Consider the following 114,348-nt stretch of genomic DNA (forward strand, 5'->3'; position numbering starts at 1 on the left):
CGCCGACGGATGCCGTGCGCGGCGTCACGCGCGACCTGTTCGACGTGCCGCCGATCGAGACGGCGGCTGCCTACGTCGCGCCCGCGCATGTCGCGCGGCTGCGCAGCCGGCCCGCGGCCGAACATCCGCGCGAGCCCACCGGCGATCTGTTCGATCTGTCGCCCGGCGAAGCGGCCGCATTCGCCGGTCTCGCGCATCCGCGCATCGGGCGCGCATGACGTTCGCGCCGCCGATGCGCGGCGCGTGACGAGCGGCAGGGCAGCTGAATGCGCGTGCAACGACACGCATGAGTGTGGCCGCCGTCGCGGCGCGCGGAAGAATTTGTTGCAATCTCGCCGTAGCGGATCGGCGAGCGCGGAGCGACAATCGCCACGAAGCGTGCCGCGCGGTGGCCGTGCGTCGACAGGCGGCTTGCCGTCGTTCACGCCGCCGACATGCACACCACGCACACTGGGCGTCGGCCTGCTTCACACAGCAACCCTGAGGGAGAAGTGTCGATGTCGACCCACATCTGTTCGCGGGAAGCCCGGGCCGCGCAACGCTTCGTCGAAGCGACGCGCAACGTCGATCAGGCGTTTCGCGCCGTGCGCGGCGAGAGCGACGACGACATCTCGTCGGCCGAATATGCACTTGCGATGTCGCGCCTCGATCGCGCGCTCGACGAACTGGCGCGTGCGCAGGAGTTTTTCGATCGCGTGGTGAGTGCCGACGCGGCGCACGGCAACTGAATTCGCGGCTTCTGCGTTCGCTTCCGCCGCTGTCGTCCTCTGTTTTTCGTTATTGTTTTTCGCCGTGTCACCGTGCCGACGACATACCCGCTTGTCGGACGATAGCGTCCGGCATGCCAGTCGTTCATCCTCCGCCAACCCGCCATCGCACGCGTCGCATCGTGCCGGCAGGCAGCGTGTATCCCGCTTCAGCCGACGAACATCACACCTTCCGCCCTTCGACCGGATAGCCGGGATCCGTATAACCGTGCGTCGACGCATGCCCCGGCGGCACCAGCGAATCGACGAAGCGTTCGTCGTCGGGGCCGAGTTCGAGCGTCAGCGCGTCGATGTAGCTGTCCCAGTGCGCCTCGGTGCGCGGGCCGGCGATCGTCGAGCTGACGATCCGGTTCTTCATCACCCACGCGAGCGCGAACGCGACCGAAGTCGTGCCGCGCGCGGCCGCGTGCTCGGCCACCTGCCGCGCGATGTGCAGCGACTCGGGCCGCCATTCCGTCTGCTGGATACGCCGGTCGCCGCGGCCCGCGCGCGAATCGGCGGGCGGCTGCGCGCCCGGCGCGTACTTGCCGGTCAGCACGCCGCGCGCGAGCGGGCTGTACGGGACGACGCCGATGCCGTAATGCGCGGCCGCCGGCAGTTGTTCGACTTCGGCCGTGCGATCGACGAGGTTGTACAGCGGTTCGCTCGCCACCGGACGATCGATGCCGAGCTGGTCGGCGAGGCGCACGATTTCGGCGATGCGCCAGCCCTTGAAGTTCGACAGCCCGACGTAGCGCACCTTGCCTTGCCGGATCAGGTCGGCCACCGCGCGCATCCCTTCGTCGAGCGGCGCATCGGTCAGCGTGCGATGGAAATACAGGATGTCGAGGTAATCGGTGCCGAGCCGTTTCAGGCTCGCGTCGACCGATGCGTAGATCCATTTGCGCGACTGGCCCTGACAGTTCGGCCCCGCGTCCGGTCCGGCCGGAAAGCCGAACTTCGTCGCGACGACCCAGCTGTCGCGATGCCGCGCGATCGCACGGCCGACGATTTCTTCCGAGCGTCCGGCGTGATACACGTCGGCCGTGTCGATGAAGTTGATGCCCTGGTCGAATGCCTTGTCGATGATGCGTGTCGACGTCGCTTCGTCGGTTTCGCCGCCGAACATCATCGCGCCGAGACACAGCGGCGACACTTTCAGCGCACTGCGCCCGAGATAGCGGTAATCCATGGTGAGGCTCCATGCGGGCGAGCGCCCGCGTCGGTTGAAGTCGGTCGAGTGAACGTGCCGGTCGGATGCGGCGTTCACACGCCCGCTTCGTCGAACACGCGCTTCGCGATCGGCAGCGCCGAGCTGGCGGTCGGCCAGCCCGAATAGAACGCGAGATGCGTGATCGCTTCGATCAGCTCGTCGCGCGTGATGCCGTTGTCGAGCGCCTTCTTCAGATGGAACGGCAGTTCGTTCACGCGATACAGCGCGACGAGGCTCGCGACCGTGATCAGGCTGCGATCGCGCGGCGACAGGCCGGGGCGCTGCCACACGTCGCCGAACAGCACGTTGTCGGTGTAGTCGGCGAGGGCTGGCGCGATCGCGCCGAAGGCCTGGCGCGCGGCGGAAGTCGGTTCGGACATCGAGGGCTCCGGAGGACGTGGAAGACATCGACGATGGTAGCCACCGACGCGCTTATCGATAATCCCCAGGAATGCGCATGCACTTATCGATCCGGTTCATGAATGGCCGGGATGGCGCAGCGCGTCGACGATCAGCGCGAAGGCGCGCGACGATTGCCGCCGGCTCGCGTAGTACAGGTGGTGGCCGGGAAACGTCGGACACCAGTCGTCGAGCACGCTGACGAGCCTGCCGGCGGCGACGTGCGGCGCCGCGAGTTCGGCCGGCACGTAGGCCAGGCCGTAGCCGGCGAGCGCCGCGTCGAGCATTTCGTAGGTGCCGTTGAACGTGACCTGGCCGTCGACACGCACCTGCAGCGTGTCGTCGCCGCGCGCGAGTTCCCACGCGTACAGCGCGCCGTGCGTCGGCAGGCGCAGGTTGATGCAGTCGTGCGCGACGAGATCCTGCGGCGTCGCGGGCCGCTCGCGTTCCGCGAAATACGCGGGCGCGCCGACGATCGCCATTTTCAGGTCGGGCGAGATGCGGACCGCGATCATGTCCTTCGCGACCTGGTCGCCGAGCCGCACGCCGATGTCGAAGCGTTCCGCGACGATGTCGGACAGCCCGTAGTCGGTGACGAACTCGACCTTCAGGTCGCGGTAGTCGCGCAGGATCGGCGCGAGTTTCGGCCACAGCAGCGTGCGGATCACGAAGTCGGTCGCGTTGATGCGCACGGTGCCGGCCGGCTTGTCGCGCAGCTCGGCGAGCGCGGACAGCTCGGCCTCGATTTCGTCGAAGCGCGGCGCGAGGTTGAGCAACAGGCGCTCGCCGGCTTCGGTCGGCGCCACGCTGCGCGTCGTGCGGGTGAGCAGCCGCACGCCGAGACGTGTCTCGAGCGAGCGGATCGTATGGCTGAGGGCGGATTGCGACACGCCGAGCCGGGCGGCCGCGCGTGTGAAGCTGCGCTCGCGCGCGACGGCGATGAAGGCGAGCAGGTCCGCAAAGTTGTCGCGCGGCATGGTGGAAGTCGGATGGTCGATGCCTGCGCATCCTACCATCGGGCCCGCCGTACGATGCGGCGGCGCACGGGCGCGGCGGTGCAGCGTGCGTCAGGTTGCCCGCGTCACGCCGGCCGGATGACGTGCGATGCGAGTGTGCGGATCCTACGCGTAGCCGCCGTGCTGGAACGACGTCGCGAAGAACTGCATCTGGTAGCGGATCGCATGCGCCCAGTAGTCCCACGTGTGACCGCCCGGACGCTCCGCATAGTCGTGCGGCACGCCGAGTGCGACGAGTCGTTGATGCAGCGTGCGGTTCGAGCTGACGAACGAGTCGTCGCGGCCGCAGTCGATCGTCAGGTCGAGATGCGCACGGACGAACGCGCGCGCGCTTTCGACGATGGCGTTGCGGTTCCAGAACGACGGATGGCGGCCGGGATCGCCGAACACGTGGTCGATGCCGGGCTCGTCCTCGCAGCAGCGCGGATCGACCGCGCCGCTGATGCTGCCGACCGCGCCGAACGTGTCGGGCCGGTCGAGCGCGATGCGCAGCGCGCCGAAGCCGCCCATGCTGAGCCCGGTGATCGCGCGCGCGCCTTTCGCCGCGATCGTTCTGAAATGACCGTCGACATAGGACACGACTTCGTCGCCGACGAAAGTTTCGTAGCGGCTGCCCGAGTCGAACGGGCTGTCGATGTACCAGCTTTCGTGTCCGCCGTCGGGCATCACCAGGATCACGTGATAGCGATCGGCCAGCGCGGCGATGCGCGTGTTCGCGGTCCAGTCGGTGTGGTCGCCGCCGGAGCCGTGCAGCAGGTAGACGACCGGAAAGCGTTCGACGGCGCGTTCAGGCCCGTGGTGCAGGCGCGCGTAGTCGTCCGGCAGCACGACGGTCGCCTTCAGCGTCTCGTTCATCGCCATGCTCGGGATCGCGACGACCCGCGCCTGATAGGCGAGGGCCGGGCCCGCGACGGCGAGCAGCAGCAGTAGCCAGAACGTGCGTACCAGGTTCATGGAGCCTCGCATGTGTCGTTTCCGTTCGGCAGTCGGGCATCGGGAAAACCCTGTATGGCGACTCTAGCAACCGCGCCTTTCAGCCAAATTTCGACGAATCCTACGAGTTGTCAGGTGGCCGGCGCGCCGCCGGGCAGCCGCTCGCGTCACCCGAGACAGCGCGCGAGCGTCTCCCGGAACGCGGCGGGCTGCTCGGCCGGTATCAGGTGTCCGCAGCCGCCGATCGTCTCGAAGCCGGCCGCGCGCGCGAGCGCCCAGTCCGGCACATGCCAGCCCGCGCGCGAGCGTTCGCCCGCGACGAGCCACACCGGATGGCGCTCGAAAACGTCGGAGAGCGCCTGCAGATAACCGGGTTCGCCCGTGGTCGCGACGACCGAGCGTCCCATCGCGCGCAGCGTCGATGCCGGCTGATGCGCGAGCCAGCGGTGCGCGTCGCCGAGCTGGCGCGGCGACGGATCGTCGATCGCGCCGCGCAGCCAGCCGGCCGGATCCCCGCGCAGGCCGTCGAGCATCGCGTCGGCCTGCGCGGGCGACAGGCGGCCGACCGACGCCGACCAGAACGCGTCGTCGAGCGTGAAGTTGCCTTCGAGGTTGACGATCCGGCGCACGCGCGCCGGATGGGCATGGGCGAACAGCATCGCGATCGCGCCGCCGACCGAGTGACCGACGAGATCGACCGGCTGCGTGCCGTAGTGCGTGGCGACGGCCTGCCGCACATGCTCGACCTGCGCGGCAAGCGTGATCGCGTCGACCGGCGCGCCGCGATGGATGCCGTAGCCGAGCAGGTCGGGTGCGAGATGCGGGCCGGGCCATTCGGGCACGTCGAACGTGCCGATGAAACCGTGGATGAAGACGACGGGCGGGGTGGGCTGGCTCATTGGGCGGTCGACGAGGAAAGGGGCGGCAATTCGAGTTCGGCGAGCAGTTCGTCGAGTTCGAGCACGTGCGTGCGATCGTGGTCGAGCAGTTCGCGCACGAGTTCGTCGAGCGACATCCGGCGGATGCCGTCGCGCAATCCGCAACGCGTGAGTTCCGACGGTTGCAGCGCGGCGGCGGTCGCGCACAGCGCGGCGCGCCCGATGCGGAATGCGCCAAGCGCGCGGTCGAGCGGCTGTGCCAGGTAATCGCGCTGCGCGGCCAGCGCCGTGCCGTCGACGGACGCGATCACCGGGTGTTCGTGCGTGCGCACGACCGCGATGCGTTCGGCGAACACCGCGTCGAGGTCGCGCAGGTGGCACGCATGTTCGACGAGCGAGAAGCCCGTGCCGGCGGGGCGGCGCGTGACGAGCGCGGCGGGAATGTGCGCGGCATACGCGGCGATCCGCACCGGCAGTGCGGCCAGTGCCGCGACGACGTCCGGGAACGGCAGCACCTGCGGATACGCGCTGAATACGGCGCCATAGCTGAACAGCGCGCCGGCGATCCGGCCGCGCGCCTGCACGACGTCGTGCCCGTGGCGGCGCATCACGTCGGCGACCATCGCGCCGCAGAACTGCCGGGCGGTCGTATCGGCTTCGATTTCGGGGAATTTGCGCGCGATCTCGTGCTGGATCGCGCCGATCGCGGCGACGCCGACCCGCGACAGCGCCGCGAATTCGACATAGCGCTCGGGCTGCGCGATCAGCGCTTCGAGCTGCGCGCCGAGCGGCGTCGCGCGAAAACGGTCGAAACGGGAATGCATGACGACAAGGCCTCGCCGAGTAACGTGACAAAACGATACGTTACTCGGCGACGCGGCGTCAAACCATTTGTTCGGAGGATTCGGCCGGGGCGCGCGCGTCGATCCCGCGGCGGCACCCGGCCGGGCCGGCTCATGCGTCGTGCTTGCCGTCCATCTCCGCGCGCAGCCGCGCTTCCTGTTCCTGCAGCTCCGGCGTGAATGCCTCGCCGAAGTCCTCGGGCGAGAAGACCTGGCGGATCTCGATGTCCGATTCGGTCGGCATCGGGTTCGGGCAGCGCTTGACCCATTCGACGGCTTCTTCCATCGAATTCACCTGCCACAGCCAGTAGCCGGCGATCAGTTCCTTGGTCTCGGCGAACGGACCGTCGATGACGGTCCGGTCCTTGCCGGAGAAATGCACGCGCTTGCCGCGCGAACTCGGGTGCAGCCCTTCGCCGGCGAGCATCACGCCGGCCTTCACGAGTGCCTCGTTGTACTGACCCATCGCGGTCAGCAGTTCGGTATCGGGCATCGTGCCCGATTCGGAAAAGGCCGTGGCCTTGACGATCACCATGACGCGCATTGTTGCGACTCCTTGAACGGGACAGGGGAAATCCGCGATCGGCCGGCCGTGCGGACGGCAAATCGATCGGTTACGACACTACGACGCGTGACGATTGCGCGAATCGACATCGCGCGCAAAGAATTTCGATGACCGATTCCAGTGCAGGCCGATCGTGCGGCGGCGCGCCGGAGCCGCCGGTCAAAACTGGTATGCTGATCAGCATTACGTTCATGTGGAGGGCGCCATGGCAACGAAGGAAATCTCGAAGAAAAAGTACCTGAAGATTCTGAACAAGCGCCTGCGAGCCGAGCCGGATGCGCCGGCCGGCGCGTCGTTCGTGTTCTTTCCGCTCGGCGCGAAGGCCAAGCATGCGACGGGCGTCGTGTCCGGCGAGCCGCGCAGCAAGCGCGAACTCGCGGTGATGGCGGCGATCCAGAGCAAGGCGTCCGCCGAATTCGTCGTGACCGGCGCCTGACCGGCGACGGGCAGCCGGCGGCGCGCACGCGGTAGCGCGTGCGCTACGCCGCGGCCGCTTCGCAATGAGCGATCACACCGGCGATCACACGCGGAATGTCGTGCGTGATCGCCGGGCCGTGCATCGGCAGGATGATGTCGAGATCGAGCGCCTGGATGCGGCGCAGCGCGCTCGCGAAGTGCGCGAGCGACGGCAGGTAGTCCGAGCGCGTGATCGCGTCGAGGATCGCCGGCAGCGGGTCGTCGGTCTCCTCCCTGCCGAAGCGCATCAGGATGTCCGACGACAGCAGTGCCTTGTACGCCGGCAGATACACGACGAGCGCATCCCACTGATGCACGTGCTTCGTGAAGACCGGCACGACGTCAATGCCCGACAGCGTCGCCGGCTCGCCGTCCTTCAGTGGAACCGCGCGCACGCCGAACAGGTCGGCAAGCCCCCATGTACACATCGGATGTCCGTACGCGACGAGCGCCGGGTTGGCCGCGAGGAAATCGGGCAGCGCGCCCATTTCGTCGGCCTCGAAGTGCGGGACGATCACGCTGCCGACCATCGACGGCGCGATGCCGACGGTGTCGAGCGCCGCGCTCAGTTGCGTGAAATTGGAACGGGTGCCCGTTTCGACGCACAGCACGCTGCCGTGCGGCGATCGTACGAAGAACTGGCTGAAGCTCAGGTTCAGCGTGTCGACGTAGGACGTGGCGCGAAACAGGCCGTCGCGGACGACGTCGATTCGGGAGGCGCTCATCGGGGATCCTCGCGCAGGGAAGGGAGCGGGCGCCGCGCCGCCCGCGCACCGCGCGTTGCAGTGCGGCAGACGGCGGCAGTCGATCTTCCGGTTCAGTCTAGCAGCGCTGCCCCGGATCCGCGAACCGGGGCGCCCCCGCGGCGCGCGGCGCGTCAGTTCTTCAGCTTGTAGCCGGTGCGGAACATCCACGCGACGATCGCGAGCAGGATCGCGAGAAACAGCGAGGTCGCCGCGAGGCTGATCCCCACGTGCACGTCGGCCAGCCCGTAGAACGACCAGCGGAAGCCGCTGATCAGGTAGACGATCGGGTTGAACAGCGTGACGATGCGCCACGCGGGCGGCAGCATGTCGACCGAATAGAAGCTGCCGCCGAGGAACGTGAGCGGCGTGATGATCAGCAGCGGCACGAGCTGCAGCTTCTCGAAGCTGTCGGCCCAGATGCCGATCACGAAGCCGAACAGGCTGAAGGTGATCGACGTCAGCACGAGGAACAGCACCATCCAGAACGGATGCAGGATGTGCAGCGGCACGAACAGGCCGGCCGTCGCGAGGATGATCAGCCCGAGCAGCAATGACTTCGACGCGGCCGCGCCCACATACGCGATCACGATCTCCCAGTACGACACGGGCGCGGACAGGATCTCGTAGATCGTGCCCGTGAAGCGCGGGAAATAGATGCCGAACGACGCGTTCGAGATGCTCTGCGACAGCAGCGACAGCATCACGAGGCCCGGCACGATGAATGACCCGTAGCCGATCCCGTTGACGTCGCTGATGCGCGAGCCGATCGCCGAACCGAACACGACGAAGTACAGCGACGTCGAGATCACCGGCGCGATGATGCTCTGCATCAGCGTGCGGCGCGTGCGGGCCATTTCGGCGCGGTAGATCGCGCGGATGCCGTGGAAATTCCAGTTCGCCATGTGCGTTACGCCCCTTGTACGCCGTTGCGGCGGTTGTCGATCAGGCTGACGAAAATGTCCTCGAGCGAGCTCTGCGTCGTATGCAGGTCGCGAAAGCCGATGCCGGCCGAGCCGAGCGCGTTGATCAGCTTCGCGATGCTCGCGTCGTCGCGCTGCGAGTCGTAGGTGTAGACGAGCGCGGCGCCGTCGTCCGCGCGTTCGAGCCCGAACGCGGCGAGATCGGACGGCACGGTCGCGAGCGGATGGTCGAGCTGCACGGTCAGCTGCTTCTTGCCGAGCTTGCGCATCAGTTCGCGCTTCTCTTCGACGAGCACGAGCTCGCCGCCGAGGATGATGCCGATCCGGTCGGCCATTTCCTCGGCTTCCTCGATGTAGTGCGTGGTCAGCAGGATCGTCACGCCGCTTTCGCGCAGCGAGTCGACCAGCTTCCACATGTCGCGGCGCAGTTCGACGTCGACGCCGGCCGTCGGCTCGTCGAGGAACAGGATGCGCGGCTCGTGCGACAGCGCCTTCGCGATCATCACGCGGCGCTTCATGCCGCCCGACAGCGTCATCAGCTTGTTGTCGCGCTTGTCCCACAGCGACAGTGCCTTCAGCGTCTTCTCGATGTGCGCGGGATCGGGCGCCTTGCCGAACAGGCCGCGGCTGAACGACACGGTCGCCCAGACGGTTTCGAACGCATCGGTCGTCAGTTCCTGCGGCACGAGGCCGATCATTTCGCGGGCCGCGCGGTATTGATCGCGGATATCGTGGCCGCCGACCGTCACGCGGCCTTCGGTTGGCGTGACGATGCCGCAGATCGAGCCGATCAGCGTGGTCTTGCCCGCGCCGTTCGGCCCGAGCAGCGCGAAGATCTCGCCGGGGCGGATGTCGAGGGTCACGTGCTTCAGCGCCTGGAAGCCGGACGCGTAAGTCTTGGAGAGGTCGGAGACGGAAAGGATCGGTTGCATGCTCACGGATGGCACGGCCGGTCGGTCCGACGCCGCGCGCCGCGCGTGCCCGGTGCCGCCGCGGCGAAGCGGCCGGTGTCGGGTGCGGCATGGCGAACGGGCGTCATGTCGAACGGCGTTGTGGTGCGGGATCGCAGGACCGCCATATTAGCAATCGGAAGATGGAAATGCATTTCGAAGGAAAGGAGATGTGATGCCGGCGCCGGATTTGCATGAAATGCGTGCGATCGATTCAATAAAGTGGTGCTTTATTGGAATCGGTTGAACAATGCGCGCGGTTTTCGGGCGATCGGACGGCGATCGCGCTTGCGCGTCACGGCGGGGCGGGCGGCCGGCGACTGTGCTGCCCGATCGGCGCCGCGCCGCGCCGTACCGGGACGGCGTGCGCCGCGCTCGCGATAATGCGTTCCTCTCACGTTCCCGGAGCGGTGCGCATGTCTTTGATCGATTTCAAGTCCGTCGCGGCCGCGCAGGCCGTTGCATGGCAATCCACGATCGTCGGCGAAGTCGGGCCGGCCCGCATCAAGGTGCTGCGCATGGACGCGCAGCCGTACGAAGCGGAAGTGCACGACTACAACGAAGGGCTGCTGGTGCTCGACGGCAGGCTGATGCTCGAAGTCGACGCGCGGACGGTGGTGGTGGAGGCCGGGCAGATGTATCTCGCGGCCGCCGGCACGCGCCACGCGGTGCTGCCGGGCAGCCACGGCACGCTCGCGATCATCGACGTGTAAGGTTGCGCCGCGGCATGCGTGTGGCCGCCGGCGGCCTGTCCGCCGGGCCGCGCGCGGGTTGACCGCCGTCATTCAAACGCGCGTCATACAGCTCGGGTATTTGTCTGAGCAAATAAATTGAAGGCTGTTTGAAAAACTGTCAAACATCATGCACGCACTAGGATCGCGCGGTTCGGCGCGTTTGGAACTCTGCATCCATTTACTTGTGCGTATCGTCCGATCATAGTCTCGACAAACGACGCATCACGATAACGAATCAAGCGTACGTATGGAGACCACACCATGAGACGCCCATCCGAGGGGCCAGCCGGACTGCCGTTTCCCTGCTTTTCGCCGGACGCGGGCGCGACGCGAGTCGCGTGCCTGCGTCATCGCATCGCGTTGCCGCTGTAGCGACGCTCCCCATTCCGTTTCGATTGCTCCGATGGCGCCGTGCCGCATGACGGCGCTGCCGGATGGCGCTTGCCTGCCGCGGCGGTCCTGATCGCATTTGCCTGACCGGCAACGCGGCGCGCATTGCGCGCATCGTCATGCGCCGCGCGTCGTCGCGACGGCGCGATACCAACCGGCGGGCCACGCAGCCCGTCCGGGCGAGACTTGTCGTACCTCAAAAGGAGGGGTTGATGTTTTGCATTCCTGAATGGCGGAAGGCGATCCTGTCGTGCGCCGTGCTGGCGCTGCCGTTCGTCGCCGGTTGCGGCGGCGGCGACGATCCGGGCCCGATCAACGTGCCGCAGTGCTCGGGCAGCGCATGCGGGCCGAGCGGCGCCGAAACGACGCCGCCCGTCGTGACGAAGCTGTGTCCGGATTCGCTCGACTACACGACGACCTACACGGGCGGTTCCGGCAGCGGCGAATACGTGAAGGTGAAGTTCGATACGACGAAGCTCACCTACCAGATGCAGTTCATCGAGTCGTCGGTGCCGACGTCGGCGGGGCAGGTCAACAACACGCGTGCGGGCCTGACGATCAGCGGCGCGTTCCACCATCCGGCCAATCTGCCGACCGCCGAGCAGAACCGCTGCGCGTTCGTGCTCGACAGCGGCGCGACGAGCGACGGCGCGTATGCGGTGACGATCAATCGCGCGGACCCGCCGATGCTGTTCGTCGGCAATGGAGTGGTCGGCGGCGGGATTCCGGGCGCGACGATCGCGTTCGCCGGTCTCGAGCCGTTCCCGGGTCTCGTGCTCGGCACCGTACCGTCGCGTACCTTCGATTTCTATCCGTTCATCGGCTTCACCGACACCGAAACCGACTTCACGAAAGTCGCGGGCAACTACACCGAACTCGGCATCCACCTGTCGCCGGTCGGCGGCAGCGCACAGAGCAGCACGGGGGCCGTCGGCTGGCAACCCGATGTCGTCAACTGGAACCAGACGTTCAATGCCGATGGCTCGTGCACCATCACGGCAGGCAGCGACTACTCGTGTCAGACGACCGGGACGCCGTGGGCGTTGCGCAAGAACACGGACGGTTCGTCCGACAACGTGTTCGTGAGCAACGCGGTGGCGAACGCGGGCGGCACCGTCGTGTATCCGTTCGCGGGGCAGGGCTCGGCGATCGTGATTGCGGCGCCGAGCCAGGCGAAGGGCATCATGATCGTCGGCAAGCTGAACGGCGTGCTGGTGCCGATCGTGATCCGCGTGGGCTACACGCATATCGACGCGAGCAACCTGCTGGCGTCGGTCGCCGATGCCGAAGTGGGGATCTCGATGCTGTCTCGGACCACGGCCGTCGGGGCCAATTCGCTGAAAGGCGGCTTCATCGGTGCAACGAGCGCGTCGGCGTGCGGTGTCGTGGCACCCAGCACCGCGACGTTCGCGATCGCGACGTCGGGGCCGAGCTTCAACAACAACATCCCGCATCCGGATCTGCCCGGCACCTTCGACGGCACCTTCTTCCTGGCACAGGCCGGCAGTTGCAACGACGGCACCGCCGTGTCGACGATGGCCGCGAACTACACGTCGACGCTGTTCCAGGGCGCCACCGCGGCGTTCATCGACCCGCAGACGTCGTCCGTCACGTCGCAGTTCGCGCTCGACTACACGCAGGCCACGCCCGGCAAGATCAAGGTCACGGCCTCGCAGGATTTCAACGCGAAGGGGGCGAACGGCAACGTGGCGATCTTCGGCAAGGGCGACACGGGCTGGCTCGTGACGGCCGGGAACGTCTACGCGATGGTCGTCAACAACAACAAGGTCAACCCGTTCTTCACGGTCGGCGCGTTCGTCCAGTAACGGCGGACTGAACCCGGAACACCGGCGGCGCACGCGTCGCCGCCGGCGAAGCGAAATTCAAGAGGATTCCTATGAATGTGAAGCATTGGATGGCCGCGGCGTCGCTCGCGCCCGTGCTGGTTGCCTGCGGCGGCGACGGCGACCCGCCGCCCGCGCCGGTGGTCCGGCTGTGCCCGCAAGCCATCGACTACAACACGGTGTTCATCGGCGGGTCCGGTTCGGGCGAGCTCGTGAAGGTGCAGCTCGACACGACGAAGATGACGTACCGGATGACCTACCTCGCGTCGCCGGTGCCGACCACCGCCGGCACCGTGCAGCCGACGCGCGACACGGCGCCGGCCAACGTCGTCGACGGCACGCTGACCGACGAGACGGGCCTGCCGACCGTGAAGCTGAACCAGTGCACGTTCCGGATGCAGAACGCGAGCCTCGACCCGAGCCGGCCGGCTCGCCTGTTCCTCGGCGAAGGCGTGCTGGGCGGCGCGATTCCCGGCGCGACGATCCAGTTCGACGGCGTGATCGGCGTCGGCAGGATTCCGAAGACGACGTTCCCGTACTACCCGTTCATCAGCTTCTCGTCGCTCGAAACCGATCTGTCGAAGATCGCCGGCACGTACAACCAGCTCGGCTACCACCAGGTGCCGTCGCAGAACTTCCAGCCGGTGGCGCTCGACCAGCAGGTGACGATCCACGCGGACGGCAGCTACGTCGAGACCGACAACTTCGGCAAGAAGAACGGCGGGCAGCCGCTCGCGTCGAGCGCGACCGTGAACCAGCCGTTCACGCTGCGCCCGGATGCGCCGGCGTTCCAGTCGCTGAACTACCAGCCGCAGATTCCGCCGACGCTTGCCGCGCTCGATCCGGCGAAAGCCGGCAAGGGAATCATGATCGTCGGCAAGCTGCGCAACCAGCTCGTGCCGGTCTTCATCCGCACCGGTGCCGCGAACGCGGACCTCACGCAGGGCCCGCCGAGCGCCGACGACGAGTCCGGCATCTCGTTCCTGGGCCCGCAGGCGGCGATCGCGCCGGGCTCGCAGAACGGCGAGTACACGGGCGTCGACAGCGCATTCAACTACCGCGCGACCGCACTGGTCGGCGCGCAGGCGACGCTGCTCGATCCGTTCAACGCGTCGCAGGCCGCGCTCACGCGTGCGCTGAACCTCGATTACACGCAGAAGGTGCCGGGTGTCGTGACGACCGTGCATGCCGATGCGGCGTCGGGGCCGGCGACCGGCAAGTTCGTGTTCACCGGCGGCGTGTTCGGGTTCCTCGACATGGCCGATACGAGCAATCCGTACTTCACGGTCGGCGCGTACGTGCAGTGACCGCGCGTGGATGGAGACACGGCGGCGCCGCGTGCAGGTGCGCGGCGCCCGGACAGAATGAGGGGGAGACTCGATGAAGAAGCTGATTGTCGCGGGAGTCGTCGCAGGCGTGTCGACGCTCGCATCGGCCCAGCAGGCGGGCGACAACGTCGCGACGCTGGGCTGGCTGCACATCATGCCGCAGGATTCGACCAACGGGCTGACGACGAATCTCGCCAGCATGCCGATCAACGGGCCGCTGCGGCTGCCCGGATCGTTCACGTCGCCGGGCACGAGCCTGACGGTCAACAACGCCGATACGGTCGGCCTCACGCTCACGCACTTCTTCACCGACCATATCGCGGTGACGTCGGTGCTCGGCGTGCCGCCCGAGTTCACGCTGACCGGGCACGGCGTGATCCGGCCGCCGGGCCCGGCCGGCTCGCTCGGCAGCGTCAACATGGACAACCCGTCGAACCAGCCGGCCGTGAAGAACGCACGGCAATGGAGTCCGACGATCATTCTGCAGTACTACTTCAATGCCCCGACCGCGAAGTTCCGGCCGTTCGTCGGGATCGGCGTGGCCTACAGCTGGTTCAGCAACATCGAACTGAACGGCAACTTCGCGAAGGACATCAACGAGAACCTCGGCAGCGTGCTCGCGGCCGGCGCCGGCAAGCCGGGGCCGACGTCGGTGGAGGGCAAGGCATCGTCGTCGTTCACGCCGGTCTACAACGTCGGCGCGAGCTATGCGATCGACAAGCACTGGGGGCTCACGGCGACGCTGACCTACATGCCGCTGAAGACCTACTCGTCGCTCGTGATCAAGGCCGCCGACGGTTCGACGCTCGCGACCACGCGCACGCGGCTGAAGGCGGATCCGCTGATCACGTTCGTCGGGATTTCCTACAAGTTCTGAGCCGTCCGGCGCGCAGCACGCGCGCCGGCGGCTTCCTGCGACCGAGCGGCCGGGCCAAGCCGGCCGGGGCGTCGCGTTCCTGGCGGGGTACCGCCATTTGTGAAGAGAGAGGGGGCAGTTCAAATGAGCATTCGCAAAATCGTATCGCTTGTTGCTGCAGTGGCATTCACCGCGGTGTCGGCCGCGCCTGCTTTCGCCGTGACCGTTTCGCGTGCCGACGGGCACGCCATGAACCCGAATGGGGAGCCGTTCTCCGCGACGGGCCTCACGGTCCTGGCCAAGGGGACGATCAACGCGACGTGCAACGCGACGTTCAACGGCACGATCTCCTCGACGGGTATCGTCAACATCACGTCGACGACGTTCACGGGCGGCGCGACGTGCGGCCTGATCAGCGGCAGCGCGACCAGCGCGGCGCCGTGGACGGGGCAGGCCGACAGCATGACGCAGTTGTCGATCAACAACGTGAAGGTGAACGTCACGCTGCTCGGCACCTGCGGCCCGAGCAAGGTCGTGACGACGTGGAGCGATCCGAACTCGTCGCTGACGTTCAACAACTCGGTGCTGACGCCGGACTGTACGGTCAGCGGCACGGTCGCCACGTCGCCGAAGTTCCACGTGCAGTAAGCGTCGTGTGATCGAGGCCGGGCGCCCGCCATGGACGAGGGCCGTGCAAGGATGCGCGGCGGGCGTTCCGGTTTCGCGATGCATTCGCGTCGTCGCGCGTATCGGCGTGACGACCGGCTGGCCGCCTGCTTCGCGATCCGGGGCGGGCGGCCATGCAGGGGGCCGGTGCGACGCACCGTGCCGCCTGATCAGGACGACACAAGACAATCATTACGGACCACCCATGCTCACCGACCCAGCGAAGTATGGCGATGCCCGCGGTGCGACGCCTGACCGGCTGCGCACGGCCGCGTGGCTGCAGTACCTGATCGAACATCTGAACGAAGCGTCTTGCGTGGCGACCGACGACGCCGGTGCAACGGTGGTCCTGCCGTCGCGCGCGGCACGCGTGCGAGCCGGCGTGAACCTGTCGCACGAAGCGATCGCCGTGCTGCACGAACTCGCGCCGTGGCTTGCTACGGACGGCGGCGGTTGCGCGTGCGATGCGACGGATCCGCTCGGCGCCTGCACGCACGTTCCCGACACCCGGCAGCTCGCGCACGCCGAGTGGCGCTGCCCGGGGTCACGCGCGGTATTCGACGCGGCGCACGGCTTCATCGATGCGTGGGCCTTCGACGATCCGAACGACGGCTGGACCGCGCTCGAGCGGATTGCCGGCGGCGTCGCACCCGGCGGCGAAGAGGCCGACGCGCCCGAAGGGCGAGAACCGCCCGAGAACGACGAAGCGCCGCTTGCGAAGAACCTGAGAGAACGACACGCGGCCGTCGTGGCGGCCTGCGTGGCGCCGTCGGCCCGCCCCGGGGCGATCATCGACGCGATCGTGCTGCGCGTCTGCGGGCCGCGCGACGATGCCGCGCGCCTCGACGAGATGGCCGCGCTCGCGATGTTCTGCGCGGAGCTGGCCGCCGGGAAGGGGATTTCCTTCGCCGCGTACGGCGGCCGGCACAATCTCGTTGCGCGCGCGATTCGCGAACGACGCACCGATCTCGCGTCGGTGGACGGCCTGCTGGCGGCGGTGTCCGTGTGCCGGCTCGACCGGCTCGTCGGCGCGGGCAGCTTCTGGGCGTATTACCTGCTGGCGGGCATCGTGATCGCGGCGCCGGACAGGGTGCGCGAATTCGCACGCTGCTTTCACGGCGACGCGTGGCAGGCGTGGCTCGATGAAGCGCTCGCGTGGCCGGCGGTCGGCCGCTTCGGGATGAAGGAGGACAGCGCGTTCGAGCGTCTGCGCGGTGCGATGAGCCTGACGTCGCGATCGAATCCGATCGTGCGCGCAAAGCGCGTGCGGCCGAGCGTGGCGGCGATCACGCGCTTCAGTACGGGCGGCGAAAGCGTCCGCTGAAATGAAAGACGGCTCGCGGCGAAACCGCCGCGAGCCGTGCAGGGTGCTGCTGCCGCGCCCGGGGAAGGGCGCTGGCGCGGTTACGCCGTTTCCGGCTGCCGCACCGCCTTCGCGATATTCCGCGCCATCGCGCCGTTCGCGACGAAGTAAGGCACGTCCACGCGCGCAAGCGGCTTGCGGCCGCGGATCTTGTCGGCGATCTTCTCCGCGATCATGATCGTCGGCGCGTTCAGGTTGCCGGTCGTGATGATCGGCATGATCGACGCATCGACGACACGCAGCCCTTCCAGCCCGTGCACGCGGCCTTCCTCGTCGACCACGGCCATATCGTCATAGCCCATCTTGCACGAGCACGACGGATGGAACGCGGTTTCCGCGCGGGCCCGCACGAACGCGTCGAGTTCCTTGTCGCTCTTGCAGTCGGCGCCCGGGTTCAGCTCGCGGCCACGATAGCGGTCGAGCGCGGGCTGCCGCATGATCTCGCGCGTCGCGCGGATCGCATCGCGGAACTCGCGCCAGTCGAGCGCTTCGGCCATGTAGTTGAACAGGATGCTCGGATGATCGTTCGGATCGCGCGAGCGCAGTTTCACGCGGCCGCGGCTCGGCGATCGCATCGACCCGACGTGCGCCTGGAAGCCGTGCATCTCGATCGCGTTCGAGCCGTTGTAGTTGATCGCCACCGGCAGGAAGTGATACTGGATGTTCGGCCAGGGATCGTCGTCGCGCGTGCGGATGAAGCCGCCCGCCTCGAAGTGGTTGCTCGCGCCGAGGCCGGTGCCGTTCAGCATCCATTCGAGACCGATCTTCGGCTGGTTCCACCACTTGAGCGCCGGATACAGCGACACCGGCTCCTTGCACTCGTACTGGATGTACATCTCCAGGTGATCCTGCAGGTTCTGGCCGACGCCGGGCAGGTCGAGCACGATCGGGATGTCGAGTGCCTTCAGCCATGCGCCGGGGCCGACGCCCGAGCGCTGCAGCAGTTGCGGCGATGCGATCGCGCCGCTGCACACGAGCACTTCGCGGCGCGCATGCGCGGTCGCGCGCTCGCTGCCGCGCAGGTACGTGACGCCCGACGCGCGCTTGCCGTCGAACAGGATGCGGTCGGCGAGCGCGTGCGTGACGATCTCGAGGTTCGGCCGCACCTTCGCCTGATCGAGGTAGCCGCGCGCGGTGCTCGCGCGGCGGCCCTTCGGCGTGACGGTGCGATCCATCGGGCCGAAGCCTTCCTGCTGATAGCCGTTCAGGTCGTCGGTGCGCGGATAGCCGGCCTCCACACCTGCATCGACCATCGCCTCGAACAGCGGATTCACGCCCGGCTTGCTGGTCGTGACCGACACGGGGCCGTCGCCGCCGTGATAGTCGTTCGGGCCGACGTCGCGCGTCTCGGCCTTCTTGAAGTACGGCAGGCAGTCGAGATACGTCCAGTTCTCGAGCCCCTTGTGCGTCGACCAGTTGTCGTAGTCGAGCGCGTTGCCGCGGATGTAGCACATCCCGTTGATCAGCGACGAGCCGCCGAGCCCCTTGCCGCGGCCGCATTCCATCCGGCGGTTGTCCATGTGCGGCTCGGGGTCGGTCTCGTAGGCCCAGTTGTAGCGACGGCCCTGCAGCGGATAGGCGAGTGCCGCCGGCATCTGCGTACGGAAGTCGAAGCGGTAGTCGGGGCCGCCCGCTTCGAGCAGCAGCACCGTGACATTCGGATCTTCCGTCAGGCGCGTCGCGAGCACGTTGCCCGCGGAACCGGCGCCGCAGATGATGTAGTCGTATTCGCGTGTCGTCATGACGGGGTATCTCCTATCGTTCTCAAAACACCGGGTTGTAGCGGCCGAGCTCGACCTGTACCGACTTGATTCGAGTGTAGTGTTCGAGCGTCGTGATGCCGTTCTCGCGTCCGACACCGGATTGCTTGTATCCGCCAACCGGCATCTCGGCCGGCGATTCGCCCCACGTGTTGATCCAGCAGATGCCGGCTTCGAGGCGGTGGATCGTGCGGTGCGCGCGCGACAGGTTCTCGGTGACGACCCCGGCCGCGAGGCCGTAGTGCGTGTCGTTCGCGCGGGCGATCACTTCGTCCTCCGATTCGAAATCGAGGATGCTCATCACCGGTCCGAAAATCTCCTCGCGAACGATCTTCATGTCGTCGCGGCAGTCGCCGAACACGGTCGGCGCGACGTACTGGCCGTTGCCGAAGTGGCCGTCGGTCAGGCGCGTGCCGCCCGCGAGCAGCTTCGCGCCTTCGGCCTTGCCGCTGTCGATGAAGCCGAGCACCTTGTCGAGCTGCGCGGCCGACACGAGCGGGCCGAAGTTGGTGTCGGCATCGGTCGGCTTGCCGACGCGAATCCGCTTCACGCGTTCGAGCACGCGCTGCGTGAACGCGTCCTTGACCGAGCGGTGCACGAACACGCGCGTGCCGTTGGTGCAGACCTGGCCCGAGCTGAAGAAGTTGGCGGTGACCGCGATGTCGGCGGCGCGGTCGAGGTCGGCATCCTCGAACACGATCAGCGGCGACTTGCCGCCGAGCTCCATCGTCACTTCCTTCAGCGACGATGCGCCGGCCAGCGACATCACCTTCTTGCCGGTTTCGACGCCGCCCGTGAACGATACCTTCGCGATGTCCGGATGGCCCGTCAGCAGCGCCCCGACCGAGCCGTCGCCCTGCACGACGTTGAACACGCCGGCCGGCACGCCGGCTTCCGTATAGATTTCCGCGAGCTTCAGCGCGGTGAGCGGCGTGACTTCGCTCGGCTTGAACACCATCGCGTTGCCGGCCGCGAGTGCGGGTGCCGTCTTCCAGCAGGCGATCTGGATCGGGTAGTTCCATGCGCCGATGCCCGCGCACACGCCGAGCGGCTCGCGGCGCGTATAGACGAACGACTCGGCGCGCAGCGGCACCTGCAGCCCTTCGATCGCGGTCGCGAGGCCCGCGTAGTACTCGATCACGTCCGCGCCGGTGACGATGTCGACCGCGAGCGTCTCGCCGATCGGCTTGCCGGTGTCGCGCGTCTCGATCGCCGCGAGCTCGTCGTTGCGTTCGCGCAGCAGGTCGACCGCGCGCCGGAGGATGCGCGAGCGCTGCATCGCGGTCATCGCGGCCCATTCGCGCTGGCCTTCCCGCGCCGATGCGACCGCGCGGTCGACGTCGGCCGCGCTCGCCTGCTGCACCTGCGCGAGCAGTTCGCCGGTGGCGGGATCGAAGGTGTCGAAAGTCTTGCCGCTGGTGGCGTCGACGTAACCGCCGCCGATGTAGAGGCGCTGCAAACCGTATACGGACATGAGGATCTCCTTGAGGGCGACTGCGTGACGCGTCAATCGGACGCGAGCAGCAGGTCGATGTAATCGTGGGCGAGCTTCGTTGCAGCCCGGGTGTCGATCGGGCCGCCGGCGAGTGCGCCGCGCAGCCACAGGCCGTCGATCAGCGCGGCCAGGCCGCTGGCGGCTTCCCGTGCTTTCGCGCGCGGCAGCGCCTTGGCGAATTCCGCGCACAGGTTCGAATGGAGGCGCCGCGTGTTGACGTGCTGCAGGCGCTTGAGCATCGCGTCGTGCATGCTCTGCGACCAGAACGCGAGCCAGGTCTTCATCACCGGCGCGCTGACCTGCGTGTCGTCGAAGTTCGCGGCGACGATCGCGCGCAGCCGGGAACGCGGGTCCTTGCGTGCCGCGACGCGGCGGCGCGTGGTGGCCGTCCACAGATCGCGCAGCACGTGCCGCATCGTGGCTTCGAGCAGGCCGTCCTTGTCGCCGAAGTAGTGGCTGACGATGCCCGTCGAGATCTTCGCGCGCTGCGCGACCGATGCGAGCGTCGTGCCGGGCAGGCCGGCTTCGTCGATCGAGCGCAGCGTCGCGTCGATCAACTGTGCGCGACGAATCTCCCGCATTCCGACTTTCGGCATCGCGACTCCTTCGCCCGGACGGGCCGTTCCTGGAAGTCGAGAGCTTAGCGGTTTTTTATTGATCGTTCAATCAACAAAAAACAGGGGTCCGACGGTAAATGGAGATGCCGTGGACCGCAACCGATGTTGCGGCTGAGATTGTGCAGGTGCGGAAAATGGAATTGAAAGGAGGTTAAATAATTTTAAGTTTGTTTAAAACGATTTCGATAAAGGCGACGCAATGGTCGCGAAAGTTTCCCGATTCGATTTATTACACGACGAAAGAATGTCGAGCTATGTGACATTCTTGAAAATCCGGGAATTCGAATGTCGGGCGCCGGCCTCGGTAATTTCCGGAAATACGTTTAAATCGGTCGACTGAATCTTTTTATCATATTGAATTTAAAGGAAAATATTGTATTTCTTCGCTGATCCGAGACTCGCGCGCAAACGATTGCGGTCGCCTTTCATTCGATTCCGCTTACCATAAAAAATGCCAAAAAAATTTGAATCGGGCGTATTTCCAGATGGAGTAGAGGGGATCGTTGGAATGACTTGAGCAAGTAATACCTACCGTATTAGTATGGCGCCGCACCACAAGGAATGAATCGGCGCCGCGGGTATTTCCCGCGGTGCGTCGGCAATGGGCGCGGCCAACGGCCGCGACACGTCCGGCGCCCGCCATTGCGCACCTGCAGCATGCCGCGACGCCGAGACGCCGCATCCACCGGAGAACGACGATGCCGACCGAAAAACACGTGGTCCCGCTACCGAATGGTCTGAAGGTCTACGTCGAACGGAACGTGTTCGATCCGTCGTTCGACACGGCGATGCTCGTCAACGGCGCGCTCGCGACGACCGCCTCGTTCGGACAGACCGTCCAGTATCTCGGCGAGCGGATGAACACGATCTGCTTCGACTTGCCGTATGCGGGGCAGTCGCGCCAGCACAACCCCGGCTGCTTCATCCTGACCAAGGACGACGAGGCCGCGATCCTCCAGCATCTGGTCGAGCGCTTCGCGCCCGCGTTTCTCGTGTCGGTGTCGTGGGGCGGCGTGGCGTCGCTGTTCGCGCTCGCGCGCGGCTGCCCGAGCGTGCGGCGCGCGGCGATCTGCTCGTTTTCGCCGTTCCTGAACGACGCGATGGTCGACTACGTGACGCGCGCCCGCGACCACATCGCGGCCGGCGAGAACCTGAAAGCCGCGCAACTGCTGAACGATACGGTCGGCCGCTACCTGCCGCGCATCATGAAGCTGTACAACTACCGGTATCTGACGCGCCTGCCGCGCGACGAGCAGGACCAGGTCGCGTTCCACGTCGACCAGATCCTGTCGCTGCAGCCGGAGCGCTACCTGAGCGAGTTCTCGAACATCGGCTGCGAACTGCTGTTCCTGAACGGCGAGCGCGACGAGTACACGACGCCGGCCGATGTCCGCCAGCTGGCCGCGCACGTGCCGCGCGCGCGCTTCGCGACGATTCCCGACGCCGGCCATTTCCTCGACATCGAAGGCCGTGCGCAGCGCGAGACCACGCGGGCGGCGCTGCTCGACTTCTTCTGCGACGCGCCGTCCGTTGCCGCGGGCATCGCGCGCGGCGCCGCGCACGCGTGCGTGTCCGCGCCGATGCCGGCCCTGTCGTCGTGACGCGGCACGCCGCGCACCGGGCACACCGGGCACACCGGGCACATCCGAATTCTCATCCACACGAGGCAGGCCAGCCGTGAATATCGTTCAGACCATCGCCATCGTCGTTCCGTGGGCCGTATGGCTCGCCTACTGGATCGCGACGTCGCAGGCCGTGAAGACGACCGTGCGCAAGGAGGCGTCGCGCTCGCGCACGCTGCAGTCGATTCCGTTGATCGTCGGCGGCGCGCTGATCATCCTGCCCGATCCGTCGTGGCAGGCGCTCGTGCCCGACTGGCAGCGCTTCGGCCTGCCGGCCCAATGCGGGCTCGCGGTGCTCGTCGCGGGGCTGCTGTTTTCCGTATGGGCGCGGCTGCATCTCGGCACGAACTGGAGCGTGTCCGTCACGCTGAAGGAAAACCACGAACTCGTTCGCACCGGCCCGTACGGCCTCGTGCGTCATCCGATCTACACCGGCTGCCTGATCGCGCTGGTCGGCGCCGCGCTGATCGGCGGCGAATGGCGCGGCGCGCTCGGCGTCGCGCTCGTGTTCGCGTCGCTCGCGTACAAGGTGCGCGTCGAGGAGAGCTGGCTGACCGGCCATTTCGGCCCGGCGTATGCGCAGTACCGCCGCGAGGTCGCGGCGCTGATCCCCGGCTTCTACTGATCCCCGCGAGGCGCGCGATGGCGAAGGTGATCGTGACCGCGATCGGCTCGGCCGGCGATGTGCATCCGCTGCTCGGCGTCGCGCGTGCGCTCGCGATGCGCGGCCACGACGTCGTGTTCTGCACGCATCCGCCGTTCGAGGCGGCCGCGCGCCGCTGCGGCTTCGGGTTCGTGCCGGTCGGCACCGCGGCCGAGTACGAGGCCGCGATGGCGAACCCGGCGCTGTGGGATCCGCGCACGTCGTTTCGCACGCTGTGGCAGGTGATCGCACCCGTGCTGCGTCCGCACTACGACGCGCTGCGCGCGCTGACCGATCGCGACACGGTGCTGGTGGGTACGCTGTGGGCGTTTTCCGCGCGCTTCATGCAGGAGCTGCACGGCACGCCATACGTGTCGGTGCAGGTGTCGCCGTCGACGCTGTTGTCCGCGCACGTGCCGCCGACGCATCCGCGCCTGACGATTCCCGCGCGCTGGCCGCTGCCGGTGAAGGCGGCGCTGATGACGCTGATCGAGCGGCAGGTGCTCGACCGCGTGTGCGGGCCGGCGCTCAATGCGGTGCGCCGCGATCTCGGGCTCGCGCCCGCGCGGCGCGTGCTCGGCCGCTGGCTGCATTCGACCGACGGCGTGCTGTGCCTGTTTCCCGACTGGTTCGCACCCGCGCAGCGCGACTGGCCGACGCATTTTCTGCAAAGCGGCTTTCCGCTCTTCAACGACATCGCGGCACCTGACGACGATCCCGCGCTCGACGCGTTTCTCGCGGCCGGCGAGCCGCCCGTGGTCTTCACCGCCGGGTCGACGCGGGTCGATCACGCCGCGTATGCGCGCGCGGTCGCGGATGCGCTGCGCGCGACCGGCGCACGCGGGATCCTGCTGGGCCCGCACGATGCGGCAACGGACGGCGACCGGCTGCGGGTGCGCCGCTTCGTGCCGATGCGCACGCTGCTGCCGCGTTGCCGCGCGCTCGTGCATCACGGCGGGATCGGCACCGCGGCGCTCGCGTTCGAAGCCGGAATTCCGCAGGTCGTGACGCCGTTCGCGCACGACCAGTTCGACAATGCGCAGCGCGTCGCGACGAGCGGCTGCGGCGTGCGGGTCGACGGCCCCGTCGACGGCGCGCGTCTCGGTGCGGCCCTCGCGCGCGTGCTCGGCGAACCCGATTTCGCGGTGCGTGCGGCACGCACCCGTGCGCGGGTACAGGCGGCGCCGGACGGTTGCGAGACGGCCGCCGATTTCATCGAGCGCTTCGCGCCGAACCACGGCCGGGACGTCATGCCGGCCGACGCCGCGACGGTGGGCACATGAGCACGGCGTCGCCGCTTCAGGACACGCCGGCCGCCCTCGATGCGCGCGAGCCCGCCCCCGCCGCGCCGCCGGTGCGCGGCGCGCGGCTCGCGCTGCTGACGTTCGCGCTGTCGCTCGCGACCTTCATCGAAGTGCTCGACTCGACCGTGACCAACGTCGCGGTGCCGGCGATCTCCGGCAGTCTCGGCGTCTCGAACAGCCAAGGCACGTGGGTGATCAGCTCGTATTCGGTCGCGGCCGCGATCGCGGTGCCGCTGACCGGCTGGCTCGCGCGGCGCGTCGGCGAACTGCGGCTGTTCGTCGGCGCGGTGCTGCTGTTCACGCTGACGTCGCTGCTGTGCGGGCTCGCGCGCGACCTGCACGTGCTGGTGGTCTGCCGCGCGCTGCAGGGGCTGTGCTCGGGGCCGATGGTGCCGCTGTCGCAGACGATCCTGCTGCGCACGTTCCCGCCGGACAAGCGCACGGTCGCGCTTGCGCTGTGGGCGATGACGGTGCTGCTCGCGCCGATCTTCGGGCCGGTGGTCGGCGGCTGGATCGTCGACAGCTTCTCGTGGCCGTGGATCTTCCTGATCAACTTGCCGATCGGGCTGTTCTCGTTCGCGGTCTGCACCGCGATGCTGCGCCCCGATGCGCAGCGCGGCGCGGCCGGCCCGATCGACGTGCCGGGCATCGTGCTGCTCGTGATCGGCGTCGGCTCGCTGCAGGCGATGCTCGATCTCGGCCACGACAAGGGCTGGTTCGATTCGCCGCTGATCGTCACGCTGGCGGTGGTCGCGGGGCTCGCGATCGTGTCGCTGCTGATCTGGGAGGCGGGCGAGGCGCATCCGGTCGTCGACCTGAGCCTGTTTCGCGATCGCACATTCTCGTTCTGCGTGCTGATCATCTCGCTCGGGATGATGAGCTTCTCGGTGGTGGGCGTCGTGTTCCCGTTGTGGATGCAGGCGGTGATGGGCTACAACGCGTTCCACGCGGGGCTCGCCACCGCGTCGCTCGGGGTGCTCGCGCTGGTGTTCTCGATCCTCGTCGGCCTGCACGCGCATCGCTTCGATGCACGCGTGCTCGCGACGTTCGGCTTCCTCGTGTTCGCGGCCGTGCTCGCCTGGGACGCGCATTTCACGCTGAAGATGACGTTCGCGCAGATCGCCGCGCCCGGGCTGATCCAGGGAATCGGGCTGCCGTGCTTCTTCATTCCGCTGACGGCCGCGACGCTGTCGCGCATTCCGGACGACCGGCTCGCGGCCGCGTCGAGCCTGTCGAACTTCCTGCGCACGCTGTCCGCCGCATTCGGCACCGCGATGAGCGTGACGCTGTGGGACAACCGCGCGACCTATCACTACGACGTCGTGTCGCAATCGGTCACGCATGCGTCGGCCAACACGCAGCGCTTCGTGCACACGCTGAACGCGATGGGCGTGGACGGCGTGCGCGAGCTGTCCACGCTGCACCAGGTCGTGATGCAGCAGGCATACATGATGGCGACGGGCGACATGTTCTGGATGGCGAGCATGACCTGCCTCGGGCTCGCCGCGATGATGTGGCTGACGCGGCCGAAGCGCGGCGCGGCGGCTTCGTTCGGACATTGAGGAGAGCGGCATGACGACACTCGGCGCACTCGTGATCCTGTATCACCCGACCGACGCGCAGCTCGCGGCGCTCGGCGCGTGGCGGCACGCGTGCGATGCGCTGCTCGTCGTCGACAACACGCCGCAGCCCGATGCGCGGGCAAGCGACATGTGCGCGCGCGACGGCATCGCGCTGCTGCATCACGGCAATCGCGGCGGAATCGCGGGCGCATACAACGCGGGGCTCGCGGCGCTGTTTCGCGACAACGTCGATGCGGTCGCGCTGTTCGATCAGGATTCGTCGGTGCCGGCCGGCTATTTCGCGACGATGCGCGATGCGTGTGCAGGGCTCGCCGGGCGCGCGTTTCTCGCCGGCCCGCGCATCTTCGACGAGAATGCGCGCAGCTTCCTGCCCGAGCTCGCGACCAACGGGATCGCGTTGCGCCGGCTGCGTCTCGTGCCCGACGCGCCGCCGCAGCGCTGCGCGTTCCTGATCTCGTCGGGCTGCGTCGTGTCGCGCGCCGCGTTCGACGTGCTCGGCCGCTTCGACGAGACGCTGTTCATCGATCACGTCGACACCGAGTACAGCTTCCGCGCGCTCGCGCGCAACGTGCCGCTCTACGTCGTGCCGTCGCTGGTGCTGCCGCACCGGATCGGCGCGAAGCAGCGTCACGCGTTCGGTCCATTCGAAATGACGTCGATGAATCACTCGTGGCAACGGCGCTACTACAGCGCACGCAATGCGGTGCAGCTCGGGATGCAGTACGGGTTGCGCTTTCCGGTGGCGATCGTGCCGAACCTGCTGACCGTGTGGCAGGTCGTGCAGATCGCGCTCGTCGAGCGTGACAAGCGCGACAAGCTCGCCGGCATCCTGTTCGGCATCGCGGACGGCCTGTTCGGCCGGCTCGGTCCGCTCGAGCGCACGCGGCCGCGTCTGGCTGCCCGCGCGCAGCGCGTGCAGCAGGGATGAGGGCGGCGATGGAACGCATCACGAAAGCGGCGCGACCGGCGAGCGGCGGGCGACGCGGCTGGACGATCCTCGCGGCGGCCGCGCTGCTGGCGCTGGGCGGCTGCGTGCCGTCGGGGTTCCTGCCGTCGCTGTCGCTGCGCGCGCCGGCGGGCGACGCGCTCGCGCATACCGCGGGGCCCGGTGCGGACGGCGCGTGGCCCGCGCCCGACTGGGTGAAGCAACTGCAGGATCCGCAGCTCGACGATCTGGTCGCGGAGGCGTCGCGCAACAATCCGGATCTGCAGGTCGCGCAGGCGCGGCTGCGGATCGCGCAGGCACAGCTGCGCCAATTCGATTCGCTGACCGGCTTGACCGGCACGGCCGGCGCGACGGTCAGCCGCGCGCGGATGCCGAAGCCGGGCGACATCGCCGACGTGACGGCCGGTGGTTATCGCGTGCCGGTCGAGATTTTCGGCGATCCGGTCGTGTCGCCGTCGTCGGTGTTCGTCGGGCTGAACTATCAGCTCGACCTGTGGGGCAAGAACCGCGCGGCGACGAAGAGCCTGATGTCGCTGCGCGACGCGGCGGGTGTCGAGGCCGAGCAGGTGCGGCTCACGCTCGCGGTCGCGATCGTCACCGTGTATTGCCAGCTCGACCAGGCGTACGCGGCGCGCGACCTGCTGCAGCAGAAGCTGAAGATCAGCCAGCGCGTGACGGCCGTGCTGCGCGAGCGCACCGCGCGCGGCCTCGACAACGCATACGACGCGAGCGACGCGTCGATCAAGCGCAGCCGGCTGCTCGAACAGATCGCACTGAACGACGAGCAGATCAAGCTCGCACAATTGCAGCTCGGCGTGCTGTCCGGACGGGGCCCCGAGCGCGGGCTCGCGCTGCAGCGGCCGCGCGTCGGCGCGTTCCCCGGCGGCGCGTTGCCCGCCCGGCTGCCGGCCGATCTGCTCGGCCGCCGGCCCGACATCGTCGCCGCGCGATTGCGCGTCGAAGCCGCGTTCGCGAATGCCGATTCGACGCGCGCGCAGTTCTATCCGGACGTGAACCTCGTCGCGCTCGGCGGCGTGTTCGCGCTGACGCCCGCGTCGCTGTTCTCGCGCGACGCGCTCGCCGGCTCCGTCGGCCCGGCGATCTCGCTGCCGGTGTTCGACCGCGGCCGGTTGAAGGCGAAGCTCGGCGCGGACGTCGCGCAGGCCGACGTCGCGATCGGGCTGTACAACAAGACCGTCGACGACGCGCTCGGTCAGGTCGCGCAGCTCGTCACGTCGTTGCAGACCGCGCAGACGCTCGTCATGCAGCAGCAGGACGCCGTCGCCGCCGCGCAGAAGATCGTGCAGATCGCGGCCGACCGCCATCGGCGCGGCGTGCTGATGCAGAAGGACGTCGATGTCGCGGACTTGACGCTGATCGACGAGCGCGCGCAGCTGATCGCGTTGCTCGGGCGGCAGCGGACGCTGCGCGTCGGGCTGGTCGGCGCGCTCGGCGGCGGGTTCGATGCGAGCGCAACGATGGCATCCGCTTCGTCATCGGCGCCTGCCGCGCGCGCCGCGCAAGGCACGCGGACGAAGCGTGGCGCGACGGCGAACGCCGCGGCCCGCGGCAACGCGCCGGACACCGGTACGGAAGCGCATCGCGCGGCCGCGTCAGGTAACGGTAACGCGCCGCGTGCCGCGCGGATCGACCCGCCTGCACCGATCGTGACGCCGCGCGGTGCGTCTGCCGGCACCACAGGCGTGAACGTCGGTGCGCGCAGCGCGGTACCGACGATCGCCACCGATGCGCGCGCGACCGCGATCCCCCTGTTCCAGCATGACCGCCTGATCGTTACGCAAAGCGACTGATGCACCACGACAACCTTCATACCGCCGCGCAGCCGGCCGCCCTGAACGACCCCGCACTCGACGCGCGCCGGGCGACGCGCCGCAAGCGCTTCACGCTGTTCTTCGCGGTCGTGCTGCTGGCCGCGCTCGTCTGGATCGCGTTCTGGCTGTTGCGCGACCGCTATTACGAGGACACCGACGACGCGTACGTCGCGGGCAGCATCGTGCAGGTCGCCGCGCAGATCCCGGGCGCCGTGACCGACGTGCTGGTCGCCGATACGCAGGCCGTGCGCGCCGGACAGACGCTCGTGCGGCTCGACGACACGGAAGCGTCCGTCGCGTTCGCGCAGGCGAAGGCGCAGCTCGTGCAGGCCGTGCGGCAGGTCGCGAACGCGAAGATCTCGAACACGATGTACGTGGCAGCCGTGAACGCACGCCAGGCCGACCTGTCGCTCGCGCAGCGCGCGCTCGTCGCGCGTTCGGGTGCCTCGGTCGAGATCGTCGCGCCGGAGGAGCTGGCACGCGCCCGCGCGGCGGTCGCCGGCGCGCAGGCGAACCTCGCGGCCGCGCAGGCGCAGCTCGACGCGGCGCGGGCGCTCGGCAGCAAGCTGCCGGTCGACGAGAGTCCGGCCGTCGTGCAGGCCGCCGCGCAGTTCAAGCTCGCTTACCGGAACCTGAAGCGCACGATGATCGTCGCGCCGGTCGACGGCACGATCGGCCAGCGGTCGGTGCAGGCCGGCCAGCAGGTCGGGCCCGGCGTGCCGCTGATGTCGATCGTGCAGCTCAACCGGCTGTGGATCGAGGCGAATTTCAAGGAAGGGCAGATCCGTCACATGCGCGTGGGCCAGCCGGTCGACGTGGTGTCGGACCTGTACGGGTCGCGTGTCGTCTATCGCGGCCGCGTGCAGGGCTTCTCGGCCGGCACCGGCAGCGCGTTCTCGATGCTGCCGTCGCAGAATGCGGCCGGCAACTGGATCAAGGTCGTGCAGCGCGTGCCGGTCGTGATCGCGATCGATCCCCGCGACCTGGCCGCGCATCCGCTGCGGGTCGGGCTGTCGATGCGCGCGACGGTCGATACGCGCAACCGCGACGGCCATGCGCTCGACAGCGAGCCGCCGACGCCCGCCGTCAGCACGCGCATGCACGACGGGGTGGCGAGCGACGCGGAAGCGGCCGCCGCGGCGATCGTTCGCGAGAATCAGGGCGGGTAACGCGCGCCCGACCGGCGGGGCGGGCCGATCGCGACGCTCGGCCGGGCCCCGCGCCCGCGCGTTCGGCGGTGCCACTTTCCCGCCTTCCGACCGCATTCCCGCCGCCTTCCCGGCCCGACTTTCGTGTTTCCGCCATCGATGTCGGCACCGATCAAACGCATGTCGCGTTTGAGACATCGGTGCCCCCGCCTCCGGGACTACTCTCGAACAGCACGTTGCGAGTGCGCCGCATCCGCCCGGCGCGCCGCAGCGCCATCCAACGAGACATGGAGACAATACGATGAGCAGCAATCGAGGTGTCGTCTATCTTGGGCCGGGCCAGGTCGAAGTTCAGAAGATCGATTATCCGAAGATGGTCGATCCGACCGGCCGCGCGATCGGCCACGGCGTGATCCTGAAAGTGGTGAGCACGAACATCTGCGGCTCCGACCAGCACATGGTGCGCGGCCGCACGACCGCCCCGGTGGGCCTCGTGCTCGGTCACGAGATCACGGGCGAAGTGGTCGAGGTGGGCCGCGACGTCGAGACGCTGAAGCTCGGCGATCTCGTGTCGGTGCCGTTCAACGTCGCGTGCGGCCGCTGCGCGATGTGCAAGGACACGCATACGGGCGTGTGCCTGAACGTGAACCCGTCGCGTGCCGGCGGCGCGTACGGCTACGTCGACATGGGCGGCTGGATCGGCGGCCAGGCCGAGTACGTGCTCGTGCCGTACGCGGACTTCAACCTGCTGAAATTCCCGGATCGCGACCAGGCAATGGCGAAGATCCGCGACCTGACCTGCCTGTCCGACATTCTGCCGACCGGTTATCACGGCGCGGTGAGCGCGGGCGTGAAGCCGGGCTCGACGGTCTACATCGCGGGCGCGGGCCCGGTCGGGATGGCGGCGGCCGCATCGGCGCGCCTGCTCGGCGCGGCGGTGACGATCGTCGGCGACATGAACGCGGAACGCCTCGCGCACGCGCGGGCGATGGGCTTCGAGACGGTCGACCTGTCGAAGGACGCGTCGCTCGGCGAGCAGATCGAGCAGATCCTCGGCGTGCCGGAGATCGACTGCGCGGTCGACTGCGTCGGCTTCGAGGCGCACGGCCACGGTTCGTCGGGCCATTCCGAGGAAGCGCCCGCGACGGTGCTGAACTCGCTGATGGAAATCACGCGACCGGCCGGCGCGATCGGCATTCCGGGCCTGTACGTGACGGACGATCCGGGCGCGAAGGACAAGGCCGCGCAGCACGGCAGCCTGAGCATCCGCTTCGGTCTCGGCTGGGCGAAGTCGCATTCGTTCTTCACGGGCCAGACGCCGGTGCTCAAGTACAACCGCAACCTGATGCAGGCCATCCTGTTCGACCGTCTGCCGATCGCGAAGATCGTCAACGTCGAGGTGATCTCGCTCGACCAGGCGCCGGAAGGCTACAAGAAGTTCGACGGCGGCGCGCCGCGCAAATTCGTGATCGACCCGCACGGTTTGCTGGCGGCCTGACGCACGAACGGGCGGAAAATGAAACGGGCGGCGCCGGAGACGGTGCCGCCCGTTTTTGCTGTGGCCGTGCGCGGCGGGCGCTGGCGAACCCCGATCGCTGCGGCCCGTGATTGCTGCGATAATCATCGCCCGTTCCCGACCCTTTACCGCCGTCCGGCGGCGACCCACGGATGGCCAAAGCACTCCCTCTCGCCGCGCTGCACACGTTCGTCGAAGTGGCGCGATGCGGCAGCATGAAGCAGGCGGCCGACCTGCTCTGCATCTCTCCCGGCGCGGTGAGCCAGCATGTCCGCAATCTCGAGGATCGCCTCGCCGTGCGCCTGTTCGAGCGTACCGGCCGCGAACTCGAGCTGACCGGCACGGGCCGCGCGCTGTTCGACCAGCTCGCCGGCGGGTTCAACGAGATCGAGGCAGCGTGGGAGAACGTGCACGGCGCGAACCGGCGCATCGTGCGCCTCGCGGTGACGACCACCGCGTCCTTCGCGAACACGTGGCTCGTGCAGCGCCTCGGCTCGTTCAACGCCGCATACCCTGAAATCGAGATCACCGTCGAGACCCGTGCGCAACTGGTCGACCTGCGGCGCGACTACGTCGACGTCGCGATCCGGCACGGGTTGGGCCGTTATCCGGGGCACGCATCGTTCCGTATCTGGACACCCGAGCTGTGGCCGGTCTGCAGCCCGCACCTGCTCGATCCGGCCCGCCCGATCGACGCGCCGGCCGACTGCCTGTCGTATCCGCTGCTGCAGGACGCGGACCGCGCCGACTGGGTGCTGTGGCTGCGCGCGCAGGGCATCGAGGATGCGCGTGCGCCGCGCGGCGCGAGCTTCAGCGAGGATGCGCTGCTGATCAAGGCGGCGGTGGCCGGGCAGGGCATCGCGCTCGTGCGCGACATCTACGCGCGCGACGAAGTCGCGGCCGGGCGGCTGGTGCGTGTGCTCGCGCGGCCCTGGCCGACCGAGCTGTCCTATTACGTCGTCTGCAGCGACGCGCGTCGTGACGAATGGAAGATCGCGGCGTTCCGCGACTGGCTCGCGCGCGAGATCGGCGGCGACGACTGCCCGCGCGACCTACTGGCGTGATCCGCGCACCGCGCCGGTCGCGAACCCCTTGAGCTTGCCGGTCGCGAGCGCGGTGCCGAACAGGATGATCGCGCACCCGGCGATCGTTTGTGCGGTGATCGTCTCGTGCAGGAAGATCGCGCCCCACACCACGCCGAAGATCGGGATCAGGAACGTGACCGACGCCGCGTATTGCGCGCCGGCGTTGCGGATCAGCCCGAAATACAGCAGGTACGCGACGGCCGTGCAGATCGCGCCGAGCAGGATCACGGCGATCCAGGCGGACCCGTGAACCGGGCTTGGCGGCCACATCGGCACGGCAAGCGGCACGAGCACGATCGCCGCGAACAACTGGCTGCCGAACGCCGACACGAACGGCCGGACGCTCGCCAGCTTGCGCTTCGAGTAATGCGCGGCAAACCCGTACGACAGTGTCGCGAGCATCGCGGCCGCGATTGCGCGCGGCGCGCCGGGCGTGCCGGCGCCGATCGCCGACCCGGCGAGCACGACGACGCCGGCGAACCCCACGGCGAGGCCGAGCGTCTGCGGCTTCGTCAGCGGCGTGCGCAGCCACAGGTATGCGACGAGCGCGGTCCATAGCGGGGTCGTCGCGTTCAGGATCGAATCGGTGCCGGCCGACACGTACAAGGCCGCATAGGTCAGCAGGCAAAACGGCAGCGCCGAGTTGAAGACGCCGACGACGAACAGCGGCACCGCGTGCGTGCGGAATTCGCGTCGTGCGTCCGCGCCGCGAAGCACCGGCAACAGCAGCACGGCCGCGATCGCGACGCGCAGCGCGATCAGCGGGATCGCGCCGAATTCCGGCGCGCCCATGCGCATGAACAGAAAGGACGCACCCCAGATTGCAGCGAGGGTGACGAGTTGCAGTGCATTCATCGACGGGCTCCGTTCCGTGGGTGGGTCAGGCCACCCATTGAACGTCACGCGTCCGTCGCGATGCAAACCCGATTTCGTGAGGGCCGGTTTAGAAAACTGAAGCGGTGCGCCTGGCGCTCAGTGTCCGCGATAGACCATCGCCAGTTGGGTCTCGCTCGCCAACGCGCGTCGACCGTGGCGCGTATGCAGGCTCACGCGGCGGATCGCGTGCCCGCGTCGCGGCGCGGCGGCACCGCCTTTCCAGTCGGCGACGCGCATGCCGCCGCGTGCGCGTACCGGCTCGCGCACCGCCGGTGCATGCCGTGCGAGCGTCGTTGCCATGCGTCCGGTCGCGTGTCGGCTCGTGCCGGCAAGGTCCGGTTGATCGGCTTCGCTCGGCTGGCCGGCGTCGGCGAGCCGAGCGGTGTCGACCGCCGCGCGGTCGGCCGGATGAAACGCATAGGCGGGGGCGGGCGCGACCGGCAACGTCGGCGCGTCGGCTGCATGCAGACCGGCATCGGCCGCCGCCGGGCCCGGCGCACCCTGGCCGTGACAGACGGGGTCGGCCCTGCAGGTCCGGTCGAACGTCACATAGCCGCCGACCAGCAGCACGAGGGTCAGGATGCTCAGCAGCGGCGCGCTCGACGCGCGCGGCTGCCGGACCGCCGCGCTGCGCACCGCGGCGGCGACGCGCGACGACCACGTCGGGACGGGTGGCGCGTCGTGCCGGGGCGCCGCCTGCGCGGGATGCACATCGTCGTCTTGCTCGCTTCGGTCGCGCGGTTCGCGCAGCGGCGCGAACGGCCGGTCCCCCAATCCGCAGACGGGGCACTGCTCGGCGGCGCGCAATGCCATGAAGCCGCAGTGCCGGCAACGCTGGCGGACGGCATCGCGCGGCTCGGCGCGCAGGTTCAGTGCGCCGCGCAGCGTGTCGCGCGTGCGGACTGTCCGGTTGGGCAGGACTTGCATGATCGTTGCTACCTCGTCTGTCGCTGCCGCCCCGCGAGCGTCCCGATGGTCTGCATCGCGTCCTCGACGGCAGGGGTCCACGGCCGGCCGTAGTTCAGCCGGACGTAGCGGTGAAAGGCGCCCGTCATGGAAAAGATCGGCCCGGGCGCGAGGCTGACGCCGTTCTCCATCGCGTCGCCGAACAACTGCATCGCATCCACGTGCGGCGGCAATTCGATCCACAGGAAATACCCGCCGCGTGGTGCATACACCTCCGTGTCGGGCGGGAAGTACGCGCGGACGGCCGCCAGCATCTGCGCCTGGTGCGCGGCCAGGTTGCGGCGGAGCCTGCGCAGGAAGCGGTCGTACGCGCCGTTGCGCAAGTAGCTGGATACGGCCATCTGCGCGGGCACGTCGGCCGCCGGCGCGCTCGCGTTCTTCACCTGGCTGATCTGCTTCACGTAGCGTCCTGCCGCGACCCAGCCGACCCGGAAACCGGGGGCGAGGCACTTCGAGAACGAACCGCAATGCAGTACCAGCCCGCTTTCGTCGTACAGCTTCGCGGGCCGCGTGGGCGTCGGGCCGAAGTGCAGTTCGCCGAACACGTCGTCCTCGATCAGCGGCACGCGGTGCGACGCGAGCAGGTCGATCAGCGCGCGCTTGCGCTCGTCGGGCAGCGTCGCGCCGGTCGGGTTGTGGAACGAGGTCATGAACCAGCAGGCGCGCACCGGATGCGTGTCGAGCGCGTCGGCGAGCGCATCGAGATCGAGGCCGGTGCGCGGATCCACCGGAATTTCGATGGCCTTCAGATGCAGCCGCCGCACGGCCTGCAGTACCGCGTGGTAGGCCGGGCGTTCGATCGCGACGAGGTCGCCGGGGCGCGTGAGCGCCTGCAGGCTCAGCGTCAGCGCTTCGGCCGCGCCGGTCGTGATGACGATCTCTTCCAGCGGCAATGACGCGCCCGCGTTCAGGTAGCGCAGCGCGATCTGGCGGCGCAGCGCTTCGTGGCCGGGCGGCAGTCCGGCCAGCAGTTTCGCGCGGTCCATGTTGCGGGCCGCCGTCGCCGCAGACCGCCACAGGCTGCTCATCGGAAACAGCGAATAGCTGGCGAACGCGGAACCCAGCGGCACGATGTCGTCGCACTTGAGCGAGTCGAGCAAGCGGAGCAGCGCATCGTCGCCGCCGGTCTGTGTCGCGGCCGGTTTGCGCGGCGTGTCGTGACTCGCGCGCACACGTTTGTCATCGAGGTTCGCAACGAAATATCCGGAGCGCGCACGCGCGGTGATCAGGCCCTCGCTTTCGAGCGTGTAGTACGCACGAAACACGGTGGAAGGACTTACACGGTAAGCGCGGCACGCCGCGCGCACGGTCGGGATGCGCGCGCCGGCTCCGAGGTCGCCACGCCGGATCGCGTCGGCAATCGTCTGTGCAAGCGCCGCATATCGCTTCATGCCTGCCCTCCGGCCGATCGCGGCCGTCGTGAAAAAAAGAGTAGCACGGCATCCGCCGCGTTCAATCCCGCCCTCAAACGCTGATTCGCCTGTCGCTGATCCGGTTGTTTTCGAATCGCTCTGATCCTTTTCATCAGACGAGCGAACAGGCATGCTGCGCAATCCTCATTCCCGATGCGTGATCGCTATGGCGTTCACGCTGCCCGATGGCCGACCGTGACCCCCGCGCACCGTGCGCGGGACCTTGTCCGCAGCCTCCTTACCTTACCCGGAAGCAACCAGCGTGAAATCGAAGTTCCTCGTCGCCGGCCTCGTGGCCGGCATCGCCCTCGACCTGTTCAGCGGCACCGCCGCAGCGGCCTGCATCAACAATCCCCCGGCGCAGTCCAACGCGTCGTTTCCTGCCGCACTGACCGGCAAGCTGGTCTATCACAGCTACGTCAAATACGGCGACGGCACGAGCCAGCTGTTCCTGTACGACTTTTCCGCCCATACGCTCACGCAACTGAGCAAGAGCAGCTGGGGCATCACCGATCCGATGAACGGCGTGTTCAGCCCCGACGGCAAGTGGCTCGCGTTCATGGGCATCAGCAACGGCGCATGGAACGTGTTCATGCTGCAGCTCGGCGCCGGCACGCCGCCCGTCAACCTGACGAACAGCACGGGTGCGACGCGCAACGAGGATCCGAAGTTCAGCGCGGACGGCAAGACGCTCGTGTTCAAGCAGAACGGCGACGTGAAGCAGGGCACGCTGTCGTACACCAGCGCGGGCCCGGTGTTCACGTCGGTCGTGAGCCTCACCAACGCACCGGCCGGCGCCGAATATTCGATGCCGTTCCTCGCGCCGGACGCGAGCGCCGTCTACTACGCGACGGGCACCGGCTCGAACATGGGGCTGATGAAGCGCACGATCGCGACCGGTACGACCGCCACGTTCGATCATCCGGCCGGTCTGCAGACCTACTATCCGGTCGTGCGCGGCGACGGCACGGTGTTCTACGCGCGCTGGAAGGACACGGGCGGCGCCGACCAGATCTATACGAAGACCGCGGATCCGGCATCGACGCCGAACGCGCTGTCGATCAACGATTGCATGAGCAACAACTCGGACCCGGCGCCGGTGAGCGGCACGAACTACGTGTTCTTTTCGTCGACGACGGCGGGCGGCTACCAGCTCTACGTCGGCGATGTGACGACCGGTCAGCGCTGGAGCCTGTCGCAGTTCGGCGTGAACGCGGATTCGACCCGCGCGAAGCTCGGCGCGAGCTACTACGGCGGCCCGGCCGCCGCGCAGCCGACGCTATTGTCGCAAGGACGTCCGGCCGCGGCCTCGGCGAGCTACAACGCGTCGCTGACGCCGGACAAGGCGTTCGACGGCAACACGACCAGCACGCGCTGGGATTCGCCGGAAGGCGCGGGCGTCGATCCGCAATGGCTCTCCGTCGATCTCGGCGCGGTGAAGAAGATCAGCAGCGTCGATCTCTACTGGGACGCGGGCGCGCTCGTGTACCAGATCCAGACGTCGACCGACAACGCGAACTGGACGACGGTCTACTCGACGAACAACGGCGTGTCGTACGGTCACGTCACGCTGCCGAACCTGAACGCGCAGGGGCGCTACGTGCGGATGCTCGGCACGAAGCGGGCGACGCAGTGGGGGTACTCGCTCGACGAAATGCAGGTGTGGGGATCGTAAGCACCAATAAAAAAGCGGCCGCGACGGCCGCTTTTTTACTGCGCCACGCGCGCATCACGCATGAATCACGTGCGCCGGAAACGCCGGCGCGGCAGCCGTCGCGCCCTGCGCGAGCGGTGCGACCTGCTTGCGGCGCTCGCGCGTCGGCGCGACGCCGAACGCGTCGCGATAGCTCTTGCTGAAGTGGCATGCCGACTGGAAGCCGCACGCCATCGTGATGTGCATGATCGACATGTCGGTCTGCAGCAGCAGCTCGCGCGCGCGGCGCAGCCGCAGCGTCAGGTAATAGTGCGTGGGCGTCATCCCGAGATGCTCGCGGAACAGGCGCTGCAGCTGACGCTGCGACATGTTCGCGAGTCGCGCGAGTTCCTCGCGCGACAGCGGCTCCTCGATGTTGTTCTCCATCAGCGAGATCACTTCGAACAGCGACTTGTTCGCCGAGCCGAGCCGCGCGACGAGCGGCATCCGCTGTTGCGCGCTCGTGTCGCGCACGTGTTCGACGATGAACTGCTCGGCGATCTGCGTGACGCGCGCGGTGCCCACGCGCGCGGCGATCAGGTTCAGCATCATGTCGAGCGGCGCGACGCCGCCCGTGCACGTGATGCGGTCGCGGTCGACCACGAACAGTTCCTTCAGGAAGCGCGTGTCCGGAAACTCTTCCTTCAGCGCCGACATGTTTTCCCAGTGAATCGCGCACGCGTAGCCCGCGAGCAGCCCCGACTTCGCCAGGGCATAGGTGCCCGTGCACAGGCTGCCGAGCGGTAGCCCCAAGCGCGCGAAGCGGCGCAGTGTCGACAGATGAGCGGGCGTGGTCGCGCGCTGCACGTCGACGCCGCCGCACACGAACACGATATCCGGTTGCCCCACGCACTCGGCCGGCCCCGTGTCGACCGTGAGTCCGTTGCTCGCCGTGACCGGGCCGCCTTCCGAGCTGATCACCGACCAGCGGTAGAGTGGCTGGCCGCTCAGGTAGTTCGCCATCCGAAGCACCTCGATCGCATTCGTGAACGCGATCATCGTGAAATTCGGCAAGGGCATGAACGCGAAGTGGGAAAGCGACGCTGTGCGGTCGGGCGACATGGGGAGCGTTCCTTGAATCTCTAATAGCTTTTCGCCCGAGGGGCACGGGTCGGGCTGCCGTATTGTGTGAGCGAGCGCAACAAGCGTGCCATACGGCTAAACCCTAGCTCCATACGTTGTATGGGCGTCAGGCGGATGCTGCACTGCACCGTAAACGGGCTGCGCTGCACCCCGGATGCGCAGCACAGGCACCGGCGAAGTGCCTGTGCATAGGTGAACCGCACACGCCGGTTTGCTTGGTCATCCGAAAAAGCACGACCGGTCACTTGTACAAAACGGACGTGCATGGCGGAAAAGGCAAAGAACGCGTCTAAATTCATCAATCCGCCGAAAATCCGAACGACAAGAATAGAGCCGTCGGCAGCCTTGCACTGGATGCGCTGGAAACCCAGGTAGGGCGGGCCTCGAGCTTCGGTTTCACGCCCTTTATTCTTCGTCACGGACGCACTATGTCGAACACCCAGCCTTTCTTCTCGCAGCCCCTTGCCGAGCGCGACGCGCCGGTGCGCAGCGCCATCCTGAAGGAACTCGAGCGCCAGCAGTCGCAGGTCGAGCTGATCGCGTCGGAAAACATCGTGTCGCGCGCGGTGCTGGAGGCCCAGGGTTCGGTGCTGACCAACAAGTATGCGGAAGGCTATCCGGGCAAGCGTTACTACGGCGGCTGCGAATTCGCGGACGAGGTGGAGGCGCTGGCGATCGAGCGCGTGAAGCAGATCTTCAACGCCGGCTACGCGAACGTGCAGCCGCACTCGGGCGCGCAGGCGAACGGTTCGGTGATGCTCGCGCTCGCGAAGCCGGGCGACACGGTGCTCGGCATGTCGCTGGACGCCGGCGGCCACCTGACGCACGGCGCGAAGCCGGCACTGTCGGGCAAGTGGTTCAACGCGGTGCAGTACGGCGTGAACCGCGACACGATGCGGATCGACTACGACCAGGTCGAGGAACTCGCGCAGCAGCACAAGCCGAGCCTGATCATCGCCGGCTTCTCGGCCTACCCGCGCGCGCTGGACTTCGCACGTTTCCGCGCGATCGCCGACAGCGTCGGCGCGAAGCTGATGGTCGACATGGCGCACATCGCGGGCGTGATCGCCGCCGGCCGCCATGCGAACCCGGTCGAGCATGCGCACGTCGTCACGTCGACCACCCACAAGACGCTGCGCGGCCCGCGCGGCGGCTTCGTGCTGACCAACGACGAAGAGATCGCGAAGAAGATCAACTCGGCCGTGTTCCCCGGCCTGCAGGGCGGCCCGCTGATGCACGTGATCGCGGGCAAGGCCGTCGCGTTCGGCGAAGTGCTGCACGCGGACTTCAAGACCTACATCGACAACGTGCTCGCGAACGCGCAGGCGCTCGGCGAAGTGCTGAAGGCGGGCGGCGTGGACCTCGTCACCGGCGGCACCGACAACCACCTGCTGCTGGTCGACCTGCGCCCGAAGGGCCTGAAGGGCGCACCGGTCGAACAGGCGCTGGAACGCGCGGGCATCACCTGCAACAAGAACGGCATTCCGTTCGACACCGAGAAGCCGACCGTCACGTCGGGCATCCGCCTCGGCACGCCGGCCGGCACGACGCGCGGCTTCGGCGTCGCGGAGTTCCGCGAAGTCGGCCGTCTGATTCTCGAAGTGTTCGACGCGCTGCGCGCGAACCCGGAAGGCGACCACGCGACCGAACAGCGCGTGCGCCGCGAGATTTTCGCGCTCTGCGAGCGCTTCCCGATTTACTGATCGACGACCCCCACAAAAGCAGAGACTGGAGCGAGAGGCAGATATGAGCACGCTGCATCAGGACAGCATCATCATCGACGGACTCAACATCTCGAAGTTCGAGAAGCCGGTGTTCGAGGACATGCGCCGTGGCGGCATCACCGCCGCGAACTGCACGGTGTCGGTGTGGGAGAACTTCACCAAGACCGTCGACAACATCGGCGTGATGAAGAAGAAGATCCGCGACAACGGCGAGTTGCTGACGCTGGTGCGCACGACCGACGACATCTTCCGCGCGAAGCAGGAAGGCAAGACGGGGATCATCCTCGGCTTCCAGAACGCGCATGCGTTCGAGGACAACCTCGGCTACATCGAGGCGTTCGCCGACATGGGCGTGCGCGTCGTGCAGCTTTGCTACAACACGCAGAACCTGGTCGGCACCGGCTGCTACGAGCGTGACGGCGGCCTGTCGGACTTCGGCCGCGAAGTGATCACCGAGATGAACCGCGTCGGCATCATGGTCGACCTGTCGCATGTGGGCGGCAACACGTCGTCGGAAGCGATCGCATTCTCGAAGAAGCCGGTGTGCTACTCGCACTGCCTGCCGTCGGGCCTGAAGGAACATCCGCGCAACAAGAGCGACGCGCAGCTGAAGGAAATCGCCGACGCCGGCGGCTTCGTCGGCGTGACGATGTTCGCGCCGTTCCTGAAGCGCGGGATCGAGGCGAACATCGACGACTACATCGAGGCGATCGACTACGTCGTGAACCTGATCGGCGAAGACGCGGTCGGCATCGGCACGGACTTCACGCAGGATTTCGCGAAGGAATTCTTCGACATGCTGACGCATGACAAGGGCCGCTATCGCCAGCTGACGAACTTCGGCAAGGTGATCAACCCGGACGGCATCCGCACGATCGGCGAATTCCCGAACCTGACCGCGGCGATGGAACGTCACGGCTGGAAGGAGTCGCGCATCCGCAAGATCATGGGCGAAAACTGGGTGCGCGTGTTCAAGGACGTGTGGGGCGCGTAAGCACCCGCCGAGCCGAACCGCTACCCGCGATTCAACACTAGAAAAATCGGGACGTGCCAGCGCTTGCCGCGCGGGCGCGCGGACGATGTCGTGCCTGCGCCTGAGCCGCGCGGCCAATTTTCCTCACGGAGTCACCACGATGCAACCGCAACTGCCGATCAACGTCGATCCCGATACCGGCGTCTGGACCACCGACGCGCTGCCGATGCTGTACGTGCCGCGCCACTTCTTCACGAACAACCACGTCGCCGTCGAGGAAGCGCTCGGCGTCGAGGCGTATGCCGAGATCCTCTACAAGGCCGGCTACAAGTCCGCATACCACTGGTGCGACAAGGAAGCGAAGCTGCACGGTCTGACCGGCATGGCGGTGTTCGAGCACTACCTGAAGCGCCTGTCGCAACGCGGCTGGGGCCTGTTCTCGATCATCGAGGCCGACCCGGCGAGCGCACGCGCGAAGATCGAGCTGCGCCATTCGTCGTTCGTGCTCCAGCAGCCGGGCAAGGAAGGCAAGCTCTGCTACATGTTCGCGGGCTGGTTCGCCGGCGCGATGGACTGGGTCAACGACACGACGCCGGAAGGCAAGGGCGCGCCGCGCGCGCAATCGAAGGAAGTGCAGTGTGCGGCCGAGCACCACGACCATTGCGTCTTCGAAGTGTCGCCGATCGCGCACTGACGCGCTGACCTCACGACACAGCAACACAACAACACCCGCAACACGAGACATTCGAACGCCAGAGGTCGCCTGCGATGCGTTATCCCCACCTGTTCAAACCCATGCAGCTGAACCAGCTGACGCTGCGCAACCGGATCGTCAGCACCGCGCACGCGGAGGTGTATGCCGAGCCGGGCGGCCTGCCGGGCGACCGCTACATCCGCTATTACGAAGAGAAGGCGAAGGGTGGCGTCGGCCTCGCGATCTGCGGCGGCTCGAGCCCCGTGTCGATCGACAGCCCGCAGGGCTGGTGGAAGTCGGTGAACCTGTCGAACGACAAGATCATCGACCCGCTCACGCGTCTCGCCGACACGATGCACAAGCACGGCGCGAAGATCATGATCCAGGCGACGCACATGGGCCGCCGCTCGTCGTTCCACGGCGAACACTGGCCGCACCTGATGTCGCCGTCGGGCGTGCGCGAGCCGGTGCACCGCGGTAACGCGAAGATCATCGAGATCGAGGAAATCCGCCGCATCATCGGCGACTTCGCGGCCGCCGCGAAGCGCGTGAAGGCGGCCGGCATGGACGGCATCGAAATCTCCGCCGCGCACCAGCACCTGATCGACCAGTTCTGGAGCAAGCGTTCGAACCATCGCACCGACGAATGGGGCGGCAGCCTCGAGAACCGCCTGCGCTTCGGCATCGAGGTGCTGACGGCGGTGCGCGAGGCGGTCGGCAAGGACTTCTGCGTCGGCCTGCGGATGTGCGGCGACGAATTCCACGAGGACGGCCTCGATCACGAAGCGCTGAAGGAAATCGCGCAGGCGATGTCGGAGACGGGCCTGATCGACTACCTGAGCGTGGTCGGCTCGGGCGGCGACACGCACAACACGATCGCCAACTGCATGCCGCCGATGGCGCTGCCGCCGGAGCCGTTCGTGCACCTCGCGGCCGGCATCAAGTCGGTGGTGAAGATTCCGGTGATGCACGCGCAGAGCATCCGCGATGCGGGCCAGGCCGAGCGCCTGCTCGCGAACGGCATGATCGACCTGGTCGGCATGACGCGCGCGCAGATCGCCGATCCGCACATGGTGATCAAGATCCGCGACGGCCGCGAGGACGAAATCAAGCAGTGCGTCGGCGCGAACTACTGCATCGACCGCCAGTACAACGGCCTCGACGTGCTCTGCATCCAGAACGCCGCGACGTCGCGCGAAGCGACGATGCCGCACATCATCGAGAAGTCGCGCGGCCCGAAGCGCAAGGTGGTGGTGGTGGGCGCCGGCCCGGCGGGCCTCGAGGCGGCGCGCGTCGCGAAGCTGCGCGGCCACGACGTGGTGCTGTTCGAGAAGAACACCGAAGTGGGCGGCCAGGTGATGATCGCCGCGAAGGCGCCGCAGCGCGAACAGATGTCGGGGATCATCCGCTGGTTCGACATGGAGACCAAGCGCCTCGGCGTCGATCGCCGCCTCGGCGTCGCCGCCGACGAGAAGATGATCATGGCCGAGAAGCCGGACATCGTCGTGCTCGCCACGGGCGGTTCGAGCTTCACGTGGCAGGTGCCGGCCTGGGGCGTGGCCGAAGGCCTCGCCGTCAGCTCGTGGGACATCCTGACCGGCAAGGTCGAGCCGAAGCAGAACGTGCTGCTGTTCGACGGCGTGAGCACCCATGCGGGCGCCGGCGTGGCCGACTTCATGGCGAGCCGCGGCTCGAAGGTCGAGGTGGTGACGCCCGACGTCAAGGTGGCCGACGATTGCGGCGGCACGACGTTCCCGATCTTCTATCGCCGCCTGTATGCGCTCGGCGTGATCCCGACACCGAACACCATGCTCGATCGCGTGTACGAGGAAGACGGCAAGAAGATCGCCGTGCTGCGCAACGAATACACGGAAGAACTGGAAGAGCGCGCGGTCGACCAGGTGGTGATCGAGAACGGCTCGTCGCCGAACGACGAGCTGTACTGGAAGCTCAAGCCGGAGTCGGTGAACCGCGGCCAGATCGATCCGCACACGCTGTTCGCGGCCGAGCCGCAGCCGTGCCTGTCGGAAGAACTGGGCAACGGCCGCTTCCTGCTGTTCCGTGTCGGTGACTGCATCTCGATGCACAACGTCCACGGTGCGATCTACGACTCGCTGCGTCTCGTCAAGGATTTCTAAAGATGAATCCGGCTTTCCTCATTACCGCACTGCTGTGGCTGTCGGTGGCGGGGCTCGCGTTCGCGGTCGCGAAGCGCTCGTCCTACTGGCGTCTCGGGCGCGCCACCGCGCCCGGCTCGTTCGGCGTCGCGAACCTGTTCGCGATTCCGAAGCGCTACTTCGTCGACCTGCACCACGTGGTCGCCCGCGATCCGTACATCGCGAAGACCCACGTCGCGACCGCCGGCGGCGCGATCGCCGCGCTCGCGCTGGTGTTCGTCAACTACGGCCTCGCGATCTACTCGCCGTGGCTCGACAAGCTGATCTTCCTCGCGGCGCTCGCGATGCTCGTCGGCGTGGTGTTCGTCTGGCGCCGCCGCGCGGCGAAGGACGTGCCGGCCCGCCTGTCGCGCGGCCCGTGGAACGCGCTGCCCTGGCTGCTCGGCTCGTTCGCGCTCGGCCTCGTGCTGTTCATGGTCGTGCCGACCGCTGCGATGTCGGGCGGGTTCGCGGTGCTCTGCGCGCTGCTGATCGGCGCCGGCGCCTTCACGATGACCGTCGGCGCCGCGAAGGGCGGCCCGATGAAGCATGCGATCGCCGGTCTCCTGCACCTCGCGTTCCACCCGCGGCAGGAGCGTTTCGCGGCCACCCGTGAATCGTTCACGGGCAACGGCACGGCCACGCCGCCGACCGCGCTGAAGCTGCCGGACATCGAGCACGAGGAGTACGGCGTCGCGAAGCCGGTCGAATTCCGCTGGAACCAGTTGCTGAGCTTCGACGCATGCGTGCAGTGCGGCAAGTGCGAAGCCGCATGCCCCGCGTTCGCATCGGGCCAGCCGCTGAACCCGAAGAAACTGATCCAGGATCTCGTCGTCGGGATGGCGGGCGGCACCGATGCCGCGTACGCCGGCAGCCCGACGCCGGGCCTCGCGGTCGGCCAGCATCGCGGCGAGCCGAACGGCCCGATCGTGTCCGGCCTGATCGAGGAGCAGACGCTGTGGTCGTGCACCACCTGCCGCGCGTGCGTGCAGGAGTGCCCGATGCTGATCGAGCACGTCGACGCGATCGTCGACATGCGCCGCAACCGCACGCTGGTGCACGGCACGGTGCCGGGCAAGGGCCAGGAAGTGCTCGCGAACCTGCGCGAGACCGGCACGATGGGCGGCTACGACAAGGCCGCACGTTACGACTGGTCGGTCGACCTGAACGCGCCCGTCGCGCAGCCGGCCAAGCCGGTCGACGTGCTGTTCGTCGCGGGTGAAGGCGCGTTCGACATGCGTTACCAGCGCACGCTGCGCGCCTTCGTCAAGGTGCTGAACAAGGCGGGCGTCGACTACGCGGTGCTCGGCGGGACCGAGACCGACACGGGCGACGTCGCACGCCGCCTCGGCGACGAAGCCACGTTCCAGCAGATGGCAAAGCGCCTGATCGGCACGCTCGGCACGCTGTCGTACAAGCAGATCGTGACGGCCGACCCGCACGTGATGCACAGCCTGCGCAACGAATACCGTGCGCTCGGGCTGCGCGTGACGGTCAAGCATCACACGACCTACCTCGCGGAGCTGGCCGACAGCGGCAAGATCGCGCCGAAGGCCATCGAGGCGCTGCGCGAGAAGCGCACCACGTATCACGATCCGTGCTACCTCGGCCGCTACAACGGCGAGACGGAATCGCCGCGCAAGCTGCTGAAGACGATCGGCATCCAGGTCGTCGAGATGGAGCGCAACGGCATGCGCGGCCGCTGCTGCGGCGGTGGCGGCGGTGCGCCGCTGACCGACATCCCGGGCAAGCAGCGCATTCCCGACATCCGCATCGCCGACGCGCGCGCGATCGGCGCGGACGTGGTCGCGGTCGGTTGCCCGAACTGCACGGCGATGCTCGAAGGCGTCGTGGGCCCGCGCCCCGACGTGCTCGACGTGGCCGAACTCGTTGCCGCCTCGCTGGAGTGAATCGATGAACACGATCAAACGAATCGATCCGCGCCGGCCGTTCATCATCACGGCCGCGGGCCTGAAGCGCATCACGCTCGGCGAGGCAGGCAGCGCCGACACGAGCGCCGCGCAGTGGTCCGCGCACGGGCATGGCGCCGCGGCCGCGAAGCCGCGCCGCGCGATGCAGGACCCGAAGCACGTGATGCTGGTGGTGGCGCACACCGAGCGCGGCGCGCTCGACGACCATGCGCGGCAGGCGCTCGCCGCCGCCGCGGTGCTGGCCGACGCGCAGACGGAAGTCGCGCTGCTGGCATTCGGCGAACTGAAGGATGACGCCGCCGAACTCGGCGTCGACAAGCTGATCGAGCTGGCCGACTTCGACCGTCGCGCCTTTGCGCCCGAAAGCGAATTGCAAGCCTTGCTGGCATGCGCCGCGGCGCTCGCGCCGAAGCACGTGTTCGTGCCCGACAACGCGACCGGCGACGGCGATCTCGGCCGGCGTTACGCGGCGGCCGCCGGCGCGAGCGTCGCGACCCACGTGGTCGAGCTGGACGCGAAGCATGTGGGCGCGTATGCGCAGGCCGGCCGTGCGTTCGCGACGCGCGGACTGCCCGACGTGATCCTGCTCGCGCAGAACGCGGTCGAGGCGAAACTGCCGTTCGTCGGTGCCGGCGATCGCCTGGCCGCCGACTTCATCCGCCCGGCCGGCGACGCGGCGCAGCCGTACCGCGATCTCGGCCTCGAGGAAATCGACGCGGCGCAGGTCGCGCTGGAGGAAGCCGACTTCATCGTGTCGGCCGGCAACGGCGTGTCCGACATCGGCGCGTTCGAGCAACTGGCCGGCGCGTTCGGCGCGGCGATCGGCGCGAGCCGCGTCGCGGTCGACAACGGCCACTTCACGCGCGACAAGCAGGTGGGCGCGACCGGCAAGACGGTCGAGGCGAGCGTGTACATCGCGTTCGGCATCTCGGGCGCGGTTCAGCATTTGCAGGGGATCAAGGACTGCCGCCACGTGATCGCGGTGAACCTCGACGGCAGCGCGCCGATCGCGAAGCGCGCGAACCTGACGGTGGTGGGCGACGCGCAGGCGACGATCGCCGCGCTGATCGAACAGGTGCAGGCCGCGCGCGCGTCGCGCGGGCAATCGCCGGCCGCGGTCGGCTCGCGTGAAACCGAAGGAGTCGCAGCATGAACGCCCCCCGCCAGTTGCAACGCATCGCGGTGCTCGTGTCCGTGGGCCGGCACCCGGTCAGCGGCACCGCGCGCTACAGCCGCAACGACGCGGCCGCGCTCGAGGTCGGCCGCCAGCTCGCGGAGCGGCATCGCGCGCAGCTCGACGTGATCCATGCGGGCGATCCCGCGAATGAAGCGCTTGCCGAATACCTCGCGCTCGGCGCACGGCAGGTCGAGGTGCTGGCCTGCCGCGACGGCGACGATGCCGCGCAGGCGCTCGCCGCGCGCGTCGAAGGCTACGACCTCGTGCTGACCGGCACCCGCGCCGAGGGCGCGTACGACACCGGGATGCTGCCGTATCGCGTCGCCGCGGCGCTCGGCTATCCGCTCGTCGGCTCGGCCGTCGACGTGACGGTCGACGGCGGCCGCGCGGCGGTCCGGCAATTCTTGCCGAAAGGGTTGCGGCGGCGCGTCGACGCGGCGCTGCCGGCCGTCGTCGCGGTCCATCCGCTCGCCAACGTGGCGCCGCGCTATGCGTATGCGCGGCTGCGGGCCGGCGCGATCCGCCCGGCGCTGACGTCGACCGGCGCGGATGCCGATGCGGCCGCATGGAAGGTCGGCCCGATCGAGCGTAAACCCGTAAAGCTGGTCGCGGCCGAGAAGCGCTCCGGGCATGCCCGGATGCTGTCCGCGACGACGACCGAAAGCCGCGGCGGCAACGTCGTAAATGAAGGGAGTTCAGTCGAAAAAGCACAAGTGATCCTCGCGTATTTGCGCGAGCATCAGCTCATCGACTACTGATTTTGATGCCTGTCGGCAAGAACCCAGGGATGCAAGGAATCCGGAGCAAACGATGAAAGTATCGGCAGACATTCGTGCACTGATCGAGCGACGTAAGGAAGGCCACAGCCTCGAGGCGCCGTTCTACACGAGCGAGGACATCTTCGCTCTCGACATGGAGGCGATTTTCCGCCAGCACTGGATCCAGGTCGCGGTCGAACCGGACATTCCCGAGCCGGGCGACTACGTGACCGTGGAACTGGGCAGCGACTCGATCCTGATCGTGCGCGACGACGACATGGAAATTCGCGCGTTCCACAACGTGTGCCGCCACCGCGGCGCGCGCCTGTGCAACGAGGACAAGGGCTCGGTCGGCAACATCGTGTGCCCGTACCACAGCTGGACCTACAACCTGACGGGCCAGCTGATGTTCGCCGAGCACATGGGCGAGAAGTTCGACCGCTGCAAGCACAGCCTGAAGTCGGTGCACGTGCAGAACCTCGCGGGCCTGATCTTCATCTGCCTCGCCGAGGAGCCGCCGGTCGACTTCGCGGCGTTGCGCGCCCAGATGGCGCCGTACCTGCTGCCGCACGATCTGCCGAACACGAAGATCGCCGCGCAGATCGACATCATCGAGGAAGGCAACTGGAAGCTCACGATGGAGAACAACCGCGAGTGCTATCACTGCGTCGCGAACCATCCTGAACTGACGATCTCGCTGTACGAATACGGCTTCGGCTACCAGCGCTCCGACGCGAACGCCGAAGGCATGGACGCGTTCGCGGAAACCTGCGTGCGCCGCGGCAAGGAGTGGGCCGAGATGGGCCTGCCGTCCGCCGAAATCGAGAAGCTGCTCGACGTGACGGGCTTCCGCACGCAGCGCCTGCCGCTCGACCGCCACGGCGAATCGCAGACGCTCGACGCGAAGGTCGCATCGAAGAAGCTGCTCGGGCAGTTCGACCAGGCCGACCTCGGCGGCCTGTCGTTCTGGACCCAGCCGAACTCGTGGCATCACTTCATGAGCGATCACATCGTGACGTTCTCGGTGATTCCGCTGTCGGCCGGCAAGACGCTCGTGCGCACCAAGTGGCTCGTCCACAAGGATGCGAAGGAAGGCATCGACTACGACGTGAAGAACCTGACGGCCGTGTGGAACGCGACCAACGACCAGGATCGCGCGCTCGTCGAATTCTCGCAGCGCGGCGCGACCAGCAGCGCGTACGAGCCGGGCCCGTACTCGCCGTACACGGAAGGTCTCGTCGAAAAATTCTCGGCCTGGTACATCGGCCGGCTCGCCGAAAAAATCGGCGCGTAGTCGTCAGCAGATAGCAAGTGGAGTTACACATGATGCGAGATGCGGCCAATTTCGAGCCGGCGGACAGCCGGGTAACACACCCGGCGTTCTGGAACGCGCTTCCGGAGCGCTGGACGAGCGACGTCGAGGAAACGCTGGTGTGCTGCCACGTGCGGCAGGAAACCCACGACGTGAAGAGCTTCTTCTTCCGTTCGCCGCAAGGCCGTGCGTTCTCGTTCGAGCCGGGGCAGTTCATCACGCTCGAGCTCGACATCGAAGGCGAGACGATCAACCGCTGCTACACGATTTCGTCGTCGCCCGCGCGGCCGCACACGATCTCGATCACGGTGAAGCGCGTGCCGGGCGGCAAGGTGTCGAACTGGCTGCACGACAACCTGCAGCCGGGTGCGTCGGTTCGCGTGCTCGGCCCGGCCGGCGAGTTCACGTGCGCACGGCATCCGGCACGCAAGTACCTGTTCCTGTCGGCTGGTTCGGGTGTCACGCCGCTGATGTCGATGAGCCGCGCGCATCATGATCTCGCCGAGGATCGCGACATCCTGTTCGTGCACAGCGCCCGCACGCCGGACGACATCATCTTCGCGCGTGAGCTCGACCTGATCGCGTCGAACCATACGAACTTCCGCACGTCGTTCGTCGTCGAGCGCGTCGGTGCGCGCACCAACTGGCCGGGCGTCACGGGCTTTCTCACGCTGCCGCTGCTGAAGCTGATCGCACCGGACTTCATGGAGCGCGAAATCTTCACGTGCGGCCCCGCGCCGTACATGAAGGCCGTGCGCGACCTGCTCGACGAAGCCGGCTTCGACCGCAAGCAGTATCACGAGGAAAGCTTCTCGTTCGAGACGCTCGCGCAGACCGCGAGCGACGACGTGCTCGCCGAACTCGTGCCGGCCGCCAACGACGGCGACGTCGCGACGAAGCAGTACACGGTCAGCTTCGCGAAGAGCAATCGCGAGATCGCGTGCGGTTCGGAGCAGCACGTGCTCGACGCGGCGCGCCAGTCCGGCGTGCGGCTGCCGGCGTCGTGCACGCAGGGCATGTGCGGCACCTGCAAGGTGAAGCTCGTGTCGGGGCAGGTCGAGATGAAGCACAACGGCGGCATCCGCCAGCGCGAGATCGATCAGGGGATGGTGCTGCTGTGTTGCAGCAAGCCGCTGTCGGATCTCGTGATCGACAAGTAGTCGAAACAAGCCATGGGCTGTCCGGGTGCGTCGCGCCCGGACAAGCATCCGTCGGAAAACAACGATACCGCGGAATTGTGGTTGAAGAACCTAGAGAGACAACGCGCACGGTGCGCATTTCAAGGAGATCGACCATGAAGTTGTTCGGAAAACTGTTGTGGACCGGCGCACTGTCGGCGATGGTGGCACTGAGCGCGTCGGCGCTCGCCGATACCAAGCCGACGCTGAAGATCGGTTACGTCGAAGGCTGGGACGACAGCGTCGCGACGTCGAACGTCGCGGCCCGCGTGATCGAGAAGAAGCTCGGCTACCAGGTCCAGCTCGTACCGGTGGCTGCCGGGATCATGTGGCAGGGCGTGGCGCGCGGCGACCTCGACGCGACGCTGTCCGCATGGCTGCCCGTCACGCACGGCTCTTACTGGGGCGAATACAAGACGAAGGTCGTCGACCTCGGCGCGAACTTTCCCGACGCGAAGATCGGCCTGATCGTTCCCGACTACGTGAAGGCGAAGAGTATCGACGATCTGAATGCCGAGAAAAGCAGCTTCGGCGGCCGGATCGTCGGCATCGACGCGGGCGCGGGCGTGATGCGCAAGACCGACGAAGCGATCAAGAGCTACGGCCTGAACTACACGCTGATGCCGAGTTCGGGCAGCGCGATGACGGCCGAGCTGTCGCGCTCCGTCGGTGCGAACAAGCCGGTGATCGTGACCGGCTGGGCGCCGCACTGGATGTTCGCGAAGTGGAAGCTGCGCTTCCTCGAGGATCCGAAGAAGGTGTTCGGCGGCGCGGAGCACGTCGACAGCGTCGTGAATCCGCAGCTCGAAACGAAGGCCAAGCCGGTCGTCGCGTTCCTGAAGAAATTCCAGTGGAAGCCGGGCGAGATCGACAGCGTGATGCTCGCGATCCAGAACGGCTCGAAGCCGGAAGCGGCCGCCGATGCATGGATCGCGGCGCATGCGGACCGCGTGAATTCGTGGACTGAAGGCGCGCAGTAAGCCCGCGACGATTCGTCGCGCGAATCATCATAAAAACATGCCGGGACTGGCATGCAGGAATCCGAAATAATCGTGAATTCATGCGGCCATATCCCGGTTTTCTTTTGCTGATTCTGCAAAAAAGCCCGTAAGTTGTTACACTACGGCCCTTGTGCGGAGTCATCTGCTTTGCATCGGACCAGAGTAAGCGCTGAAGCGCTAACTCTGATCGAGAGGAGGAATTGGATGAGTCAGGCAGGACTGCGTGCGAATCGCACCAGTGATGTTGAGGCAACCATCTCACATGATTCGACGGGCCACACGCTGCATCGTGGCCTGACTTGGAAAGACGCATTCTGGGTGACGAGCGGCGTGCCGGCAGGCGTGCTGTTCACGATCGGCGGCGTATGCGCGACGATCGGCCAGCCCGCGTGGGCGATCTGGATCGCCGCGATCACGATGGGGCTGATCCAAAGCGCGACTTATGCGGAAATATCGGGGCTATTTCCCCATAAATCGGGCGGTGCGTCGGTGTATGGCGCGATCGGCTGGGTCCGCTACAGCAAGCTGATTGCCCCGGTTTCCGTGTGGTGCAACTGGCTCGCGTGGTCGCCGATGCTCGCGCTCGGCTGCGGTCTCGCGGCGAGCTACGCGCTCACGAGTCTCTTTCCCGCCGATGCGGCGGTGCTGCACTGGCAGCTCAAGATCGCGGATCTCGGTTTCATCAAGCCGGGTCTGTCCCTGCGAATCAACGCGACGTTCATCATCGCGACGATTCTGCTTCTCATCACGTTCAAGCTTCAGCACAGCGGCGCGTCGAAGGCGGCACGCACGCAGCGCATTCTCGGCATTGCATCGCTCACGCCGCTGCTGATCGTCGGCATCGTGCCGTTCGTCACCGGCGACGTGCCGATGTCGAACCTGCTCCCGCTGCTGCCGCTCGGTCACGACGCGCAGGGCAACCTCACGACCGCGACGTTCGGATCGTGGAACGGGCAGGGCGTGACGATGGCGCTCGGCGCGATGTTCATGGCCGGCTGGGCGTCGTACGGCTTCGAGACGGCCGTCTGCTACACGCGTGAATTCCGCGATCCGCGTCGCGACACCGCGAAGGCGATCTTCTGGTCGGGCGCGCTGTGTCTCGTCGTGATGACGCTCGTGTCGATGGCGTTCCAGGGCGCGCTCGGCACGCAGGCGATGCTCGATCCGGCGATCGGCGACGGCACCGGCGTCGCGGCCGCGATGGCGAAGATCGTCGGCGGCGGCGCATGGGTCGCGAATGCGGTGGTCGTGATGCTGATGCTGTCGATCCTTCTGATCGTGATGACGTCGATGATGGGCTCGTCGCGCACGCTGTACCAGGCATCGGTCGACGGCTGGCTGCCGAAGTACCTGTCGCACGTGAACGAGCACGGCTCGCCCACGCGCGCGATGTGGACCGATCTCGGCTTCAACCTCGTGTTGCTGATGATGTCGGACTACATGACGGTGCTGTCGATCTCGAACGTCTGCTACATGTTGTTCGTATTCCTGAACCTTCAGTCGGGCTGGATCCACCGGATGGACCGCGGCAACTGGGATCGGCCGTTCCGCTGCCCGACCTGGCTGCTCGTCGCCGGTTCGATCTGCGGCTACGCGAACCTCGTCTATGTCGGCGCGGGCGCGAACCTGCAGGGCGAAGGCACGCTGCGCAACGGGCTGATCGCGATGCTGCTGATCGTGCCGGTGTTTCTCTATCGGCACTACTGGCAGGATCGCGGGCGTTTCCCCGCGCAGATGCAGCGCGACATGGAACTCGAAGTGCCGAAGCGCGCGATGTGGCTGAACCTGATGCCGTATGCGGCGCTGATCGGCGCGGGGCTCACGATCTGGCTGTCGTATTACTTCGCGTGGGTGAAGTAAGCGTCTGACCGCGGCACGCGCGAAGCGTTGAACGTCAGGCGACAAAAAAACCCGACCGGCATCTGCCGGTCGGGTTTTTTGTTGACTGCTCGCCGAACGGCTGCGCTTACGGAAACACCACCGTCCGATCGCCGTTCAGGAACACGCGGCGCTCGATGAACGCCTTCACCGCGCGCGCGAGCGTGATGCATTCGACGTCGCGGCCCACCGCGAGCAGTTGCTCGGGACGCAGCGCATGATCGACGCGTTCGACCACCTGCTCGATGATCGGACCTTCGTCGAGATCGTCGGTCACGAAGTGCGCGGTCGCGCCGATCAGTTTCACGCCGCGCGCATGCGCCTGGTGATACGGTTTCGCGCCCTTGAAGCCGGGCAGGAACGAGTGATGGATGTTGATCGCGCGGTGCGCGAGCTTCGCGCTGGTTTCCTGCGACAGCACCTGCATGTAGCGCGCGAGGATCACGAGTTCGGCGCCGCTCGATTCGAAGAAGTCGAGCCACTGCGCTTCCTGCTGCGCCTTGGTGTCGGCCGTGATCGGGAAGTGGCGGAACGGCAACCCGTGCTGCGTGGCGAGCGGCTCGAAGTCCGGATGGTTCGACACGATGCCGACGATATCCATCTTCAGCTCGCCCATCCGCCAGCGGAACAGCAGGTCCGCGAGGCAGTGCTCGAGCTTCGACACCATGATCAGCACCTTCGGACGCGCGTTCACGTCGTGGATCGCCCATTGCGTGTCGCCGTCACCGCCGCCGGCGAGCGCGGCCGCGATCGGCCCGAACTCCTGGCGCAGCGCGTCGATCTGCAGCGTCTCATCCGTTGGATGAAACACGCAGCGCACGAAGAAGTGGTTGCTGAGATCGTCGTCGAACACGTTCAGCGCATCGACATAGCAGCGATGGCGTTCGAGAAAGCCGACGACGGCGGCGACCTGGCCGGCCGCGCTCGGGCACGACAGCGTCAGGACGAATTGATCGGGGCGTGAGTCGGCGGTCATGAGATTCCTCGGAGGTCATGGGGCGCGAACCCGCGCGGCGGCGCACCGGGGCGCCACGCTGCGCGGGTAGCGGGAGGCTCAAGTAAATCAGGACGATTTTGGCGCGGATAGAACCAACCCGCCGTGTGGCTGGTATCGGCACGCCAGCAGGCCGGGCGGGCGCGGGATGTCGGGTGGCCGGTCCGAAGGGCGTCAGGCGGGCATTCAGCGGGCCGCCAGACCGCCGGCCGGAGGGGCGCTCAGGCAGGCGCGCACGCGTCGAGCAGCCAGCGCCGGAACACGTGGGTCGCGTCCGGCTCGGGCCGCTGCGGCGGCCGCACGAGGAAGTAGCCGCGCGACGTGACGACGGGCGCGTCGACGAGTTTCACGAGCTGCCCGGACGCGACGAGCTCGTCGACGAGCGGCGACCAGCCGAGCGCGACGCCTTCGCCGAGCAGCGCCGCATGGATCACCAGCGCATAGCTGTTGAAGGTGACGCCGCGCGCGGCGGCCGGCGCGTCGAGGCCGTGCGCGTCGAACCAGCCGGCCCACGACAGCCAGCGTTCGGGGCGCGTCGGCTGCACGTGCAGCAGCGGCAGCGCGTGCAGGTGGTCGGGCCGCACGACGTGCGGGTGCGCGGCGCGGAACGCGGGCGAGCAGACGGGCGTGACGGATTCCGGAAAGAGGCGGGCTGCCGTGCACGACGGCCAGTGGCCGTCGCCGAACAGGATCGCGATGTCGGCGTGGTCGCGCTGCGCGTCGTAGTCCTGCGACGTGACGACCCGCACGTCGACGTCCGGCATCACGCGCTTCAGGCCCGCGAGGCGCGGCATCAGCCAGTAGGTCGCGAAACCGAAATCCGTGACGATCGTGAGCGCGCCGTGCTCGCGGCGCGCGCGCAGCGTCGCGGTGGCGCCGCGCAGCGTGTCGAGGCTGACCCGCACCGCTTCGTACAGGCACTGGCCGTCGCTCGTCAGCGTGACGCCGCGCGGGCTGCGCTCGAACAGCGGCACGCCGAGTTCCGCTTCCAGCTGGAACACCTGCTGGCTCACGGCCGGCTGCGTCGAGCCGAGCTCGCGCGCGGCGGCCGTGAAGCTCTGGAGACGGGCGGCCGATTCGAACGCGCGCAGCGCCTGCATCGACGGTAACGGTTCGGATTTCGACATAAGTCTCTCTAATGCCCTCATAAGGGCCGGACGCCTTCCCGCGCGAATTCGGGCGGGGGATAGTGCTTCGGACGGCACGGCGCCGCGCCGGGCCTTCCGCGATTCTAGCCAGTCGCGGCCGGCGCGCGCGGCACTTTCTTCAGGCTGCGTCCGTCATGCCGGCCGCGTCGCTGCCCGAGCGTCGCGCCGTTCCGTTCGAACACCGATTTCCCACGACCGCCGATGACGAACCCGACTCCCAACCTCCTGATCCTGATGGCCGACCAGCTGACGCCGTTCGCGTTGCCGGCCTACGGCAACCGCGTCGCGCGCACGCCGACGCTCGACCGTCTCGCCGCGCAAGGCGTGGTGTTCGACGCCGCCTATTGCGCGAGCCCGCTGTGCGCGCCGTCGCGTTTCTCGCTGCTGACCGGCAAGCTGCCGTCGGGTATCGGCGCCTACGATAACGCCGCCGAATTGCCGGCGCAAACGCTGACCTTCGCGCACTACCTGCGCGCGGGCGGCTACCGCACGATGCTGTCCGGCAAGATGCATTTCTGCGGCCCCGACCAGCTGCACGGCTTCGAGGAGCGGCTCACGACCGACATCTATCCGGCCGACTTCGGCTGGGTGCCCGACTGGGACCGCCCGACCGAGCGGCCGAGCTGGTATCACAACATGAGCTCGGTGCTGGAGGCCGGCCCGTGCGTGCGCACGAACCAGCTCGACTTCGACGACGAAGTCACGTTCGCGGCGAAGCAGAAGCTGTACGACGTCGCGCGCGAGCGGGCGGCCGGGCACGACGCGCGGCCGTTCTGCATGGTCGTGTCGCTGACGCATCCGCACGATCCGTACGCGATCACACGCGAATACTGGGATCTGTACAGCGACGACGAGATCGACATGCCGGCCGTGCGGCTCGACGCGGCGCAGAGCGATCCGCATTCGCAGCGGCTGCGCTTCGTGTGCGAGAACGACCGCACGCCGCCGACCGACGCGCAGATCCGCGCCGCGCGCCGTGCGTACTACGGTGCGACGTCCTACGTCGACGCGCAGTTCGGCAGCGTGCTGGCCGCGCTCGAGCAATGCGGGTTCGCCGACGACACGATCGTGATCGTCACGTCGGACCACGGCGACATGCTCGGCGAGCGCGGGCTCTGGTACAAGATGACGTTCTTCGAGGGCGGCTGCCGCGTGCCGCTGATCGTTCACGCGCCGCGCCGTTTCGACGCCGCGCGCGTGCGCGGGCCCGTGTCGCACGTCGACCTGCTGCCGACGCTCGTCGACCTGGCCGGCGCGGCCCCGGCCGGCGGCTGGCCGGACCCGGTCGACGGCGCGAGCCTCGTGCCGCATCTGCAGGGCGCGCCCGCGCACGACGTCGCGCTGGGCGAATACCTCGCGGAAGGGGCGGTCGCGCCGGTCGTGATGATCCGCCGCGGCGACTGGAAGTACGTGCATTGCCCGGCCGACCCCGACCAGCTCTACAACCTCGCCGACGATCCGCGCGAGCGCACGAACCTCGCCGGTCTGCCCGAAGCCGCCGACGTGCTCGCCGCGTTCCGCGAGGAGGCGGCACGGCGCTGGAACCTGCCGGAACTCGACGCGCAGGTGCGCGCGAGCCAGCGGCGGCGGCGCTTCCATTACGCGGCGACGACGCAGGGCCGCATCCAGGCATGGGACTGGCAGCCGTTCACCGACGCGAGCCAGCGCTACATGCGCAATCACATCGAACTCGACACGCTCGAAGCGATGGCGCGCTTTCCGCGCGTCGGGCACTGAACGCACCGCAGCGGACATTGACGAACGACGGAGGAAGCGAATCATGAAACGGCAATGCAATGCAGCAATCCGGAGTCTGGGTACCGCGCTCGCCGCAGCCGCGTGCGTGGCGGCGATGCAGCAGGCCGCGCACGCCGCCGATCCGCAGACGTGCCGCGACGTGAAGATGGCGGCGCCCGGCTGGACCGACATCGACGCGACGAACGCGATGGCCGGTGTCGTGCTGAAGGCGCTCGGCTATCGGCAGGACGTCGCGAACCTGTCGGTGCCGATCACGTACCAGGGCTTGAAGAAAGGGCAGGTCGACGTGTTCCTCGGCAACTGGATGCCCGCGCAGGCGCCGCTCGTGAAGCCGTTCGTCGACGAAAAGTCGATCGACGTGCTGCACGCGAACCTGAGCGGCGCGAAGTTCACGCTGGCGGTGCCCGACTACGTCGCGGCCGCGGGCGTGCACACGTTCGCCGACCTCGCGCGCTACGCGGACCGCTTCGGCGGCAAGATCTACGGGATCGAGCCCGGCGCGCCCGCGAACCAGAACATCAAGCGGATGCTGTCCGACCAGGCGCTCGGCGCGGCGAACTGGTCGCTGGTCGAATCGAGCGAGACGGGGATGCTCACGCAGGTCGAGCGCGCGGTGCGCGACAAGCGCTGGATTGTATTTCTGGCGTGGGAGCCGCACCTGATGAACACGAAGTTCAAACTGACCTACCTGTCGGGCGGCGACGCGTATTTCGGCCCGAACTACGGCGGCGCGACCGTCAACACGGTGACGCGCCCGGGCTTTGCCGGCCAGTGCGCGAACCTCGCGCGGCTGTTCCGGCAGATGACGTTCTCGGTCGACGTCGAAAACCGGATGATCGCCGACATGCTCGACCACAAGACCTCGCCCGCGCTCGCGGCGCAGCACGTGCTGAAGGCCGATCCGGCGCTCGTCCAGGGCTGGCTGGACGGCGTGACGACCGCATCCGGCACGCCGGCGCTGCCGGCCGTGCGCGCGGCGCTCGACGCCCGCTGACCCGCCTCCGGGCGGCCGGTTTTTACCGCGCCGCCCGTCTCCGTGTTTTCCCGACCCGTCGCATCGAGACCATTTGGTGTCGCCTTCAGACGGGTGGCTTGAAATATGGGTTTGTATTTTTCGCCAATGGCTGCGTTATTGCGGAAAACGAAATGCCGAAGCCAGCAGACGTACCGAATACGAATCAGCCGGCGTATTGCATCGCGCGCCAGGCCACGGTTCTTTCCATCGAACGGTTCAGGGAGGGTGGTCGACAATGAAGCAAAAGAAAGTTGCCGTAGCCGCCGCGCTGGCATGCGCGGCCTGTATTCCCGCCATCGGCCACGCGCAGAGCAGCGTGACGCTGTACGGGATTCTCGACGCGGGCATCACGTACGTGAATAACACGGGCGGTTCGCACGTGGTCAAGTTCGACGACGGCGTCGCGTACGGGAACCGCTTCGGCCTGAAAGGCACGGAAGATCTCGGCGGCGGCCTGAAGGCCGTGTTCGCGCTCGAGAGCGGCTTCCACCTCGGCAACGGGCAGCTCGGCTTCGGCGGGTCGGAGTTCGGGCGGCAGGCTTACGTCGGTCTCCAGAACGACTGGGGCACGCTGTCGTTCGGCAACCAGCTCGACATCACCAACGAGCTCGTGTCGATCTACAACATCTCGGCATGGGGCAGCGGCTACGCGATCCACCAGGGCGACTTCGACCGCTTCAACGGCGACCGCCTGCCGAACTCGGTCAAGTTCCTGTCGAACGACCTGAGCGGCTTCAAGTTCGGCGCGATGTACTCGTTCGGCAACGTCGCCGGCAACTTCCACCGCAACAGCGCCTGGAGCGCTGGCGCGAGCTACACGAAGGGCGACTTCTCGATCGGCGCGGCGTACACGCGCCTGAACAACCCGAACGGCATCTATGCGTTCGACCCGTACGCGATGATCGGCACGCATACGTTCCTCGGCCAGCAGACCGTCACCGTCGATCCGGCGACCGGCGCGCGCACCGACCTGTTCGCGAACACCGCGATGGACGTCGACAGCCAGGGCACGTTCGGCATCGGCACGAGCTACACGATCGGCAATCTGTCGCTCGACGCGAACTTCTCGTACACGACGATCAAGGGCTTCGGCCAGTCGTCGCACATGCAGGTGTACGAAGGCGGCGGCATGTACCAGTTCACGCCGGCGCTGAGCTTCATCGCGGGCTACCAGCATACGCGCTTCGAAGGCCACCACTGGAACCAGGGCACGGCCGGCCTGCACTACCTGCTGTCGAAGCGCACCGACGTGTATATCTCCGGCGACTATCTGCGTGCTTCGCAGGGCGTCGATGCGGTGATCGGCTACAGCTTCACGCCGTCGACGACGCAGACGCAGGCCGACGTGCGGATCGGGATGCGGCATTCGTTCTGAGCGGGGTGGTTGGGTTCTTTCGACGTCTTCAGCGAGGTCTCTCTTTGGCGCGAACCGCGGTTCGCGCTTTTTTTTTGTGCGGTGCGGTGCGGTGCGGCGCCGCGCGCGAGGCGGGTTTCCGGCGGTTGGCGATATCATCGCGGTTTGACACGCCCCGTGTCGCCCCGTGTTCCGCCCATCGCCTGCCGCCACACATTCCTTCGATGACCGCCCCGTTACCTGAATCCAGTTCGTCGTCGCCGTTACCCGCCAACCTGTTCCGCCACGCACCGTTCCAGCGCTTCTGGGGCACGCGCGTGATGTCGTCGCTGGCATTTCAGATCCTGTCGGTCGCGATCGGCTGGCATGTCTATGCGCTCACGCACAGCGCGTTCGCGCTCGGTCTCGTCGGGCTCGCGCAGTTCGTGCCGATGTTCGCGCTGACGCTCGTCGTCGGGCAGGTGGCCGACCGCTACGACCGCCGGCGCATCGCGACGATTTGCCAGAGCGTCGAAGCCCTCGCCGCCGGCGTGTTCCTGCTCGGCGCGGCGAAAGGGTGGCTCACCGCACCGGGCGTGTATGCGCTCGCGGCGCTCGTCGGCACCGCGCGCGCGTTCGAATCGCCGTCGGTGTCGTCGCTGCTGCCGGCCGTCGTGCCGCGCGGCGACCTGCCGCGCGCGACCGCGCTGTCGACATCCGCGAACCAGGCCGCGCAGATTCTCGGGCCGGCGTTCGGCGGGCTGCTGTATGGCGTCGGCGCGCCCGTCGCGTTCGGCACGAGCGTCGTCGCGTTCGCGATCGCGGCGCTGTTGAGCGGCACGATTCCGCTGCGCAGCGCGCCGCCTGCACGCGAACCGGTCACGCTGCGTTCGGTGTTTTCGGGGATCGCGTTCATCCGGCGCGAACCGGCGATCCTCGGTGCGTTGTCGCTCGACCTGTTCGCGGTGCTGTTCGGCGGCGCGACCGCGCTGCTGCCGATCTATGCGCGCGACATCCTGCAGGTCGGGCCGTGGGGGCTCGGCGCGTTGCGCGCGGCGCCCGCGGTCGGTGCGCTCGCGGGTACGCTGTGGCTCACGCGTTTTCCGTTGAAGGGGCGGCCGGGCCGCGCGATGTTCGGCGGCGTGATCGCGTTCGGCATCGCGACGATCGTGTTCGGGATGTCGAGGCATTTTGCCGTGTCGCTTGTCGCGCTGGCGGCGCTGGGTGCGTCGGACGTGGTGAGCGTCGTCGTGCGCCTGTCGCTCGTGCAACTGCGCACGCCCGACGACATGCTCGGGCGCGTGAGCGCCGTCAACTCGCTGTTCATCGGTACATCGAACCAGCTCGGCGAATTCGAATCGGGCGTGACGGCCGCGTGGTGGGGTGCGCCGGCCGCGATCGTCGTCGGCGGCGCGGCGACGATTGCCGTCGCGCTGACCTGGATGAAGCTGTTTCCTCAGCTGACCGACATGAAGTCGCTCGAACGCGACGTGTGATGCGCGTCACGCATCCTGCGTCACGCGCACGGCCGTGCCGTAGCAGATGACTTCCGTGACGCCCGATCCGATCTCGGTCGAGTCGTAGCGCATCGCGACGATCGCATTCGCGCCGAGCTTGCGCGCATCGGCGAGCATCTTGTCGAACGCCTGCTGGCGCGCCTTCTCGCACAGCGATGTATAGAGCGTGATGTTGCCGCCGAAGAGGGTCTGCAGCGACGCGCCGAACGAGCCGACGATCGAGCGCGAACGCACGATGATGCCCTGCGCGACGCCCAGCGAGCGGACGGTCGTGTGGCCGGGCAGGTCGAACGCGGTCGTGACGCGCTCGGGCAAGAGATCGTCGGCGGAGCGGGAGTAGTCGGTCATGGCGGTGCACCGTGGTGCGGAAGTGATCGAACGACGATTCTATCCGGAACGGAAAACGCGCCCGGGCGGGCGCGCATGACGCGCACGCCCGATGCGGCTCGAGCCGGCCGAGACCCGCTCAGTGCTTGACGGTCGCGCTGCCGTCGCCGCCGAGATCGACTGCATACGCGAGCGCCAGCTTGCCGAACTTCAGCGCGTGGTACGCCTGTCGGTCGGAATTCTCCAGCGTGTCGTTCACGGTATGGATATACGGACTGTCGTTCTGGTCGGCCTCGAACGGGAACGACGCCGGATAGCCCTGCGCATTCCACGACGCGTGATCCGAACACGCATACCCGCACTGCGACGTGCCGATGGCGAGTTCCGGCAGGTAGGTCTTCGCCAGGGTCGTCAGGTAGGTGTTCTGCGCGGCGTTCGTGTAGTCGGTGATCAGGTAGATGTCTTTCGGATCGCCCTTGTAGTTCGTCATGTCGAGCTGCAGCACGCCGACCACGTTCGCGTTCTGCGTGCGGAACTGCTTCGCGATCGCCTTCGACCCGAGCAGGCCGGCTTCCTCGGCCGCGTAGCCGACGAACTTGATCGTCCGCTTCGGCCGATAGTCGTTCGCGAGCAGCACGCGCAGCGCTTCGGTCAGGCTGGCGATGCCGGATGCATCGTCGTCCGCGCCGGGCGAGCGGGTGTTTTCCGTCGTGCGGCCGACCGTCGAATCGAGGTGACCGCCCAGCACGACCGTGCCCGCGGCCGGATCGCTGCCGCGGATCGTCAGGATCACGGATTTCTGTGGGAAGCCCGTATGCGTGAACTGTTCGACCGCGATGTCGGTACGCGCGCCGGCCAGTTGCTTCCACTGCAGTGCGAGCCAGTCCGACGCGGCGACGCCGTGCGACGTCGTGTAGTAGCGATTCGTGAAGCCGGACAGCGACGTGATCGTGCCGACGATGTTGCTGGCCTGCAGTTGCTGGATCCAGGTCTTGATCTGCGGCGCGTTCGACACCTTGTACGCAGGTGCGGCCGCCTGTTTCGCGAACGCCGCGGGTACCGGCTGCAATGCCTGGCGTGCGTCGTCGAACGAGTCGTGCACGATGTAGCCGGGCCCGTGGCCGCGCGCATGGTGTACTGCATGGCCGAGTTCGCCGAGCCGCGCATCGTCGATCTCGACGATATGCACGGTCTCGCGGCGCACGGCGCCGTCGGCCGCCTTGCCGGCGTCGACCGTCGTGCTGTACTGCGCGGTTGCGCTTGCATCGATGCGTTGAAGCTGGCGGAACGCGGTGTCGCCGAGCGTGATCCAGACCGGCGTCGCCTGTGCGGCGGCGGTCAGCAGCATGCCGCCCAGCGCGGCGCTCAGGCGGGTCAAAGTCAGAGTAGGCATGTTCGATCTCGTGAGGATGGCGATGTCGAGGAAGAGGGCGCGCAGCAGGTCGTGCGACGCGCCCCCGCCTGCTGCGGAATTACGACTTCTGCGGCACGGTCACGCCGTACGTGCAGCTCTTGTTGTACGCATTGCCGATCGCCGTGAGCTGCGCGCTGCTGTAGCCGAGCGCCGCGGCGGCCGTCAGCACCGCTTGCGCGGCGGCCTTCTGGTTCGTCGAGCCGTTGGTCATCGACAGCCCCTTCAGGAACGCTTTGTCCATCGCCTGCGCGCCGATCGCGTCGCGCGCGACGAGGTTGCACGACGCCCAGTACTGGCCGGCCGTGTGGATCTCCGCGCCGCGTGCCTGCGCGTAGGTGCGCCCGACGTTCCAGTTCGTCACGCGGCCGCCCCAGTATTCGTTGTGGCCGTCCCAGTTGTAGACCCAGTGATACTGCGCGTCGGACGGGCTCCACTGGTTGAAGTCGCGGCTGTACGCGGCGGCGAGATAGTCGCCGGTGCCTTCCGACAGGCCTTCCTGTTGCGACAGGCCGCCGTTGGTCACCCAGTCGTGGATGCCGTGGCCGAGCTCGTGGATCACGACGTCCGCATCTTCCGCGTCGTCGACGCCGCCCTGCCCGAAGGTCAGCCGGCCGCTGCTCGACGAGTACGACGAGTTGTCGTCGCCCGATTCGCCGTGCGGGTCGTACCGCACGCCGCCCGTGTACTGGTACGGCAGCGCCTTGATGCCGAGCGTCTGGTTCACGTAACGGAGGAACGTGTCGATGTGGTAGTAGACGTTCACCGCTTCGAAATACAGATTGCCGCGCGCGAACTCGAACGCGGGCGTCGCCTGCGCCGGGCACGCGTTGTCGAGCGGCGCATCGAAATCGACGCACGACGCATACGGGCCCGACAGCACGTAGCGCGAGCCCGACTGCGCGAGATCCTTCAGCGTCACGCGCACGCGCGCGGCCGTGAGCTGGGTGGAATCGGCGTCGTTGCTGTCCTTGTAGCCCGTGCTGCCGTAGCTGCTCTTCGTCGACGAAAGCGGATCGGGCCGGAACACGAAACCGGTGCCGTCGGTCGCATAGAACGCCTTGTCCTCGGCGCGCAGCACTTCGCCGCTGCCCGCGTCGATCAACAGTTCCCAGTCGCCCTTCGGGCCGTCCTGCGGGCGGCCGCGCACCTTCCATGCGGTATGCGTGCCGGCCTTGTCGACGAACGCGACGAGCTGTGCGTCGAGGTTCGTGAAGCCGCTGACGCCGAGATACGAACGCGCGCGGTCGAGCGCCTGCTGCTGGTCGACGGCCTGCGCCTTGCGCGCGGTGGCGACCACGCCGTTGATCGTGTTGCTCGCGACGTACAGGATGCGGCCGTCCTTCGCGACCGTCACCGCGATGTCGCTGCCATATACGGGCAACCCGGCCGCCTGCTGCTGGAAGCGCACGACGGTGAAATCCGCGTCGTTGCGCTCCGACGTCACCGCGAGGCTCGCGAGCGCGGCCGCGTCGAGCCCGAGCTGCGTCGCCTGCGACGCGACGAAATCGCGCGCGGTGGCGGCGGGCGTGGCGGCCGCCTTCTTCGCGCGATACGCGGGGTTGTACAGCGTGACGGCGACACCGTCGGCGCGGAATTGCCCCGCGGCGGTATCGGCCTTGGCCGCGGCCGGTGCCACGCCGCGCGTCAGGCTTTCGCGCAGGCTCGAGGCCTGCGGGTTCGCGACCTTGGTATCGGCCGCGCTGCCGCCGACGATGCCGAAACCGAGCGCGAGACCCAGGGCGAGCGGCAATGCTTTGCGTGATGTCTGCATACGTGATCCTCATCTCAACGGTTGGACACGCCCGCGCGCTTGTGGCGAGCAGGCACGACACGGCCCGCGCGCCGGCTCGATGGAACCGGTGCGGCGAAGCGGTGCTGGGAGATTCGACTGACCAGGAACGGATAAGGATGACTAAGCGTCAGGTCGAAACGAATCGGAAAGGAAAGGCGGCACGGAAGCGAACGGCGGGGAAGCGAACGGCAGGCAGGTGCGGCGACGGCGAAGCGAGCATCGTCATGTCATACCCCTCGGATCGGCATTGATATCGGTTCGGCAGCCTGCGTGGCGCGACGTGCGTCGGGCCCGGGCTCTCATCTCCTTAGGGCTGCCTATCTAATTGCGAGGTATGTTACAGAATATTTTCGGCGACATTGCAATTTATTTTCGAAGGCCGCTTCGGTCCGTCGATCAATCGCCGGCATTGTTCAGCGAATGGCGGGAAACGCTGCCGGAGCGTGCAATAGCACGCCGGATTGTACGCAAAAGGCGGCGCCGTTCAGCGCGTCGCGCGACGATCGCTGCGCGGGCTCACGCCGAAACGCGCGCGATAGGTGCGCGAGAAATGCGACGGCGATTCGAATCCGCATGCGACGCAGACCGACGTGATGCTCATGTCGGTCTGCTGCAGCAGCTCGCGTGCGCGATCGAGGCGCAGGTTCAGGTAGAAGCGCGTCGGCGTGTCGTTCAGCGTCGCGCTGAACAGCCGTTCGAGCTGGCGCCGCGTGATCGACACGTCCTGCGCGAGCGCGTCGGAGCCGAGCGGGGTTTCCATGTGCTGCTGCATCGTGTCGATCACCTGGATCAGCTTGCGGTTGTGCACGCCGTAGCGCGCGGCGATCTCGAGTCGCTGGCTGTCCGAGCGTTGCCGGATGCGGCTGACGACGAACTGCTCGGAGATCGCCGCCGCGAGATCGGCGCCGTGCCGCCGGCCGATCAGGTCGAGCATCATGTCGATCGACGCGGTGCCGCCCGCACAGGTGATGCGCCGGTCGTCGATCTCGAACAGTTCCTGCGTCGCGTTCAGGCCCGGGTAGCGTTCGCGGAACGCGGCGAGTGCCTCCCAGTGCAGCGTGAGCGTTTGCGATGGGTCGAACAGCCCGGCCTCCGCGAGCACGAAGCTGCCGGTGTCGATGCCGCCGAGCGTCGCGCCGTGCCGGTTCTGGCGGCGCAGCCAGTCGCCGAGCGCGCGGTCGTAGCACACGAGCGGATCGAAGCCGGCGACGACGAACACCGTCTCGACCTGCGCGACGTCCGCGTACGCGGCTTCGGCCGCCACCGGGATGCCGTTGCTCGCGGCGACGGGCGCGCCGTCCGCGCTGATCACGTGCCAGCGGTACAGCTCGGTGCGAAAGCGGTTCGCGACGCGCAGCGGTTCGACCGCCGACATGAAGCCGAGCGCGGAGAAGCCGGGCAGCAACAGGAAGTGGAAATCCTCTGGCATCGGGGCGTGGGGTGGAATCGGGTGGTCGTCGCGCAGCGAGCGGGCAAGCGCACACCGCGCCCGGCGCGCGGACGCGGAATGTTCAACGCACGATTATCGCGGTTTTTGCCGGCGCTCAGCGCGTTTTTGCGCCGCGCACCGTCCGGCGCGCCGTCGTCGAAGGCAGTTCGCCGAACTGGGCCTTGTACGCGTTCGCGAAATGCCCGAGGTGGATGAAGCCCCAGCGCGCGGCCGCTTCGTTGATCGGCAGGTCCGACTGCCGCGTGTCAAGCAGCAGGCGTCGCACCTGCGCGAGGCGCAGCGAGCGTGTGTAGTTCAATGGGCCGGTTTGCGCGACCGACTGGAAGCTGTTCTGCATCGTGCGCCGGCTCACGCGCAGTTGCGTGCACAGGCTCAGGATGTCGACGGGTGCCTCCGGGTTCTGGATCACGTAGTCGTGCACGCGCCGCACGATGGCGGCGTGGCACGCATGCGTGAGGCGGTTCGGCGGCTCGGGCATCCGGTAGGTGAGGAGATCGACGAGCACGTTGGCGACATCGCCGCGCAGCTCGGACTGCGCACGCGCCGCGTCGAACGAAGCGGGTGCCGACAGCACGCGTTCGAGCAGTGTCGCGAACTGCAGGCTCGCGCGTTCGCGCGCGGCGACCGCCACATCGACCACGCCGCGCCGCAGCGCGCGCTCGTCGAGCCGGACGTCGGCGGCATCCTCGATCTGCTGCATCAGCTCGGGATCGACGACCACGCCGATCAGCGACATGTCGTCGGGTGAATGCAGTTCGAAAGGTGAGCCGCCGCGCGCCATCACGATCGTGCCGCGCTCGATGCGTGCATCGCCGAAGGCGAAGGTGCCCGAGCCGGTGAGCGGCATCCCGAACACCGTATGGCCGGGCGGCAGGCGCCCGCGCTGGATGATCCGCACGTTCGCCGCTTCCTGGAACAGCTGCACGCCGTCGAGTTCCACGTGCTTGACCGCGCTGCGATACGAGCCGGAGCCGATCTGGTCGTAGCGCTGATCCCAGCCGCGCAGCGCCTCGGCATGCCGGTCTGCATCGTCGAACATCTGGTGAAACACGAGCACGGCGCCTCCGGCGGTCGTTCGGACCGCGCAAGATTAAACCGACCGCCCGGTCGGCGCAATACGGATGAGCGCTATTCCACCGGGGGTTTTTGAGGGGTCGGAAGGGGGTGACGGCAAGTGCCTTTCAGGCGGTTTTCCAATATCCCGAATCGGCACGCACGCGTTGCCGGTCCGGGTGCTGAGCGGATTTATTGTCGAACTACAGTCGCCCCACATAACGTGATTCCCAACTGGAGGCGACATGAGAACAAGGCGACGCACCGCGGCTTTCGCGGCGACGCTGGCGTTCGCGGCGGCGTGGGCCGGCACCGCGGACGCGACGGAAAAGCCCGAGGAACTGGTCGTGCAGAAGATGCCGCCGTGGCATCCGCACAAGGTGTACGTCGTCGACATCGCGATGCCGACGATGACCGACGGGCGCATCTTCGTGTACGACGCCGACGCGACGAAGCTGCTCGGCCAGATCGACGGCGGCTTCGCGCCCGGCCTCGCGATCTCGCCCGACCACAAGACGAGCTTCATCGCGACGACCTATTTCTCGCGCGGCTCGCACGGCACGCGCACCGACGTCGTCGAGATGACCGACAACACGACGCTCGATCATGCGGGCGAGATCGTGATTCCCGCGAAGCACGGGCAACACGTGCCGTCGCCGTACAACACCGCGTTCAGCGCGGACGGCAAGCGGCTGTACGTCGCGAACATCACGCCGGCCGCATCGGTGACGGTGATCGACGCGGTGTCGAAGAAGGTGCTGTCCGAGATCGACACCGCGGCATGCGTGCTCGCGTATCCGTCGGGGAACGACCGCTTCACCGCGCTGTGCGAAAGCGGCAAGGCGCTCACCGTCACGCTCGACGCGAACGGCAAGGAGGCGAAGCGCACGATGTCCGATGCGTTCATCGACGTCGACAACGATCCGGCCTTCATCAATGCGTCGCGCTACCGCGGCAGCTATCTGTTCACGACGTATCACGGCAACGTGCGCAGCGCCGATTTCAGCGGCGACCAGCCCGCGTTCGGCAAGTCGTGGTCGTTGCTGACCGACGCCGAGCGCGCCGAAGGCTGGCGCCCGGGCGGCATGCAGCAGACGGCCGTGCAGGTGAAGCAGAACCGCTACTACGTGCTGATGCACAAGGGCGGCGACGGCACGCACAAGGATCCCGGCACGCAGGTTTGGGTGTACGACCTGAAGACGAAACAGCGTGTCGCGCGCTGGGATCTCGCGCAGCAGAAGGTCGATCCGCTCGTGTCGATCCAGGTCAGCGAGGATGACAAGCCGCTGTTCTACGGGCTGACGGGCACGTCCGATCTCGTCGTGATGGACGCGCACACCGGCAAGCCGCGGCACGTCGAGAAGCTGATCGGCAGTACGCCGACGCTGCTCGTGAACCCGTGAGGCCGCGATGACGCTCGATCCCGTACTCGCCACCAGCGCGCAGGCCGGCGCCGCCGTCGTCGTGCTGCTCGGCGCCTTCGCGAAGATGCGCCGGCCCGCCGCGTTCCGGCAGGCGCTCGCCGGCTATCGCCTGTTGCCCGATGCGCTGGCCGCGCCCACCGCGTTTGCGATTCCGCTCGCGGAAGTCGTGTGCGCCGCGGCGCTGTTGTTTCGCGATACGCGCCTGACCGGCGCGCTCGGCCTGATCGCGTTGCTGCTCGTGTTCGCGGCCGGCATCACGATCAACATCCTGCGCGGCCACACCGACATCGACTGCGGCTGTTCCGGTTTTACCGCCGCGCGCGCGGATGCGCCGCGCGGCATCGGCTGGCTGCATGTCGCACGCGTGCTGCTGCTCGTCGCGCTGGCCGCCACCGCGCTCGTCGAGCCGGGCAGCCGCGCGGTCGTGTGGTTCGACTACCTGACGCTGTTCTCTTCCGTGCTGCTGATCGTCTGCGCGCTGCTCACCGTCGACGTGCTGCTCGCCAACGTACCGCGCCTTTCCCACCTGAGGAATTCATGATGCAAACCGCTCTCACCGTTTCCACCGCCTTGCTGTGGATCGCCGTTCTCGCGCTCGGCGCGATCTGCCTCGCGCTCGTGCGCCAGATCGGCATCCTGTACGAACGCATCATGCCCGCCGGCGCATTGATGATCGACAAGGGGCCGGCGGTCGGCGCGATCGCGCCGATGTTCGAGCTGACCGACATTCGCGGCTCGCAGGTGAAGGTGGGCGGCATCGATGCGTCGGGCAAGGCGACGCTGCTGTTCTTCCTGTCGCCGACGTGCCCGGTCTGCAAGAAGCTGCTGCCGCTGTTGCCGTCGCTGCAGGCGAGCGAATCGACGCCGGTGAACATCGTGCTCGCCAGCGACGGCGATCTCGACGAACACACGCGCTTCGCGCGGAAGCACGACCTCGCGCGTTTCCCGTACGTGCTGTCGCAGGAGCTCGGCCTCGCGTACCAGATCGGCAAGCTGCCGTACGCGGTGCTGCTCGACGACACCGGCACCGTGCGCGCGAAGGGGCTCGTCAACACCCGCGAGCATCTCGAGAGCCTGTTCGAAGCGAAGGAGCGTGGCGTCGCATCGCTGCAGCAGTTCGTGCACGGCGATCACGACCACGGCGGTCACGCAGAGCACGCGCAGCACGCGTGATCGGCCGCCCCTCTTTCAACGTCAACGGAGAACAACGACATGGGCGTGTTTGATTCATGGTTCGAGCGCTCGGCGCGCGGTGTCGCGCAGCATAGTTCGCGGCGCAGTGCGATGGCGAAGCTCGGCAAGGTGCTGGTGGGGTCGGCGATGCTGCCGCTCCTGCCGGTCGATCGCACCGCGTATGCAGCGGATGCGGCGTCCGGCGCATCGGCGGCTTCAGGTGCTGCCGCGTCGGCCGCAAGCGACGATCCGCTGAGCTGCGACTACTGGAAATACTGCGCGATCGACGGCTGGCTGTGCAGTTGCTGCGGCGGCACGTCGAGCAGTTGCCCGCCGGGCACGACGCCGTCGCCGATCACGTGGATCGGCACCTGCCGCAATCCGCACGACGGGTCGGACTACATCGTGTCGTACAACGACTGCTGCGGCAAGACGTCGTGCGGCAAATGCTTCTGCAACCGCAACGAGCGCGAGAAGCCGCTGTACAAGCTGTCGCTGAACAACGACATCAACTGGTGCATGGCGAACGGCAATTCGAATTACCACTGTTCGGTTTCGGTCCTGCTGGGGGCGGCAAAGCAATGAAAGTGAAGCAAGCTGGAAAGATCGTTGTCGCGTGCGTGGCGGTTGTCGCGGCTGTCGCGGGTCTTGCGGTGCCGGGTTTGGCCGGTGCGCAGCAGGCCGTCCATTACCCGGCGGGCAAGAGCCTGTTCGATGCGCAGTGCGCGGTGTGCCACCAGGCGGGCGGCAAGGGGCAGGACGGCCTTGCGCCGCCGCTGACCGAGTATCCGGGCAAGTACGCGACGGCCGACGCGGGCCGCGCGCAGTTGGTCGCGACGCTGCTGCACGGGATGTTCGGCGAGATCAAGGTGCACGACAAAAGCTACAACTTCAAGATGCCGTCGTTCGCGAGTGCGAGCGATGACGATATCGCGAACGTGCTCAACCATATCGTGTTCGATCTCAACGACAGGCACGGCGACGCGAAGCCGTTCACCGCGGCCGACATTCGCGCGGCGCGAGCGAAGGAGATGGACGGCACGGCCGTTCACGCGCAACGCGCGGTCGTGACGAAGGGGCTGGGGCTGTGAATGCCGCGTGCATTCGGCGTCGCGGCCGGCGGGCGGCGGCGTGGCGGATCGGCTCGTTCACGACAGGCCGTCTGTCGTCGATGCTGGTGGTCGCTGCCGCGGCATGTGCGATAACCGTCCCCGCGCATGCCGACGGCGTGACCGACGCCACGCTCGCGCGACAGCACTGGGTGCTCAACTGCATGGGCTGCCACACGGCGACGGGCGGCGGCATTCCGGGCAAGGTGCCGCCGCTCGCGAACTCGCTCGGCTATTTCACGCATCTGCCGGCCGGGCGCGAGTACGTGATGCGCGTGCCCGGCGCGTCGAACTCGGCGCTGTCGGACCAGGAGCTCGCCGACGTGCTCAACTGGCTGCTCATGACGATGAACCGCGATGCGCTGCCGCGTGACTTCAAGCCCTATACGGCGGCCGAAGTCGCCGCGCATCGCCGGCCGGCGTTTTCGGATGTCGCGACGGTGCGTGCCGGGTTGGTCCGAGCACTGCACGAGCGCGGGATCGAGGGTGTGTCCGACCGGTACTGACCGGCTTCGCTGCTGAAGCTTTGCCGGTATGCGGGGCGGCGCGGTATCTCCGCGCCGTCACGCGCGGATCGGCACGACGCCGAGGATCGGGCAGGCCGCGCCGGCGATGCGCATCACGTCGACCGGATGCTGCGGCGCGAGGCGGCGCGTAACGGCTTGCCGCTCGAGAATCCCGAATTGGCAGCGCGCCGTTTCCGCGCTACGCTCGTTTTCGTCGGCCGACGCAGGCGCCGAATGGATCGAGGGAGGCTCGAATGGCGATCGAATACTTTGCGGAGAGCAATCCGGTCACTCGAAACCTGCCTCGATCGTTGGCGACCCGAGCCGGCGATCTGGTGTTCGTATCCGGACAGGTAGCGAGAAACGAAGACGGGAGTATCGTCGCCGGCGGAATCGACGCGCAGACGCGCCAGACGTTGAAGAACGTCGCCGACGTACTCGCGCTGGCGGGATGCTCGCTCGCCGACGTGGTGAAAACCACCGTCTGGCTCGAAGACGCGCGCGACTTCGCGGAATTCAATCGGGTCTATGCGGAGTTCTTTCCGGGGAACAAGCCGTCACGATCGACCTTGCAGGCGACCAACATGGTCGGCACCAGGATCGAAATCGAAGCGATTGCCTGCCGGCCCTGAGCACGGGAAGCACCGGCAAACCGGCGAGAGAGGGGCTTTCAAGCGATGCGTTCGGCGTACCGCGCGGTGCGCCGCGTCATGGCTGCGTGCGTGCACCGCACAAAATTCCCCAATCCCCAACATCACACGGCTTTCGTTAGAATCGTTCGTCGTCGAAGCAATAATGCGGATTTGCATGGGCGCGGCGGTAACCGTTCGCGAACACCGCTCGCGCTCATCCCATGGTTCATCCTTTACCGGAGGCGAACGTGCCAGGATTACTTCCCGATGTCGACCGCGACGGGCTCCTCGAATATTCGGTGGTGTACACCGACCGGTCGATCAATCACATGTCGCAGCGCTTCCAGGGCGTCATGCGCGATATTTCCACCGCGCTGAAGCAGGTCTACAACGCGAAGGCGGTTGCGATCGTCCCGGGCAGCGGGACCTTCGGCATGGAGGCCGTGGCCCGCCAGTTCGCGACGAACAGGAAGTGTCTGGTCATCCGCAATGGCTGGTTCAGCTTCCGCTGGTCGCAGATTTTCGACATGGGCGGCATTCCGTCCGAGTCGATCGTGCTGAAGGCGCGTCCGGTCGAAGCGGGCAGGCAGGCGGCGTTCGCGCCGGCGCCGATCGACGAGGTCGTCGCGGCGATTCGCGAGCACAAGCCGGATCTGGTCTTTGCGCCGCACGTCGAAACCGCTTCCGGGATGATGCTGCCCGATGCCTATCTGCGCGCGGTGGCCGACGCCGTGCATGCGGTCGGCGGCATGTTCGTGCTGGATTGCATCGCGTCCGGCACGATCTGGGTCGACATGGCGGCGAGCGGCGTCGACGTGCTGATCAGCGCGCCGCAAAAGGGCTGGAGCGCGTCGCCCGGCTGTGCGCTGGTGATGCTCAGTCCGCTTGCCCGCGAGCGGATCGATGCGACGACCAGCACCAGCTTTGCGTGCGACCTGCGCAAGTGGCTGCAGATCATGGAAGCGTACGAGAACGGCGGGTTCGCGTACCACGCGACGATGCCGACCGACAGCCTTGCAACGCTGCGCGACGTGATCAAGGAAACGGCAGCGTACGGCTTCGACAAGGTGAGGGCGGAGCAGCTCGAGCTCGGCACGCGGGTTCGTGCGTTGCTGGCCGGGAAGGGGTTCCGGAGCGTGGCGGCCGAGGGCTTCGAGGCCCCGGGTGTCGTGGTCAGTTACACGGATGACGACGACATCCGGTCCGGCAAGAAATTCGCCGACGTCGGCATGCAGATTGCGGCGGGCGTGCCGTTGCAATGCGACGAGCCGGCCGATTTCAAGACGTTCCGTATCGGCTTGTTCGGTCTCGACAAGCTGAATGATGTCGATGCGGCGGTTGCGCGGTTTGCGAGTGCGTTGGAACGGGTTCTGTAGCGCGTTTCTCGATGTCAGGGTGCCTGGCGGCACCTGAACGTCCGGTCGCGGTCGGATGCAGCCGTACTTGAATGGCTGCTTCCGATCCGCTTCCGGTGTTCAATGCCGCTTGCCTTTGACGGCAGCTTTCAACGCGTACACGCGTCTGACGATAAATTTCGAAACTGTGAAACATCGCGGATGCTGGAACTGTCCGGCTTCTTCCCGATGGCAATTGGCCACGCGCGATCCGCAAGCGTCATCGGTCGTGTCGCAAAGCATGCGGGCAACCTCAGTTGGCGTTGCCGCTCGATGTGGTGTTGCGGTTCATTGCCGAACCGGGCGCCGGAGAAACAGCAGTCGCCACCGACGCGGCACCGCACTCGAACGTCAGCTCGCGCGTGTTCGGTTTCTGATCGGTGCCGGTCTTGTAAGGCTCGATGGCTTCCAGAACGTGTACCGGTTGCTGACCGCAGATCTCCTGTGACTTGCGCTGACAGACTTCCGGGCCTTCGAGCAGGCCGGAGCAGTCCACCCGGTAGGCGGTTTCACCGTTCGACCGGTGCAGCGTCCATGCGCTGAAATCCGGCCCCGAGGCCGAGGTGCATCCTGCGAGCGCAGCCACGGCAGACACCAACAGACCTGTTTTGATTGCTTCAATCATCGACTTCATCTCTTCGTTCAACTGAGTAGTCATCCGGGATCACGACACTCGGCCGGATCCGGATGCGCTGCGCTCATTCTTTTTCGCTATCTCTGTATATCGCGCGACGTTTTCACACGGGTTCGCTACTTTACCGCGGTACGGTTAACGCCATGTATAGCGAGCCATCCCCATATGACAATCGTTGACCTTCAATGTGCGGCAGCGAACATAGGCCACCGGGTTCATGCCCGGAAGCCTTTGCATCTTCGCGCTACGCAATGAGCATGGCATGCATGGGTGCGCGTACAAGCACGCCATGGGTACGGGAAGCACTGCGATTGCTACCCGCGATCACGCAGCGGCCGCAACCATATTCAGCAATGCCCCAATGCGCATGGAAATCTGATCGTCCGGCGAGCGCCCTTCCAGAAAGCGGTCCAGTTCTAGCCGTGCGCCAGTCGCATCGCCGATCTTCGCGAGCACGAAGGCAAGCGCGACCGGATGCTGAACGGAGTTGTAGAAGCCCAGGATGTGCTTGATCCATTTGCCGATGCTCATCGTCACGGCGCCGTATCAGGAGAGAACGGGATCGATCTCGTTGCGGGTCAACCCGAATCCGGCCATGCGCTCGCGATGCGCCGGGGACCCCAGCCAGGAGCGCAGTTGCCGGTTGACCGCATCGAGCAAACCGCGGTTTTGTCGACTGAACGAGAAGGCACCCAACGGCGGCCGGTGTGGCATGCCATCCGCTTCCGCCTCATTCACGACGGCCTCGAGCAACGCACCTTCCATCCGATTCGCCACGATGCGATTCCCCAACGCCGTACTCGCATAGGCATCGACGACGCCGGCGCGCACCGCTTCAATCGCGTCGGCTTGCTGGTCGAACAGGGTGATCTGGTGCTCGCTTACGCCGGCGGCTCTCGCGGAGTCGTGCTGCACCTGTCCGCTGATGATGCCGAGGTGGGCATCGGGATGCCTGGCGAGCGACGCATAGCTGGTGAGCTGCTTGGGATTGCCGGCCCGCACGAGAAAGCCGTCCGCGATGCCCCAGACAGGCACGCTGAACGCGACCAGACTGGCGCGTTCGGGTGTAACGAAGAGCGGAACATTCATGTCCCAGCGACCTTCGGCGACGCCGGGCAGCAGTTCGCTGAACGTCGTCAGATGGTGTTCGATCCGCGTGACGCCGATCGCCCGGAGGACCTCGCCGGCCAGTTCGATGTCCGCGCCGGTTGCAGTGCCGTCCGGCTCCGTCCAGCCAAATGGCGGTTCGTCGATGTACGCAATCGTTACCTTCATCGCCACGTCTCGCGAATAGGGACGGCTGCCGAATCGGGCGCCGATTGCCGACGATTCTAATACCTGCACTCGCGGAGATCGTTGTTCAGCGGACCGCAGCCCGCTGACCGACGGGGCGGCCGTAGCCACCCCGCATCAACCGCGATTACCCAGCCGCGTTGCGATTGGCCTCGATCACCGTCAACGCCGTCATGTTCACGATCCGTCGCACGGTCGCGCTGGACGTGAGAATGTTCACCGGCCCGTTGACGCCCAACAGGAACGGTCCGACGGCAACGTTGCTGCCGGCTTCGGTCTTGAGCAGGTTATAGGCAATGTTCCCCGCATCGACGTTCGGACACACGAGCAGGTTCGCCGCGCCCTTCAGCGGCGACATCGGCAGCAGCCGCGCCCGCAGCGCTTCATCGAGCGCACAGTCGCCGTGCATTTCACCATCCGCCTCGATATCCGGCGCATGCGCGCGGATGATCTCGAGCGCCCGGCGCATCTTCACGCCCGAAGCCGCGCTCCCCGACCCGAAGTTCGACCGCGACAGCAACGCCGCCTTCGGCGTCAGATTCAGCCACTCCATCTGCCGCGCGGCCGCGATCGTGAACTCCGCGATCTGCTCCGCATCCGGGTTGTCGTTGACGTGCGTATCCACCAGCGCGACCGTCCGCTGATTGAGCAGCAGGATGTTCATCGCCGCGTAGGTCGATGCATCGGGCTTCTTGCCGATCACTTCGTCCACGAACCGCAGGTGATTGTGATACTCGCCGACCGTCCCGCAGATCATCCCGTCCGCATCGCCGAGCCGCACCATCATCGCGCCGATCAACGTCAGGCGACGTCGCATCTCGACGCGTGCCATTTCCTTCGAGATGCCGTCGCGGCAGCGCAGTTCCCAATACGTCGTCCAGTACTGCGGGAAGCGCTCGTCGTATTCCGGATTGGTCACCTCGACATCCTGACCGAGACGCAGACGCAGGCCGAATCGCTCGATACGCGCCAGCAGCACCTCCGGACGCCCGACCAGGATCGGACGCGCGAGCTTCTCGTCGACGATGACCTGCACCGCGCGGAGCACGCGCTCGTCCTCGCCTTCGGTGAACACGATGCGGGCCTTGCCGCCGTCACGCACGAGCTGGCGCGCGGTCGCGAACAGCGGCTTCATGAACGCGCCCGAGTGGTAGACGAACTGCTGCAGCTGCTCGACATACGCATCGAGATCCGCGAGCGGGCGCGTCGCCACGCCGCCTTCGATCGCGGCCTTGGCCACGGCCGGTGCGATCCGCACGATCAGGCGCGGATCGAACGGCTTCGGAATCAGGTATTGCGGACCGAAGGACACTTCGTCGCCGCCATAGGCCGCCGCGACGATGTCGTTCTGTTCTTCCTGCGCGAGGCCGGCGATCGCGTGAACCGCGGCAATTTCCATTTCGCGGGTGATCGTCGTCGCGCCCACATCCAGTGCGCCGCGGAAAATATACGGGAAGCAGAGGACGTTATTGACCTGGTTCGGGAAGTCCGAGCGGCCCGTCGCGATCACGACGTCGTCGCGCGTCGCGTGCGCGAGTTCCGGGAAGATTTCCGGCGTCGGATTGGCGAGCGCGAGAATCAGCGGACGCGCGGCCATCGCCTTCAGCATGTCCGGTTTCAGGATGCCGCCGACCGACAGCCCGAGGAACACGTCGGCGCCGCCGATCACCTCGGACAGCGTGCGCGCGTCGGTGTCCTGCGCGAAGCGTTCCTTGGCCGGATCCATCAGCGTGGTGCGGCCGCGATAGACGACGCCTTCGATATCCGTCGCCCAGATGTTCGCGACCGGCAGCCCGAGGTCGACGAGCAGGTCCAGGCAGGCCAGCGCCGCGGCGCCGGCACCCGACGTCACGACCTTCACTTCCTTGATCGACTTCCCGACCACCTTCAGCCCGTTGATGAACGCGGCGGCGACGGTGATGGCGGTGCCGTGCTGGTCGTCGTGGAAGACGGGGATCTTCATGCGCTCGCGCGCTTCGCGCTCGACGGTGAAGCACTCCGGCGCCTTGATGTCCTCGAGGTTGATCCCGCCGAAGGTGGGCTCGAGGCCGGCGATGATGTCGACGAGCTTGTCCGGATCGGTCTCGTTGATCTCGATGTCAAACACGTCGATCCCGGCGAACTTCTTGAACAGCACGGCCTTGCCTTCCATGACCGGCTTCGACGCGAGCGCGCCGATGTTGCCCAGACCCAGCACGGCGGTGCCGTTGGTGATGACGCCCACCAGATTCCCGCGGCTCGTGAAGCGATGCGCGTTCAGCGGCTCGGCGGCGATCGACTCGCACACGCTGGCGACGCCGGGCGTGTAGGCGAGCGCGAGATCGCGCTGCGTCACGAGCGGCTTGCTGGCGACGACGGAGATCTTCCCCGGGGTCGGAAACTCGTGATAGTCGTACGCGGCCTGCTGCTGGGTCTCTGTCTGTTTCATGTTGTCGGGTCCGGGCGTGCGCGCCAGGCCAGTCCCGACGCGATCCATGACGGTGATTCTAGGGATCGGCCATAAGGAGATGATTCTGTTTTAATATCGGTCCATCACTTTTTCATGATGGTGTGGCGGTCCGGCAATGACATTCGACGCGAACGACGTGGTCAGGCGGCTTGGCGCGCGCCTGAAGATGCGGCACCTGATGCTGTTGCTGCAGATCCAGCAGCACGGGTCGCTGACGCGCGTTGCCGAGCACATGGCCAGCAGCCAGCCCGCCGTGACGAACGCGCTGTCCGAGCTGGAAAGCATGTTCGGCACGCCGCTGTTCGAGCGCTCGTCGCGCGGGATGCGGCCGACCGCGCTCGGTTCGGTCGTGCTCGAGCGCGCCAAGGCGATGCTGAAGGATCTCGACCATCTCGCCCGCGAGATGGAGGCGGTCGCCGCCGGCCACGCGGCCCACCTGCATATCGGCGTGATTCCGTTTATTTCGGGCCAGATGCTGTCGGCGGCGCTCAAGCGCCTGCAGTCCCGGATGGAGCGGCGCCTGACCGTGACGATCCACGAAGGCACCAGCGACCAGTTGCTGCTGCAGCTCAAGGATCACAGCGTCGACCTCGTGATCGGGCGGGCGTCGTCGGCGGTCGATCTGGGGCAGGTCTCCTTCGAGGTGCTGTACCAGCAGCAACCGCGGATGATCGCGAGCCGGCGCCTCGCCGCGAAACTGGCCCGCACGAGGCTCGACTGGGAGAAGCTGCACGCGCTGGACTGGATTCTCGGCGCGCCGCATACGCCGATGCGGGAGCAGGTGACCGATCTGTTTCTGTCGGCGGGCATCGCGCCGCCCGTGCCGATCGTCGAAAGCTACTCGTCGAAGCTGATCGGCGAGATGATCGCGTCGAGCGACGACGCGGTGTCGATCGTGCCGGCCGATATCGCGGAAGAAATGGTGCGCATCGCCGGCGTGGCGATCGTGCCTTACTCGCTGGTCTGGACGCTGCCGCCGATCGCGTTGTTTACCCGCGCCGCCGAAGCGCATGCGCCGACGCGGGATGTGCTCGTCCAGGCGCTGCGCGAGATCTGCAGGGAAACCTACGTCGAAGTGCCGAGATAAGGCACCGTCTGCCGGCCGATGGTATGGCGTGCTGTCATCGATTCGAAACATGCAGGGTGATGTCGAAGCCGAGGCGCAGGTCGGTATAGGCGGGTTGGGTCCACATGATGCAAGCTTCTTTGCAAGATCGACAGGTGTCGAAGCACTCGTACACACCGCGCTCGCACAACTGCATGCAATGCCGTCGTCAGTTGCGTTGTCATCCATTACTGGATTGTCACGGCGCATGGCCGGCAACAGAGGTGGCAAGGCCGATGCTTGCATGAGCCGATTGCGTCATCAAGAAAAAACGGCATCGGTGAGATTCCAAATTATGGTTGTTCATTGCGTGGTGCTTGTCCTAACCTGATAGTCGGTCCCCAACGAAAGCAGGTTCTCGGCGGCTCGCGCGTTCCGTGTCGACTCCATCGTCTTGTGGCTTCTTCCGTCTTTGTTCGGAGGATCGCCACGTCATACGCGTGCACGCCGATTCGTACGGTGTGCGTTGCACCATTGATTGCTCGTGCGCGGCCGCAACTGGCCGCAACTGGCCGCAGAGCCGCAACAACATCGAATATCACGGCCCGGTGATCGGCGGCTTCGACGTGCAGGCGCAGTACGCGTTCGGCAACCCGTCGCGCGGCTTCAACTACGGTGCGGCCGTTTCGGTTCGGCCGGTCTCAAGTCACGCTTCTCTCGGTAAGGTGATCTCATGAAAACATCCAACAAGCAGAACGTCGGGCTTGCCTCATGGGGCCGGCGTACGCCGGCCATGATCGGAACGCTTGCACTGTTCGGCCTGGTCGCAAGCGGCCCGGGTGCGGCGGCGGATTGGGTCTTTGCCGGCCAGGGTGTCGACAACACGCGCACCGCGCCGGACGAACACGTCATCGGCGTCGACAACGTCTCGCAACTTGCGCCGCGCTGGACGCTGGATACCGACGGCAACGTGTCGGCCACGCCGACCGTGGCCAACGGCACCGTGTACGTGCCGGACTTCGGCGGCTCGCTATGGGCGGTCGATGCCGCCAGCGGCAAGGTGAAGTGGAAGAAGAAGATCACCGAATACAGCGGTATCGACAACGATGCGTCCCGCACCAGCCCGGCCTATTGGGAAGGCACGCTGATCTTCGGGCAGGGCACCCAGATCGCGAACAACCCGACCGGCGCATTCATGATGGCTGCGAAGGCCGAGGATGGCGCGCCGCTGTGGCGGACCAAGGTGGATTCGGATCCGACCGCGATCATTACCCAGTCGCCGATCGTCGATCGCGGTGTGGTCTATGTCGGCCTGTCGTCACGTGCCGAGGCGCTCAAGGACAAGCCGACCTATCGCGGCGCGGTGGTCTCCCTCGACGCCAGGACCGGCAAGATGCTGTGGAAGACCTATATGGTGCCGAAGGGATATACCGGTGGGTCGGTGTGGGGCAACACGGCCGCGGTCGATCATGAAACCGGCCTGCTCTACGTGACCACGGGCAACAACTTCTCGGTCCCGCCGGGGCACTGCCGTTTTCCGACCCAGAAGAACTGCAAACCCGATACGCCGGCCAACATGATCGACAGCTTTGTCGCGCTCGACCTCAAGACCGGAAAGATCGTCTGGCATAGCCGAACGTTGGCGGCCGACATGTCGACCAACTACGACCACGACGATGGCCCGGACTACGATTTCGGCGCGGGGCCCAACCTGTTCAAGGTGACCATCGACGGCAAGCAGAAGACGTTGGTGGGGGCGGGCGCGAAGAGCGGCGTGTACTGGGCGCTCGATCCCAAGACCGGCAAGGTGATCTGGCATACGCAGGTCGGCCCGGGCAGCCTGCTGGGCGGCATGCTCTGGGGGACGGCCGCTGACGGCAAGCGTATCTACGTTTCGATCGGCAACCTGGACGGAAAGTCGATCGACGTCGACAACGGTCCGAACGGCCAGAAGACGACCAAGGGCGGCATCTGGGCGGCGGTCGACGCCGCCACCGGCAAGGTGCTGTGGCGCACGGCCGACCCGCAGGGCAAGATGGACACGGTGGCGATGTCGGCGGCCAACGGTGTCGTCTACGCCGGCTCGTTGGCCGGTACGGGCGCGAGCATGTATGCGCTCGATGCGGCGACCGGCGAGATCAAGTGGCGCTACGAGAACAACGGCGCGGTGGTGTCGGGCGCGGCCATCGTCGACGGGGCGGTGTACTGGGGGGCGGGCTACCACACCAAGGTGCTCGGTCTGCCGTACGACGGCACGAGTCACAAGCTCTACGCGTTCGGGCTTGCCGCCAGGCAATAAGCGCAAGGCAACCGGCCACGCACGTGGCCGGTCGCGTTCGATCACCGGCCGCCCACCTTCAGCAAGCGATCCTCGTCACGCACGCTTCGCGATTGGCGCGAGGCAGCGGGCGTGTGCCGCGCCGAATCGAAGCATGGATGGCAGAGCATCAACGGGCTATCGAGATCGATGCGTCCGGCGACGCAGGCGATACCGCGTAACTGCGAGCGGACAATGGAAAATGAACGGACTGGTGCAGATACTGAAGTATGCGGATGACGTGTTGCTCGTGCGCTGGCGCAAGCCCGGGCAAGCGGATGAAGAGGAGCAACGCTGGATGCCGGGGCGCGCGCTGCGCTCCGGACAATGTTCCTTTTCCGGGGCCAAGGTCGTGTGCGGCGACCCGGTGTTCAGCCCGACAGGCCAATCGGCCCATGCCAGAATGATTCTTGTCTCTGCCCTCGACTCGGCCTATCGTTCGACGACCCGTCCGAAAATCGAGATCCTGGAGCATTCGGCAGACATGTTGCTGGTGCGATGGGTGGAGCCAGGGCGCGCGCACTACGGCGAGCAGACCTGGCGACTGGCACGCGCATCGCGGCCGGGGAGGTGTGCGCTCTCCGGGGCGGAGATCGTTCCGGGTTACGAGGTATTCCGACCCGGCGGACGTCCGGCGCCGTCAAACGCGCGAGCCATGATCTGGGCTGCGGTACTGGGGAAGATTTCCCTGCCGCGACGCTGAATGCGGCACGGGGCGCGAGCGAGATCGCCTTGACTTGCGGGAGAGACGATATGGTTCTTCGACAGAGCATCGGTCGTTGGCGGGATGTGTCCTTCGAGGTCGCCGCATGGGATGGCGTGGGCGCGCAGGTCGACCTCTCCTGCGGCTGCATGTTTGCCCACGAGGCGACGGGCGATGGCCCGACGGGTGGACTGCGCCATCTCGACATCGCCCTGTCGGGCGCACTCACCGGCTTGCGGCGCGAGGGCCATTTTCGGGCCGCGCCGATGGAAACGCTGTTGATCAGCCACCCGCCCGCGGGTATCGCGGCGCGTACCTTGTTGCTGGTCGGACTCGGCGATCCGGCAAGCTGGACGATCGAAAGAACCGCGGATGCCGTCGCCACGGCCGCCCGGACGGCGATGCAGCAGGGTGTCGAAAGCGCCGCCTTCGCGCCGAGCATACTCGACGGCGGGCTGACGACCGCCGCCACCGCAGGCATGCCGCAAGCCATGGTGAAGGCCGTGCTGGCCGTGATCGACACCCGGTATCGGATCGCGGAGCTGGGTCTTGCCGCGCCCCCTTTCCTGCGACGCTGGGTCTTCGACGTCGGCGCGGCGCGCTTCGACGGCGCCGTGGAACATTTCGGCAACGCGCTTGCAGCCGCACGGACCTGACCGACCCTGTCTCGCTTGCGCGGACGGCATCTCATGACGCCGCATCCGGACAAACCCCTCATCATCGTAATTCGCCTCAAACCCCCGCCGCACAAGCCACTACCCGCGCATAGTGGTTTCCACTCATAGTCGCAAACAGTCAAGAACAGGTCGCCGCCGGTCGTCTTTCGACCAATATGGCTCGTTACTTTTACATCCACGATGCAGGCCGGGACGCACTCCGCGAACCCGTCGGACATCGGTCCAATCGGGAGAAACCATGAAGTCGACAAAGATCGCCGCGTTCGTCGCGGCCGTGCTGGCGACCGGCGCATTCGCGACCGCGGCGCAGGCCGAAACGGATGCCGCGACCTGCCGCAACGTACGCTTCGCGGACATCGGCTGGACCGACATCACGTCCACCACGGCGCTCGCCTCGACGGTGTTCGAAGGGCTCGGCTACAAGCCGACGACGACGATCGCATCGGTGCCGATCTCGTTCGCCGGCCTGAAGAGCAAGCAGCTCGACATCTCGCTCGGCTACTGGTGGCCGGTGCAGCAGAAGCAGCTCCAGCCGTTCCTCGACAGCAAGTCGATCAACGTGGTCGAACCGCCGAACCTGTCGGGCGCGAAGGCGACGCTCGCGGTGCCGAGCTACGAATACCAGGCCGGCCTGAAGACCTTCGAGGACATCGCGAAGCACCGCGCGGAGCTCGACGGCAAGATCTACGGGATCGAGCCGGGCAGCAGCGCGAATGCGACGATCCAGAAGATGATCGACACGAACCAGTACGGCCTCGGCGGCTTCAAGCTGGTCGAATCGAGCGAGGCGGGGATGCTCGTCACGGTCGAGCGCGCGATCCGCGACAAGAAGTGGGTCGTGTTCCTCGGCTGGGAGCCGCATCCGATGAACATCCAGATCAGCATGAACTACCTGTCCGGCGGCGATGCGTCGTTCGGCCCGAACTACGGCGAAGCGCGCGTGTACACGCTGACGGCGCCCGACTTCATTGCGCGCTGCCCGAACGCGGGCAAGCTCGTCGAGAACCTGCGCTTCACGACGCAGCTCGAGAACCAGCTGATGCAGTCGGTGATGAACAAGACGAAGCCGGCCGACGCCGCGAAGGCGTATCTGAAGAAGAATCCGCAGGTGCTCGATGCGTGGCTTGCCGGCGTGAAGACGTTCGACGGCAAGGACGGCCTGCCTGCCGTGAAGGCCTATCTCGGCCTGTAACGACCCGTGCGTGCCGTCTGCGTGCGGCGCGCAGCGAACAATCATCTGCAGTACGACGCAAATCGAGCGAAACGAACCGAATCAAGCGAGGGCATTCAGCATGAACCACGAAGTCATCATCACCTGCGCGGTCACCGGCGCGGGCGATACGGTCGGCAAACATCCGGCGATTCCGGTCACGCCGAAGGAAATCGCGGCTGCCGCGATCGAAGCCGCGAAGGCCGGCGCGACGGTGGCGCATTGCCATGTCCGCGATCCGCAGACGGGCCGCGGCAGCCGCGATCCGAACCTGTACCGCGAAGTGGTCGACCGGATCCGCTCGGCCGACGTCGACGTGATCATCAACCTGACGGCCGGCATGGGCGGCGATCTGGAGATCGGCCCGGGCGAAGACCCGATGCGCTTCGGCAAGGGCACCGATCTCGTCGGCGGCCTCACGCGCCTCGCGCATGTCGAGGAACTGCTGCCGGAAATCTGCACGCTCGATTGCGGCACGCTGAATTTCGGCGACGGCGACTACATCTACGTGTCGACGCCCGCACAACTGCGTGCTGGCGCCAAGCGCATCCAGGAACTCGGCGTGAAGCCGGAGCTGGAAATCTTCGATACGGGCCATCTGTGGTTCGCGAAGCAATTGCTGAAGGAAGGGCTGCTCGACGATCCGCCGCTGTTCCAGCTGTGCCTCGGCATTCCGTGGGGCGCGCCGGCCGACACCGGCACGATGAAGGCGATGGTCGACAACCTGCCGCCGGGCGCGCACTGGGCCGGCTTCGGGATCGGCCGCATGCAGATGCCGATGGTCGCGCAGGCGATGCTGCTGGGCGGTCACGTGCGCGTGGGCCTCGAAGACAACATCTGGCTCGATCGCGGCGTGCACGCGACCAACGGCACGCTCGTCGAGCGTGCGCGGGAAATCGTCGAACGGCTCGGCGGGCGCGTTCTGACGCCGGCCGAAGGGCGTCGCAAGCTCGGCCTGCCGGCGCGCGGCGAGCGTCTGCTCGAACGCCGTGCGGTGGCCGAGTTCGCGTGAGTTTTCAAGGCTGGTTCCGATTCAATGCGGCGGCGCGCGCACGAGCGCGCCGCCGTCCGATTCCCCTCGATTTGAAGGATGCGTTGACATGGCAGTGAAGACCGACATCAGGACGTTCGCCGCGATCGGCACCGGCGTGATCGGCAGCGGGTGGATTTGCCGTGCGCTCGCGCACGGTCTCGACGTGGTCGTGTGGGATCCCGCGCCGGGCGCGGAGGAGCGGCTGCGCGCGAACGTCGCGAATGCGTGGCCCGCGCTCGAACGTGTGGGCCTCGCGCCGGGCGCCGATCCCGCGCGGCTGCGCTTCGAATCGACGATCGAGGCCTGCGTCGCCGACGCGGACTTCATCCAGGAAAGCGCACCCGAGCGCGAGGCGCTGAAGCTCGAACTGCACGAACAGATCAGCCGCGCGGCGAAGCCCGACGCGATCATCGCATCGTCGACGTCGGGGCTGCTGCCGACCGACTTCTATGCGCGTGCGACGCATCCGGAGCGCTGCGTGGTCGGCCATCCGTTCAATCCGGTCTACCTGCTGCCGCTCGTCGAGGTGCTCGGCGGCGCGCGCACGTCGCCGGAAGCGGTCGAGGCGGCGATGGCGATCTATCGCAAGCTCGGCATGCGGCCGCTGCACGTGCGCAAGGAAGTGCCGGGCTTCATCGCGGACCGGCTGCTCGAAGCGCTGTGGCGCGAGGCGCTGCATCTCGTCAACGAAGGCGTCGCGACGACCGGCGAGATCGACGATGCGATCCGCTTCGGCGCGGGCATCCGCTGGTCGTTCATGGGCACGTTCCTGACCTACACGCTGGCCGGCGGCGACGCGGGCATGCGACACTTCATGCAGCAGTTCGGCCCCGCGCTCGAACTGCCCTGGACGAAGCTGGTCGCGCCGACGCTGACCGACGCACTGATCGACAGCGTCGTCGAAGGCACGAGCGAGCAGCAGGGCACGCGCAGCATCAAGGAACTCGAACGCTATCGCGACGAGTGCATCACCGAGGTGCTGAAGGCGATCGCCGCGGTGAAGGCGCGGCACGGAATGCGTTTCGAGGACTGAACGAACATGACCGGCGATACCCCGCTGACGATCTACCGCGACGCCGTGCGGCCCGAGTGGGTCGACTACAACGGCCACCTGCGCGACGCGTTCTATCTGCTGATCTTCAGCTTCGCGACCGATGCGCTGCTGGACCGCATCGGTCTCGACGATGCCGCGCGTCGCGAGCGGGGCCGCTCGGTCTACACGCTCGAAGCGCACGTGAACTATCTGCAGGAGATCAAGGAAGGCACGCGCGTGCGCGTCGATGCGCGGGTGCTCGCGCACGACGCGAAGCGGCTGCACCTGTATCTCGAACTGTTCGCGGACGGGCACGACGGCGCGGTGTCGGCGAGCGAGCAGATGCTGCTGCACGTCGACACGCGCGGCGGCGCGAAATCGGCGCCGTTCGACGACGACGTCGCCGCGCGCGTGGCCGAGCTGCATGCGTTGCAGCGCGATTGCGCGGCACCTGCGTATGCGGGCCGTGTGATCGGACTGCCGCCGCGCCGCTAGCGTCGACGTTCAACCCCGGACCGCGGAGCGCACACGATGCTCGAACCGGAAATCGCGGCGTTCGTCGCAGCCGTCGACGCGTGGTATCCGGCCGACGCAGCGGCGCGCTCGCCCGACGCGCAACGCCGCGTCTACGATCGTTTCGCGGCCGCCTGGACGCCCGCGGAACTGCCGGCCGGCATCGTCCGGCACGATGCGGTGTGGCACGCGCCGGACGGACACGCGATCGCGCTGCGGCGCTACGCGCCCGCGCGGGGCGAGCCGCGCGGCACCGTGCTGTTCTTTCATGGCGGCGGCTTCGTCGTCGGCTCGCTCGACAGTCATGCATTGATCACCGCGCAGCTGGCGGCCGACACCGGGCTTGCCGTGATCGCGGTCGACTACCGGCTCGCGCCCGAGCACCGCGCGCCGGCCGCGCTCGCGGATTGCCTGGCCGTCACGCGTGCCGCGCGCGACGCAGCGCGCTGGCCGTTCGACGCATGCAAGCGACCGCTGACGCTCGCGGGCGACAGTGCCGGCGGCAACCTCGCGGCCGCCGTCGCGACCGCGCTGCGCGATGCGGGCGAGGGCGGCATCGACGGGATCGCACTCGTGTATCCGATGCTCGGCTTCGAACCGCAAGCGCCGGCGCGCGACACGGAAGCGCACGCACCGATGCTGACGCTCGACGACGTTCATCGCGATCGCGCGCTGTACTGGGGTTCTGAAGGAGAGGTCGCACCGAACGATGACGATCCGCTGTTGCGCGCTTCGGTGCCGCTCGCGGCGTCGCGTTTCGACGGGCTGCCGCCCGTGCTCGCGATCGGCGCGGAACACGATCCGCTGCGCGACGACGCGCGCGTCTATGTCGAACGCATTCTCGCGGCCGGCGGCGCCGCGCGTTACTGGATGGGAGAGGGGCTGGTGCACGGCTGCTGGCGCGCGCTCGGAACGAGCCCGCAGGCGGCGCGGATGCACCGGATGATCGGCGGGTTTCTGCTCGCACCACACGCGTAGCGGGCGTTTTCCGGGAGGCAACGATGCAGGCAGCGCAACACCGTATCGAGGACTGGCGGACCTTTTCAGCCGACGCGGCCATTACGGCGGCGACGATCGGCGATGGCGCGGTGGACGTCGAGTGGAGCGACACGCGACGATCGCCGTTTCACTTCGACTGGTTGCGCGACAACTGCGCGTGTTCCGCGTGCGTGCATGCGGTCACACGCGAACAGGTGTTCGAGATCGCCGACGCGCGCGAGGATCTGTCGGCGCGCGTCGTGCAGGTCGAAACCGACGGCGCCCTGCACGTCGAGTGGAACGACGGGCATCGCAGCGCGTGGTCGCCGGGATGGTTGCGCGCGCATGCTTACGACGATGCGTCGCGCGCGGAGCGCCAGGCCGCGCACGGGCGGCACGTGTGGACCGGCGACGATGCGACGGCGATCGGCGTATTCGCGTGGCGCGACGTGATGGAGGACGACGGCGCGTTGCTCGCCTGGCTCGCCGCGTTGCAGCGCACGGGGCTCACGCTCGTCGAGGGCGTGCCGGCCGAACGCGGCCGGGTCGACCAGATCGCGCGTCGTATCGGCCTGATCCGCGAAAGCAATTTCGGCGTGCTGTTCGACGTCGAATCGAAGCCGCGGCCGGACAGCAATGCCTATACGTCGCTGAACCTGCCGCCGCACACCGATCTGCCGACGCGTGAATTGCAGCCGGGCGTGCAGTTCCTGCACTGCCTCGCGAACGACGCAACGGGCGGCGACAGCATCTTCCTCGACGGCTTCGCGCTCGCGGATGCGCTGCGGCGCGAATATCCGGCCGATTTCGCGCAACTTGCGTCGATACCGTTCGAGTTCTGGAACAAGAGTGCGAACAGCGACTACCGCTGTTCCGCGCCGGTGATCGGGCTCGATGCGCGCGGCAACGTGACCGAGGTGCGCGTCGCGAACTTCCTGCGCGGGCCGCTCGATGCGCCGGCCGGCGCGGTCGCGGCCGTCTACCGCGCGTACCGGCGGTTTCTCGCGCTCGCGCGCGAGCCGCGTTTCCGCGTGCAGCGCCGGCTGCGGGCGGGCGACATGTGGGCGTTCGACAACCGGCGCGTGCTGCATGCGCGCACCGAGTTCGATCCGTCGACGGGCCGCCGGCATCTGCAGGGCTGCTACGTCGATCGCGACGAACTGCTGTCGCGCTGGCGTGTGCTGTCGCGTGCGGTGCCTGCGGAAGTCGCGGGGCGCTGATCGGCGCATACCGCTTCGTGACGCATACCTCGCCGGGGAAAAAGCGCCCGGACGCAGCGCGTCCGGGCGAAGCCACCCGCTGCCGGGCGGCGGAGGTATGCGTTTCATAAAACAAGACGAGCCCGCATGAGGGGCTCGTCCGGATACCGCTGCTTCATCGCGCGAGGCGCGGTGCGCCCGCCGGGGCGCGTCGGCTTACTGGCCGAAGAAGACCGAGTCGCGCGCGTTCGACGACGCTGCGGCAGCCGGGGCGCCCGAGTGGACGACCGGAGCCGGTTGCGCGCCGTAGCCGCTGGCGTCGGCACCATGAACACGCGCTTCCGCCGACTGGATGTCGTTCGGGTAGTACGGGCTCGACAGGCCCGGCTTGTAGCCGGCCTTTTCGAGCTGAACCAGTTCGTTGCGGACTTGTGCGCGGGTCACGGTGCTTTGCGCGAAAGCGCCGAACGAGGCGGACAGGGCGACAGCGGCAACAACTGCGGAAACGAGCGATTTCATGATGACCTCCGGTGTTTTATTGGGTTCGCTTTCGACACCATGTCTGCAGCGATTGACTAAATCTTAGTCACCGGGCGGTTCAGGGTAAACGCTGGTTTTGACGATAGATTGTTTCCCGGGCGGTAACAGTAGGCCGTCGAATCAGGCTTTCATCCTGCTTTCGTTTCCGTAAGTGTAATAAGTATGAGGAATGTTGCGGCGGCGCGCGCGGGATTCAGCGCACCTCGGCGGCCGTGTCGAACGGCTTGGCGGGCGGACGGCCGGCGGGCAGGCCCGAGCTCAGGAATCGCACGCCCGTCGCGGCTTCCGACGCTTCCCACAGTAACGCGGCGACCGCTACGTCGCGTGCCGCGCGCGGCACGCTCGCGGGTGCCGGCAGGCCGCGCGACTCGAACCAGCCGGACGGTCCGATGTACGAGCCGCCGGTGAGGTCGGGTGACGTCGCCGCGTGAATGGCGGGCAGCGCACCCTGATCGGCGGGTTGCGCAAGGTAACGGTTCGCCGCGCGCATCAGCGCGGCACGCGTGGGCGAACTGTCCATCGCGGGGCCCGCGAACTGCAGGTTGGTCGCCGCGTAGCCGGGATGCGCGGCGACGCTGATCCCCGCGAACGCCGCGCGCTGGAAGCGGCGCTGCAACTCGATCGCGAACACCAGGTTCGCGAGCTTGCTGTCGCAGTAGGCGAGATAACGGTTGTAGCGGTGCTCGGCGCGCAGGTCGTCGACACGGATCCGGCCGCCGCGGTTGAAGCCGCTCGACATCGTCACGACCCGCGCGCGCCGCGCGGCGCGCAGCGCGGGCAGCAGATGGCCGGTCAGCGCGAAATGACCGAGATGGTTGGTGCCGAACTGCATCTCGAAGCCGTCGTGCGTGTGCCGCAGCGGCAGGAACATCACGCCGGCGTTGTTGCAGAGAATGTCGACACGGCCGTGGCGGTCGGAGACGTCGGCGGCGAAGCGCTGGATCGACGCGAGATCGGCGAGGTCGAGCGGATCGACTTCGACCCGGGCGGCGGGATGGAGCCGGCGAATCGCAGCGGCGGCCTGCGCGGCGCGCGCGGCATCGCGGCAGCCCATCACGACGGTCGCGCCCTTGGCGGCCAGCGTTTCCGCGATCTGCCAGCCGAGGCCGCTGTTCGCGCCGGTCACGACCGCGACCTTGCCGCCTTGCGCCGGGACGTGGCGCGCGCTCCATGCATGCATGTCTGCCTCCATCGGCGTGGCCGTGCGCCACGACGCGTAATCGTTACATTGAGTGGTGTAACGATAGTCCGCGCGGGCGGGGCAGACAAGCGGGGGAATTAGACCCGCGGTTCTAGGGCGGGCCAGCGCATCACGAGGCGGGCCCCGGCACGCGGTGCTCGGCGGGCGTTAGCGGCTGCCGGCCAGCGCGAGCACTTCGGCGGCGGAGATCATCGCCGCCGCGTTCGCGGGTGCCGGGCGCTCGGCCGGGCGGAACACTTCGTCGCCGCGCTGGATGACCTGGCGCGACAGCGCGCAGGTGCCGGTGCGCTGTGCGAAGCGGCGGCGCCAGCGCTGTTCGCCGTAATGACAGCGGCCGGGTTCGACCCAGCGGACGACGAGCAGCGTATCGGAACGTTCGAGAATTTCGACGTGGACGTCGGCGGGATCGAGCGCAGGCAGGGATTTGGAGGCCTTCATTTTGCCGTTTCCTAAGGCTCGTGCGGTTTCGGCTGTGGCAGTGGATGTCACTACCCAAGGGCGAATCCGTAGCGGTTTCCATGAGTGGTGCGCTAAATGTAAGCGTCTGTGACCGGAAAAAACATCCTGTCTGGCTCAAATTACCTTTTGCCGATTTAGAAACAATCGACGCGCATTTTCGTGAAAAACCCAACGACAAAAGCGCCCCGGACGCGAACGCCCGGGGCGAAAAACGGGCCCGCGCCCCGTGTCTGCTCGCTCAGTCACGTGGACACCGCGGGGGACGGAGACGCCCGTCAGGGACCGGCGACGGGCGGGGTGCGGTGTACCGGGAAGCGCGGTCCGGCAACGCCATGATCGCGCGCGCCCCCCGTTGACACCCTGACGGGAACATGACTTTTTTGTCAGTTTCGCCGTGCCGACGGCGCGACTCCGGCGCCCGGGGCCGGCGCAAACGCCCGCCGTTATTGGCTTTGCACGCCAGGCGGCCGATCGGCGGAACCTGAAAGAAACGGTAATCGAAGCGCGCGGCGCCGCCTCCAGCCCGATTCTCCTGCTCGGGAAAATACTGAATCACATGAGCGTGACAAATCCGGAATCTGTTCCTATGATTGGTTGGACCTTTAGTCCTTTGTGCCAATCAGCCGGCTCGGCCGGCTTCTTCGGGAGAGCTGCTCATGAGATTGCAGGGCAAGCGCGCGCTGGTGACGGCGGCCGGGCAGGGTATCGGCCGCGCGACCGCGCTGCGGTTCGCAAGCGAGGGCGCCGACGTGCTGGCGACCGACATCAACGAAGCCGCGCTCGCGCAACTCGCGGCCGACGCCGAACGCGCGGGCGGCCGGCTGGCCACGCGGCGGCTCGACGTGACCGAGGCGGGCGAGGTTGCCGCACTCGCCGCGCAGGAACGCGCGTTCGACGTGCTGTTCAACTGCGCGGGCTTCGTGCACCACGGCTCGATCCTCGACTGCGACGACGACGCGTGGGCGTTCTCGCTGAACCTGAACGTCACGTCGATGTACCGGCTGATCCGTGCGCTGCTGCCGGCGATGCTGGCAGCGGGCGGCGGGTCGATCATCAACATGGCGTCGGCCGCGTCGAGCGTGAAGGGCGTGCCGAACCGCTTCGTCTACGGCACGACCAAGGCGGCCGTGATCGGCCTGACCAAGTCGGTGGCCGCCGATTTCGTCGAGCAGCGCATCCGCTGCAACGCGATCTGCCCGGGCACGATCGAGTCGCCGTCGCTGTCGGAGCGGATCGCCGAGCAGGCGCGCACGCGCCAGGTGTCGACCGACACCGTGCGCCAGGCGTTCGTCGCGCGCCAGCCGATGGGCCGCATCGGCACCGCGGACGAAGTGGCCGCGCTCGCGCTGTATCTCGCGTCCGACGAAGCGTCGTTCACCACCGGCGCGATTCACCTGATCGATGGAGGCTGGTCGAACTGACCGTCCTTTCCCACCCACTTTCCGCTTCCGTTCACACCCTATGAAACTGCTGAGATTTGGCGACAAACACCATGAAAAGCCGGGCCTGCTCGACGCGCAGGGCAAGCTCCGCGACCTGTCGGGCGTGATCGACGACGTCGCCGGCGACGCGCTCGCACCGGCGTCGCTCGCGCGGCTGCGCGAGCTCGACCCGTCGTCGCTGCCGCTCGTCGAAGGCGCGCCGCGGCTCGGCGCGTGCGTCGGCCGCGTCGGCAAGTTCATCTGCATCGGGCTCAACTATTCCGACCACGCGGCCGAATCGGGGATGGACGTCCCGAAGGAGCCGGTCGTGTTCGGCAAGTGGACGAGCGCGATCTCGGGGCCGAACGACGACGTCGAGATTCCGCGCGGCTCGGAGAAGACCGACTGGGAAGTCGAACTGGGCGTCGTGATCGGCCGGGGCGGCCGCTATATCGACGAAGCCGACGCACTGTCGCACGTCGCCGGCTACTGCGTGGTGAACGACGTGTCGGAGCGCGAATACCAGCTCGAACGCGGCGGCACGTGGGACAAGGGCAAGGGCAACGACACGTTCGGCCCGCTTGGGCCCTGGCTCGTGACGGCCGACGAAGTGCCCGATCCGCACGCGCTGCGGCTGTGGCTGGACGTGGACGGCCACCGCTACCAGAACGGCACGACCGCGACGATGGTGTTCCGCGTGCCGCACCTGATCAGCTACCTGAGCCGCTTCATGAGCCTGCAGCCGGGCGACGTGATCTCGACCGGCACGCCGCCGGGCGTGGGCCTCGGGCAGAAGCCGCCCGTCTATCTGCGCGCCGGGCAAGTGATCACGCTCGGCATCGACGGGCTCGGCGAGCAGCGCCAGCGCACCGTGCAGGCCTGAAACCCTTTCTTGGACGGTTCGCCATGCCTATCATTCGATCGATGCGCGTCCTCGACGTGCGCTTCCCGACCTCGCGCCAGCTCGACGGCTCCGATGCGATGAATCCGGACCCCGATTATTCGGCCGCGTACGTCGTGCTCGAAACCGACCGCGACGGGCTCGAAGGCCACGGGCTCACGTTCACCATCGGGCGCGGCAACGAAATCTGCTGCGCGGCGATCGACGCGATGCGTCACCTCGTCGTCGGTCTCGACCTCGACTGGATCCGCGAGGACATGGGCCGCTTCTGGCGGCACGTGACGTCGGACAGCCAGTTGCGCTGGATCGGCCCCGACAAGGGCGCGATCCACCTGGCGACGGGTGCCGTCGTCAACGCGGTGTGGGACCTGTGGGCGAAGGCGGTCGGAACGCCGCTGTGGCGGCTCGTCGCGGACATGAGCCCCGAGGAGATCGTGCGTGCGATCGATTTCCGCTACCTGACCGACTGCCTGACGCAGGACGAAGCGCTCGACCTGCTGCGCCGGCAGGCGCCGGGCAAGGCCGCGCGGATCGCGGCGCTCGAGCGCGACGGCTACCCGTGCTACACGACCTCGGCGGGCTGGCTCGGCTACAGCGACGACAAGCTGCGCCGGCTGTGCCGCGAGGCGGTGGACGCCGGATTCGATTACGTGAAGCTGAAGGTCGGCGCGAACCTGGAGGACGACATTCGCCGCGTGACGATCGCGCGCGAGGTGATCGGCCCGGACCGCAAGCTGATGATCGACGCGAACCAGGTGTGGGAAGTCGACGAGGCGATCGACTGGGTGCGCGAGCTGGCATTCGCGAAACCGTGGTTCATCGAGGAGCCGACGAGCCCCGACGATGTCGAAGGGCATCGCAAGATTCGCGAGGCGATCGCGCCCGTGCAGGTCGCGACCGGCGAGATGTGCCAGAACCGCGTGCTGTTCAAGCAGTTCATCGCGCGCGGCGCGATCGACGTCGTGCAGATCGACGCATGCCGGCTCGGCGGCGTGAACGAGATTCTCGCGGTGATGCTGCTGGCCGCGAAGTACGGGCTGCCGGTGTGTCCGCATGCGGGCGGCGTCGGGCTGTGCGAATACGTGCAGCATCTGTCGATGATCGACTACGTGTGCATTGCCGGCACGAAGGAGGGGCGCGTGACCGAATACGTCGATCACCTGCACGAGCATTTCGTCGAGCCGTGCGTCGTGCGCGGCGCGGCATACATGCCGCCGACGGCGCCCGGCTTCTCGATCGAGATGAAGCCGGAATCGCTCGAGCAGTATCGGTTCCGCGGCTGAAGCACGCGGCATGCAGCCCCCCGCGCACGGCCTGCGCGGCGACAACCTGAACGACGGAGACGCGAAGTGGATTTGAATCTGCAAGACAAGGTCGTGATCGTGACCGGCGGCGCGTCGGGCATCGGCGCCGCGATCTCGATGCGGCTTGCCGGCGAAGGCGCGATTCCGGTGGTGTTCGCACGCCACACGCCGGATGACGGCTTCTGGCGCGCACTCGTGCAGACGCAGCCGCGCGCCGCGTGCGTGTCCGTCGAGCTGCAGGACGACGCGCAATGCCGCGACGCGGTCGCGCAGACCATCGCGCGTTTCGGTCGCCTCGACGGCCTCGTCAACAACGCGGGCATCAACGACGGCGTCGGGCTCGATGCCGGGCGCGACGCGTTCGTCGCATCGCTCGAACGCAACCTGATCCACTACTACGTGATGGCGCATTACTGCGTGCCGCACCTGAAGGCGGCGCGCGGCGCGATCGTCAACATCTCGTCGAAGACGGCCGTCACCGGGCAGGGCAACACGAGCGGCTATTGCGCATCGAAGGGCGCGCAACTCGCGCTGACGCGCGAATGGGCCGTTGCCTTGCGCGACGACGGCGTGCGCGTGAACGCGGTGATCCCGGCCGAGGTGATGACGCCGCTTTACCAGAACTGGATCGCAGGCTTCGACGACCCGGCAGCGAAGGTCGCGGAAATCGCCGGCAAGGTGCCGCTCGGCAAGCGCTTCACGACCGCCGACGAGATTGCCGACACGGCCGTGTTCCTGCTGTCGGAACGCGCGTCGCACACGACGGGCCAGTGGCTGTTCGTCGATGGCGGCTATACGCATCTCGATCGCGCGATCGGCTGAGGACGGCGAGCCATGCAACCCGATCCGAACCCGACCGCCGCCCCCGCCGCCCCCGCCGCACTGATCGCGCTGACCGGCGTCAGCAAGCGCTTTCCGGGCGTGCAGGCGCTCGACGATTGCCGCTTCGACCTGCGTGCCGGCGAAGTGCATGCGCTGATGGGCGAGAACGGCGCCGGCAAGTCGACGCTGATGAAGATCCTCGCGGGCGTCTATCAGAAGGACGAAGGCGAGATCCGGATCGACGGCCGCGCGGTGGAAATCGACGATCCGCGCGCCGCGCAGGCGCTCGGGATCGGCATCATCCATCAGGAACTGAACCTGATGAACCACCTGAGCGTCGCGCAGAACATCTTCATCGGCCGCGAGCCGCGCGGCCGCTTCGGCGTGTTCGTCGACGAGGACAAGCTGAACCGCGACACGGCCGCGATCTTCGCGCGGATGCGGCTCGATCTCGATCCGCGCACGCCGGTCGGCCGGCTGACGGTCGCGAAGCAGCAGATGGTCGAGATCGCGAAGGCGCTGTCGTTCGACTCGCGCGTGTTGATCATGGACGAGCCCACCGCCGCGCTGAACAACGCGGAGATCGCCGAGCTGTTCCGCATCATCGGCGACCTGCGCGCGCACGGCGTCGGCATCGTCTACATCTCGCACAAGATGGACGAGCTGCGCCAGATCGCCGATCGCGTGACGGTGATGCGCGACGGCAAGTACGTCGCGACCGTGCCGATGGCCGGCACGTCGATGGACGCGATCATCGCGATGATGGTCGGCCGCCAGCTCGATACGACGTTCCGCACGCCGCCCGACACGTCGGCCAACGAGGTCGCGCTCGACGTGCGCGGGCTGTCGCGCGGCCGCGCGATTCGCGACGTCGGCTTTACGCTGCGGCGCGGCGAGATTCTCGGCTTTGCAGGGCTGATGGGCGCGGGGCGCACCGAGGTGGCACGCGCGGTGTTCGGCGCGGACCCGGTCGATGCGGGCGAGATCCGCGTGCACGGCAAGACCGTGACGATCCGCACGCCGGCCGACGCGGTCAGGCACGGGATCGGTTATCTGTCCGAGGACCGCAAGCACTTCGGGCTCGCGGTCGGGATGGACGTGCAGAACAACATCGCGTTGTCGAGCATGCGGCGCTTCGTGCGCCGCGGCGTGTTCCTCGATGCGCGCGAGATGCGCGACACCGCGCAGTCGTACGTGCGGCAGCTCGCGATCCGCACGCCGTCGGTCGCGCAGCCGGCGCGGCTCCTGTCGGGCGGCAACCAGCAGAAGATCGTGATCGCGAAGTGGCTGCTGCGCGATTGCGACATCCTGTTCTTCGACGAGCCGACGCGCGGCATCGACGTCGGCGCGAAAAGCGAGATCTACAAGCTGCTCGACGCGCTCGCCGCCAACGGCAAGGCGATCGTGATGATCTCGTCGGAGTTGCCCGAGGTGCTGCGCATGAGCCACCGGATTCTCGTGATGTGCGAAGGGCGCGTGACCGGCGAATTGCGCGCGGCCGACGCCACGCAGGAAAAGATCATGCAGCTCGCGACGCAGCGCGAGTCGACCGTATTGTCCTGATTCCGACGCTTACCCGATCATGTCCAACGATACGCATCCCGTTCCGCCCCTGGCTTCCGGCGACACGCCGGCCGCCGCCTCGAGCCTGAAGTCACGCTTCTTCAACCCGGCCGCGCGGCAGAAGCTGCTCGCGTTCGCGAGCCTCGTGCTGCTGATCGTGTTCTTCAGCTTCGCGTCGCCGAACTTCCTCGAAGTCGACAACCTCGTCACGATCCTGCAGGCCACCGCCGTGAACGGCGTGCTGGCCGTCGCGTGCACCTACGTGATCATCACGTCGGGCATCGACCTGTCGGTCGGCACGCTGATGACCTTTTGCGCGGTGATGGCCGGCGTCGTGCTGACGAAATGGGGCATGCCGCTGCCGCTCGGGATCCTGGCCGCGCTGTTGTTCGGCGCGCTGTCGGGCAGCGTGTCGGGCTTCGTGATCGCGAAGATGAAGGTGCCGCCGTTCATCGCGACGCTCGGCATGATGATGCTGCTCAAGGGGCTGTCGCTCGTGATCTCGGGCACGCGGCCGATCTACTTCAACGACACGCCGGGCTTCACGTCGATCGCGCAGGATTCGCTGATCGGCAGCCTGATTCCCGCGCTGCCGATCCCGAACGCGGTGCTGATCCTGTTCCTCGTCGCGGTCGGCGCGTCGATCGTGCTGAACCGCACCATCTTCGGCCGCTACACGTTCGCGCTCGGCAGCAACGAGGAAGCGCTGCGGCTGTCCGGCGTGAACGTCGACGCGTGGAAGATCGCCGTCTACACGTTCAGCGGCGCGGTGTGCGGGATCGCCGGGCTGCTGATCGCGTCGCGGCTGAATTCCGCGCAGCCGGCGCTCGGGCAGGGCTACGAGCTCGACGCGATCGCGGCCGTCGTGATCGGCGGCACGTCGCTGTCGGGCGGCGCGGGCAGCATCGTCGGCACCATCATCGGCGCGTTCATCATGAGCGTGCTGACCAACGGCCTGCGCATCATGTCGGTCGCGCAGGAATGGCAGACGGTCGTGACGGGCGTGATCATCATCCTCGCCGTCTACGTGGACATCCTGCGCCGGCGCCGCCGCTGACACATGCACGCATGAACGCATGAACGCATGAACGTACGAACACGCATCCGCTTCACCGCCGGCGGGGCCGGCATTTCAGTCGATACCAACCAAGGAGACGCGAAGTGATCAGGAGCAAGGTGTTGAACGCGATCGTCGGGCTGACGTTCGCCGTCGGCGTGACGGCCGGCGCGCAGGCGCAGGAAACCTACATCCCGCTGATCTCGAAGGGCTTCCAGCATCAGTTCTGGCAGGCCGTGAAGGCGGGCGCGATGCAGGCGTCGAAGGACTACAAGGTGAAGGTGACGTTCGAAGGCCCCGAAACCGAGGCGATGGTCGACAAGCAGATCGACATGCTGTCCGCCGCGATCGCGAAGAAGCCGGCCGCGCTCGGCTTCGCGGCGCTCGACAGCAAGGCCGCGCTGCCGCTCCTGAAGAAGGCGCAGGCCGAGAAGATTCCGGTGATCGCGTTCGACTCGGGCGTCGACAGCGACATTCCGGTGACGACCGCCGCGACCAACAACAAGGCCGCCGCCGCGCTTGCCGCCGACAAGCTCGCCGCGCTGATCGGCGACGAAGGCGAGGTGGCCGTGATCGCGCACGACCAGACGAGCCGCACCGGCATCGACCGCCGCGACGGTTTTCTCGAACGGATGAAGTCGGCGCACCCGAAGGTGCAGGTCGTGACCGTGCAGTACGGCGAGGGCGATCAACTGAAGTCCACCGAAGTGACGAAGTCGATCCTGCAGGCGTATCCGAAGCTCAAGGGCGTGTTCGGCACCAACGAAGGTTCGGCGATCGGCGTGGTGAACGGCGTGCGCGAGATGAAGCGCAAGGTCGTGATCGTCGGTTACGATTCGGGCAAGCAGCAGAAGGACGCGATCCGCAGCGGGCTGATGGCCGGCGCGATCACGCAGAACCCGGTCGGGATCGGCTACAAGACGGTCGAAGCGGCCGTGAAGTCGATCAAGGGCGAGAAGCTGCCGAAGGTCATCGATACCGGGTTCTACTGGTACGACAAGACCAACATCGACGACCCGAAGATCGCGGCGGTGTTGTACGACTGAACGTGACGTGACGTGACGTGACGTGACGTGACGTGACGTGACGTGACGCGGCGAGCGAGGGCGAATCACGAGGACACCATGGGCGCAGTGCGTATCGATTCCCATCAGCACTTCTGGCGTTACCGCGCGGCCGATTATCCGTGGATCGGCCCGGGCATGGACGTGCTCGCCTGCGATTACCTGCCCGACGCGCTGTGGCCGCAGATGCATGCGCAGGCGCTCGGCGCGTCGATCGCGGTGCAGGCGCGCGCCGGACGCGACGAGACGGCATTCCTGCTCGATCTCGCCCGCGACGACCCGCACATCGCGGCGGTGGTCGGCTGGGAGGATCTCGGTGCGCCTGAACTCGCCGACCGCATCGCCGAATGGCGCAGCCCGAAGCTGCGCGGCTTTCGTCACCAGGTGCAGGACGAAGCCGACGTCGGCGCGTTCGTCGCGGATCCCGCGTTCAATCGCGGCGTCGCGTGGTTGCAGGCGAACGGCTATGTGTACGACGTGCTCGTGTTCGAGCGCCAGTTGCCGGACGTGCGCGCGTTCTGCACACGGCACGATGCGCACTGGCTCGTGCTCGATCATGCCGGCAAGCCGCCGCTCGCAGAATTCCACCGCGATGGAACGGCGCTGGCACGCTGGCGTGCCGGGTTGCGCGAGCTGGGCGCGCTGCCGCACGTCGTGTGCAAGCTGTCGGGGCTCGTGACCGAGACGGACTGGCGGCGCGGCTTGCGCGGGCAGGACCTCCGGCACATCGAGCAATGCCTCGATGCGGCGCTCGACGCGTTCGGCCCGCAGCGGCTGATGTTCGGGTCGGACTGGCCCGTGTGCCTGCTCGCGGCGTCGTATGACGAAGTGGCGTCGCTGGTCGAGCGCTGGGCCGAAGCGCGGTTGTCGGCGGCCGAGCGCAACGCGTTGTGGGGCGGCACGGCCGCGCGTTGCTATGCGGTGCCGGGCGATACGCAGCCCGGCATATAAAATAGGCGCGAACGGCCTGACGCGCCATTCGTCAGACCGTCCGCAATGCAATCGCTTACCTGTATCAACGTATGTCCATCCAGCCGATTCAGAACCGCCGCCTTTACCAGCAGATCGCCGACAAGCTCAGCGCGATGATCGAGTCCGGCGATTTTCCGCCGGGCAGCTATCTGCCGCCCGAGCGCGAACTGGCCGAGCAGTTCGGCGTGTCGCGCACGTCGGTGCGCGAGGCGCTGATCGCGCTTGAAGTCAGCGGGCTCGTCAGCGTGCGTGTCGGCGACGGCGTGAAGGTGCGCCAACCCGAGGCCGCAGCCGCGCCGGAACCGCGGGCCGATACGAAGGTCGCGCCGTTCTCGGTCGTCGAGATCGATCCCGAGCTCGGCATCGCGCTCGACCTCGATACCGAAATCCCGCCGTTCGCGCTGCTGCAGGCGCGCCGGCTGATCGAGCCGGAAGCCGCGTCGCTCGCCGCGAAGCACGGTTCGGACGCGCAGATCGACGGGATTCACGAGGCGTTCCTGCGCAACCAGGAAGACAACCGCAGCGGCTCGCTCACGCATCCGGGCGACCGGCTGTTCCATATCCGTATCGCGGAAGCGAGCGACAACGCCGCGTATGCGCTGATGATCAAGCAGCTGCTCGCGCACAAGTACGACCTGATGTTCCAGCGGCTGCAGTCGCTGTACATGCCGAACGACATGCCGCACCGGTCGGAGCTGGAACATCGCGCGATCCTCGACGCGATCCGCGCGCGCGACCCGGAGGCCGCGCGCCGCGCGATGGCCGAGCATCTCGACGAAGTGATCCGGATCTTCGGCCGCGCGCTCGACTGAGCGCCGGCGATCGGCATCAGAAGCGGTCGGCGCGGTAGGGCGTCGGGTCGGTAAACGGCGCTTCGCCCGTCATCATCTCGGCCAGCAGGCGGCCGGAGACGGGGCCGAGCGTGAGCCCGTGATGGTTGTGCCCGAACGCGAACCACAGCCCGCGATGCGCGGGCGCGGGGCCGATCACCGGCCGCATGTCGGGCGTGCATGGCCGGAAGCCGAGCCACGGCTGCGGGTCGAGCCGCTCGCCGAAACCGAACACCGGGCGCGCGACGCGTTCCGCGCGATCGAGCTGCACGCCGGTCGGCGGCAGGCCGCGCCGGGCGATCTCGACGCCGGTGGTCAGCCGCAAGCCGCGCCGCATCGGCGCGATCACGTAGCCGTATTCGCGATCGACGATCGGCGCCGACGGCGCGCCGCGTTCCGACGGCGCGTAGTGCATGTGATAGCCGCGCTTCTCGCGCAGCGGAATCTTGTAGCCGAACTTGCCGAACACCGTGTCGGACCACGGGCCGAGCGCGACGACCACGGCCGGCGCGGCGATCTTGCCTTCGTCCGTCGTGACCTGCCAGCCGGGCGACAGCGCGTCGAGGCTCGCCGCATCGCCGGTGAGCAGCGTGCCGCCGCCTTGCACGAAGAGCTGCGCGTAGGTTTTGACGAGCGCGGACGGATCGACGACGCTTTTCGGATCGAGCCAGTGCAGCGCGCCGCAGAAGCCTGCGGCAAGGCTCGGTTCCTGGGCGCGAAGTGCCGCGGCATCGAGCGGCGTGATGCCGAGCCCGTGGCGGCGCGCGGTGAGCCCGGCATCGGCGACCGCGCGTTCGAACGCGGCCGGCGTGCGGAACGCTTCCATCCAGCCGCTGGCGCGCACCAGTTCCCCGGCGCCGGCCCGCGCGATCAGCGCGTCGTGCTCGACGATGCAGCGCTCGATCAGCGGCAGCATGTCGCGTGAGGCCGCCGCGTGACGCAGCGGCGCCGATTCCCACCAGAAACGCGCGAGCCATGGCGCGAACGCGGGCAGCGACGTGCTGTGCCAGTAGAGATCGGTGGAGCGGTTCAGCGCGTAGCGCATCAGCGTGAACGGGCTGCGCGGGAACGGATACGGTTCGATCGACGAGCGCTCGATCAGCCCCGCATTGCCGAAGCTCGTGCCTTCGCCGGGCGCGCCGCGGTCGACGAGGGCGACCTTGCGGCCGCGATCCTGCAGGTGCAGCGCGGCGCAGACGCCGACGATGCCCGCGCCCAGAACGATTACGTCGAAGTCCATGGATGGTGGCGAGATGCGATGGTGGGGCAAAGGGGCCGCGTTTCGTTGTGACGCGAATGCGGTTCGGAACCCAAGGATACCTCCGGCGGGCGCGGGTGCGGGGCCGATCGTCAGTCGCACATGACGCGGCGATCCGCGCCGCCGCGCGGCACGATGCCCGTCGGCGCGTGCGAATCGCATTTCATGAGGTCGTTCGATTACGCGACATATTCGCCGGCGAAAATCGGATCACGCATCTTCCGGAGGTGAATGAATCGCAGCTGCGTGCAGCGGATGCCATGTATCGCGATTTCGACATTTTCCTGATTTCACGAATGCCCGGAATGCGCCGGCAGCGACGCTTATTGGTAACGGATTCGTTTTGAATCGCAGGCGGTTCTTTATATTTTCGAAGTCGGAAAATAATGCCGCGCTGCGGCGCGTCAATGTAAAAACTACTTATCCGGGGGCGCGGAAGCCGGAAAAAATTCGAGTGGGAAGCTTAATTGAAAGTATGGACTGGCTTGACACATGCCGCTATGATGGCGCCGCTTGTCATGAGAGATGGATAATCTCCGCCACAAAAGAGACATATATCGCGGGGGCAATATCGGTTTTCTCCAATGCCGGTGTATTGGTGGATGCTATTTCGAAGATCGCGAAAAAACTCGAAGCAGCGTATTCCGTCGAACCCGCGTTTCGAAATTAATATTTCGGACATCGACATGCAGTAAAGCCGCGCCGCATGCGTCGTGGCAACCAGAAATAAGAAAGCGAGAGGGCCCATGAAAGAGATGCCAGGAATCGCCGGGGTAGCCGAGTCCGCGGGATCGTCTCCGCTTGCGGGCGCGCTGACATCCGGCGCGATGCAAATGGCGGCGGCGGCGAATCCCGTGGCCGGCAAGATCGCGCCGACCGCGTCGGCCGTCATGCAGGCGCTGGCCGCCGGCGGCAATCCGGCCCAGATCGCGGCGTCGATGGCCGCGCCGGCGGCAGGCATGTTGAATCCGCTCGCCGGGCAACTCGCATCCGGGGCGATGTCCGGCATGGGGGCAGCGCTCGCTTCGCCGTCGCCGATGGCGGCCGCCGCGCCGGCCGACGACCACCCGCTTTCCGGGCAGCCGCTTTCCGACCTCGCCTCCGCGCCGCAATTCTTCGTTCCCGGCCAGACGCGGGGTGCGCCCGCGGCGGCGTCGGCGTTGCCGTTCAGCGAGACGACCCGCCTGCTGCGATTCCAGTCGTCGCTGACCGGCAACCGGGCGCTGTCGATCGCGGCGATCAAGGGCGGCGAGGCGCTGTCGGAGATGCCGAGCTACACGCTGGACCTGATCACGCAGAATCCGTCGATCGACCTCAAGGACGTGCTGAACCAGCCGGTCGCCGTCGACATCATGCTGCAGGATGGATCGGAGCGGCAGATTCACGGCTATCTGGTGCGGTTCGGTTTCGAGCGCAACGACGGCGGCATCGCATATTACCGTGGCGACCTGGTGCCGTGGCTGTGGTATCTCGGCAAGCGGATCAACAGCCGGATCTATCAGCAGGTCACGGTGCTCGACGTGCTGCGCAAGGTCTTCGCCGACTACGGCGCGCTGGTCGATTACCAGACGCACGTCAAGCAGGAACTGAAGCAAGAGGATTACGTCGTTCAGTTCCAGGAGAGCGACCTGAATTTCGTCAGCCGGCTGCTCGAGCGGCATGGGCTGTTCTACTACTTCGAATATCGGCAGGACGGTCACACGCTCGTGATCGCCGACGATTCGACGTCGTGTCCCGATCAGGCGCACGATCCCGTCGTGACCTACAACGCGGCGAGCGGCGTGCAGCAGGCGGACCGCTTGACCGCGCTGTCGGCCAGCCGGGAAACCCAGCCCGGCGTGGTCGCGTTGCATACGTTCGACTACAAGCACCCGAAGAGCCGGCCGTACGTCGAGTTGCCGACGCTGGCCGACCAGGGCAATGCGCCGAAGCTCGAGGTGTACGACGGCAATTCGGCGTTCGCATACAAGGACGCCAGCGCGGGCGAGGCGGAAGCCAAGCGCCGGCTCGAGGTGTACGAGTGGCAGGCCAAGGTGTTCCGGGGCGAATCCGGTTGCCGCGGGCTCACCGTCGGCCGCAAGTTCAGGATCGACGGGCACTTCTGGTTCGACCCGGCCAAGCAGGACGACAACGAATTCCTCGTCGTCGGCATCGAGATCGACGCAAAGAACAATTTCGACGATGCGTCGACGCAGCCCGGCAGTTTCCGCAGCACGCTGACGCTGATCCGGAGCAAGATTCCGTATCGTCCGGTGCGGCAGCACGAGAAGCCGATCATGCCCGGGCCGCAGAGCGCGATCGTGGTCGGCCCGAAGGGGCAGGAAATCCATACCGACGGGATGGGACGGATCAAGGTCCAGTTTCCGTGGGACCGCTACGGCAAGAACGACCAGGAGAGTTCCTGCTGGATCCGCGTGTCGCAGCCGTGGGCGGGGCGCGGCTGGGGAACCGTCGCGATTCCGCGCGTGAATCAGGAAGTCATCGTCGATTTCCTGAACGGCGACCCCGATCGGCCGATCATCGTCGGGCGGATGTTCAACGCCGAGCAGACGCCGCCGTACGCGTTACCCGACGGCGCGCATCAGATGGGCTTTCACAGCAACTCCACGCCGGGCGGCGGCGGGTTCTGCGAAGTCGTGATCCACGACAAGAAGGGCGACGAACTGGTCAATATCCATAGTCAGAAGGATATGGCCACGACCGTTCAGAACAATCACGTGACGGTCGTGAACGGCCCGAACCAGACGAACGTCGTCACGCAGGGCCAGCACGCGAACATCGTGCGCAAGGCGATTTCCGTGCAGTCGCAGGACGAGCATATTCAGCACACGGCCAGGACGGCGGTGATCCTGCATGCGCAGGAACAGCACATGGCGCTCAAGGCGAAGGGGCCCGTGCAGATCGAATCCGACACCGAGCACGTGCATGTGAAGGGCTCGCAGTCGATCGTCCTCGAATGCGGGAAGGCGAAGATCACGCTGTCGGCCGACGGGCAGATCGTGATCGACGGCACGCGCGTCGTCGTGCTCGGTTCGCAAAGCGTCGACCTGAATCCCGACGGCGCGAGCGGACCGGCGTCGCCGCCGCTCGTACCCGTCACCGACCCGGGCGCGCCGGCGCCCGATCTCGCGGCGCCGGTGGCAGGCGGCGGAGGCGGTGGCGGCGGTGGTGCCGCGGCTGCCGCGCCCGGTCACGGGAAAAAGCCCGCCAAGGCCGCGCAGAAGAAGGCCGTGACGACCGGACTGGGTGCCGGCGTCGACCAGCTCGCCGCGAAATCGCCTTCGCTCGAACGCGACATCACGAAACTGCAGAAGGACGGCTGGCAAATCCAGTACGGTCCCGCGAATCAGGGTTCGTCCACGAACAAGAGCGGGCATCCGCCGACGATCGTGATCGACGACAACGACCGCGGGAATCCGGAGGCCGTCGTCCAGGGGCTTGCGCACGAAACCGGACACGCGCTGTATCAGGGCACGCCGGATTATTCGACCAAGACGAACTACGTCAATAGCGAACTGGCGGACGAAGGCGCGGCCACGTTGAACAACATCAAGGTGCAGCGGGAAATCCTCGCGCGCGGCGGCCCGGACATCAGTATCGCCGGGAATCCGGACAATGCGCCTGCCTACAACGCCGCGTACAACCGGTTCCTGAAGAACGGCGACGTGAGCGCGGCGCGGGCCGCGATCGGCCATGTCTACGGCACGGGAGAATATGCGTCGGTGCCGGTCAACGGCCAGTATGTCGATTATCAAACCTACTACGGAAGCTGGTATGACCGTAACTACCCGTCCCACTAAGCGCGGCCGTGCCGCGGCGATAGTCGCGCCGTTGTTGCTCGCACTGTCGCTGGGCGTGACGCCGGCCTGTTCGGAAGGATCGAAGAAGATGCGCACAACCGTTCAACTCAGCCTCTGGCAAGTGATCGACCAGATTGGCACCCATACGCCGATCCGGCGCGAGCCCGTCGAGCACCTGCTGCACACGACGCTCGCCCGCACCGAATCGAGCAACGAATACTTCACGTTCTGGAGCAACGGCGACAGCGGTCCGATCGCGCTCGACGACGGCACGCAGATCGAGCGCGTCGTGCTGCGTACGAGCAACGAAGGCGCCGCGCGCGGCGCGCTCACGTTGACGCTGTCCGGCCGCTGCGTCGGCCGCGAGGACGTGAAGGCGCGTTTTGCCGGGATGCGGATCGCCGGCGCGCCGTCGGGCCGCTCGCCGAACGAGGAAACGACGTTCCGCTCGGAGACCGCATGGGGCGAACTCGTGTTCGGGTTCGCGGAACGCAACCCCGATTGTCTGTCGAGCGTCGGCTTCGGCGAGAAGACGAAGTAACGCGCCGCCCGGACGCATGCGTCCGAATCAACGAAAGGAAGAACGGAATGGCGGTTTACCGATTGCACGAGGGGTGCATGGTCTTGCCCGACGGCTGGCGAGACCAGACCATGAACGTGTTCCACTTGCCCGACGCGTCCGGCCGCAAGGACGTGGCGTTCGTGGTCACGCGCGACTACGACACGCCGCTCGACGACGTCGGCGCCTACGCGGATGCCCAGCAGACGGCATTCAAGCGCCAGTTTCCGGCCTACAAGCCGCTCGCGCGCGAGACCGTCACGATCGGCGGGCTGCCGGGCCTCATGCTCGACTATCAGTGGCGCAGCGACAAGACGCTGCTGCGGCAACGGCAGGCGATGGTCCGACTCGACGATGCGATGCTGGTGTTCACGCTCAACGCGCGCGTCGAGGATTTCGAGCGGCACCTCCCCGCATGGACGGCGATCCTGTCGTCGTTCGCCGTCCTGCCGCCGGAGCCGGCCGAGCGCGCCACGCAGGCCGCGCCGCACGAAGTCCTGCCGCACGTGTTCGTGTTGTCGGCGAAGACGCGCGTGCTGCGCGTCTATCCGGACCTTCGCGCGGCATGCGAGCGGATCAGCGCGCGCGAAGTCGAAAGCCACGACTGGGTGTTTTTCGCGAGCGATGGCTCGCCGCTCGCGCCGACGATCGTCCAACGCAGCCGCCACGGGCTGTTCAAGGCGGACGGGCGCTACGAGCTGCGTCCCGATCCCGGCTATTCGGGGCTCGAGTTGCGGCACCGTCTCACTGCGGTCACTGCCGTTGAAGGCGTGCCGCCCCTGCTGACGCTGCAGGACATCGAAGCGCATCTGCGGCGGCGGGGCGCGGACGGCGCGTCGTCATGAGCGGTGCCGAGGCGGCCCTGCGCGCCGCCCGCATGGGCGACGAGATCGCGCATGGCTTCGGCCTGCTCGGGATGATCGCCGGCGCCGTGGTCGGTGCGGTCGTCGCCGCGGCAATCGTGACGGCGACCGCGGCTACCGGCGGTCTCGCGCTCGTCGCGATCGTCGGCGGCTGCGTGGCGGGCGGCGGCCTCGCCGGCGGCGCGCTGGTGCGCGGCATACAGAAGGCGGCCAACCTGTCCGGTCCAACCACCGGCATGCTTCATCCGGGATCGTCGAACGTCACGGTCAACAGCCGTTCCGCGTTGCGCGCCGGCATCGACTTCGCGGACGAATGCAACGGCCTGCCGTTCAATCATTTCCCGCAGCCGAAACCGCTCGTCGCGCAGGGCTCGCGGACCGTGACCGTCAACGGCAAGCCGATGGCACGGCTGTCGATGAAGATGGTGTGCGGCGCCGTCATCAAGACCGCGAGCGACAACGTGACGGTCGGCGGCGAGACCGTCACCGTCGTGGCGATCCACGATACCGAGGCGATGTTCGAGACGGCCCTCGAGGTGCTCGGCTTCGTTGCGCTCGGCGCAGCCGGCCTGGGTGCGCTCGCGGCAGGCGCCGCGGCCACCGCGCTGTTCGCGGGGACCGTGATCGGCGCCAACGTCGGCCTGAATGCGCTGCATTCGTGGGGCGAATCGCTGGGGCCCGGCTACGGCGACATCATGGTCGGCGTGGCGGGATTCGCGTTGCTCGGGCTGGGGGCGAAGGGGGCCGACACCGAAGCCGCGAAGAACGCCGTCGACGTCCTGAACCGGACCAAGGTGGAAATCGAGCCGAACACGCTCGGCTCCAACGGCGGCAACGTTCGGGTCACGACCAAGGGCGTGCCGCGATCGCTCTACGATCAGCTTCGGTCCAAGACGCCGAGTTCGAAGATCCAGAAGATGGTCAACGAGAACTTCGAGGCGGGCATGGACGATCCCGCGCTGCCGGGCCTCACGATCGACAAGTCGCTGCATGCGGACCACATCGTGTCGATGAAGGAGATCACCGAGATGCCGGGGTTCAAGGATCTTTCCGTCGAGAACCAGGTCAAGGTCCTCAACAATCCCGACAACTTCGCGGGCCTCAGCGAGACCGCCAATACGTCGAAGGGATCGAAGTCCTATGCCGACTGGACCGAATACAAGAAGGGCCGCATCAAGGTCGACGAAGATTTCAGACAGCAGATGATGCAGCGCGAAGCCGACAACCGGACGCTGCTGCAGCAACAGATCAACGATTTGCTCGGCGGACAGCCGAAGTAGAATCCCTCGATGACGAATTCAATGGTGACTGGCAATGATTGAGCTATCCGCGAAGACTTACACCGCCGAACTGCAACGCTTCCGGTTGCGAGGCCGCGTCTGGCTCGCGTCGAGCGAGATTCCCGCCGACGTCCAGGTGCCGACTGCCTGGCGTGTGCTGCTCGATACGCCCGACGCCGCGCTCGGCAACTGGCTCGCGAAGATGTGGGCCGGTGTCGTCAGCCGCTTGCCCGCGGTCGAGACGTTCTTCGCCGAGAAGCTGCGGCGTCCCGCCGTGTTCCAGAAGGAAAACGGCGATCTGTGCCTGCTCTATCCGTACACCGTCGAAGGCGACGACTTGAACTTCTACATCGGCCATCCGCCGCTCGGCGATCTGGTGTCGGACGACATGTCGCTGTGGCGCGCGCTGCCCGACGATCTGCGCAGCTTCTACCAGTTCACGCATAACGGCTGGACGTTCTTTCCCGCCAACTCGATGGGGCCGATGCCGATCGGCGACCAGACCGCGCTGACGGACAAGCTCGACCTGACGCCCGACGAAACGCGCACGCTTGGCGTGAACCCGGATCTCGTGTGGACCGTATTTCAGAACGGCAGCGGCGACTATCTGTGCCTGGATCTGCGCGACAGTGCCGGCGACGGCAGCGCGGCAGGGCGGCTCTGGTGGCACGAGAATCCGACCGAACTCGAGCCGGTGGATTTCTGGGCCGTCATGAACGCGTGGTTCGAAATCTTCGTCGAGGAAGCCGACAAGCGGTGACCGCGCACGCGCGGCGCGGCCGTCGCGGATAGTGCTAACGGTGCAGCCCGCGCCACGCGGCCGCGAATCGCCGCGCGGCGTCGAAGCAAACCGCGTCGCATTGCGGCGCGCCGATCAACTGCACGCCCACGGGCAGTTCGCCCGGCATGAAGCACGGCGCGCTGACGACCGGCAGCCCCGCGAACGAAATCGGCTGCGTGAGCAGGCCGAGCGTCTTCGCGGGTTCGAGCGCGACGCCGTTGACCTCGACGGTCGCATCGGTGAAGCGCGGCGCGGCATACGGTGTCGCGGCCGCGAGCAGCACGTCGTAGCGCGCGAACAGCGCGTCGACCCGCGCGCGCCACGCGGCACGGCAGGCAAGCGCTTCCCGATGGGCGGCGTCGGACGTGGCGAGGCCGGTTGCGATGCGCGACCGCAGGCGTTCGGAGACGTGCGCCGCCGGCGCGTCGAGCAACCCGCGATGGGTGCCGGCCAGCTCCACGTTCGAGATCGTGACCGCGGCTTCCCGCACGCGTGCGGCTTCGTCGCTGTCGATCGGCACCGATTCCCCCGCATGCAGACAGGCCGCCGCACGCCGCACGGCGCGCTGTGCATCCGCATCGGCATGGCGTTCGAAATCACCCGTCAGCACGGCGACGCGAAGCGGAGCGGCCGGATCGCGAGCCGGTTGCGAGCGCGCCGATTGCGCATCGCGCAGCGTGTCGTACAGCGCGGCCAGATCGTCGATATCGTTGGCGAACCCGCCGACGGTGTCGAGCGATTCGGCATAGGGGAGGCAACCGGCCGTCGACAGCCGCCCGTCGCTCGGGCGAAACCCCCACACGCCGCAGAGCGCCGCCGGTGCGCGGATCGAGCCGTTGGTGTCGCTGCCGAGCGCGAGCGGCACGTAGCCGGCGGCGACTGCGGCGGCCGAGCCGCTCGACGAACCGCCCGTCATGCGCGTCGGGTCAGACGGCAGGCGCACCGCGCCATAGTGCGGATTCACGCCGGTGGCACCGCACGCGAGTTCGTCCATGTGCGTCGCGCCCACCGGCACCGCGCCGGCCGCGCAGAGTCGCGCGACCATCGCGGCATCGGCGACGGCGGGCGGCAACGCGGCGCGCGCCGGCGAGCCCGCGACCGTCGTGTAGCCCGCCACGTCGACATTCCACTTCACGAGAAAGGGCACGCCTGCCAGCGGCCCGGGATCGCGTCCGTCACGCACGAGGCGATCGATCCGCCGCGCGTCGCGCAGCGCCCGCTCGTCGAAGGTGCGGGCGCAGGCGTGGATCGCGCCGTCGCGCGCGGCGATATCGGCGAGCACGGTCTGCACGAGCGTCACGGCATGCACGCGTCCCGCGCGAACCTCGGCCGCCAGCGCGAGCGCGCTGCGCATCGACGGCACCGGGTTCACGTGCGCACCATGAGCCGGCGCGGAATCGACAGGATCAGCGCGGCGGCGGCGAACAGCGTGAAGGCGAGCAGCGCGACGCCGAGTTCGGTGCTGCCCGTCAATCCCGTCGCGTAGCCCATCAGCGTCGGGCCGACGAATCCGGCGACGGCCGCGCCGATGTTGACGAGCCCGGCGCCGCCCGCGGCCGCCTCACCGGCGAGGATCCGCGACGGCAGGCTCCAGAACATCGCGAGCGTGCTCATGATGCCGGCCACGCCGGCGGTCAGGCACAGGACGGCGAGCACCGGATGCCCGCGCATGCCGAGGCTCGCGAGCAGCGCGACGCCGCCGATCGCAACCGGCAGCGCCGTATGCCAGCGGCGCTCGCCGGTTCGCACCGAGTGCTGCGCGTTCGCGACCATCGCGACCGACGCGACCAGATACGGGATCGCGCTGACGAGGCCGACCCCGAGGTTGCTCAGCGAGCCGAGCGCCTTGATCATCGTCGGCATCCAGAACACCAGCCCGTAGTTGCCGACGTTGTAGAGGAACGACGTCGCGAACAGCAGCCACAGCGTCGGTTCGCGCAGCGCCGCGCCGAGACGGGTGCGCTTGCCGGCCGCTTCCTGCGCCATCTCCGCGCGAATTATCCGTTTCTCCGCGTCGGTCAGCCAGGCCGCGTCGTCGATCCGCTCCGTCACACGCACGAGCAGGACCAGGCCGAGCACGATGGCCGGCAGGCCTTCGATCAGGAACATCCACTGCCAGCCGCGCAGCCCGAGGCCGCCGTGCGTCGCGTCCATGATCCAGCCCGACAGCGGGCCGCCGACGATCACGCCCAGCGGCATCGCGAGAAACAGGAAGGCCATGACCTTCGCGAGCCGGTGCGACGGAAACCACACGCTGAAGTACGCGATCACGGCCGGAAAGAAGCTGGCCTCGGTCACGCCGAGCAGGAAGCGCAGCGCATAGAAGCTCGCGGTGTCGCGGGTCGCCAGCGTGGCGACCGACACGACGCCCCACGTCAGCATCGCGCCGGCGAGACAGCGCTTCACGCCGATCCGCCGCACGAGCCAGCCGGCCGGCACCTGCAGCAGCAGATAGCCGACGAAGAACAGGCCCGCGCCGACGCCGTAGGCGGCGTCCGTGAGGTGCAGGTCCGTCACCATCTGCAGCTTCGCGAAGCCGACGTTGACGCGGTCGAGATAACCGAAGAAGTAGCAGACCAGGATCAGCGGAATGATGCGCCGGCTCAGGCGCGCATATAGCGCGTCGAGGCCGGGAGCGACGGGTTCCGCGTGCGGGCTCGCGCCGGTTTGCATGCCGTGCGGCGTGGCGGCGCCGTTGGGATTCGTCATGGTGACTCCGTGCAGGTGGGTTCCGGGGCGGTGGTGGCGCGAGCGGCGGCGTTCGCGACAACGGAAAGGCATGCCATCGATCGGCCGGTCGTGGCTTCAGCGGCGCAGCGCCCGGCCGGGGCGCGTGCCGGTGTGCCGGCCGTGTTCGAGCACGGCCCGCCCGTTGACGAACACGTGCTCGATGCCTTCGGGGCGTAGCGTCGGGCTCGCGAACGTCGCGCGGTCGATCACGCGGGCCGGATCGAACACGACGAGATCCGCGTAATGACCGACCGCGAGCCGCCCGCGTTCCGCGATGCCGAATTGCTCGGCCGTGAGGCCCGTCATCTTGCGCACGGCGGTTTCGAGCGGGAACAGGCCGCGCTCGCGCGAGAATTCGCCGAGCACGCGCGGGAACGTGCCCCACAGCCGCGGATGCGGGCGCATGTCGTTGGGCAGGCCGTCGGAGCCGATCATCGTCAGTTCGTGACGCATGATGCGCTCCACGTCCGCCTCGTCCATCACGAAGTAGATCGCGCCGGCGGGGCGCAGCGCCTCGATCGCGGCGTCGACGGAATCGCCGAACAGCGGCAGCAGTTCGTGGAAGTCGCGGCCCGCGAGCTCGGGATGCGGCTTCGACCATGCCAGGATCACGCGTGACGACTGGCGGATGCGATCCGCGCGCAGCATCGTCGACGTGGCGGGATACGGATGGCAGTCGATGCACAGCGGTTGCCGTGCGCGCTGCGCGTCGATATGCGCGAGCGTTTCGACCGAGCGGCCGTGGTTGGCCTTGCCGGCCACCTTGTGATGCGACAGCACGACGCGCACGTCGAGCGCGCGTCCGATCGAGAACGCTTCGTCGAGCGACGCGATGATCGCGTCGGTTTCGTCGCGCAGGTGCGTCGCGAACACGCCGCCCGTCTCGCGCAGCGGTGCGCACACGGCGATCAGCTCGTCGGTCGTCGCCGCCGCCGCGGGCGGGTAGAAGGTGCCCGACGAGACGCCGAACGCGCCCGCCGCCATCGCTTCGCGCACGTCGGCCGCCATCGCCGCGATCTCCGCCGTGCTGGCCGCGCGATCGAGATCGGCCATGTGCCGCACGCGCAGCGTCGAATGGCCGACCAGGGCTGCCGTGTTCACGGCGGCGGGCGTGGCGTCGAGCGCGTCGAGATACGCGCGAAAGGACGGGAAGCGAAACGACTGCCAGGCGCCCAGCAGATCGAGCGGCTGCGGCACGTCGCGTTCGGCGAGCAGCGGCGCGAGACTGATCCCGCAGTTGCCGGCGATCACCGTGGTGACGCCTTGCGCGACCTTCGGCTCGACGTCGGGATCGGTCAGCACGAACGCGTCGTCGTGCGTGTGGCTGTCGATGAAGCCCGGCGCGACGACCAGGTCGCGTGCGTCCAGCGTGCGGGCCGCCGTCGCGCCGCCCAGATCGCCGATCGCGGCGATGCGCTCGCCCGTCACGCCGAGATCGGCCTCGAAGCGCGCGGCCCCCGTGCCGTCGATCAGCTCGCCGCGGCGCACGATCACGTCGAAATGCATGGTGGCTCCTCCGGAATCTGCCCGGACCCGGGGCGCTGCCCGGGTCCGTCGTTCATGTTCGCCACCATCGTCACCAGCCATTTTTCAGGCGTCCAATGCCGTTCGGCTCGCGATTCATGCGAAACCGGCATCAATGCAGCGCTGCCCGCGGCGTTACGCGAACGCGGCCTTCACCAGCGCGTGGAGATCGCTCGCGAAGCTGGACATCGAGATGGTGCGATGCCGCACGATGCCGACCGTGCGGTCGATCGTCGGGCTCGCGATCGGCACCGCGCGTACCGCCGGCGAGCCGTACGCACGCAGCGCGCTTTCGGGCAGGATCGCGCAGCCGACGCCGGCCGCGACCAGCGCGGCGACGCACGAGATGTGCTCGACCTCGTAGAACCAGCGGGTTCGCACCGCCTCCTGGCCCATCAGCATTTCGAGCAGCAGGCGGTTGCCGCTGTCGCGCCCGCCGATGATCAGCTTCGCGTGCCGCAGCTCGCCGAGCGTGACGGCGTCCGCGCGCGCCAGCGGATCGTCCTCGTGGGCCGCGAGCACGTAGCGGTCGGTGAAGAGCGGTTCGAACACCAGATCGTCGTCGTCGCCGGGGTGCAGGCTCACGCCGAACTCGGCGATGCCCGCGCGCACCTGCGACAGCACGAAGTCGTGATTGCCGTCGAGGATCTGCACGGCGACCTGCGGATACTTGGCCGCATAGTGGCGCAGCACGTCGGGCAGCGCCTGTGCGACGACCGTCGGGATCGACGCGAGCCGCACCTTGCCGTAACGCTTCTGCGCGATTTCCTGGATCGACGACAGCATCATCCCGAGCTGCGCGATCTGCTCGCGCGCCATCGGCAGGAACTGGCGGCCGACACCCGTCAGCGTCACGCTGCGCGTGGTGCGCTGGAACAGCTCGACGCCGAGCGTCTGCTCGAGCTTCTGGATGCGGCGCGACAGCCCCGGCTGTGTCAGGTGCAGCTTTTCCGCCGCGCGATGGAACGTGCCGAGCTCCGCGACGGCGACGAATGCTTCGAGTTCCGAGTTTTCGACTTTCATGGCGCTCCAATGTGCGGGCCGGCTCCGGCATGCCGGCATGGCGGCATGCCGGTGTTTGGCGGCAG

General features: G+C 67.3%; 104 protein-coding genes and 1 pseudogene (1 of these 105 only partly in view). 67 read left to right on the forward strand and 38 right to left on the reverse strand.

What is annotated here, in order from left to right:
- Together U5771_RS09385 and U5771_RS09390 are read left to right on the forward strand one after the other, a co-directional pair.
- Positions 1–218, forward strand: the final stretch of a protein-coding gene (locus tag U5771_RS09385) for a hypothetical protein (RefSeq protein WP_322023692.1). The gene continues 688 nt to the left of window position 1, outside the view; only the last 218 of its 906 coding nucleotides appear in the window; the start codon falls outside the window, past its left edge; it ends in the stop codon at positions 216–218.
- A 279-nt stretch (positions 219–497) separates the two neighbouring features.
- On the forward strand, positions 498–728 hold the full coding sequence (locus U5771_RS09390; protein ID WP_322023693.1) for a hypothetical protein: 231 nt from the start codon (positions 498–500) through the stop codon (positions 726–728).
- 202 nt (positions 729–930) lie between these two features.
- On the opposite strand, the gene U5771_RS09395 is transcribed toward U5771_RS09390, so the two are convergent.
- The 7 genes from U5771_RS09395 to U5771_RS09425 all read right to left on the reverse strand — a co-directional run bounded on the left by U5771_RS09395 (position 931) and on the right by U5771_RS09425 (position 6,571).
- Positions 931–1,938 carry an aldo/keto reductase gene (locus U5771_RS09395; RefSeq protein WP_322023694.1) on the reverse strand — a complete coding sequence of 336 codons (1,008 nt, stop codon included), beginning with the start codon at positions 1,936–1,938 and terminating at the stop codon, positions 931–933.
- Between the two features lie 74 nt (positions 1,939–2,012).
- On the reverse strand, positions 2,013–2,339 hold the full coding sequence (locus U5771_RS09400) for a carboxymuconolactone decarboxylase family protein (protein ID WP_059466882.1): 327 nt from the start codon (positions 2,337–2,339) through the stop codon (positions 2,013–2,015).
- A 96-nt stretch (positions 2,340–2,435) separates the two neighbouring features.
- Entirely contained in the window at positions 2,436–3,335 is a 900-nt protein-coding gene (locus U5771_RS09405; protein ID WP_322023695.1) for a LysR family transcriptional regulator, read from the reverse strand.
- Between the two features lie 144 nt (positions 3,336–3,479).
- Positions 3,480–4,328 (reverse strand): alpha/beta hydrolase, encoded by an 849-nt coding sequence (locus tag U5771_RS09410; protein WP_322023809.1) that lies wholly within the window; start codon positions 4,326–4,328, stop codon positions 3,480–3,482.
- A gap of 146 nt (positions 4,329–4,474) precedes the next feature.
- Entirely contained in the window at positions 4,475–5,206 is a 732-nt protein-coding gene (locus tag U5771_RS09415) for an alpha/beta fold hydrolase (protein ID WP_322023696.1), read from the reverse strand.
- On the reverse strand, positions 5,203–6,009 hold the full coding sequence (locus tag U5771_RS09420) for a DinB family protein (protein ID WP_322023697.1): 807 nt from the start codon (positions 6,007–6,009) through the stop codon (positions 5,203–5,205). The genes U5771_RS09415 and U5771_RS09420 overlap by 4 nt, the downstream gene beginning before the upstream one ends.
- A 130-nt stretch (positions 6,010–6,139) precedes the next feature.
- Complete coding sequence (locus U5771_RS09425) at positions 6,140–6,571, reverse strand: YciI family protein (RefSeq protein ID WP_322023698.1); 432 nt, start codon at positions 6,569–6,571, stop codon at positions 6,140–6,142.
- Positions 6,572–6,797: 226 nt separating this feature from the next.
- On the opposite strand from U5771_RS09425, the gene U5771_RS09430 reads away from it, so the two are divergent.
- Positions 6,798–7,028 (forward strand): hypothetical protein, encoded by a 231-nt coding sequence (locus tag U5771_RS09430; protein ID WP_322023699.1) that lies wholly within the window; start codon positions 6,798–6,800, stop codon positions 7,026–7,028.
- A 43-nt stretch (positions 7,029–7,071) separates the two neighbouring features.
- Here the strand turns inward: U5771_RS09430 and U5771_RS09435 are convergent, their stop codons facing one another.
- From U5771_RS09435 to U5771_RS09445, 3 genes are all read right to left on the reverse strand, one after another.
- Positions 7,072–7,773 carry an MBL fold metallo-hydrolase gene (locus tag U5771_RS09435; RefSeq protein ID WP_322023700.1) on the reverse strand — a complete coding sequence of 234 codons (702 nt, stop codon included), beginning with the start codon at positions 7,771–7,773 and terminating at the stop codon, positions 7,072–7,074.
- A gap of 152 nt (positions 7,774–7,925) precedes the next feature.
- Complete coding sequence (locus tag U5771_RS09440; protein ID WP_059534134.1) at positions 7,926–8,696, reverse strand: ABC transporter permease; 771 nt, start codon at positions 8,694–8,696, stop codon at positions 7,926–7,928.
- A 5-nt stretch (positions 8,697–8,701) separates the two neighbouring features.
- Complete coding sequence (locus U5771_RS09445; RefSeq protein WP_322023701.1) at positions 8,702–9,646, reverse strand: ABC transporter ATP-binding protein; 945 nt, start codon at positions 9,644–9,646, stop codon at positions 8,702–8,704.
- A 434-nt stretch (positions 9,647–10,080) separates the two neighbouring features.
- Here U5771_RS09445 and U5771_RS09450 point away from each other — a divergent pair, with 434 nt between their 5' ends.
- From U5771_RS09450 to U5771_RS09475, 6 genes are all read left to right on the forward strand, one after another.
- Entirely contained in the window at positions 10,081–10,377 is a 297-nt protein-coding gene (locus U5771_RS09450; protein ID WP_322023702.1) for a cupin domain-containing protein, read from the forward strand.
- Positions 10,378–11,000: 623 nt separating this feature from the next.
- A complete protein-coding gene (locus tag U5771_RS09455; protein ID WP_322023703.1) occupies positions 11,001–12,614 on the forward strand; it encodes a DUF2957 domain-containing protein in 1,614 nt (537 codons plus the stop codon).
- A gap of 71 nt (positions 12,615–12,685) precedes the next feature.
- On the forward strand, positions 12,686–13,939 hold the full coding sequence (locus U5771_RS09460; protein ID WP_322023704.1) for a DUF2957 domain-containing protein: 1,254 nt from the start codon (positions 12,686–12,688) through the stop codon (positions 13,937–13,939).
- Between the two features lie 73 nt (positions 13,940–14,012).
- On the forward strand, positions 14,013–14,837 hold the full coding sequence (locus U5771_RS09465; RefSeq protein ID WP_059534144.1) for an OmpW/AlkL family protein: 825 nt from the start codon (positions 14,013–14,015) through the stop codon (positions 14,835–14,837).
- Between the two features lie 123 nt (positions 14,838–14,960).
- Positions 14,961–15,464 (forward strand): activator protein, encoded by a 504-nt coding sequence (locus tag U5771_RS09470; protein ID WP_322023705.1) that lies wholly within the window; start codon positions 14,961–14,963, stop codon positions 15,462–15,464.
- Positions 15,465–15,687: 223 nt separating this feature from the next.
- Positions 15,688–16,806, forward strand: coding sequence for a hypothetical protein (locus tag U5771_RS09475; protein ID WP_322023706.1), 1,119 nt, complete (start codon positions 15,688–15,690; stop codon positions 16,804–16,806).
- Positions 16,807–16,886: 80 nt separating this feature from the next.
- On the opposite strand, the gene betA is transcribed toward U5771_RS09475, so the two are convergent.
- From betA to betI, 3 genes are read right to left on the reverse strand one after another with little or no spacing between them, the layout of a single operon-like run.
- Positions 16,887–18,587 carry a choline dehydrogenase gene (betA, locus tag U5771_RS09480; RefSeq protein ID WP_322023707.1) on the reverse strand — a complete coding sequence of 567 codons (1,701 nt, stop codon included), beginning with the start codon at positions 18,585–18,587 and terminating at the stop codon, positions 16,887–16,889.
- Positions 18,588–18,609: 22 nt separating this feature from the next.
- The gene (gene betB / locus U5771_RS09485; protein WP_322023708.1) at positions 18,610–20,079 is read right to left on the reverse strand and encodes a betaine-aldehyde dehydrogenase; all 1,470 of its coding nucleotides are present in this window, start codon (positions 20,077–20,079) and stop codon (positions 18,610–18,612) included.
- A 32-nt stretch (positions 20,080–20,111) separates the two neighbouring features.
- The gene (betI, locus tag U5771_RS09490; RefSeq protein ID WP_322023709.1) at positions 20,112–20,696 is read right to left on the reverse strand and encodes a transcriptional regulator BetI; all 585 of its coding nucleotides are present in this window, start codon (positions 20,694–20,696) and stop codon (positions 20,112–20,114) included.
- Positions 20,697–21,415: 719 nt separating this feature from the next.
- Here betI and U5771_RS09495 point away from each other — a divergent pair.
- From U5771_RS09495 to U5771_RS09535, 9 genes are all read left to right on the forward strand, one after another.
- Positions 21,416–22,318 carry an alpha/beta hydrolase gene (locus U5771_RS09495; RefSeq protein WP_322023710.1) on the forward strand — a complete coding sequence of 301 codons (903 nt, stop codon included), beginning with the start codon at positions 21,416–21,418 and terminating at the stop codon, positions 22,316–22,318.
- Positions 22,319–22,394: 76 nt separating this feature from the next.
- Positions 22,395–22,964, forward strand: a complete 570-nt coding sequence (locus U5771_RS09500) for an isoprenylcysteine carboxylmethyltransferase family protein (protein ID WP_322023711.1) — start codon at positions 22,395–22,397, stop codon at positions 22,962–22,964.
- A 17-nt stretch (positions 22,965–22,981) separates the two neighbouring features.
- Positions 22,982–24,265: a glycosyltransferase gene (locus U5771_RS09505; protein ID WP_322023712.1), complete on the forward strand. Its 1,284-nt coding sequence runs from the start codon at positions 22,982–22,984 to the stop codon at positions 24,263–24,265.
- Positions 24,262–25,848, forward strand: coding sequence for a DHA2 family efflux MFS transporter permease subunit (locus U5771_RS09510; RefSeq protein WP_322023713.1), 1,587 nt, complete (start codon positions 24,262–24,264; stop codon positions 25,846–25,848). Before U5771_RS09505 ends, U5771_RS09510 begins: the two co-directional genes overlap by 4 nt.
- 10 nt (positions 25,849–25,858) lie before the next feature.
- Complete coding sequence (locus tag U5771_RS09515; RefSeq protein WP_322023714.1) at positions 25,859–26,797, forward strand: glycosyltransferase family 2 protein; 939 nt, start codon at positions 25,859–25,861, stop codon at positions 26,795–26,797.
- 8 nt (positions 26,798–26,805) lie between these two features.
- On the forward strand, positions 26,806–28,626 hold the full coding sequence (locus tag U5771_RS09520; protein WP_322023715.1) for an efflux transporter outer membrane subunit: 1,821 nt from the start codon (positions 26,806–26,808) through the stop codon (positions 28,624–28,626).
- Complete coding sequence (locus U5771_RS09525; protein WP_322023716.1) at positions 28,626–29,816, forward strand: efflux RND transporter periplasmic adaptor subunit; 1,191 nt, start codon at positions 28,626–28,628, stop codon at positions 29,814–29,816. Before U5771_RS09520 ends, U5771_RS09525 begins: the two co-directional genes overlap by 1 nt.
- 280 nt (positions 29,817–30,096) lie before the next feature.
- On the forward strand, positions 30,097–31,293 hold the full coding sequence (gene fdhA / locus U5771_RS09530) for a formaldehyde dehydrogenase, glutathione-independent (protein WP_098551258.1): 1,197 nt from the start codon (positions 30,097–30,099) through the stop codon (positions 31,291–31,293).
- 170 nt (positions 31,294–31,463) lie between these two features.
- Entirely contained in the window at positions 31,464–32,375 is a 912-nt protein-coding gene (locus tag U5771_RS09535; protein ID WP_322023717.1) for a LysR substrate-binding domain-containing protein, read from the forward strand.
- Here U5771_RS09535 and U5771_RS09540 read toward each other — a convergent pair.
- The 3 genes from U5771_RS09540 to U5771_RS09550 all read right to left on the reverse strand — a co-directional run bounded on the left by U5771_RS09540 (position 32,364) and on the right by U5771_RS09550 (position 35,629).
- Positions 32,364–33,251 (reverse strand): DMT family transporter, encoded by an 888-nt coding sequence (locus tag U5771_RS09540; RefSeq protein ID WP_322023718.1) that lies wholly within the window; start codon positions 33,249–33,251, stop codon positions 32,364–32,366. The genes U5771_RS09535 and U5771_RS09540 overlap by 12 nt on opposite strands.
- A 117-nt stretch (positions 33,252–33,368) precedes the next feature.
- Entirely contained in the window at positions 33,369–34,199 is an 831-nt protein-coding gene (locus U5771_RS09545) for an ATP-dependent serine protease (RefSeq protein WP_322023719.1), read from the reverse strand.
- 8 nt (positions 34,200–34,207) lie between these two features.
- Positions 34,208–35,629 carry a PLP-dependent aminotransferase family protein gene (locus U5771_RS09550; protein ID WP_322023720.1) on the reverse strand — a complete coding sequence of 474 codons (1,422 nt, stop codon included), beginning with the start codon at positions 35,627–35,629 and terminating at the stop codon, positions 34,208–34,210.
- 283 nt (positions 35,630–35,912) lie between these two features.
- Between U5771_RS09550 and U5771_RS09555 the strand changes: the two genes are divergently transcribed.
- A complete protein-coding gene (locus U5771_RS09555; protein WP_322023721.1) occupies positions 35,913–37,325 on the forward strand; it encodes a discoidin domain-containing protein in 1,413 nt (470 codons plus the stop codon).
- A gap of 54 nt (positions 37,326–37,379) precedes the next feature.
- Here U5771_RS09555 and U5771_RS09560 read toward each other — a convergent pair whose 3' ends face one another.
- Both U5771_RS09560 and U5771_RS09565 read right to left on the reverse strand, forming a co-directional pair.
- The gene (locus U5771_RS09560) at positions 37,380–38,405 is read right to left on the reverse strand and encodes a GlxA family transcriptional regulator (RefSeq protein ID WP_322023722.1); all 1,026 of its coding nucleotides are present in this window, start codon (positions 38,403–38,405) and stop codon (positions 37,380–37,382) included.
- Positions 38,406–38,425: 20 nt separating this feature from the next.
- Positions 38,426–38,845, reverse strand: a complete 420-nt coding sequence (locus tag U5771_RS09565; RefSeq protein ID WP_322023723.1) for a hypothetical protein — start codon at positions 38,843–38,845, stop codon at positions 38,426–38,428.
- Between the two features lie 9 nt (positions 38,846–38,854).
- On the opposite strand from U5771_RS09565, the gene U5771_RS09570 reads away from it, so the two are divergent.
- The 11 genes from U5771_RS09570 (at position 38,855) to U5771_RS09620 (ending at position 53,190) form a co-directional block, all read left to right on the forward strand.
- Positions 38,855–40,129: a serine hydroxymethyltransferase gene (locus tag U5771_RS09570; protein WP_322023724.1), complete on the forward strand. Its 1,275-nt coding sequence runs from the start codon at positions 38,855–38,857 to the stop codon at positions 40,127–40,129.
- 43 nt (positions 40,130–40,172) lie between these two features.
- Positions 40,173–41,144: a dipeptidase gene (locus U5771_RS09575; RefSeq protein ID WP_322023725.1), complete on the forward strand. Its 972-nt coding sequence runs from the start codon at positions 40,173–40,175 to the stop codon at positions 41,142–41,144.
- A gap of 139 nt (positions 41,145–41,283) precedes the next feature.
- Positions 41,284–41,817 carry a DUF5943 domain-containing protein gene (locus U5771_RS09580; RefSeq protein ID WP_006488993.1) on the forward strand — a complete coding sequence of 178 codons (534 nt, stop codon included), beginning with the start codon at positions 41,284–41,286 and terminating at the stop codon, positions 41,815–41,817.
- Between the two features lie 74 nt (positions 41,818–41,891).
- Positions 41,892–43,955, forward strand: coding sequence for an NADH:flavin oxidoreductase (locus tag U5771_RS09585; RefSeq protein WP_124495125.1), 2,064 nt, complete (start codon positions 41,892–41,894; stop codon positions 43,953–43,955).
- Positions 43,956–43,957: 2 nt separating this feature from the next.
- Entirely contained in the window at positions 43,958–45,883 is a 1,926-nt protein-coding gene (locus U5771_RS09590; RefSeq protein ID WP_322023726.1) for a (Fe-S)-binding protein, read from the forward strand.
- A gap of 4 nt (positions 45,884–45,887) precedes the next feature.
- Positions 45,888–47,057: an electron transfer flavoprotein subunit alpha/FixB family protein gene (locus U5771_RS09595; RefSeq protein WP_322023727.1), complete on the forward strand. Its 1,170-nt coding sequence runs from the start codon at positions 45,888–45,890 to the stop codon at positions 47,055–47,057.
- Positions 47,054–47,839, forward strand: a complete 786-nt coding sequence (locus U5771_RS09600; RefSeq protein WP_322023728.1) for an electron transfer flavoprotein subunit beta/FixA family protein — start codon at positions 47,054–47,056, stop codon at positions 47,837–47,839. The genes U5771_RS09595 and U5771_RS09600 overlap by 4 nt, the downstream gene beginning before the upstream one ends.
- Before the next feature lie 52 nt (positions 47,840–47,891).
- The gene (locus U5771_RS09605) at positions 47,892–49,133 is read left to right on the forward strand and encodes an aromatic ring-hydroxylating dioxygenase subunit alpha (RefSeq protein WP_322023729.1); all 1,242 of its coding nucleotides are present in this window, start codon (positions 47,892–47,894) and stop codon (positions 49,131–49,133) included.
- A 29-nt stretch (positions 49,134–49,162) separates the two neighbouring features.
- Positions 49,163–50,311 (forward strand): hybrid-cluster NAD(P)-dependent oxidoreductase, encoded by a 1,149-nt coding sequence (locus tag U5771_RS09610; RefSeq protein WP_322023730.1) that lies wholly within the window; start codon positions 49,163–49,165, stop codon positions 50,309–50,311.
- A gap of 134 nt (positions 50,312–50,445) precedes the next feature.
- On the forward strand, positions 50,446–51,309 hold the full coding sequence (locus tag U5771_RS09615) for a glycine betaine ABC transporter substrate-binding protein (RefSeq protein WP_322023731.1): 864 nt from the start codon (positions 50,446–50,448) through the stop codon (positions 51,307–51,309).
- Positions 51,310–51,534: 225 nt separating this feature from the next.
- Positions 51,535–53,190, forward strand: a complete 1,656-nt coding sequence (locus U5771_RS09620; protein WP_322023732.1) for an APC family permease — start codon at positions 51,535–51,537, stop codon at positions 53,188–53,190.
- A 106-nt stretch (positions 53,191–53,296) separates the two neighbouring features.
- On the opposite strand, the gene U5771_RS09625 is transcribed toward U5771_RS09620, so the two are convergent.
- Together U5771_RS09625 and U5771_RS09630 are read right to left on the reverse strand one after the other, a co-directional pair.
- Positions 53,297–54,184: a formyltetrahydrofolate deformylase gene (locus tag U5771_RS09625; RefSeq protein ID WP_322023733.1), complete on the reverse strand. Its 888-nt coding sequence runs from the start codon at positions 54,182–54,184 to the stop codon at positions 53,297–53,299.
- 239 nt (positions 54,185–54,423) lie between these two features.
- Positions 54,424–55,350, reverse strand: a complete 927-nt coding sequence (locus tag U5771_RS09630; protein WP_322023734.1) for a choline sulfate utilization transcriptional regulator — start codon at positions 55,348–55,350, stop codon at positions 54,424–54,426.
- Positions 55,351–55,551: 201 nt separating this feature from the next.
- Here U5771_RS09630 and betC point away from each other — a divergent pair, with 201 nt between their 5' ends.
- From betC to U5771_RS09650, 4 genes are all read left to right on the forward strand, one after another.
- Positions 55,552–57,087: a choline-sulfatase gene (gene betC, locus U5771_RS09635; RefSeq protein WP_322023735.1), complete on the forward strand. Its 1,536-nt coding sequence runs from the start codon at positions 55,552–55,554 to the stop codon at positions 57,085–57,087.
- Between the two features lie 43 nt (positions 57,088–57,130).
- On the forward strand, positions 57,131–58,102 hold the full coding sequence (choX, locus tag U5771_RS09640) for a choline ABC transporter substrate-binding protein (RefSeq protein ID WP_322023736.1): 972 nt from the start codon (positions 57,131–57,133) through the stop codon (positions 58,100–58,102).
- Between the two features lie 256 nt (positions 58,103–58,358).
- Positions 58,359–59,498: a porin gene (locus U5771_RS09645; RefSeq protein ID WP_322023737.1), complete on the forward strand. Its 1,140-nt coding sequence runs from the start codon at positions 58,359–58,361 to the stop codon at positions 59,496–59,498.
- 203 nt (positions 59,499–59,701) lie between these two features.
- Positions 59,702–60,952, forward strand: coding sequence for an MFS transporter (locus tag U5771_RS09650; protein WP_322023738.1), 1,251 nt, complete (start codon positions 59,702–59,704; stop codon positions 60,950–60,952).
- Between the two features lie 6 nt (positions 60,953–60,958).
- Here the strand turns inward: U5771_RS09650 and U5771_RS09655 are convergent, their stop codons facing one another.
- The 5 genes from U5771_RS09655 to U5771_RS09675 all read right to left on the reverse strand — a co-directional run bounded on the left by U5771_RS09655 (position 60,959) and on the right by U5771_RS09675 (position 67,013).
- Positions 60,959–61,321, reverse strand: a complete 363-nt coding sequence (locus tag U5771_RS09655; RefSeq protein WP_322023739.1) for a YbjQ family protein — start codon at positions 61,319–61,321, stop codon at positions 60,959–60,961.
- Positions 61,322–61,439: 118 nt separating this feature from the next.
- Positions 61,440–62,693, reverse strand: a complete 1,254-nt coding sequence (locus tag U5771_RS09660; RefSeq protein ID WP_322023740.1) for a M20/M25/M40 family metallo-hydrolase — start codon at positions 62,691–62,693, stop codon at positions 61,440–61,442.
- A gap of 79 nt (positions 62,694–62,772) precedes the next feature.
- The gene (locus U5771_RS09665; protein WP_322023741.1) at positions 62,773–64,485 is read right to left on the reverse strand and encodes a M36 family metallopeptidase; all 1,713 of its coding nucleotides are present in this window, start codon (positions 64,483–64,485) and stop codon (positions 62,773–62,775) included.
- Between the two features lie 505 nt (positions 64,486–64,990).
- Complete coding sequence (locus tag U5771_RS09670; RefSeq protein WP_322023742.1) at positions 64,991–65,935, reverse strand: GlxA family transcriptional regulator; 945 nt, start codon at positions 65,933–65,935, stop codon at positions 64,991–64,993.
- Positions 65,936–66,050: 115 nt separating this feature from the next.
- Entirely contained in the window at positions 66,051–67,013 is a 963-nt protein-coding gene (locus tag U5771_RS09675) for a helix-turn-helix domain-containing protein (RefSeq protein WP_322023743.1), read from the reverse strand.
- 241 nt (positions 67,014–67,254) lie between these two features.
- On the opposite strand from U5771_RS09675, the gene U5771_RS09680 reads away from it, so the two are divergent.
- The 8 genes from U5771_RS09680 to U5771_RS09715 all read left to right on the forward strand — a co-directional run bounded on the left by U5771_RS09680 (position 67,255) and on the right by U5771_RS09715 (position 73,229).
- Positions 67,255–68,412: an amine dehydrogenase large subunit gene (locus tag U5771_RS09680; RefSeq protein ID WP_322023744.1), complete on the forward strand. Its 1,158-nt coding sequence runs from the start codon at positions 67,255–67,257 to the stop codon at positions 68,410–68,412.
- 7 nt (positions 68,413–68,419) lie between these two features.
- Positions 68,420–68,974, forward strand: a complete 555-nt coding sequence (locus U5771_RS09685) for a MauE/DoxX family redox-associated membrane protein (RefSeq protein ID WP_322023745.1) — start codon at positions 68,420–68,422, stop codon at positions 68,972–68,974.
- The gene (gene mauD, locus U5771_RS09690) at positions 68,971–69,606 is read left to right on the forward strand and encodes a methylamine dehydrogenase accessory protein MauD (protein ID WP_322023746.1); all 636 of its coding nucleotides are present in this window, start codon (positions 68,971–68,973) and stop codon (positions 69,604–69,606) included. Before U5771_RS09685 ends, mauD begins: the two co-directional genes overlap by 4 nt.
- A gap of 39 nt (positions 69,607–69,645) precedes the next feature.
- Entirely contained in the window at positions 69,646–70,191 is a 546-nt protein-coding gene (locus tag U5771_RS09695; protein ID WP_322023747.1) for a methylamine dehydrogenase light chain, read from the forward strand.
- Complete coding sequence (locus U5771_RS09700) at positions 70,188–70,697, forward strand: cytochrome c (RefSeq protein WP_322023748.1); 510 nt, start codon at positions 70,188–70,190, stop codon at positions 70,695–70,697. The genes U5771_RS09695 and U5771_RS09700 overlap by 4 nt, the downstream gene beginning before the upstream one ends.
- Before the next feature lie 80 nt (positions 70,698–70,777).
- Positions 70,778–71,221: a cytochrome c gene (locus U5771_RS09705; RefSeq protein WP_322023749.1), complete on the forward strand. Its 444-nt coding sequence runs from the start codon at positions 70,778–70,780 to the stop codon at positions 71,219–71,221.
- A 254-nt stretch (positions 71,222–71,475) separates the two neighbouring features.
- Positions 71,476–71,853 carry a RidA family protein gene (locus U5771_RS09710; protein WP_322023750.1) on the forward strand — a complete coding sequence of 126 codons (378 nt, stop codon included), beginning with the start codon at positions 71,476–71,478 and terminating at the stop codon, positions 71,851–71,853.
- A 248-nt stretch (positions 71,854–72,101) separates the two neighbouring features.
- Complete coding sequence (locus U5771_RS09715) at positions 72,102–73,229, forward strand: aminotransferase class V-fold PLP-dependent enzyme (RefSeq protein ID WP_322023751.1); 1,128 nt, start codon at positions 72,102–72,104, stop codon at positions 73,227–73,229.
- A 271-nt stretch (positions 73,230–73,500) separates the two neighbouring features.
- Here the strand turns inward: U5771_RS09715 and U5771_RS09720 are convergent, their stop codons facing one another.
- From U5771_RS09720 to U5771_RS09735, 4 genes are all read right to left on the reverse strand, one after another.
- Positions 73,501–73,905 (reverse strand): hypothetical protein, encoded by a 405-nt coding sequence (locus tag U5771_RS09720; RefSeq protein ID WP_322023752.1) that lies wholly within the window; start codon positions 73,903–73,905, stop codon positions 73,501–73,503.
- Positions 73,906–74,205: 300 nt separating this feature from the next.
- Positions 74,206–74,412: a hypothetical protein gene (locus U5771_RS09725; protein ID WP_322023753.1), complete on the reverse strand. Its 207-nt coding sequence runs from the start codon at positions 74,410–74,412 to the stop codon at positions 74,206–74,208.
- 15 nt (positions 74,413–74,427) lie between these two features.
- Complete coding sequence (locus U5771_RS09730) at positions 74,428–75,156, reverse strand: transporter substrate-binding domain-containing protein (protein ID WP_322023754.1); 729 nt, start codon at positions 75,154–75,156, stop codon at positions 74,428–74,430.
- A 145-nt stretch (positions 75,157–75,301) separates the two neighbouring features.
- On the reverse strand, positions 75,302–77,602 hold the full coding sequence (locus tag U5771_RS09735) for an NADP-dependent malic enzyme (RefSeq protein WP_322023755.1): 2,301 nt from the start codon (positions 77,600–77,602) through the stop codon (positions 75,302–75,304).
- A gap of 136 nt (positions 77,603–77,738) precedes the next feature.
- Here U5771_RS09735 and U5771_RS09740 point away from each other — a divergent pair, with 136 nt between their 5' ends.
- The gene (locus U5771_RS09740) at positions 77,739–78,710 is read left to right on the forward strand and encodes a LysR substrate-binding domain-containing protein (RefSeq protein ID WP_322023756.1); all 972 of its coding nucleotides are present in this window, start codon (positions 77,739–77,741) and stop codon (positions 78,708–78,710) included.
- Positions 78,711–78,744: 34 nt separating this feature from the next.
- On the opposite strand, the gene pqqA is transcribed toward U5771_RS09740, so the two are convergent.
- Entirely contained in the window at positions 78,745–78,885 is a 141-nt protein-coding gene (gene pqqA, locus U5771_RS35580) for a pyrroloquinoline quinone precursor peptide PqqA (RefSeq protein ID WP_415859396.1), read from the reverse strand.
- Positions 78,886–79,225: 340 nt separating this feature from the next.
- Between pqqA and U5771_RS09750 the strand changes: the two are divergent.
- From U5771_RS09750 to U5771_RS09800, 10 genes and pseudogenes are all read left to right on the forward strand, one after another.
- Positions 79,226–79,348 (forward strand): annotated as a pseudogene (locus U5771_RS09750) (porin); the annotation flags it as partial.
- A gap of 53 nt (positions 79,349–79,401) precedes the next feature.
- Positions 79,402–80,967, forward strand: a complete 1,566-nt coding sequence (locus U5771_RS09755; RefSeq protein WP_322023758.1) for a PQQ-binding-like beta-propeller repeat protein — start codon at positions 79,402–79,404, stop codon at positions 80,965–80,967.
- Between the two features lie 421 nt (positions 80,968–81,388).
- On the forward strand, positions 81,389–81,688 hold the full coding sequence (locus U5771_RS09765; protein WP_322023810.1) for a DUF3331 domain-containing protein: 300 nt from the start codon (positions 81,389–81,391) through the stop codon (positions 81,686–81,688).
- A gap of 50 nt (positions 81,689–81,738) precedes the next feature.
- Positions 81,739–82,344, forward strand: a complete 606-nt coding sequence (locus tag U5771_RS09770; RefSeq protein WP_322023759.1) for a M17 family peptidase N-terminal domain-containing protein — start codon at positions 81,739–81,741, stop codon at positions 82,342–82,344.
- A 259-nt stretch (positions 82,345–82,603) separates the two neighbouring features.
- Positions 82,604–83,557 (forward strand): choline ABC transporter substrate-binding protein, encoded by a 954-nt coding sequence (locus U5771_RS09775; protein ID WP_322023760.1) that lies wholly within the window; start codon positions 82,604–82,606, stop codon positions 83,555–83,557.
- Positions 83,558–83,657: 100 nt separating this feature from the next.
- On the forward strand, positions 83,658–84,587 hold the full coding sequence (locus U5771_RS09780; RefSeq protein ID WP_006484708.1) for a 3-keto-5-aminohexanoate cleavage protein: 930 nt from the start codon (positions 83,658–83,660) through the stop codon (positions 84,585–84,587).
- An 88-nt stretch (positions 84,588–84,675) separates the two neighbouring features.
- The gene (locus U5771_RS09785; RefSeq protein WP_322023761.1) at positions 84,676–85,641 is read left to right on the forward strand and encodes an L-carnitine dehydrogenase; all 966 of its coding nucleotides are present in this window, start codon (positions 84,676–84,678) and stop codon (positions 85,639–85,641) included.
- 6 nt (positions 85,642–85,647) lie between these two features.
- Positions 85,648–86,136, forward strand: coding sequence for a thioesterase family protein (locus tag U5771_RS09790; RefSeq protein ID WP_322023762.1), 489 nt, complete (start codon positions 85,648–85,650; stop codon positions 86,134–86,136).
- Between the two features lie 36 nt (positions 86,137–86,172).
- A complete protein-coding gene (locus U5771_RS09795) occupies positions 86,173–87,132 on the forward strand; it encodes an alpha/beta hydrolase (protein ID WP_322023763.1) in 960 nt (319 codons plus the stop codon).
- Between the two features lie 23 nt (positions 87,133–87,155).
- Positions 87,156–88,352, forward strand: a complete 1,197-nt coding sequence (locus tag U5771_RS09800; RefSeq protein ID WP_322023764.1) for a TauD/TfdA family dioxygenase — start codon at positions 87,156–87,158, stop codon at positions 88,350–88,352.
- 195 nt (positions 88,353–88,547) lie between these two features.
- Here the strand turns inward: U5771_RS09800 and U5771_RS09805 are convergent, their stop codons facing one another.
- The 3 genes from U5771_RS09805 to U5771_RS09815 all read right to left on the reverse strand — a co-directional run bounded on the left by U5771_RS09805 (position 88,548) and on the right by U5771_RS09815 (position 90,510).
- Positions 88,548–88,850, reverse strand: coding sequence for a DUF4148 domain-containing protein (locus tag U5771_RS09805; protein WP_322023765.1), 303 nt, complete (start codon positions 88,848–88,850; stop codon positions 88,548–88,550).
- A gap of 214 nt (positions 88,851–89,064) precedes the next feature.
- Positions 89,065–90,051 (reverse strand): oxidoreductase, encoded by a 987-nt coding sequence (locus U5771_RS09810; protein WP_322023766.1) that lies wholly within the window; start codon positions 90,049–90,051, stop codon positions 89,065–89,067.
- 168 nt (positions 90,052–90,219) lie between these two features.
- The gene (locus U5771_RS09815) at positions 90,220–90,510 is read right to left on the reverse strand and encodes a DUF3331 domain-containing protein (protein ID WP_006749506.1); all 291 of its coding nucleotides are present in this window, start codon (positions 90,508–90,510) and stop codon (positions 90,220–90,222) included.
- A gap of 677 nt (positions 90,511–91,187) precedes the next feature.
- On the opposite strand from U5771_RS09815, the gene U5771_RS09820 reads away from it, so the two are divergent.
- The 9 genes from U5771_RS09820 (at position 91,188) to U5771_RS09860 (ending at position 100,447) form a co-directional block, all read left to right on the forward strand.
- Positions 91,188–91,952, forward strand: a complete 765-nt coding sequence (locus U5771_RS09820) for an SDR family oxidoreductase (protein ID WP_322023767.1) — start codon at positions 91,188–91,190, stop codon at positions 91,950–91,952.
- Between the two features lie 40 nt (positions 91,953–91,992).
- Positions 91,993–92,835, forward strand: a complete 843-nt coding sequence (locus tag U5771_RS09825; RefSeq protein ID WP_322023768.1) for an ureidoglycolate lyase — start codon at positions 91,993–91,995, stop codon at positions 92,833–92,835.
- 23 nt (positions 92,836–92,858) lie between these two features.
- Entirely contained in the window at positions 92,859–94,136 is a 1,278-nt protein-coding gene (locus U5771_RS09830; RefSeq protein ID WP_322023769.1) for an L-fuconate dehydratase, read from the forward strand.
- A gap of 66 nt (positions 94,137–94,202) precedes the next feature.
- On the forward strand, positions 94,203–94,979 hold the full coding sequence (locus tag U5771_RS09835; protein ID WP_322023770.1) for an SDR family oxidoreductase: 777 nt from the start codon (positions 94,203–94,205) through the stop codon (positions 94,977–94,979).
- A 12-nt stretch (positions 94,980–94,991) separates the two neighbouring features.
- The gene (locus U5771_RS09840; protein WP_322023771.1) at positions 94,992–96,542 is read left to right on the forward strand and encodes a sugar ABC transporter ATP-binding protein; all 1,551 of its coding nucleotides are present in this window, start codon (positions 94,992–94,994) and stop codon (positions 96,540–96,542) included.
- Positions 96,543–96,561: 19 nt separating this feature from the next.
- Positions 96,562–97,599: an ABC transporter permease gene (locus U5771_RS09845; protein ID WP_322023772.1), complete on the forward strand. Its 1,038-nt coding sequence runs from the start codon at positions 96,562–96,564 to the stop codon at positions 97,597–97,599.
- A 104-nt stretch (positions 97,600–97,703) separates the two neighbouring features.
- Positions 97,704–98,645 carry an ABC transporter substrate-binding protein gene (locus U5771_RS09850; RefSeq protein ID WP_322023773.1) on the forward strand — a complete coding sequence of 314 codons (942 nt, stop codon included), beginning with the start codon at positions 97,704–97,706 and terminating at the stop codon, positions 98,643–98,645.
- 78 nt (positions 98,646–98,723) lie between these two features.
- Complete coding sequence (locus U5771_RS09855) at positions 98,724–99,614, forward strand: amidohydrolase family protein (protein WP_322023774.1); 891 nt, start codon at positions 98,724–98,726, stop codon at positions 99,612–99,614.
- Positions 99,615–99,685: 71 nt separating this feature from the next.
- Positions 99,686–100,447: a FadR/GntR family transcriptional regulator gene (locus U5771_RS09860; RefSeq protein WP_322023775.1), complete on the forward strand. Its 762-nt coding sequence runs from the start codon at positions 99,686–99,688 to the stop codon at positions 100,445–100,447.
- Between the two features lie 16 nt (positions 100,448–100,463).
- On the opposite strand, the gene U5771_RS09865 is transcribed toward U5771_RS09860, so the two are convergent.
- Positions 100,464–101,705 carry an FAD-binding oxidoreductase gene (locus U5771_RS09865; protein ID WP_322023776.1) on the reverse strand — a complete coding sequence of 414 codons (1,242 nt, stop codon included), beginning with the start codon at positions 101,703–101,705 and terminating at the stop codon, positions 100,464–100,466.
- An 872-nt stretch (positions 101,706–102,577) separates the two neighbouring features.
- Between U5771_RS09865 and U5771_RS09870 the strand changes: the two genes are divergently transcribed.
- From U5771_RS09870 to U5771_RS09890, 5 genes are all read left to right on the forward strand, one after another.
- Complete coding sequence (locus U5771_RS09870) at positions 102,578–105,523, forward strand: type VI secretion system Vgr family protein (RefSeq protein WP_322023777.1); 2,946 nt, start codon at positions 102,578–102,580, stop codon at positions 105,521–105,523.
- Positions 105,498–106,064, forward strand: coding sequence for a hypothetical protein (locus U5771_RS09875; protein ID WP_322023778.1), 567 nt, complete (start codon positions 105,498–105,500; stop codon positions 106,062–106,064). The genes U5771_RS09870 and U5771_RS09875 overlap by 26 nt, the downstream gene beginning before the upstream one ends.
- Before the next feature lie 77 nt (positions 106,065–106,141).
- Positions 106,142–106,927 (forward strand): DUF1795 domain-containing protein, encoded by a 786-nt coding sequence (locus U5771_RS09880; RefSeq protein ID WP_322023779.1) that lies wholly within the window; start codon positions 106,142–106,144, stop codon positions 106,925–106,927.
- Positions 106,924–108,225 (forward strand): PAAR domain-containing protein, encoded by a 1,302-nt coding sequence (locus U5771_RS09885; protein ID WP_322023780.1) that lies wholly within the window; start codon positions 106,924–106,926, stop codon positions 108,223–108,225. Before U5771_RS09880 ends, U5771_RS09885 begins: the two co-directional genes overlap by 4 nt.
- 34 nt (positions 108,226–108,259) lie before the next feature.
- A complete protein-coding gene (locus tag U5771_RS09890; protein ID WP_322023781.1) occupies positions 108,260–108,985 on the forward strand; it encodes an SMI1/KNR4 family protein in 726 nt (241 codons plus the stop codon).
- Between the two features lie 34 nt (positions 108,986–109,019).
- Here the strand turns inward: U5771_RS09890 and U5771_RS09895 are convergent, their stop codons facing one another.
- The 4 genes from U5771_RS09895 to U5771_RS09910 form a co-directional block, all read right to left on the reverse strand.
- A complete protein-coding gene (locus U5771_RS09895; RefSeq protein ID WP_322023811.1) occupies positions 109,020–110,360 on the reverse strand; it encodes an amidase family protein in 1,341 nt (446 codons plus the stop codon).
- A gap of 14 nt (positions 110,361–110,374) precedes the next feature.
- On the reverse strand, positions 110,375–111,715 hold the full coding sequence (locus tag U5771_RS09900) for an MFS transporter (RefSeq protein WP_322023782.1): 1,341 nt from the start codon (positions 111,713–111,715) through the stop codon (positions 110,375–110,377).
- A 96-nt stretch (positions 111,716–111,811) separates the two neighbouring features.
- Positions 111,812–113,242, reverse strand: coding sequence for a D-aminoacylase (locus U5771_RS09905; RefSeq protein ID WP_322023783.1), 1,431 nt, complete (start codon positions 113,240–113,242; stop codon positions 111,812–111,814).
- A gap of 153 nt (positions 113,243–113,395) precedes the next feature.
- Positions 113,396–114,283, reverse strand: coding sequence for a LysR family transcriptional regulator (locus U5771_RS09910; RefSeq protein ID WP_322023784.1), 888 nt, complete (start codon positions 114,281–114,283; stop codon positions 113,396–113,398).
- Between the last annotated feature and the right edge of the window lie 65 nt (positions 114,284–114,348).

The sequence above is a fragment of the Burkholderia sp. BCC1977 genome (genome assembly GCF_905339595.1).
Lineage (GTDB): Bacteria > Pseudomonadota > Gammaproteobacteria > Burkholderiales > Burkholderiaceae > Burkholderia.

Excerpts from the sequence above, each read along its gene's own strand:
- U5771_RS09680 (WP_322023744.1), top strand. The coding sequence starts at position 67,255 with ATGAGAACAAGGCGACGCACCGCGGCTTTCGCGGCGACGCTGGCGTTC.
- U5771_RS09790 (WP_322023762.1), top strand. The coding sequence starts at position 85,648 with ATGACCGGCGATACCCCGCTGACGATCTACCGCGACGCCGTGCGGCCC.
- U5771_RS09425 (WP_322023698.1), bottom strand. The coding sequence starts at position 6,571 with ATGCGCGTCATGGTGATCGTCAAGGCCACGGCCTTTTCCGAATCGGGC.
- U5771_RS09525 (WP_322023716.1), top strand. The coding sequence starts at position 28,626 with ATGCACCACGACAACCTTCATACCGCCGCGCAGCCGGCCGCCCTGAAC.
- U5771_RS09430 (WP_322023699.1), top strand. The coding sequence starts at position 6,798 with ATGGCAACGAAGGAAATCTCGAAGAAAAAGTACCTGAAGATTCTGAAC.
- U5771_RS09875 (WP_322023778.1), top strand. The coding sequence starts at position 105,498 with ATGACCGTAACTACCCGTCCCACTAAGCGCGGCCGTGCCGCGGCGATA.
- betI (WP_322023709.1), bottom strand. The coding sequence starts at position 20,696 with ATGCCGAAAGTCGGAATGCGGGAGATTCGTCGCGCACAGTTGATCGAC.
- U5771_RS09775 (WP_322023760.1), top strand. The coding sequence starts at position 82,604 with ATGAAGTCGACAAAGATCGCCGCGTTCGTCGCGGCCGTGCTGGCGACC.
- U5771_RS09720 (WP_322023752.1), bottom strand. The coding sequence starts at position 73,905 with ATGACTACTCAGTTGAACGAAGAGATGAAGTCGATGATTGAAGCAATC.
- U5771_RS09450 (WP_322023702.1), top strand. The coding sequence starts at position 10,081 with ATGTCTTTGATCGATTTCAAGTCCGTCGCGGCCGCGCAGGCCGTTGCA.
- U5771_RS09840 (WP_322023771.1), top strand. The coding sequence starts at position 94,992 with ATGCAACCCGATCCGAACCCGACCGCCGCCCCCGCCGCCCCCGCCGCA.
- U5771_RS09755 (WP_322023758.1), top strand. The coding sequence starts at position 79,402 with ATGAAAACATCCAACAAGCAGAACGTCGGGCTTGCCTCATGGGGCCGG.
- U5771_RS09415 (WP_322023696.1), bottom strand. The coding sequence starts at position 5,206 with ATGAGCCAGCCCACCCCGCCCGTCGTCTTCATCCACGGTTTCATCGGC.
- U5771_RS09595 (WP_322023727.1), top strand. The coding sequence starts at position 45,888 with ATGAACACGATCAAACGAATCGATCCGCGCCGGCCGTTCATCATCACG.
- U5771_RS09605 (WP_322023729.1), top strand. The coding sequence starts at position 47,892 with ATGAAAGTATCGGCAGACATTCGTGCACTGATCGAGCGACGTAAGGAA.
- pqqA (WP_415859396.1), bottom strand. The coding sequence starts at position 78,885 with ATGCAGTTGTGCGAGCGCGGTGTGTACGAGTGCTTCGACACCTGTCGA.
- U5771_RS09585 (WP_124495125.1), top strand. The coding sequence starts at position 41,892 with ATGCGTTATCCCCACCTGTTCAAACCCATGCAGCTGAACCAGCTGACG.
- U5771_RS09535 (WP_322023717.1), top strand. The coding sequence starts at position 31,464 with ATGGCCAAAGCACTCCCTCTCGCCGCGCTGCACACGTTCGTCGAAGTG.
- U5771_RS09910 (WP_322023784.1), bottom strand. The coding sequence starts at position 114,283 with ATGAAAGTCGAAAACTCGGAACTCGAAGCATTCGTCGCCGTCGCGGAG.
- betB (WP_322023708.1), bottom strand. The coding sequence starts at position 20,079 with ATGTCCGTATACGGTTTGCAGCGCCTCTACATCGGCGGCGGTTACGTC.
- U5771_RS09795 (WP_322023763.1), top strand. The coding sequence starts at position 86,173 with ATGCTCGAACCGGAAATCGCGGCGTTCGTCGCAGCCGTCGACGCGTGG.
- U5771_RS09725 (WP_322023753.1), bottom strand. The coding sequence starts at position 74,412 with ATGAGCATCGGCAAATGGATCAAGCACATCCTGGGCTTCTACAACTCC.
- U5771_RS09880 (WP_322023779.1), top strand. The coding sequence starts at position 106,142 with ATGGTCTTGCCCGACGGCTGGCGAGACCAGACCATGAACGTGTTCCAC.
- U5771_RS09510 (WP_322023713.1), top strand. The coding sequence starts at position 24,262 with ATGAGCACGGCGTCGCCGCTTCAGGACACGCCGGCCGCCCTCGATGCG.
- U5771_RS09520 (WP_322023715.1), top strand. The coding sequence starts at position 26,806 with ATGGAACGCATCACGAAAGCGGCGCGACCGGCGAGCGGCGGGCGACGC.
- U5771_RS09890 (WP_322023781.1), top strand. The coding sequence starts at position 108,260 with ATGATTGAGCTATCCGCGAAGACTTACACCGCCGAACTGCAACGCTTC.
- U5771_RS09710 (WP_322023750.1), top strand. The coding sequence starts at position 71,476 with ATGGCGATCGAATACTTTGCGGAGAGCAATCCGGTCACTCGAAACCTG.
- U5771_RS09740 (WP_322023756.1), top strand. The coding sequence starts at position 77,739 with ATGACATTCGACGCGAACGACGTGGTCAGGCGGCTTGGCGCGCGCCTG.
- U5771_RS09460 (WP_322023704.1), top strand. The coding sequence starts at position 12,686 with ATGAATGTGAAGCATTGGATGGCCGCGGCGTCGCTCGCGCCCGTGCTG.
- U5771_RS09650 (WP_322023738.1), top strand. The coding sequence starts at position 59,702 with ATGACCGCCCCGTTACCTGAATCCAGTTCGTCGTCGCCGTTACCCGCC.
- U5771_RS09395 (WP_322023694.1), bottom strand. The coding sequence starts at position 1,938 with ATGGATTACCGCTATCTCGGGCGCAGTGCGCTGAAAGTGTCGCCGCTG.
- U5771_RS09470 (WP_322023705.1), top strand. The coding sequence starts at position 14,961 with ATGAGCATTCGCAAAATCGTATCGCTTGTTGCTGCAGTGGCATTCACC.
- U5771_RS09545 (WP_322023719.1), bottom strand. The coding sequence starts at position 34,199 with ATGCAAGTCCTGCCCAACCGGACAGTCCGCACGCGCGACACGCTGCGC.
- U5771_RS09465 (WP_059534144.1), top strand. The coding sequence starts at position 14,013 with ATGAAGAAGCTGATTGTCGCGGGAGTCGTCGCAGGCGTGTCGACGCTC.
- U5771_RS09785 (WP_322023761.1), top strand. The coding sequence starts at position 84,676 with ATGGCAGTGAAGACCGACATCAGGACGTTCGCCGCGATCGGCACCGGC.
- U5771_RS09435 (WP_322023700.1), bottom strand. The coding sequence starts at position 7,773 with ATGAGCGCCTCCCGAATCGACGTCGTCCGCGACGGCCTGTTTCGCGCC.
- U5771_RS09660 (WP_322023740.1), bottom strand. The coding sequence starts at position 62,693 with ATGCCTACTCTGACTTTGACCCGCCTGAGCGCCGCGCTGGGCGGCATG.
- U5771_RS09885 (WP_322023780.1), top strand. The coding sequence starts at position 106,924 with ATGAGCGGTGCCGAGGCGGCCCTGCGCGCCGCCCGCATGGGCGACGAG.
- U5771_RS09770 (WP_322023759.1), top strand. The coding sequence starts at position 81,739 with ATGGTTCTTCGACAGAGCATCGGTCGTTGGCGGGATGTGTCCTTCGAG.
- U5771_RS09900 (WP_322023782.1), bottom strand. The coding sequence starts at position 111,715 with ATGACGAATCCCAACGGCGCCGCCACGCCGCACGGCATGCAAACCGGC.
- U5771_RS09730 (WP_322023754.1), bottom strand. The coding sequence starts at position 75,156 with ATGAAGGTAACGATTGCGTACATCGACGAACCGCCATTTGGCTGGACG.
- U5771_RS09550 (WP_322023720.1), bottom strand. The coding sequence starts at position 35,629 with ATGAAGCGATATGCGGCGCTTGCACAGACGATTGCCGACGCGATCCGG.
- U5771_RS09860 (WP_322023775.1), top strand. The coding sequence starts at position 99,686 with ATGTCCATCCAGCCGATTCAGAACCGCCGCCTTTACCAGCAGATCGCC.
- betA (WP_322023707.1), bottom strand. The coding sequence starts at position 18,587 with ATGACGACACGCGAATACGACTACATCATCTGCGGCGCCGGTTCCGCG.
- U5771_RS09865 (WP_322023776.1), bottom strand. The coding sequence starts at position 101,705 with ATGGACTTCGACGTAATCGTTCTGGGCGCGGGCATCGTCGGCGTCTGC.
- U5771_RS09405 (WP_322023695.1), bottom strand. The coding sequence starts at position 3,335 with ATGCCGCGCGACAACTTTGCGGACCTGCTCGCCTTCATCGCCGTCGCG.
- U5771_RS09825 (WP_322023768.1), top strand. The coding sequence starts at position 91,993 with ATGAAACTGCTGAGATTTGGCGACAAACACCATGAAAAGCCGGGCCTG.
- U5771_RS09810 (WP_322023766.1), bottom strand. The coding sequence starts at position 90,051 with ATGCATGCATGGAGCGCGCGCCACGTCCCGGCGCAAGGCGGCAAGGTC.
- U5771_RS09615 (WP_322023731.1), top strand. The coding sequence starts at position 50,446 with ATGAAGTTGTTCGGAAAACTGTTGTGGACCGGCGCACTGTCGGCGATG.
- U5771_RS09495 (WP_322023710.1), top strand. The coding sequence starts at position 21,416 with ATGCCGACCGAAAAACACGTGGTCCCGCTACCGAATGGTCTGAAGGTC.
- U5771_RS09645 (WP_322023737.1), top strand. The coding sequence starts at position 58,359 with ATGAAGCAAAAGAAAGTTGCCGTAGCCGCCGCGCTGGCATGCGCGGCC.
- U5771_RS09590 (WP_322023726.1), top strand. The coding sequence starts at position 43,958 with ATGAATCCGGCTTTCCTCATTACCGCACTGCTGTGGCTGTCGGTGGCG.
- U5771_RS09700 (WP_322023748.1), top strand. The coding sequence starts at position 70,188 with ATGAAAGTGAAGCAAGCTGGAAAGATCGTTGTCGCGTGCGTGGCGGTT.
- U5771_RS09855 (WP_322023774.1), top strand. The coding sequence starts at position 98,724 with ATGGGCGCAGTGCGTATCGATTCCCATCAGCACTTCTGGCGTTACCGC.
- U5771_RS09780 (WP_006484708.1), top strand. The coding sequence starts at position 83,658 with ATGAACCACGAAGTCATCATCACCTGCGCGGTCACCGGCGCGGGCGAT.
- U5771_RS09665 (WP_322023741.1), bottom strand. The coding sequence starts at position 64,485 with ATGCAGACATCACGCAAAGCATTGCCGCTCGCCCTGGGTCTCGCGCTC.
- U5771_RS09445 (WP_322023701.1), bottom strand. The coding sequence starts at position 9,646 with ATGCAACCGATCCTTTCCGTCTCCGACCTCTCCAAGACTTACGCGTCC.
- U5771_RS09420 (WP_322023697.1), bottom strand. The coding sequence starts at position 6,009 with ATGCATTCCCGTTTCGACCGTTTTCGCGCGACGCCGCTCGGCGCGCAG.
- U5771_RS09845 (WP_322023772.1), top strand. The coding sequence starts at position 96,562 with ATGTCCAACGATACGCATCCCGTTCCGCCCCTGGCTTCCGGCGACACG.
- U5771_RS09440 (WP_059534134.1), bottom strand. The coding sequence starts at position 8,696 with ATGGCGAACTGGAATTTCCACGGCATCCGCGCGATCTACCGCGCCGAA.
- U5771_RS09455 (WP_322023703.1), top strand. The coding sequence starts at position 11,001 with ATGTTTTGCATTCCTGAATGGCGGAAGGCGATCCTGTCGTGCGCCGTG.
- betC (WP_322023735.1), top strand. The coding sequence starts at position 55,552 with ATGACGAACCCGACTCCCAACCTCCTGATCCTGATGGCCGACCAGCTG.
- fdhA (WP_098551258.1), top strand. The coding sequence starts at position 30,097 with ATGAGCAGCAATCGAGGTGTCGTCTATCTTGGGCCGGGCCAGGTCGAA.
- U5771_RS09515 (WP_322023714.1), top strand. The coding sequence starts at position 25,859 with ATGACGACACTCGGCGCACTCGTGATCCTGTATCACCCGACCGACGCG.
- U5771_RS09575 (WP_322023725.1), top strand. The coding sequence starts at position 40,173 with ATGAGCACGCTGCATCAGGACAGCATCATCATCGACGGACTCAACATC.
- U5771_RS09475 (WP_322023706.1), top strand. The coding sequence starts at position 15,688 with ATGCTCACCGACCCAGCGAAGTATGGCGATGCCCGCGGTGCGACGCCT.
- U5771_RS09620 (WP_322023732.1), top strand. The coding sequence starts at position 51,535 with ATGAGTCAGGCAGGACTGCGTGCGAATCGCACCAGTGATGTTGAGGCA.
- U5771_RS09560 (WP_322023722.1), bottom strand. The coding sequence starts at position 38,405 with ATGTCGCCCGACCGCACAGCGTCGCTTTCCCACTTCGCGTTCATGCCC.
- U5771_RS09570 (WP_322023724.1), top strand. The coding sequence starts at position 38,855 with ATGTCGAACACCCAGCCTTTCTTCTCGCAGCCCCTTGCCGAGCGCGAC.
- U5771_RS09705 (WP_322023749.1), top strand. The coding sequence starts at position 70,778 with ATGCTGGTGGTCGCTGCCGCGGCATGTGCGATAACCGTCCCCGCGCAT.
- U5771_RS09685 (WP_322023745.1), top strand. The coding sequence starts at position 68,420 with ATGACGCTCGATCCCGTACTCGCCACCAGCGCGCAGGCCGGCGCCGCC.
- U5771_RS09400 (WP_059466882.1), bottom strand. The coding sequence starts at position 2,339 with ATGTCCGAACCGACTTCCGCCGCGCGCCAGGCCTTCGGCGCGATCGCG.
- U5771_RS09580 (WP_006488993.1), top strand. The coding sequence starts at position 41,284 with ATGCAACCGCAACTGCCGATCAACGTCGATCCCGATACCGGCGTCTGG.
- U5771_RS09600 (WP_322023728.1), top strand. The coding sequence starts at position 47,054 with ATGAACGCCCCCCGCCAGTTGCAACGCATCGCGGTGCTCGTGTCCGTG.
- U5771_RS09765 (WP_322023810.1), top strand. The coding sequence starts at position 81,389 with ATGATTCTTGTCTCTGCCCTCGACTCGGCCTATCGTTCGACGACCCGT.
- U5771_RS09655 (WP_322023739.1), bottom strand. The coding sequence starts at position 61,321 with ATGACCGACTACTCCCGCTCCGCCGACGATCTCTTGCCCGAGCGCGTC.
- U5771_RS09625 (WP_322023733.1), bottom strand. The coding sequence starts at position 54,184 with ATGACCGCCGACTCACGCCCCGATCAATTCGTCCTGACGCTGTCGTGC.
- U5771_RS09820 (WP_322023767.1), top strand. The coding sequence starts at position 91,188 with ATGAGATTGCAGGGCAAGCGCGCGCTGGTGACGGCGGCCGGGCAGGGT.
- U5771_RS09610 (WP_322023730.1), top strand. The coding sequence starts at position 49,163 with ATGATGCGAGATGCGGCCAATTTCGAGCCGGCGGACAGCCGGGTAACA.
- U5771_RS09805 (WP_322023765.1), bottom strand. The coding sequence starts at position 88,850 with ATGAAATCGCTCGTTTCCGCAGTTGTTGCCGCTGTCGCCCTGTCCGCC.
- U5771_RS09815 (WP_006749506.1), bottom strand. The coding sequence starts at position 90,510 with ATGAAGGCCTCCAAATCCCTGCCTGCGCTCGATCCCGCCGACGTCCAC.
- U5771_RS09410 (WP_322023809.1), bottom strand. The coding sequence starts at position 4,328 with ATGAACCTGGTACGCACGTTCTGGCTACTGCTGCTGCTCGCCGTCGCG.
- choX (WP_322023736.1), top strand. The coding sequence starts at position 57,131 with ATGAAACGGCAATGCAATGCAGCAATCCGGAGTCTGGGTACCGCGCTC.
- U5771_RS09505 (WP_322023712.1), top strand. The coding sequence starts at position 22,982 with ATGGCGAAGGTGATCGTGACCGCGATCGGCTCGGCCGGCGATGTGCAT.
- U5771_RS09540 (WP_322023718.1), bottom strand. The coding sequence starts at position 33,251 with ATGAATGCACTGCAACTCGTCACCCTCGCTGCAATCTGGGGTGCGTCC.
- U5771_RS09800 (WP_322023764.1), top strand. The coding sequence starts at position 87,156 with ATGCAGGCAGCGCAACACCGTATCGAGGACTGGCGGACCTTTTCAGCC.
- U5771_RS09695 (WP_322023747.1), top strand. The coding sequence starts at position 69,646 with ATGGGCGTGTTTGATTCATGGTTCGAGCGCTCGGCGCGCGGTGTCGCG.
- U5771_RS09670 (WP_322023742.1), bottom strand. The coding sequence starts at position 65,935 with ATGCCAGAGGATTTCCACTTCCTGTTGCTGCCCGGCTTCTCCGCGCTC.
- U5771_RS09905 (WP_322023783.1), bottom strand. The coding sequence starts at position 113,242 with ATGCATTTCGACGTGATCGTGCGCCGCGGCGAGCTGATCGACGGCACG.
- U5771_RS09390 (WP_322023693.1), top strand. The coding sequence starts at position 498 with ATGTCGACCCACATCTGTTCGCGGGAAGCCCGGGCCGCGCAACGCTTC.
- U5771_RS09830 (WP_322023769.1), top strand. The coding sequence starts at position 92,859 with ATGCCTATCATTCGATCGATGCGCGTCCTCGACGTGCGCTTCCCGACC.
- mauD (WP_322023746.1), top strand. The coding sequence starts at position 68,971 with ATGATGCAAACCGCTCTCACCGTTTCCACCGCCTTGCTGTGGATCGCC.
- U5771_RS09735 (WP_322023755.1), bottom strand. The coding sequence starts at position 77,602 with ATGAAACAGACAGAGACCCAGCAGCAGGCCGCGTACGACTATCACGAG.
- U5771_RS09895 (WP_322023811.1), bottom strand. The coding sequence starts at position 110,360 with ATGCGCAGCGCGCTCGCGCTGGCGGCCGAGGTTCGCGCGGGACGCGTG.
- U5771_RS09630 (WP_322023734.1), bottom strand. The coding sequence starts at position 55,350 with ATGAGGGCATTAGAGAGACTTATGTCGAAATCCGAACCGTTACCGTCG.